Here is a 115,343-nt window from a genome sequence, read left to right on the forward strand (position 1 = left end):
TGAGAAATAGTCCGGAATTTTATCAGCTTATTTCTGATATTCGAAGCAGCTTTGAAGGGGTATAGAGGATGAAAAACTACATACAGCTAAAACGTTGGACACCAACATTCATCTGGATTGTAGGGCTTCTTGTTATCTGGCAAATCTGTTCATGGTTTCTGCTGCAGGTATTACAAGTGCCTCTAGCTCAATCAAAACTGCCTTATATTCATGAATTAATGTTTACGATGATGGAATATGGAAGCACGCTTTTTTCTGAGGGATGGGTTACCTTTACAAACGCAGCAATTGGTTTCGGATTGGGTGCTGTGGTAGGAACCTTATTAGCGATTTTAATGAGTTTATCGAAATGGGTAGAACAATTAACTTTTCCGTACGCAGTTGGATCCCAAATGATTCCCATCTTAGGTTTGGCTCCTATTGTCTATGGAATCGTGCACGATGATCAATTATCAAGAATTATTATTGCTGCTTATATTACTTTTTTCCCTGTGGCACTAAATGTGTTAAGAGGTTTACGCAGCGCAGATCCAGCCGCTGTTGAACTTATGCATTCTTATGCGGCTAAGCCTTGGACTGTTTATTCAAAACTTCGCTTTCCAGCAGCCTTGCCTGGCTTGTTTAGCGGGTTGAAAATTGCGGCTCCATTAGCGGTAACAGGAGCAATCCTTGTTGAATTAATGGGTGCTACAAATGGCTTGGGGGTTATTATGCTTCGCAATCTTTATTATGGTCCATCTCATAATTACATGTTTTGGTTAACGGTTATTGCAGGAGCGTTACTCGGGATTTTCAGCTATTTATTAATAACATTCATTGAACGTATTGTTGCTCCCTGGCAGCCGGAATTTCGGTCAACAGGAGGTGATGAGTAAATGGTAGGTAAACCAGCAGAAAAGAGCGTGAGTTGGGAACTTGAAACGGTTTCAAGTTCCCAATCAATACGTGTAATCAATCCAAGGGTGCAAACTCGTAGGAACAAAATAGGGAAAATTCGTAAAGCAGTACTCCCGCTTGCAGCAGGTATTTTATTTATGCTGTTATGGGAGTGGCAAGTGTTCCATCGTATTCTCCAGCTGCAAACGTACCAACTTCCATTACCTTCTGCTATCTGGGAAGCGATATCAGTAAATTGGGAAACGTTGCTGACCTATACAAGATATACCTTTATCGAGGCAGCAACAGGTATGGTGATTGGTTCGTCAATTGGATTTGTTTTCGCATTATTTGCAGCTTCTTGGCCTAAATGGGGGAAAGGCGGATTGTCGGTTGTTGTGGCTGTAAATGCAGTACCCATTGTTGCTTTGGCACCGATCATGAATCTTTGGTTTAGTGATGGAATGGGGTCAAGGATTGCAATTGTTACGATTACAACGATGTCAGCTATGGCGATTAATGCTTATAAAGGAATGACGATGGTTGATCCGTTAGCACTTGATTTAATGCATTCCTATGCAGCAAAAAAACATAAGGTGTTTAAATACTTGAGGATAGCTAATAGTCTGCCCTTTGTTTTCACTGCACTAAAAATTAATACAACGGCAAGTATGATTGGGGCAATCGTCGGCGAGTTTTTCTTTTCATCTCAAGGGTTAGGTTATCTCCTTTCTAACTCAATAAAAGTAGCTAAGATGCCTTTAGGGTGGGCTTGTATCGTTATGGCCGCCATTGTTGGAGTCGTTTTTTATCTACTGGTAGAGCGGGTAGAAAAGGTTTTTTTAAAGTGGCATCCATCAGAAAGAAATTAATTGTTTGGGGGGATTTGTATTGAAAAGGGAATTTAGAAAAACGCGCAAAGGCATTATTTTAGTTGTGATGGCCCTTAGTTTACTGTTGGCAGCCTGTAGTAAAGATAATGAGTCATCTTCAGGAACTTCCTCAGAAAAACTCACACCAATAAAGTTACAGTTGAAATGGGTACCGCAAGCACAGTTTGCTGGTTATTTTGTCGCTATGGAGAAGGGCTACTTTAAAGATGAGGGACTTGATGTAACGATTGTACCGGGTGGTCCTGATATCGTTCCTGAACAGCAAGTGTCAAATGGTGCTGCAAATATAGGGATTGGTTGGGTAGCTAGCTTATTACCCCATCAAGAACAGGGACTGCCCTTAGTTCAGATTGCCCAAATGTATCAAAAAAGCGGGTTACTTCTCGTATCTAAAAAAGAAAAAGGAATTCAGACAGCAGAGGACTTAGCAGGGAAAAAGATTGGTAACTGGATGGGTGGTAATGAATTTGAACTATTAGCGTTATTTGATAAATATGGATACGACCAAAACAAAGACCTTTCTTTTGTGAAGCAAGGGTTTACGATGGATCAATTTTTAGGCGGGGATTTAGATGCGGCTTCAGCGATGACCTATAACGAATACCAGGTAGTGCTTGAAGAAGGTATTTCTGAAAGTGATCTAACAGTGATTGATATGAATGATGAAGGTGTAGCCATGCTTGAGGATAATTTATTTGCAAATAAAGAATGGCTTTCTGAGAATAAAGAAGTCGCAGCTAAGTTTCTCCGTGCATCCATTAAAGGGTGGAAAGATGCGGTGGAGAATCAAGAATATGCAGTGGATGCTGTGATGAAGGCTGCAGAAGGAGGAAGTACATCTAAAGACCATCAGTTGAAAATGATGAGTGAAGTAGCTAAACTCGTTGTGCCTGAGGGTTTTGATGCAGAGAAAATTGGTGCCATCGATGATGCGATGTTTAAACAGACAGCTGATATTGCACATGAATTCGGCGTAATAGAAAAACCGGCTAATCTTGACGATGCATATACTCACGAAATTTTGGAGATGGCAGCTGGTAAATAGCGACAAACTCCCCACCGATAAGGATGGGGAGTTTGTTTATAAACTTAAGGATGGTAATAATCCAACAATGTAATCAGCAGCTTCTTCAGTGTTGAGTGTATCTGTTTGCACTTTTAAATGGTGCTTAGAATAGATACTTTGCCTGTTGTAAAAAAGTTCTTTTATTTCTTCCGCGGATTTCCCTTGTAAAACTGGACGACTATCCATAAGTAAATGGAGTCTTTCTTTCCAAGAATCCCATGTTACATCGAGAAAGATGACCATACTATTAGATAAGCAAATCTGTTGAACTTCTTCTTGTAAAAAAGCGCCTCCCCCGACGGAGATAACCTTGCCTGGTTGATGAGAGAACTGAGAAATAAGACTTTTTTCCTTTTGCCTAAATGCTTGTTCTCCATACGTTTTGAAAAATGCTGATGTGGTCATCTTGTATTCAGTTTCAATTTCTTTATCGATATCGATAAACTGACGGGATAATTTGTTGGCAACGAGTTTACCAATCGTCGTTTTACCTGCACCCATAAACCCGATAAAGACAATGCTTTTTTCTTTGAGCAATCTATCCGTGCTATTCATTAGTAGCTGGCCTCTTTCATCTTTAGTGATTTTTAAGTTTTCCTAAATACCGAATCGAACAAAGACATCTTCTTATGTTATCTGAAAATTCATATTTTGTCCATGCGTTCACTTTGACAAAAATCTAGCAGCTAAAATTACCGTTTATTTTTTGATAAAAAAACATACAGTCCTAAAAAGATTACTAACATTGCAGGGACAACAGCTGCCATAGTTTCACCCCATTATTCGAATTTATTACTACTACTACGTATATAACAGGACAAAGTTTCATGAATCGTAAACTTCAGTGAGTTGCGCACATGAAGTATGTGGACTTCTTGTGTCAATTTTATACTCATTCGAGATAAATGGGCATTTGATTTAGTAGCAATACCCAATCACCGTACATATTTTGAAGTAAACGTTGGGGAAAAAAGATGTGGTTTCAATTTCCCTTTTATGATGCTCATCTTACTATACGGAGGTTATCTAAATGAATGAGTTCCAAAATCAACTGCAAATGTTAAATGTGGATCAGTTTCAGGCTAGTCAGCCCGTTCAATGGGGGCAAGACCCTTCTGGACAATGGGTGCAAAACCCTAATGGAATGGAAGATTCTCGTCTGATTGGTTTTGGCTTTGGCTGCTTTTTCTGTTTTGGCTGTTTTGGCTGCGGAGGTTGTGGTGGTTGTGGAAGATGCGGCGGCTGCGGACGTTGTGGAAGATGTGGTAGATAAGGATAGCTAAAGAATGTGTCTCTGCTGAGCAGGGACTTCTTTAGGTTAGACATAAGAGACAATTTGTCATACATAGAATGGGAGTGAACGACTAAATCGTAATGGTTTATAAGTTAGGGGGAGCGTAATGGAATTGACCTCTTCTATGAAGTTGAAAGTGAAACGAGACACGTTTTTTCTCCCAGAACACACGAGAGGTGTGTATTTTCGGAATAATATCAGTTCATTTCGTATGGAGGGACCTACGATTGCTCAGTGGGTTGAAACGCTGTTACCGATGTTTAACGGAGAACATACATTGGGCGAGTTAACAGCTGGATTGCCAAGCACATACAAAAATATGGTGATGGATATAGCTGATGTTTTATACAAAAATGAATTTGTCCGGGATATGAGTCATGAGCGTCCACATCAATTGAAGGAAGAGGTTTTGATTAAGCATGCCTCGCAAATTCAATTTTTAGAAAACATGATTGATTCTGGTGCCTATCACTTTCAAATGTTTCGCCAGAAAAAAGTATTAGCAGTTGGTTCAGGGCATTTATTTGTTTCTTTGGTTTCGGCTTTGCTGGACTCGGGCTTGCCTGCCTTCCATACGTTTATTACAGAAAAAGTACCCACAAATAAAAAACGCTTGAGTGAACTTGTAACACATGCAGCTAAGAGTGATACCGAAGTAAAGGTTGAAAACATCTCCCGGAATTTCGAAGGAAATAGTTTTTGGCGGGAGTTGGTAAGGCCATTTGATGCAATCTTGTATGTGTCTCAGGAAGAAGGGGATGGTGATGAATTAAGCAGTCTGCAAGCTGCATGTAAAGAAGAAAAGAAAGTGTTTTTCCCAGCAATCATCCTTAATCAGATGGGGATAGCGGGTCCAATAGTTACTCAAGAAGTGGTTGGTTCTTGGGATTTGGTGCGGCGTCAACTACACCAATCGGTGCTAAGGGAAGAACCAGGTTTTTCTGCTTTTTCTGTTACAGCGGGAGCTATGTTGGCGAACATTCTTGCTTTTGAATTGTTTAAAAAGCTAACAGGGGTCACGAAACCCGAAGAAACGAATCAGTTTTATCTGCTTGATTCGGAGACGTTAGAAGGAAAGTGGCATCGCTATCTTCCGCACCCGTTGGTGACAGGTAGTGCACAAGTAAAATGGGTAGAAGATGCTGATGGAAGGCTTGGAAATAGGTCAACAAGAATGGATGAGGGAAACTTATTTCTACTCTTTAGCCGGTTGACCTCACCGCAATCAGGGATCTTCCATAGTTGGGAAGAAGGAGAGTTAAAGCAGCTTCCGCTTGCTCAGTGCCGTGTCCAGGTAGTTAATCCGTTGTCGGAAGGATTCGCTGAACTGCTGCCGGAAATCATTTGTTCGGATTTGACGCATAAGGAAGCACGAAGAGAAGCAGGACTTTCAGGAATTGAAGGGTATTCGGCAGAAATCATCAAACAGTACAAACCAAGTCTTTCGTCTGAAAAATTTCTAGGGATTGGTACAGGAGAGACATTTGCTGAATGTGTTTGCCGCGGTCTTCAAAAATGGTTGAATGTTGAGTTTACTAAGCATGCATATAGTCAAGAGAATACAGCAGATAGCGTCGTGTTGGACACGGTAGAAGATGAACGCTGTCGCTATTACTTACAAGCACTGACGACAATAGCAGGCATACCAAAGATTGCACGGGGTAAGAATGTTGCTGGTTTCCCAGTAATCTGGGTTAATACGAAAGATAGTTGGTATGGAAGTATAGGGGTAACCCTGACCTTTGCTTTGAGAAATGCGTTACAACAAGCCTTGATGAACTACCAAAATAACACTAATCAAAAGAAAGGATTTGTCATTGTAGAAGAAAAGGAACCGCAAATGTTGATGATACCGGTATGTGATAGGGATTCCCAATATGAGGATCTGCAGAATGCTAAAGAAATTTTAGTACAGAACCATAAACAGTTAGAGATCCTTGAACTTGAGTGGGAGTTAGTTAAAACAGAATTGGCTGGGATATTGGGCGTGACGGTACGAGAGGAGGAATTCGGGTGAAAACGGTTTTGGTAATCGGGGAAGGCGTTCTAACAGATTATGTATACAAAGACCTGTCCAGCCAATACCAAGTTATTCGCCGAAGTGATTTCGAAACATACGTACCAGAAAAAGTAGATTTGGCTCTAGTACTCGCTGACGGCTGGAACCCCACTATTCATCAAAAAGCTGAAAAAATACTAGGGGAAATGGAGATTCCTTGGCTTAGGGGGTTTACTGTATTTGGCGAGGGAGTAATCGGTCCATTGGTTCGTCCTTCTATTCCAGGTTGTTCGCAGTGTGCAGACCTTAGATATCTTATGGCGGGGCGTGATCGAAAAGAGATGTGGGAACTGCGGCAGCAGCAACTACACGGTAATCGAGGTAAAGAGGGAGTGGGGGCTTCTAATGCGGGTCTGTTACAAACAGCTCTTATAATCGTAGCTGAGGTTCACCAGATAATGATAGGTGCTCAGGCTAAATCAGAGGGACGTGTTGCTTTAATTAATCTAAAAAACTTGAATGCTTCCTGGCATTCGTTTCTTCCTGATCCTGTGTGTCCAGTTTGTAGTGAACGAGCGGAGGATTCCTCCGGCAGGGCTCGGATTTTGTTACAAGCAAGTCCCAAGATTCCCGATAGTTATCGGAGCCGATCAATTAAAGAATTGAGTAAGTTTCTTGCTTCAGACTATTTGGATCAACGAATGGGTTTCTTAAACAATAAAATGATAGATTTGGTCCCTCCTTTTGCTGATGCAAGTGTTAACTTACCCTTGTTCAATGGAGATGAGGGAGCAGCCGGACGGACAAATTCATATGCCATCAGCGAGATGACCGCCATTTTAGAGGGATTGGAACGATATTGTGGGATAGAGCCCCGGGGCAAGAGGACGATGATTCGGGATAGCTATCGGAATGTGAAGGATTATGCACTTGATCCTAAGAAAATTGGTGTTCATTCAACGGAACAGTATGAACAGCCTGATTTTCCATTCAAACCGTTTAATCCTGATAAACCGATTCATTGGGTATGGGGCTATTCGTTTTTACAAGAGCGGTCTATTTTAATTCCGGAATTGCTTGCCTATTACAGCTTAGGCTGCGGGGAGGGCTTTGTGTATGAAACGTCAAATGGCTGTGCTTTAGGCGGGAGCTTGGAGGAGGCCATTTTATACGGAATTTTTGAAGTTGTGGAACGGGATTCCTTTCTATTGACTTGGTATGCAGAACTGCCGCTTCCACGTCTGGATCCTTATTCTGCGGAGGATGAAGAATTACGATTAATGATCGACAGGGCTCGTGCCGCTGGCGGATATGATATCTATTTGTATAACGCAACCATGGAACATGGAATTCCAAGTGTATGGGCATTAGCCAAAAACAGAAAGAAAAAAGGGCTGAATATGATTTGTGCGGCTGGAGCTCACCTCGATCCGATACGGGCAGCAAAAAGTGCTGTGCACGAATTGGCTGGCATGATGCTGACACTTGATGAGAAATTTGAGGGAAATCAAATGAAGTGGGAGAAGATGTTTTTAGATTCCTCACTGGTTCAGCAGATGGATGATCATGGGATGCTATTTGGATTAAAACAAACAGAAGAGCGATTACACTTTTTGCTGGATGAAAGTCGACCACTGCGAACATTTGCTGAGGAGTTTACGAACATCGTAAACCACTCGGACTTGACGGATGATTTAGAGGACATCCTTCAACGTTTTCGTCAGTTGAACCTTGAAGTGGTGGTGGTGAACCAAACCACGCCGGAATTAAAACGGAATGACTTACATTGTGTGAAGGTACTGGTTCCTGGCATGCTTCCGATGACATTCGGTCACCATCTCACCCGTGTTACAGGGCTTGAAAGAGTATTACAGGTGCCAATGGATCTCGGCTATGTCAATGAAGCGCTAACGATAGATCAACTAAACCCGCATCCGCATCCATTTCCATAAAGGAGCTTGGGGGAACAGACATGCATCTAGATGAATTTCTATATAATTTGCAATTCGACACAGAGAAAGTCAGACCGCCGGACTGGGACGTAGATTGGGAGGACGCACCGTTACCCTATAAACTTTACCGTGATTTGCCTGTCTTTCCTCTTTCTATAGAAGTACCCTTGACGCTTGAGGTGGAGCCTCCGCTTTCTCAACCTGATATCCGCTCTTTCGGTCATTTTCTTTGGTATGTATTCGGGCTTTCTCAGATCAGTCAGTTTGAGCAAGAGAAAGACATTGTGCAATCTCTTAGACGGTTTGCTCCTTCTGGGGGTGCTTTGTATCCAAATGAATTATACGTTTATCTTAAGCTTGAGAACGTTCCGGAGGGTATCTACCATTATGATGCAGCCCACCATCGGTTAATTTTGTTACGTGAAGGAAATTTTGATTCGTATATAGCTGAAGCTCTTGGAAATCGATGTGAGATGAATGACTGTTTTGGTACTGTGTTCGTCTCAACCATGTTTTGGAAAAATTTTTATAAATACAATAACTTTTCATATCGTTTGCAAGGTTTAGATGCAGGCGTACTGATGGGACAGCTGCTAGAGACGGCAAAACGATTTGGCTTCGCAGCAGGTGTTTACTTCCAATTCCTCGATAAGGCGATTAATCATTTGCTTGGTTTATGGGAGTTAGAAGAAAGCACATATGCGGTGATTCCTTTATCCACCAGCCCTATCGCCAATTCAGATTCTGCAGATAAAGTTTCAGCGAATGAATTGTACCGAGAACTCCCAGGTATTCACGCTCGTCATTACATGCGGTCAAAGAGAGTAAAACCGTACCCGTTATTGAATAAACTAAATGCAGCGTCGATGATGGAAACGACCAAAAGGTTTCGGCCAATCACAATGACAGATTGGAAGCATGATAAAGGGAAATCAGTAAAGCTTCCCCCAGTAAAACCATTGTTGTACGATCTAGCGACCGCTTCTCGAAAACGATTGTCACCAGAAATGGATTTTATTTTCGGGAAGGTTAGTCAAGGGCAGCTCGCTTCTTTGCTGCAAGAAGCAATTACTTCTTTTGCATACCAAAATGATTTGGATGAACCGGGTATCAAGTGCGAGCCCCGTGTATCCATATTCGGATGCCTGCATAATATTGAAGGTATCCAGGACGGTGCATACAGCTACGACGGAGTAAGTCATGAACTTAGACGAATAAATACAGGCGATTACCGAAATAAGCTGCAATATGGGATGACGATGGATAATGTTAATTTGCAGCTCATACCGCTCTGTCTGCATGTAACTGGTGAACGAGATCACTATAAAGCTCAGCTAGGGTACAGAGGATATCGGATACAACAAATGGAAGCGGGCATGCTTGTACAACGATTATTACTACTTTCATCAGCACTCGGTATGGGCGGTCATCCGCTTTTAGGATTTGATGTGAACACTTGTGATGAAATATACCGAATGGATGATCTAACGAGTCTCATACAAATCCCTATTGGCCATTATCAAAACCGCGCCTGGCTGAAGGGGAGTTTGTACTAATAAATAATAAGGGCTGCAGAGCATATGGCTCTGCAGCCTTTTAAACGCAAAAAAGGACGTTTAGATGCTATTAACACCTAAACGTCCCGCCGCAATAAATGCAGAAAATTTGAGGTCTTTAGTATATCGTGATATGAGGATTTTGTCAATCAACTATTAACTACCTAGTAATATACCTTTTTATGGTAAGATGGGTATATTACTAATTAACTAGAATTGGAGATTAAAAAATGAAATCAGTCTTTATAAAAGCAGGGTTGTTAACTTGCTTATTAGTGGGAATCATTACTCAAGAAGCATCTGCTGAGTCAACATTGGCTACTAAATGCTCATTATTCGAAAAAAATACGAATCCACCTTTTCAGCAAATGAACTGTTTACTAACCAATGCCGCAATAGAGGCGGATATTCCTCCTGAAGTGGTCAAAGCAGTAGCATACCAAGAAAGCGGCTGGAGCCAATTTACAAAGAAGAATGAGCCTAATATCTCTCCAGATGTCGGTATTGGAATTATGCAGGTTACCGACACTGAGAACCTGGATGTAGAAAAGTTGAAATACGATATTACATATAATATTGAAGCTGGCGTTAAAATCCTTAACGATAAATATGCCTATGACCTTCCTAAGATAAAAGGTGCAGGAAGACATGAGATAGAAAATTGGTATTTTCCTATTATGGCTTACAATGGGACAAAGGCTGTTAATAGTCCTGTATATAAAAGTAACGGAGAAAAAAACACAGCAGCTTATCAAGAAGAAGTTTTTTCTATAATCGAAAAAGCTAGCTTCCTAACTGGTACTAAATTGGCATCGTTTCCTTTTGAAAGTAGCGATTTTGTCTATGAATCTACTGACAATATTAAGTTTAATAAAAGTGTATATACACTGAATAACTTACATACATCTGTTTACTTTTTGAAAAAAGGAGATAAAGTCGTAGTTACAATAGATAATAGTAAACTTCGGGGTAAACCTACTACTTCGAGTGAAGTGAAAAATACAGCTCTAAAAGATTCAATATTGACGATCAACAATGATTTTTCCTATGATGTGAAATCAACAATTGAAAATCAATTTGTATGGTTTCCTGTAAAAACAGCAGAAGGAAAATCAGGATATATATCCTCGGCTTATATTAAAAGATGGGATGCTTCCACAGCTCCTAGTAAACCCAAAGTTAATAAAATAACTGATCAAGACGTTGTAATTACTGGGAAAGCATCTTCAAATGTTAAGGTCATTGCAAAAGGTACAAAAATAATGGGTCAGAAAACAGCCAAGAATGGGATATTTAAGATAACGATTAAAAAACAGCCTGCTGGTACAAAGATTTCTATCTATGCCAAAGATGCTTCAGGAAATATAAGTGAAAGCACACGAATGACTGTTATTGATAAAACTCCCCCGGCAAAACCGAGTAATAATAAGGCGACTAGTAAACAAGTAACGGGGAAGAGTGAAAAAGGTGCCACTATAACTATTCACAAAGGAAAAAAGCAAATTGGAAAAGGGACAGTAGATAAAAAAGGAAAATTTACCGTTAAAATCATAAAGCAAAAGAAGGGCACGCTGGTAAACATAGTTGCAAAAGATAATGCAGGCAATAAAAGTAATCCATCTTCGGTAAAAGTAAAATAAAAGGTAGGTGAATATAGAGAGTCTCTCCCAAAATAAAGAGACTCTCTATTCTGGTTAAGCGAAAGGTTGGGTTATATCGTTATTGTTGCTATAATGAAGAAGTATTATAAGAGTTGTATCTTATACAACAATGACGGAACCTACTCTATGTTGTTACAGACGCTTTATCTTACTTATTTAGAATCGATTAAGGAGGATTTATTATGCGAGTAGAGTTTTATAATCAAATTGGTGGAGAGTTAATCCATGGTACTGATAAATCAGATGTCAGCGCATTTATCACTCTTTTGAAAACAGTTAATGAAGTCACTATTAAAACAGGTCAACATAATATTGAATATAAGGGAACGGTAAATGAAGTCATTTATGATATTAACTTTGATGATGAACATGACCATCCTATGGAAATAGTAAAAGTATATATATCAGATCGTAAAGGAAAACTATAAGTAAAATCTGGACACTCTCAGCTATGAGAGTGTTTTTTTGATTGCACAATATTTATTCTTTCTTTCCAAATCAAATCCTTTCTTACCCATTAATGCATAAATGACCCTATTCGCTCTCATACTACTAGTAGTTATTTTTTATGGAATATGCATTAGGGGGAATGGAGATGTTCGGCAAAAAGAAACAGACAGCTGTAAGAAAACCGTCTATCTCGACGCCTGTAAGTCTGGACGAGCTAAAAAAGTCTCTAGCTAATATGAGTGATGCACAGATTGATATACATGAAACAATAAGTGGGATAAAAGTAAATCTCATTTATATAAAGTCATTAATTGATAATGAGCGTTTAAATGAGGCGATTGTTAGACCATTGATTCATGATCGTTCAATTTCAGTAAATGAAGCAATCTTTTCTTCAACTAAAGTGAAGCTTTTTACCATGGATGAAGCAACAGTATCCTTACTAAATGGCGATATTATTTTATATGAAGTGATAACTAATCAGTGGTGGGCAGTGCCGCTGCCAAGTTCGCTTAGCCGTTCAATTGAATCTTCGGAGACAGAAACGATTTTATACGGTGCAAAAGACAGTTTTAGTGAACAGATTGATCAGAACTTAACCCTAATCCGCAGAAGACTACCAATTATCGAATTAAAAAATGAATCCTTTAAGGTTGGCTCTTTGAGTAAAACAACAGTGGTTTTATTATATATTGATGGGTTAACCAATCCTGAGTTCATTACGAATGCAAAAGAAGAGATAAACAAAATTGATTTTGATTTTTTTTCAGATTCATCTCAAATTTCTGCATTTATGGAAAATGGGAATAACAGTGTCTTCCCGCAATTTCAGCAAACGGATCGACCGGATGTTTGTGCCAGAGCTTTAGGGCTAGGACAGTTAATTATTTTGGTTAACAATACGCCATTTGCTTTAATTGCACCGGTTACCGTTTTCGATCTTTTTAAATCACCAGAGGACTATATTAATCGATGGGTCGTCGCCAGTTTTCTACGTGTGATTCGCTATATGAGTTTTTTTCTTTCGATTGTTTTAATTCCTTTATATGTAGCACTAACAACTTATCATTTTCAAATGATTCCATTGCAGATGTTATTTGTATTAACTGAATCTAGAAGTAAATTACCGTTTACCCCTTTTTGGGAAGCTTTTATCATGCTGGTAATCTTAGAAATCATTAAGGAAGCAAGTTTGAGAATGCCAACAAAATCGGGACAAACGCTGGGTGTTATTGGTGGTATCGTCATTGGACAAGCTTCGGTTGAGGCTGGGTTCGCCAGCAAAATACTCATTGTTTTGGTTGGGATTGCGGCGATTGCATCATTTTTAGTTCCTAACTACATGTTGACAAAAGCCAACACATTAATTCAATTTATTCTACTTTTAATGGCCTCCCAACTTGGGATTATAGGTATTGTTATAGGCCTTATAGGAATTATAGCGCATTTAAATGCACTGACTTCATTAAAGCAGCCTTACCTGGCACCACTAGCACCATTCTATCTAAAAGACTGGATGGATGTTTTCATCCGTGGACCTGTCGATAAAGAAAAAGAACGCCCTGAATATTTACTCCCTTTGAAGAAATGGCGTACTAGCCGGAGGAATTGACATTATGAAGCCTTTATCATTATTTCGTAAGAGTAAACCTTTAAAAGCAGTTACCATCTTTTTTCTTGTTAATCGATTTCAGGTTTTTTTCTTGCTTCTTGTATTTCCTGAATATATGGCTTCTCCACATTTAATTTGGTTAATTATTGTCTTGGGGCTCCTTTCTCAAGGCAATTTATTTATTCTTTCCAAGTGGTTGTCTACTACTTATGCGGCAAAAGGGTATTTGGGCTTTGTTGACTTATTTGGGGAGTGGAAACTTCGGCTGTTTACTGCTATTGCCTTGGTTCCTGTGTTAGTCAAGGTTTCTTTCCTTACCATCAATTATGTTGCAGTCACTCGACAATACATTTTCCCATCGATTAGTCCTGTATGGTTAATCGTTGTTTTTCTTTTAATTAGTATGTATGTCGCGATTAAAGGAATGGAGAATACGATTCGGTTTAGTATTATTACTTTTTTTATCGTCATATGGATGATTTTAATGTTTCTACCTTTTTTCTTCCCGCCAAACGCCGCATGGTTTAACTTATTGCCGTTAACTTCAACTTTGTCTCATCAATCGTGGAAAGGAATAATGTTTATCTGGGCATCTTTATCAGGTCCTGAATATTTAATTTGCCTGGTTCCTTGGCTGAAACAAGACAAGAAGGTAGGAAGATATTTGACCTGGGCAAATATCTTAACCATTGGAGAATTGTTAATCGTATTGATTACTTCTCTTCTTTTCTTTGGTCAAAACTACTTAAAGTTAATAAAGTTGCCGTATATAGAAATGACCCGTTATCTGCAAAGTCCTGTTTTTGAAAGAATTGACATGGTGGTCATTTCCTTTTACTTGTTCCACTTTGTGTTTATGATTGCCATATTACTATTATTTTTTTACGGAGGAGTACGAATTATTTTTAATAAAACAAACACTAAAACTACCCGAAAAGGGTTTTTCTTAAGTACTTTACTTATTGCTGCCTTAATCCTTTTCTTATATCAAATTTTATGGACATATGAAAATCAATTTAAAGTGTTCATGAATATTGATATTTGGGTGAGTGGATTTACGTACTTATTTATCCCATCCTTTTTGGTTATTTACAGCAAAATAAAAGGGGGCAGCAGGAGATGAACAGAAGGGCAAAAAAGATGACCATAATTGCGACGTTTTGCTGCTTAATTCTAACCACTTCTTGCAATTTACTACCTGAAAATAATGCAATCGAAGAAATCGCGCCCGTTATTTTTTGGTACGTAAAAAAAGGCGATAAAAAACAATTAAAGATTAGTACAGCGGTACCGCCAGTACTTAAGGAGAAGAAGCAATTATTCTCACTTGAAGTAAATCTTTTAAAACAAGGTTCAAAGGATTTTAACTTAATTTATTATCGAGAAATGAAAGTCGGACAGCTCCGGATGATCTTTATTGATGAGGAAATAGCGAAAAGTGGAGTCTTGCAACTAGTTAACAGTTTATTGATTGATCCAGATACTTCTCAGCGATTGTTTATTGTAATCGTAAAAGGGGATTTTGAATCCTATGTGAAAAAACAAATTAAGGAGAAAGAGAATACTGAATATTATCTTTACCGAATGCTTAAACATTATGAAGATCAAAATCAAGGAGAATTGACTCCAGTTAATTTGCATGATTTTAAGAAAATGCTTTATACCCCATTATCAGACCCGTATATACCTGTTTTCAAAGCGGATCAAAATAATTTCAAGTATGAAGGAACCGCAATCTTTAAAAAAGATAAATTAGTAAAAGTATTTACTAATATGGATGATCAAGTGTTTCAATTAATAGGTACCGATAACTATCTGAAATATTTAGTTATTCCTAAACTTTCTGTCGTATTAGGTCGTGTTCAAACCACTGTCCATTTTACGTTGAATGCTGACCATTCAAAGTTGTTCGTTAACGTAAAAATGATGGGTAGGATTGAGGATTTTAAATCTCATAACAACGGATTGAACGATGAAGAGATACAAAAGTTGAAGTATTCGATAGAAGACCATATGGAAAAAAACACTAAAAAAATGTTTAAGACTCTACAACAAGAGCATTCTGATCCTTTTCAGATAGGGACTAAAACACTGACTCCATTTGGGAAATCTTTAACCGATAAAGAATGGTACGAAAAATGGAGAAAGATGGATGTAACGGTGAACTATGAGCTTCAAATGGGACCTTTGCAAAAAGATCCAAAATAGCTTCATTTACTCACTGAATAAGAATGGCGACCTTCTGTTCGTTCGATTACGATTAAAAATAGCCTTTTCGGGGTATATAGTAGTAGTCGAAGTGGAGGAGAAGCCAATGGTTGAACATAGTGCCTTACACATACGTGGGAAAAAAATTGAGATTTCTTCTTTATTCAATAGTAAATACGGGGAATGGATATCGCGTGCAAAAATCCCTAATAGTTCTGTAATTGCCTATTGCCGAGATGAAAATCGAGTACGTGCTGAGGCAGTATGTGTGAGTAGATTACTCATTACTCTTGATGATTATGTGTTAGAAGAAAGTGATTTAGTGGAGATAGATCAATAAAGTATATAAAAAACCGAATCGCGGATGCGATTCGGTTTTTTATATGAATTTACCAAACGAATAACCCAACAATCATAGCACTTAAGAGAGAGACGGCCATGCCGCTAAGAAGTAATTTCCATACGTTTTTCCCAATAATTTTTGATTTTTCTTCATCAAGGATGGAATTAAATGTGCCATAAATCATACCAACTGTACTGAAGTTAGCGAATGAAGTGAGGAATGTCACTGCGACTGCAACGGTATGAGGAGGCAGTGTATGAATCTGATTCTTTAAATCTAGTAAAGCGACAAATTCATTAGTAGCTAGTTTAATTCCCATTAACTGTGCGACATACATGGCGTCACTGCCAGTTAATCCAAGTAAGAAAGCAAAAGGACTGAAAATGATAGAGAAAATCTTTTGGATGGTTAATCCATCTATGAAGAAACCTAATATCCCGTTAACACCGGCGGTTAATGCTACATAACCAATAACCATAGCCATAATAACAATAACCATCTTCACTCCGACGAGCATACTGTCCGAAATGGTAGAAAAGAAATCTTTTCGTTCTTCTTTAGTAGGAACATAGACAATGTCTTCTTCTTTACTAACAGTGACAGGGTTTAGCATGCTGGCAATAAGCAGTGCATTTAAACAGTTTAATGGAATAGCAGCAAAGACATAGGCAGCTGGCACCATTGATAGGTAAGCCCCAATAATTGATCCACTGATACTGCTCATACTCATGATTCCGAATGTCAGTAAGCGCTGATTACCGATAGCAGTTAATTGTTGACGGAGAACAGCGAGCGCTTCGGTGTTTCCAAGAAACATCATTTGGATTGAGAAGAAGCTTTCAAGCTTAGGAAGTCCAGATATCTTGGAAATGAACCACCCGACTTTATCAATAATCCATGTCATAATTCCGAAGTACGATAAAATATCAAAGAAAGTAATAATAAAGATAATTGGCATTAGCGCGTTGAAAAAGAAATCAACCTGTTCATTTGCCATAACAGAGGGAAAGACAAACGAAATCCCTTCATTCGCACATGAAATCAACCAAGTAAAGAAAGAGGCAATTTGTTTAATAACCCATGAGCCAATGGTGGTGGATAACATAAACCAAGTGATCAACAATTCACAAACCAGTAACGTTATAATCGCTTTCCATTTGAGGTTCTTTTTATCAGGTGAACAAAGGTAAATAATGCTCATTACAACGAATACACCTAGCATATTTAATAAGAAATACATGATATCACCCTTTTTAATTTAATTGAAAACAACAACAAAAAGCTCTTATTTTTTTCACACTTTCGCCATAGACAGAAAGTGTGAAAAAAATAAGAGCTGAAACAAACAGAGCAGGTTAATCAAAGGATCCTCAATAACGCTAAAGCGGATGGAGGATATGATAACGCACATGTTTCTTCGTCTTATATTATTCAAACTTCCTTGTAGTCCGGCAATTTACGGCAGCCAGGTAGAAACTATCAGACCATTTTCACTGATATTATACAAGGATATTAATGTTGTTAGGAATGTTTATCAGTTTAATTGAATTTTATTACGATTACAATAGTAAAATACAAATTTTAAATTATTGTACTAGTGTAACTTTTCACTTAATAAATTAGGGCACTAGATAAATGAGAGAAGGGATTACGTTCGAAGAAAATAAAAAAGATTGTAGAGAAAAGTTCTCTACAATCCCTGTCTTCTTGTTATTGAATAACTACGGTTTCAAGATCGGCCATTTTTGCCCAATCTGAGATTTGTTCGACTGTAAGAGTGAGAGAGAGGACAGTATGGTGACCGCCGCCCGCTTCAATCCAGCTTTTGATTCCATCTTTAAAGTTTGGCTTTGGTTCCCAAATCACTTTAGCAACTGGTAAATGCGGTGTTTCATTTTCTGGTTCGACTGCACTAATTGCATTTACGATCAGTCGATAATTGGTTCCTAAATCCAGCATAGATACAACGATGCCGTCTCCTCCAGCACCATCGAAAATTAAACGGGCTGGATCTTCCTTATTCCCAATGCCGAGCGGTTGAACGACCACTTTTGGTTTGCTTGCCGATAGAGTAGGATCTACTTCCAGCATATGTGAGCCAATAATGCGTTCTTTGCCTGTACTCAAATCATATGTGTAATCTTCCATAAAACCAGTTTGGATATTGTTAGCCATGACTTTCATCAGACGGTCCAGTGCAGCTGTTTTCCAGTCGCCTTCACCAGCAAAGCCGTATCCTTCTGCATTTAATCGTTGAACGGCCAAGCCTGGCAATTGCTTCATACCGTGGAGGTCTTCAAAGTTGGTTGTGAAAGCTGTGTAGCCGCCATTTTCAAGAAAACGACGAAGGCCTATCTCGATTTTGGCTTGTTCTTTCACATGTTCTTCGAAATATTCTGGATCATTATTGCCAATTTCAAAATCATAATGATTTTCATAGTCTTGATAAGTTTGATTGATTTCTTCGTCTGTTACTTCATTCATGACAGCGACTAAATCACCGATACCATAATAATCAACTGTCCAGCCAAATTGAATATGTGCTTCAACTTTGTCACCTTCAGTCACCGCAACATGTCTCATATTATCGCCAAAACGAGCTACCTTAAGCTGTGTAGAGTAGTCATAGCCAATAGCAACATTCATCCAGTCATTAATTTCTTTTTGGATATTATCATTTTTCCAGTAGCCGACAACGGTTTTATTATTTTTCTTTAGACGAGCGTTGATAAATCCGTATTCACGATCTCCATGCGCACTTTGATTTAAATTCATAAAGTCCATATCAATTGTGGACCAAGGTACTTCTTGGTTATATTGTGTGGCTAAATGAAGTAACGGCTTTTGCAGCAATTTAGTACCGGTAATCCACATTTTAGCAGGAGAAAATGTATGCATCCATGTAATTATGCCGGCTGCTTCATCACGGAAATTTACTTCTTTCATAATTTTCGTGATTTCATCTGCTGAGGTCGCTAATGATTTGAACCGAATTGGATAGGCAAGTTTGCCGGATTGATTGAGCTGTTCCGTCATATCTATAGCGTGTCTTTCAACTTCTTTTAATGCTTCTTCACCATAAAGGCTTTGACTACCTACAACAAACCAAAATTCTTTTTTATCAATTTTTAACATTTCCGCTCACTCCGTCCATCATTGATTTTTTCTGACCATAATAGGCATTTTTTCCATGTTTTCGATTAAAATGCTTGTCTAAGAGAGTCTGGTCCATCCGAATGCAATGTGGATTTAACTGCAAGGAATGATACGTCATCTTCGCGACTTCCTCTAGTACGACAGCATTATGTACAGCATTTTTTGCATCTGTTCCCCATGTGAAGGGGCCATGATCATTCACAAGTACGCCTGGAACACGATTAGGATCCAATCCATTCATGTTAAATGTTTCAACAATCACATCACCGGTTTGTTTTTCATACTCTCGTTCAATTTCTGATTTTGTCATAGCCCTTGTTACGGGAATATCTCCATAAAAGTAATCGGCTTGAGTAGTACCAGCAGCTGGAATACCTACACCTGCCTGAGCAAAGGAGACAGCCCAAGGAGAATGGGTATGTACAATTCCACCGATATCCTTGAACTCTTGGTAAAGTCTAAGGTGTGTAGCTGTATCGCTCGAAGGATTGTATTTCCCTTCAATTAGATGACCGTCAAGATCCACAACTACCATATCTTCAGCTTGTAATTTGTTGTACTCAATACCACTTGGTTTAATGACAACAAACCCGCTCTCTCGGTCAATGGCACTTACGTTTCCCCATGTAAACGTAACGAGCTGATATTCAGGTAATAGCATGTTTGCTTGATAGACTTGTAGTTTTAGCTTTTCTAGCATACATTTACGCCTTCTTTCCTGCTTGTTGCTTTCAGGTTTTTCAACCTTTTCATAACATCATTCTCTCCACGGCCAAAATAATCGTGGAGCTTCACATACTCCTGATAAATGAGTTCATATCTCTCCATATTTTCTGGAATCGGGATTACCTTTTTATCCTGTATATGTGCAATATTTGCAGCAGCTTCTTCGATCGTCGTAAAACCGCCAGCTTCTTTTCCAGCAGCGACAGCAGCAAACATAGCTGCTCCGATAGCGGGAGCTTGAAGATGTTCCGCTATTGAGATTTCTTTTTGTGTAATGTCAGCATATATTTGATTAAGCATTTGATTTTTATGAGGTAACCCTCCGCAAACCATTAACTGATTGATGTCCACGCCAGCTTTTTTAAAGGTATCGATCACCAATCGTTTCCCAAAGGCAGTCGCTTCAATTAAAGCACGATAGATTTCTTCTGGTTTTGTACCAAGTGTCATCCCGAGAATCAGACCTGTTAAATCGGTATCAACAAGTACAGAGCGATTTCCGTTCCACCAATCGAGTGCAAGCAGGCCGCTTTCACCGATTGCTAACTGGTTTGCTTTTTCCTCTAACAACTGATGAATATTGATGTTTTTTTGCTTCGCTTCTTCAAAATAAGAAGCAGGAACTTGGGTATCAACAAACCAAGCAAAGATATCGCCTACAGCATTTTGGCCGGATTCGTACGCATAGTAGCCTGGTACTGCACCGTTTTTCACTACTCCACACATTCCTGGGACAAAGACTTCTTTATCAGAAAGGGTGATATCACAGGTTGAGGTGCCCATAATATTCAGCATGGTTCCGCTGTTTATAACGCCAGTCGGAGCTACTGAAACATGTGCATCAACATTCCCTACGCAGACAGCAATACCGGGTAATAGTCCCATTTGTTGAGCCATTTCAGCTGTTAATTCTCCTGCTTTAGAACCTACTGCGAGTAAGTCTGTACCAAGTTTTTCAGAAACGACATGCTCTAGTCGAGGATCCAAAGCTTTGAAAAAAGCTGAATCTGGATAGCCGGTGTCTTCGCTCCACATGGCTTTATATCCTGCTGTACACGAATTACGGGTTTCTTTCCCGGTCATTTGCCATGTAATCCAATCAGTTGCTTCAATAAACCCATCCATTTCCTGATAAATCTCAGGGTCTTCATCGAGTATTTGCATCAATTTTGGAAAAAGCCATTCAGATGATATCTTCCCGCCATAACGAGCTAAAAATGGTTCTTTCCGTTCTTCGGCTATCTTATTTAATTTATCAGCTGCATACTGAGCAGCATGGTGCTTCCAAAGTTTGACCCAGGCATGAGGACGATTACGAAACGCTGGCAGCTCACATAGCGGAGTTCCGTCCTTTTTTACTGGTAATACCGTACACGCAGTAAAATCAACCCCGATTGATATGATCTCTTCTTTTGCTAGTTTGCTAGATGAAATCGCTTCCTTGACAGAGGAAATTAAGCATGTAACATAATCTCTTGGGTTCTGCAGGGCCCAATCTTTTCCTAATGGGATCGTTGTATTAGGCAGGTTGTTAGTGATGACAGCATCTGGATAATCTTTTACCGATGAGGCAATGATATTTCCTGTTTTAAGATCCACAATGACAGATCTAGCTGACAATGAACCGAAATCTACTCCTATTGAATAGGTACTAGTCATATAATTCATCCTTTCTAGTAAGCGCTTTCTATAAAAACAATATAATATTTATACGTACAAATGTCAATTTAGATTTTTTATAAGTATGAATATTACTTTTTCGGGTCATCTTGTAATCAAACTAGAGAATAGGTATGATATGAATAGTGATTTAAGGAGAGATACCATGCAGCCAAAATATAAAATTGTTATTGAAGAAATTAAGTCTTGGCTTTTTGAGGAACAGTTTCTTCCACATCAAAAATTGCCTACTGAGACGCAGCTAATGGACCGGTTTTCCGTTAGCAGACACACGATTAGGCGGGCTATTGGGGACTTAGAGGTTGAAAATTATCTCTATCGGATTCAAGGCGGAGGCATCTATGCCGCTGATTGGAAGGGAAAACAGACCAACCAAACTCCTACTAAAACGATTGCCGTGCTAACGACCCATATTGCTGATTATATATTCCCGAATATTATTGTGGGGATTGAAAAAGTATTATCCGAACATTCCTTTTCCCTGCTTTTGGCGAGTACACATAATGATCCTTTAGTAGAACGCAAAAGCTTAGAGAATTTATTGTCTCAGCCCATAGAAGGGATGATTGTGGAACCAACAAAAAGTTCACATCCTAGTCAAAATATCGGAATATATAAGAATATGAAGAATAATCATATCCCTTGTCTGATGATTAATTCTGCTTATCAAGATAGTGATTTTCCTAGGATTACAATAGATGATTTTAAGGGAGGGTACATGGCTACAGAACACCTATTAGAACTAGGCCATGTCGAGATTTTAGGAATCTTCAAAACCGACGATCAACAGGGAGTTAAGCGGATGAATGGCTTTATTTCTGCTTATCAGCAAAACCCTTCTGTCTCATCAATCGGTCAGTTTATTACCTTTCAAACCAATGAAGAGAAAAAGGAATTACCAGAACGAATCAGGGCTGTACTTAAACAAGCCAATAAGCCGACAGGTATTTTCTGTTATAACGACCAAGTAGCTGTCCAAGTTATTTCTATTGCAAAAGAATTAGGAATTGATGTCCCAAATGAGTTATCCATTGTCGGATACGATGACTCCCCAATCGCTAGTATCTTGGATGTAAAGTTAACGACAATCAGGCATCCGCAAGAACAAATGGGAATAGATGCTGGAAGAATGATTCTTAAACTCATAGAATCAGGTACAAGTGATGTCGCTCAATCCATTCTTTATGAGCCGGAACTAATTACACGACAATCTACGAAAGAAATAAAAAGGTAAGTGCTAATCATTGATTGGTACTTTTTTTTGTTTATTTTTTAGCGCTTGACATTTATACGTACAAATTATAAACTCTATTCGAGAAAGCGCTTCCTGTTTACTGAATATTCATTTAGCAAGCTGTACAGGGAGAGTAATTTATCTTTTTACCAAATACACCTACGAATTGAGGGACAGAAGATGGCGACTAGCAAATTAAGAAATACTCATTCATTTTGGTACATTGTTATTATTTCAGCTGCTGCTGGAATGGCAGGATTACTTTACGGGTATGATACAGCTGTTATTTCAGGTGCAATTGGATTTTTACAAGAGTTATATGATTTATCTCCAGCTATGGAAGGGTTCGTTATTTCGAGTATTATGATTGGTGGTATTATTGGGGTCGCTGTTTCCGGCTATTTAAGCGATGCCTATGGAAGAAAGAAAATTCTAATGGTTGCTGCGATTCTCTTTGCGATATCAGCTATTGGCTCTGCTTTAGCCTCTTCAGTTGAGATGCTGATTGGAGCAAGAATAATCGGCGGTATCGGTATTGGACTTGCTTCTGCATTAGCAGTCACATATATTACAGAATGTGCACCAGCTGCCATTCGCGGGCGTTTATCCTCTATGTATCAATTATTTACTGTAATCGGAATTTCAGCTACATTCTTTGTCAATTTATTAGTAGCCGATTCAGGAACACATGAATGGGGAGTGGAAACCGGCTGGCGCTGGATGTTAGGATATGGTGTGATTCCTGCTTTAATCTTTTATCTAACATTGCTTTTCGTTCCAGAAAGTCCACGTTATTTGGTCCAAAAAGGAAGAGATCAAGAAGCATTACAGGTATTAACCAATATTAATGGCAGTGAAGCAGCAAAAGTGGAAATGAAAGCGATTAAACATTCTATTGACACGGAAACAAATCTTTCAATGCGACAGCTGTTTAAACCAGGGTTAAGAAAAGCACTAGGGGTAGGTATCTTCCTCGCTCTTTTCAATCAAGTGATTGGAATGAATGCGATTACATATTATGGTCCGGAGATTTTTAGGATGGTTGGTTTTGAAGATAACACGGAGTTTGTGGCCACAAGTATGGTTGGACTCATGCAGGTTGTTGCGACAGTTGCTGCCGTTATTTTAATCGATAAAGCAGGACGAAAAAAGCTGATGGCTATTGGTTCCTTCTTTATGGCACTATTTATGCTCTTAATTGGAGGCGTTTTCTTTTTCGATATTAACAGCGGACCCTTGCTTGTCATCTTCATAATGGGTTTCACAGCGGCATTCTGCATCTCGATGGGACCGATTCCATGGATTATGATTCCAGAAATTTTCCCGAATCATTTACGAGCACGAGCAGTAGGGTTAACAACGATGTTTTTATGGGGAGCAAACTGGGCGATCGGACAGTTCACCCCTATGTTATTAAACGGGTTGGGCGGAGCTATTACATTCTGGATATTTGCTGCCATTAACGTTATTTGCTTCATCTTTGTTATGACGATTATTCCTGAAACTAAGAACAAAACATTAGAAGAAATTGAACAATTCTGGAAGCCGAAAAATCAAAAAGTTCAAGTAAGAAAAGGTGCGTAAAGCTACAAACTAAAACCCGTGGTTGAATTCCTTTATCAAGGAAATTCAACCACGGGTTTTTAATTTATTAAGGCTGCACATACATTTGTTAACAAATAAAGGAAAAAAGTGTTTATAAGTTTGAAAGGGAATGTTAAAGTAACATAAAAGGATAGTACCAAACTCGTAAGTAATCATTCACCTAAAAGGAGTTATTATGAATAAGGGTAAAACAATACCTGTAAAATTAGTAGCTGTTCTTTCATTTATAGCCATTCTTGCGGGGCTTTATTTATATTTAACATTTGTAGATGGACCAAAATACGCGTCAAAATCAAGTTTAGCAGTTAAGGAGCTTGCTGCACCAAAAGGCGGTACCTTTATAGAAGTCATAGAAAAAGATAAGCCGGATATTAATAAAGAATTTCCGCTTGGAATTAAAGAAGCTACTATTCAAGATGCTATTCATGCTATGTCCCATCAAAAAGTAAAGGCTAAGGATAAGTGGGGATTTCTCCCGTTGACGCAGGATCGAGTAAAACGATTACTCGAAGTGGTCAAAGATGGTGAAGACACGTACAAGCATGAAGATACATACCTGACTATTCTAGAAAGTTGGAATAACCAAGAATTTAGCTCAGTGGATAAACACCATAATGTTATTTGGAATCTACAATCTGGAACCATCGGCAGAGCAACGGGTATTTTGTCTGCTGCAGAAGAAAAAGCATATATAGAGAAGCATTATGACATTCGAAAATAAATAATCTGTTGTGTGTGCTCTTTATTTAAAGGGTTTCATCAACTAATGTCGAATTAAAAGTTGAGATAAGGAGTTGAGTAAATGACTAAGGAAGATCTATTTAAAGTACTTCATAGTTCTGCCCGCGGTAACTTTTTTACGATAGAACTCGAAAAACCCCACTATCAAAATGGGGATGAAGTGATGGCATTTGCTAATGAATTAGAAGCTGAAGGAAAAATAAAGATTAGAGAATTTAAGCAATTAAAAGAATCGATTTATTTACAGGGCATAATAAAGTATTCTTCTAATTAACTGAATGATGGTATTCGGAAGATTGGAACTAGCGCTAAACTCATAATTTATAGGGTTAAGTGCTTTTTTTTGCGGTATCTGGTACAGACTATGATAAAGTTGGTGTAATTAGGAGGAGAAGTGAATATGCGATTATCAGGAAAAAAAGTCATTAGTCTGGTGCATCATGATTTTGAAGATCTAGAGCTATGGTACCCAATATTACGTTTACGCGAAGAGGGGGCAATTGTCCATCTTGCGGGTGAGAAAGCTGAAGAGACCTATATTGGAAAATATGGCGTACCAGCTGCAGCAGATTTCGCTTATGGAGATATTGAAGAGGAAGACTATGATGCCATTCTTGTGCCAGGTGGATGGGCACCGGATAAAATCCGTCGTTTCCCTGAAGTCATCTCCCTCATACAAAGCATGGATGAAAATGATAAGTTGATCGGACAAATTTGTCATGCTGGTTGGGTGCTTATTTCCGCTAAAATTCTTCAAGATAAAAAAGTGACCAGCACACCAGGGATAAAGGATGACATGGAGAACGCCGGTGCAATTTGGTATGATGAGGCCGTAGTTGTCGATGGAAACCTTGTATCCAGCAGACGTCCGCCGGATCTTCCAGATTATTTACGAGAATTTATTAATGTGCTCGAAAAAAAATAAACGTTCAAGCAGCTTCTCTTTTGGGAGGGCTGCTTTTTCCGTTTATTAAAGAGAAGGCAGGGGTTAGTCTGCTTTTGAATGGGCGGCGGTTTCGTATAATTCTACCGCTTCATTTACCGAATAGTTATTCTTAACGATTGAGTGAATCGCTTTAATCATGGCTTCCGGATGTGCCGATTGCCAGATATTTCTCCCCATATCTACTCCCGCTGCCCCTTGAGCCAGTGCATAATAGGTGATTTCTAACGCCTCGCGGATCGTATCAAACTTAGGACCTCCGGCAATCACAATAGGGACTGGACAGGTGCTGGTGACTTTCTCGAAATCTTCACAATAATAGGTTTTGACGATATCTGCCCCCATTTCAGCCGTTACCCGTGATGCTAACGACAAGAAACGAGCATCGCGTTTATCGAGTTCTTTACCAACAGCGGTTATACCTAAAACAGGTATGCCATATTGATGGGCATCGGTAACGACATGTGCTAGATTGGTAATGGTTTGAGTTTCGTAATTCGAACCAATGAAGACGGAAACACCTACCCCAACGACATTATGACGAATGGCTTCTTTAATAGAGGTTACAATCGTTTCGTTGGCTAAGTCCTTGCCTACTACGGTTGGACCGCCTGAAACCCTAAGAACCATAGGTTTCTCCGTATCTTCTGGAATACTAGCTGACAGAGTTCCCCTGGTTACATATAAGGAATCTGTATAGGGTAATAACTTCTTTACCGTTTCGCCCGGCTTCTCGAGACCTCTTATGGGTCCTAAAAAATAACCATGATCAATAGCAAGCATCACCGCACGGCCATTCGGAAGAATCTTGTTCAAGCGGTTTTCAAATCCCCAGCTCATCCTCTTTCAGCTCCTTTATCACAGGCTTCTCCAGTACTATTGAATCTTTTTCGGCTATATGCGGTGACTTAATAAATAGTGCTTTAAAGTGGTCCGCAGATTCATTGACCAGGTAGTGCGAATCTCCAGGACTGCATTGAATCATATCTCCCGGTTTCACTCGATACCTTTTATCATTTATATAAAAATCAATCGAACCTTCTAAAATATAAAAAGCTTCCTCACAAGTTGTGTGGTAGTGATTAGGAAAATCCTGTCCGGGTTTTAGCACCACCACTCCCATATCTATATTAGGACCTTTTGATAGATACTTCGGTCCATTGTCGCCAAAACGATAATCAAAGTCATCTTCATGTACTTTTTTCATTCATTCACCTCCTCTCAACGTTAAACCCCTGGTGCTTTCCACATATGCTTGGTTAAACCGTTATCAGCCAATCGTAATTGCTCATTATAAATAGCCAGCCATTGTTGATAGATATGAAGATATTGTTTATGGTTTGTCATATTCGGTAAGTGAATCCTTTCCCATTTCACCGTTTTAACTGCTTCTGAAATAGATGAATAGAGTTGGACACCAACACCGGCGTATAAGGCAGTCCCAAGGGCAGCAGCTTCTTTGACAACCGGCACTTTAACGGAAACGCCTAACACATCAGCTAATGTTTGGCTCCACAGTTTGCCTTTGGAGGCACCCCCGGTAAAAATGACTTCTTTGGGATAGAACCCTGTTTCTTCTTCAACTAGTTTTAAGTTTCCTAGAGTAACGAGGGCCGCATTTTCTTGGAGAGATTTAAATAATTCTTTTTTGCCTGACTTTTGAGGATCTAGACTTAAGTTAATAAATGAAGGTGAAGCATGTCTCCAAGAGGTGAAATTCATAATATTAGAGAAGATCGGCATAATTCCATTCGAGCCGATTGGAACGTTGCGTGCTTTTTCTTCTAATATTTCGTATGGATCACGTCCTGATTTAAGTGCTTCGGCTTTTTCTTCCGTACAAAAGGCATCCCGAAACCAGCGCATAACAAGTCCGGGAGAAAACGCAATCGTTTCTAGTTGCCAAAGGTTTGGCACAGCGTGGCAATTCACCCGAATTCGGCCGAGAGTATCAACTCTCGGTTTATTTATATTCACTTCTTGCTGCCAAAAAGAACCACCGGAAATAACGGTTTGTTCATGATCAATGGCGCCGACTCCAACTGAGGCCATTTGGGCATCGCCACCCCCGGAGAGAACTGGGGTGCCTTCAGCTAATCCAGTACTAGCAGCAGTGGTTTTGGTAACATAACCGATTACGGTGCCGGCCTCTTTAATATCAGGAAGAAAGGTGCTTTTAATTCCACACAGTAGCGCGGCTGCTCGTGAGCCGCTGCGATTGTGTATATCAAATATTCCGCTAGTACAGCCATTAGAGGGATCCATATGTAACTCCCCTGATAATTTATAAAGAATCCAGTCATTGATCATAGTTAAGGTTGTAGCTTTTTCATAGACTCTGGGTTCATGGTTTTTTAACCAAAGCAAGCGTGGAATCGCGCTAAGAGCAAATGTCTGTCCAGACAGCTGGTACGTCATCTGTTCTAAGTTTCCTTCTTGTGCTTTTAAAAATTCAGCCTCTTTGGCTGCTCGAGCATCGACATTTGCACAAGCCCATATTTCTATGCCGTCTGCATCATATAAAACGAATCCTTCCCGCATACTGGTTGCACTGATGGCTCTAATGTCGGATGGAATAATATCCGTCTCCTTTAAAAGAGAACGAATGCAATCCTTGATAATCACCCAATTTTGCTGGTAATCAAAATCCATTGAATCAGGGTATTTTTCATCTTCTTTATGTGTCCATTCAGTCTGTGAAACGCCAACCTGCCTGCCAGATAAATCGAATAAGACAGCCCGGACGCTGCCAGTTCCTGCATCTAACGCAAGAATGTAGTCCATGGATTCCCTCCATTCTCTACTAGTGCAAAAGCACTGGATAAAAGTAAACTTCTTTACTTGAAATGGAACTATTCCTATTACTGAGAACATATTAATTAATGTGTACTTGTATTACTACAAAAGAATAAAACGGCAGGTGGAATGGGATGGAGAAAACCGAAGTTCCTTTACTGGAAATTGAACGCATGTATAAGCATTTTGCCGGAAATCCTGTGTTAAAGGGGGTAGATTTAACCCTTAAATCTGGAGAAATCTTTGCTGTGGCAGGAGGGAATGGAGCAGGAAAATCAACATTAATGAAAATTATTACCGGCTTATATAAACCAGATGACGGAAAGATGAGGGTAAAAGGAAAAGCTGTATCTTTTACAAATACGCATGAAGCCCATTTACATGGTATTTATCTTGTGCCGCAGGAACCGTTGATTTTTCCTAATATGTCCGTAGAAGAAAATATAATGATTGGAATGCCTGAGAATAGAGCCAAATGTAAAAAAAAAATCAAAATTATACTTGAAAAGCTAGGGTGGAAGCTGAATATACAAAGAAGTGCTTTAACGCTTACGATTGCTGAAAAGCAACTTGTGGAAATTATCCGAGGATTAGTTCGGGAGGCAGAAGTTTTGATATTAGATGAACCGACCTCTACGCTGACTTTCGGAGAAATTGATTCCCTTTTTATTAACATTAAGCGATTAGCGAATGAAGGGATGGGTGTCCTTTACATCACGCATAGGTTTTCAGAAATTTTCACACTCGCTGATTCAGTCGCCATTTTAAGAGATGGTGTCATATCTTTACGAGGACCGGTTAAGCAATTTACCTACGAAAATTTGGTGGAAGGACTTGTTTCACAGACTCCACCAAAGGAGAAGAACAGGGAAAAACAAAAACTTTTATTGAAACAGACAACGACTACTAACCAAGTAGCCTTAGAGGTAACCAATCTTACAGGCAATCGATTTGAAGGGATTTCATTCCAACTATTTCCAGGAGAGGTGCTTGGAGTTGCTGGAGTAGTGGGGGCTGGTCGAACGGAATTAGCAGAAGCAATTGTAGGTCTTGAAAAAATATTGGCAGGAAAAGTCGTATTAAATGAAAGAGATATCACCAATGATTCCTTCCGTCGCAGACTTAATGCCGGCTTGGTTTACGTACCTGAAGATCGTCATGCACATGGGATTTTTCCAATTACATCTATAAAAAACAATATTACATCTACAATCCTCCACCGTCTAAAAGGGATTCTTTTCCCTTTTCAAGAGGAAAGAGCCCTCGCAGTTTCCTATCTAGCTGATCTTCAAATTAAAGCTGAAAGCATTGATCAAGAACTAAAGAATTTATCTGGAGGGAATCAACAAAAGGTAGTTCTTGCGAAATATTTGGCAGCGCATCCAAAGGTGGTTATTTTAGATGAACCGACACGGGGCATTGATGCACATGCACGCAACGATATTTATCGCATGATTCACCAGTTAAAAGTCAACGGATTAGCCGTTTTATTAATTACTTCAGACATGGAAGAAATTCAGCAGTTAAGCAACCGGGTACTCGTGATGCATGATGGGAGCATGGTTACGATCCTAACTGAAAATGATATCACTCTTGAAGAAATAACTTCTTATGCATTTGGTGTTCAGAGCGGGGTGAAGTAAACGATGATGCCGTTTTTAATCAGGGTGTTAAAAGCAAGGGAGCTTTCGATTGTCCTTTTTTTAGTCGGCTTTTTTATCCTAGTTGGATCGATTAACAAAGAATTTATTACAGGAGATACGATTGCTTTATTGATTAAATCAAGTGCTATTCTTCTCGTTATGGCAATTGGTCAATCCTTTGTTTTACTAACTGCTAATATTGACGTTTCAGTCGGTTCCACGATGGGTTTATCAGCAGCGGTTGCAGGCATTCTTCTCACAGATGGTTATAGTCTATGGATAATTGTACCGGCGGTCTTGTTAACCGGCGTTATTGTTGGACTATTAAATGGACTAGGAGTTGCATACGGCAAGGTTCCTTCCATTATCATGACTCTAGGTATGTTAGGAATCATTCGGGGAACGATGCTTTTATTTACAGAAGGAATGTGGATTGAAGACATACCCAATTTTTACAAAGAGTTATCTGGGGCGGCATTTCTAGGAATAAGTCTGCCTGTTTGGATCGCCATTGTACTTGTAGTTGTTTGCCATTTGTATATGACAAGGACAAAGTCAGGGCGCTGCTTTTATGCGGTAGGAGATAATGAGGAAGGAGCAGTTTCAGTAGGATTACCGGTAAAAAGAGTCCTTGTCCTCTCATTTATATTTTCATCTGTATCTGCCTCAATCGCAGCCTTATTATTTGTCATGAACATCGGGTTTGTTCCCAATCAAACAGGAAGCGGAATGGAGCTGCAGGTTATTGCAGCGGCGGTCCTTGGCGGTGTAAGTTTAACTGGTGGGATTGGAAGTGTGATTGGTGCTGGTCTTGGCGCTGTGTTTTTTACTGTTATTAGTAACTCACTTGTTTACCTAAAGATTCCGGCCTATTATAATGACGCGATTTCTGGTTTTTTATTATTGGCCATTGTTGTGGGGGATTCTCAATTCCAAACGTATATTCGTAACCAATCGACCAGAATAAATAGGAATAGGCAGAAAGGAGACAGTAAGGGTGAAAGACAAACGACAACGATTACTTAAATGGGAATTTGCTCTTGTTGTATTCCTTGTTATTGAACTATTCTTGTTTGGACAATTATCTCCCAGTTTTCTTAACCTAAATAATCTCTTATACAGTATGAATGATTTTGTCTATATTGCGTTAGCAGCCATTCCTGTGACGTTTGTCATTATAACAGGTGGAATAGATGTTTCTATCGGAGCCATGATGGGGTTATCATCCATCGTTCTTGGGGTTCTCTGGATGAATGGAATAAATATATGGATTGCGCTGTTGATTACTTTATTGGTTGCTGCATTAGCCGGTTGTTTAAATGGGATATTGATTGCCTGGACAAATGTACAGCCGCTGGTTGTTACATTGGGAGGAATGTTCGTTTTCACAGGAATCGCTCTCGTTCTTTCAGGAGGCTCAAGTGTATCAGGCTATGAAGGAATCAGTGGTTTCCCTTATGAATTTGTAGAACTTGCAAATGGTCAGCTGTTTGGTATACCAAATCCAATCTGGATATTGGGGCTTTCTATCTTATTCTTTAGCTTCCTTCTTCACTTTACTCGTTACGGACGGAACGTTTTTCTCGTCGGAATCAATGCAAAGGCTGCTAGATATTCTGGGATTAATACCCGATTAATCATTATGAGTACGTATATGTTAGCAGGATTTGGGGGTGGTTTAAGTGGTGTCATTCTAACTTCATATTTTAGTTCAGCTCGTTCAGATCTTGGCAGCGAAGCGGTCTTGCCTATTATTACAGCAGTTGTCTTAGGGGGTACTAGTATTTTCGGGGGAAAAGGGAGTATCATGGGCACGGCTATTGCGAGTATCGTGATTGGCATGACGCAATATGGACTGCAAATGGTCAATATGACCAGCCAACAAACAAATATTGTGGTCGGAACCATGCTTATACTTGCTGTTTTACTCAGAAATACGCATTGGCAGAAGTTGAGTAAATCGCTTTCCATCATGAAAAAATAATAAGGGGGAATCGTTTTGAAGAAAATGAAGTCTCTATTATTGTTAGCGTTTACATTATTATTGTTTGCAGCATTGTCAGGCTGTTCAGATACCAGCAAGCCTGCTGACTCACAAGGAGAGAAAACAGAGAAGAAAAAGGATGTGAAATTAGCATTTATCCCGAAACTAGTAGGTGTCGGTTTCTTTACTTCTGGTGGTCAAGGTGCCAAAGATATGGCGAAATCACTCAATGTAGAATTGAAATATGACGGTCCCACAGAAGCATCCGTTGCCGGCCAAGTTCAGTTTATTAATAATTATGTGAACCAGAACTATGATGCTTTAATGATTTCGTCGGTCTCGGTGGATGGATTGAGTCAATCACTCAGACGTGCAAAAGAACGGGGGGTTAAAATTATAACTTGGGATTCTGACGTTAACCCTAAGGATCGTTCGTTTTATATTAATCAAGGAACACCCGACCAATTGGCTGAACTCTTAATCAAAATGACCTATGATCAAATAGGGGATAAAGGAAAAGTAGCCTTTTTTTACTCTAGTCCAACAGTGACCGACCAAAACCAATGGGTCACGAAAGCGAAAGAGATTGTAAAGGATCAATATCCTGGATGGGAAGTCGTCACTACACAATATGGCGAAAATGATGCACAAAAATCATTGGCAGTTGGGGAAAGTATCTTAAAAACATATAAAGACATTGATGCAGTAATTTGTCCGGATGCAACGGCACTTCCAGCTATGGCGCAAGCAGCGGAAAATTTAAAGAAAGCGGGAGAGGTGGTCGTAACCGGATTTTCTACACCGAATGTCATGAGAGAGTTCGTTAAAAGGGATACAGTTAAACAATTTGGATTATGGGATGTGAAAAAACAAGGAGCAATTGCGGCTTATGTGGCTTATCTTATGACGGTAGAAGGAAAGGATTTAAAGGTGGGAGATGAATTTGAGGTACCGGATATTGGGAAAGTGAAAATTGAACCTAACTCTATCCAAGGCTATGATTATACTGCTGATGACAGCGGAATCATCCTTCTACCAGAACGAGTCGTTTTTACAAAGGATAATATTGATGAGTATGATTTTTAGGTGATTCACTAATTGCTGATTCAATGGGCTGCAGGAAGACAGCCATTCGAATCAGTTTTTTATTTTATCTTGTGATTGGAAGGAACAGGATGTATCGTAAGAATAAACAATGGTGAAGGGCGGAAAAGCAGTTATGGAACGGTTTCAGATGAATTCAAGCAGTTCAAAAAGAAGAATGATCTGGCTCGCCCTCGTGCTGGGTTCGTTTGCGGCAATCGGTCCATTATCTTTGGATATGTATTTGCCAGGGTTACCGTCCCTTGCTGATGACTTGAATAGCAGTACCTCGTTAGCACAACTCAGTTTAACAGCCTGTATGCTTGGCTTGGCTGTAGGACAGATTTATTTAGGACCATTGAGTGATTCAAGAGGCAGGAGAATGCCGCTAATCTTATCACTGGCTGTTTATAGTGCTTCCTCACTTGCATGTGCCTTCGTTCCGTCGGTTGAGATGTTACTATTGATGCGATTTATACAGGGAGTATCAGGTGCTGGAGGGATCGTAATTTCGAAGGCAATTGTCCGCGATCTGTTTTCTGGAACTGAATTAACCAAGTTTTTTTCGATGCTCATGCTTGTAAATGGAGCAGCCCCCATTTTAGCGCCTGTTTTCGGCGGGCAGCTCCTGCAGTTCACATCATGGAGAGGTGTATTTATTGTATTGTGTATCCTTAGTATGATGATGATTGCAGCAGCCTTTTGGGGGTTAGCTGAATCATTGCCAAAGGAACTGCGCAATGAGGGAAGTATCGCGAACACCTTCCGTACATTTTCTCGTCTTGCTAAGGACCGAATTTTTATAGGCTTTGCTTTTTCTCAGGGGTTTGTTTCAGCCGCAATGTTTGCCTACATATCAGGTTCACCTTTTGTATTGCAGAATCTTTATGGCGTATCAGCCCAAATGTTTAGTCTTATCTTCGCTATAAATGGAGTGGGCATTATTCTAGCTTCACAGGTGACAGGAAGACTCGCTGGAAAAGTGAAGGAAGGTGTCTTACTTGTGTTTGGTTTATATATGGCGATGACAGGTGGAATGATTCTTTTAACTGGAATCATACTTCAAGCGGACCTTATGGTCATATTGATTGGCTTGTTTCTCTCGGTTGCAAGTGTGGGAATCGTTGGAACAACCAGCTTCGCTTTGGCAATGGAGAATCAGCGGAGTCATGCGGGAAGTGCTGCGGCTTTACTCGGACTGATTCCATTTATACTAGGAGCTATAGTGGCTCCGCTCGTGGGACTTGGAGGAGAAGATAGTCCACTTCCAATGGGTCTGGTCATAGTAGGCAGCCAAATAATCGCGATACTCTCTTACTTTATTGTTGCCCGTCCGATGCTGAAAAAGGGTAATTCAAATGAGAAAGCCTAAATGGCTTGCCCTCAGTTTGTAGCCAAAAGAGGTGAGGAATGATTCATTCCGTACCTCTTTTGGCATTTTCAACACATTTCATGGAATTTCCCTGCTTATCAAGGCACCTAGGTCTCTAATTTTTAAATTGTCTCTGCTTTCAGAATCACTTGTGTTCAACTTAATAATCTTTGTTTCTTTCTGTTCGAACGGATTTGTCGGAAAGGTTTTTCTTCGTAATTCCCCCGATTTGAATTAAATATAGAAAGATCGTTGAGGGGAGAGGAGGATCACCGCCCGCCCGCAGAAAGTGAAACGCCTAGAACGGAAATCAACAATCGCATTTTAGACGGAAATCGTTGGTGGGGAAGCAGGTTTGCCTTGATCAGGAACGCGGAGTAAAAGTATGCCGCCGATAATGAATAAAATGATTAAGCTAAACAAGCCATTGCTGGTATTTCCCGTTAATTGGGCTGTTATTCCGACCAGTACCGGGCCAAGTATAGCCGCGAATTTTCCGATTATATTGTAAAATCCAAAGAACTCATTAGAGGATTGTTTAGGAATAAGTTTAGCATAATATGAACGGCTTAATGCTTGAATTCCTCCCTGTGCGGAAGCCACCATCATAGCGATGATCCAGAAATCAACAACCGTTTTAATAAAGTAAGCATAGATGCAAATCGTGATATAAATATGAATGCCGAAAAGAAGCATTTTCTTATCATTGAATCGCTCTGCCAGCCTCCCAAATAAAATGGTTAAGGGTGCGCTAACAATTTGTGTGATGAATAATACGAGCAGAAGACTAGTGGAATCAAGACCTAAATCTGTTCCAAAAACGGTAGCCATGGTCATAACCGTATTCACCCCATCTATGTAAAAGAAATAGGCTAGGAGGAATAGAAATAAGGCTCGGTAAGCTTTTATATTTTTTATCGTCTTAATAAGCTTCTTAAAACTGGCTGTTACAGGGCGCGGAACACGGTCTACATAATATTGCTGTTCGACGTGTTTAATCATGGGAATGGTGAAAAGTCCCCACCATAAAGCAGTAATGGCAATAGCCGCTTGACTGGAAACAGTTACGGATAGTGGAATGAAAGCCTGCTGTGACAAGATAATAAGTGCAATACCGATAATGAAAGGGATGGTGCTTCCTATATAGCCTAACGCAAAACCATTAGCAGAAATACGGTGCATCCTGTCTGAGCTGGTTACGTCGACAAGAAAAGCGTCATAGAAGATATTTGCTCCTGCAAAGCCGATAGAAGTAAAAATAAAACAGATTAATAAGATCAACCATTCTTCATGTGGAATGACGGCCAGCATCATCGTAAATAAAACACCTAAGGACACAAAAAAGATGAAAAAACGTTTTTTAAAGCCTTTAAAGTCCGCAAGCGTACCTAGAAGCGGGGCTAAGATCGCAATGAGAAGTGCAGCAATAGAATTCGCATATCCCCAATAGGCAGTGGAGGTGGAGGCTGCGATTCCAGCATTCGTTGCTGAAGATTTAAATAATAGCGGGAAAATGGCAGTAACGACCACAATCGAATAAGCTGAATTTGCCCAATCGTAAAACGCCCAGCTTCGTTCAGGCACGGACATTTTTTTCATAACTTGCCCCCCTTTGGACGTTGTTAATATCCAATAACGCTTCGATGATATGTCCATCCGTTTGGCCGATATCTAAACCTAGAAGTCTAGCTAATGTGGGACCAATATCAGTCAAATGCATATAAGGAATGATTCTATTTGGACAAATGCCTTTACCCGATGCCATTAAAAAGGTAGTATAATTTTGTTTTTCGGGAGAATAGCCATGTGCACCAAACATGTATTTTTTATTTGTCATTACGTCAAACGCGGTCACATTCTTTTGATAGTTACCTAGGTAATCTTCGATAAAATAATAGCCGGATCTTGCTTCAATCATAAATGCACATTCAGGATCAGCACCTTTTCTGCCCGCTTCTTCTCCGGTCAAGACATATTCAATTCCTTTAGCAGGATCAGCGGCTAATTTCGTAAGAATGTCTTTTACGGATTTCAAGGTTTGGGTATCTTTAGGGTGCTTGAGGTAAATATATGCTGAACCGTCACAGCTCTTACAATAGGCCTTCCAATCAGTGATTTTGCCATTTCGATTAACCGTAATCAAGTTTTCTTCATACAGAATAACATTAGGACTTATTGCTTTATTTTCATCCAATGCACTATGATCCCCCAAAACAACTATAGTGGTTTCTGCTAATTCTCCTCTTTCTTCAAGGTCATCCAGAATACGGCCAAGCCGTTTATCATGTCGATGAATCGCCTCAGTAGCTTCACTTGAAAAGACCCCATTTTGATGTCTGCTTGTATCTAAATCGGTAAAATGAATAAGTAGTAAATCAGGCTTTTTTGTTTGCATAGTATAGATCGTACACTCTAAAACAAAGTCATCTAATTCGGGTTGGTTCAGTCCATTACGGATATGCCCAAAGCGCTTGTTAAGATCCCATAAATAAGCGGGTGTGCCGTTTAAGAGTGATACAGCTATTTGGTTATGCCATGGACGATTTGCAAATATCTCAGGCAGATTGTATTGAATGCTTTTGGCCTTCCCTGTGACTGGCCACAACAGAGCTGCGGTTGTCAGGTTTGCTTTATAGGCTTCATCATATAATGTCGTACCTTTAATATCAGAACGGTACCAGTTCCAATCTGGGGAAGATACCCCCGGTTGCAGCAAGGTATTGTTAATGACTCCGTGGCGTTTAGGGTAATTCCCAGTCACGATGGACACATGACTGGGATAGGTCAACGAAGGATAAATGGCTTCAACATGTTGGACATAAGAGCCTTCATTTAAGACACGTCGGAAATTCGGCAGTGTTCTAATTAATTGATAGTCTGAAGAGGATAGACAGTCAAAAGAGATGACAATCAGACGGTTTGTAAGTGCTTTCATATTAAACCCTCCCAACTGATTAGGTTCCTGTTACCCCATCTTACTATTAATTAGGAAGTATTTGTCATAAATTTCAAGGAAATATGGTCTATGTGATTATAGTTAGTTGTAATTATTGTAAAATTCGGATAATTATTTTATGCTTATATCAACCATTCTATGATTCTCCGTTCTTTTTTTTCTACTATTCTGAAATGAAAGCAGGCGAATGTTAATGATGAACTTTGAATTAACCGAAGAACAGAAAAGTGTAAAAAAGGTAGTAAGGAAGTTTGTTGATAAGGAAATTATTCCGTACATTCAAGAGTGGGATCGACAGGGAGCGTTTCAACCATCAATTTTAAAACGCCTGTCAGAGCTCGAATTAATGGGGGTCTGTATTCCAGAAGAATACGGGGGACTCGGAATGGATTATAATACGCTGGCAATTATTTGTGAAGAATTGGAACGAGGTGATACTGCCTATCGGACCGCTGTTTCGGTACATACTGGCTTAAACACTATGACCCTTTTGCAATGGGGAACAGAACAACAAAAGCAAACCTATTTAGTCCCCCAGGCAAAAGGACTTAAGATTGGTGCATTTGGTTTGACGGAACCAAACGCAGGATCTGACGTAGCGGCTATGCAGACAACAGCTAAGCGTGAGGGGGATTATTATGTATTAAATGGGTCAAAGACGTGGATCTCACTTTGTGATTATGCAGATCATTTTCTAGTATTCGCGAAAACAGATCATGATTTAGGCTCAAAAGGGATTACTGCATTCATTGTAGAGCGCACTTTTGAAGGATTCGAATCAAAAGCCATTAAAGGGAAATTGGGGATTCGCGCGGGGAATACAGGAGAAATCTTTTTTAATGATGTGAAAGTGCCGGCTGCGAATCGTTTAGGAGAAGAAGGAGAAGGATTTAAAATTGCCATGTCGGCACTAGATAATGGGCGCTTTACCGTCGCCGCAGGTGCTGTCGGCTTGCTTGAAGCAAGCTTTGAGGCAAGTCTTAAATATTGTCATGAACGAAGTACATTTGGGAAAGAGATTGGCAAACATCAGCTAGTTCAGCAAATGATTGCGAAAATGAGTGCAAACTTAGAAATAGCGCGGCTGCTGGTTTATAAAGCAGGAACATTGAAAAACGAAGGGAAACGAAATACCAAAGAAACCTCACTCGCTAAGTGGATTGCCTGTAATGCAGCAAATGAAGCTGCAAATGACGCCGTTCAAATCCATGGGGCTTATGGATATAGTGATGAGTATCCAGTAGAACGATATCTTCGAAACTCAAAAGCACCCGTAATCTATGAAGGCACAAGAGAAATCCATACTGTGATGCAAGGTGAATATGCACTTGGATATAGAGAGGATAAGCCGCTCCGCAAACAATTGCCATCGTGGCCTTTCGAAAAGGTAACCGTTCATTAAATAGAAACGCTTAGTGCTGAATGGAGGACGATGTCCAGATTCGGCATTTTTTTATGCGATTCGGTCGAGGGACATTATGAAACCTGACTGGACTTTGAGGAATGACTTCAGCTAACGCTTTCATTTACGGAGGCTGGCTATCTCCGCCATTGCTTTTCTCCCTTTTTCGCGATATGGTTATCATTTGAGACGGGAATATAGAAAAGCGATAAAGGGTGGGAAAACAGTGGAGAAGACTAACCGTGAGCCGGTTTATATATATACCTTTGCATACAGTCCAGACGAAGTATCTTTATGCCGGATGGAAATGCGTTCATTATTTGGCGTGGAATCGGAAACGAATATTATTAAAACGCCGATCGCGATAAATCCAAGCAGAAGTCCATTTATAAAAGAACGGATCGAAGTATTATTTGAAGGAGATACTCTTTCTGAAATTGTCGATCAGGCAGACCAAATAGAATTAGGTGAGACCACATTCAAGGTGTTGTATGTAAAAATTAATGACCTGGATCCTTCAGTGAAAATTGGGTATTGGGAAAGACGGAACATTGAACGTGATATCGGTTGGAAAGTTCAAGGATTAGCTGATGTTCAAAACCCCGACAAAATATTCGGGATTGTCACACTAGGCGGCCGTTGGTATTTAGGAAACTATATAAAAAGCGAATCCGTATGGCTGCACCATCTTAAAAAACCACGTGAATATTCAACCGCTTTAAGTACACGTGTGGCGAGAGCGATAGTGAATATCGCTGTACCGAACCCAGAAGGAATCAAGGTTATTGATCCTTGCTGCGGAATTGGCACCGTATTAGTTGAAGCACTATCAATGGGGATCGATATTGTTGGTCGTGACATCAACCCGCTCGTAACAGATGGATCAAGAGAAAATATTGCCTACTTTGGCTTACAGGGCGACGTCACAACAGGACCGATTGCCGATGTTACTGAAAAGTACGATGTAGCCATAATTGATATGCCCTACAACCTATACACTCATGCAACGCCAGAAGATCAACTCTCAATACTCAAACATGCCCGAAGCTTCGCAGAAAAAGTCATCGTCGTAACCATCGAAACAATGGACGACATGATCAAAGAAGCCGGATATGAAATCACCGACCGTTGTGTCGCGAAAAAAGGAAACTTCTTAAGACAAATTGTAGTTTGTGTGTGAGGAGAAAACCGGCCACTGTAATTTAGTGGCCTCTTTTATTTAAAATAAATTCAATTTTCTGAATAATAATTGTAAGAAATCTCATTTTTTGGTAATATGAATTTGCAGAGAAAGAAATGATAAAAAGGAAAATCATTAACAAGCGGAAGGTATATAACATGGCCAACAAATGTATCCATATCTACCAATCATGATGAGACTATTTCAGGTCAAACAGATACAGCATAGAACAAAAGAGAAAAAATTACGGCATGGATGAATTAATGGATGACTCCTATTTTTTAACAATTAATATCTTTAAAGTGAAATGGAGGGTGTATGATGAAAGTAACTATAATTGGTGCAGGCAGTGTAGTTTTTGCAAGAAGATTAATCTCTGATATTTTGAGTTATCCAGAGTTGGAAAATACAATCTTTTCTTTAACTGATATTAATGCTGAACGATTAGAAACGGCAAAAAAAATGGCTGAATCTATTATTGAGAAAAATGGTAATGTAGCACATGTACAGGCTACTTCTGACAGAAAGTCATCGTTAGTTGATGCTGACTATGTTATAAACTTAATTCAAGTCGGAATGCACGAATCAACTCTAATAGATTTTGAAATTCCCAAAAAGTATGGGTTGAAACAAACGATTGCAGATACACTCGGAGTAGGAGGCGTATTCAGGGCACTGCGAACGATTCCTGTTGTTCTTGATATTTGTAAGGATATGGAGGAAGTTTGTCCCGGTGCATTATTATTAAATTATACTAATCCAATGGCTATGCTGATTCTTGCGATCCAAAAAGCTACCTCAATAAAATCGGTAGGTCTTTGTCATAGTGTACAAAATACAGCAGAAGAGTTGGCTTCTTATTTAGGGATACCAGTAGAGGAATTAGATTATAAGGTAGCAGGAATTAACCATATGGCATGGTTCCTAGAATTGAAACGAAATGGAAAGGATCTTTATCCAGACCTCTTTTTAGCGATGGAAAAGGATGAAGTGTATGCGAAAGATAAAGTGCGTTTTGAAATGATGAGTAGACTGAATTATTTTATTACTGAATCAAGTGAGCATCTATCAGAATATACGCCTTATTTTATTAAAAGAGATGACTTAATAAAAGATTATGATATTCCGATTGATGAGTATATTAGGAGAAGTGAAAATAATTTAAAACAATTTGCTGAAACAAAGAAAATGATTGAACATAATGAAATATTCGAATTTCAAAAGAGTCACGAATACGGTGCACCGATTATACATTCCATTGAAACCGGTGTAACACGAGAAATATGGGGTAACGTGCTTAATACAAATCTGATTACTAATTTACCGGAAAACTCTTGTGTTGAAGTTCCTTGTCTTGTTAACAAACAAGGAATACAACCAATACATGTCGGTGAACTCCCACCTCATTTGGCTGCAATGAATATGACGAACATAAATGTTCAACAGCTAGTAGTTGAAGCTGTACTCACAGAGAACATTGATTATGTTTATCAAGCGGTTATGATGGATCCACATACTGCATCTGTCCTTTCGTTAGATGAAATCTGGAGTATGACTAACGAATTAATTGAAGCTCATGGAGACAGGCTTCCTAAATTTACTAAAGGGAAGAACTTAAATTATAAGAGAAAGGCAACAACTCATTAAACTTCATTTATCAGGCTTATTCTTCAAAGTTGAAGGATAAGCTCTTTTTTTGTGATTAGAAATAGTAAGGGAGGAAATGGAGCTGTCATCACCCGTAACTAAAAGAGAAGGAACGATTATAAGAAGCCCGGTACAGTTTTTGAGGAACATACACAGAGGAAAAGATAGGGCCGAATAAAAGTGAAATTGGGCCGAATCTGGTATTCAAGAGTCGATCAAATGTTACTTTCATCCCCAGAATAGCTACACAAACGAAGAGTTTAAGAGAACCAACCCATTTTTAATGCCCTTAGCTGAAAAAGTGTAACTAAAAGAGAAGGAGCCGTTATATAAGCAGCAGACCAAAGAGCCAGGTACATATTTTTGGAGGAACATTCATAGGGGAAAAAGATAGGGCCGAATAAAAGTGAAATTGGGCTGAATCTAGCTGGTTTTGGGCCGAATAAAACCCAGAATGGGCCGAATAAAATAGAAAATGGGCTGAATCTGGTGTTCAAGAGTCGATCAAAAGTTGCTTTCACTCTCAAAATAGCTACGGAAAGGAAGAACTTAAGAGAAACAATCCATTTTTAATGCCCTTAGCTGAAAAAGTGTAACTAAAAGAGAAGGACCCGTTATATAAGCAGCAGACCAAAGAGCCAGGTACATATTTTTGGAGGAACATTCATAGGGGAAAAGATAGGGCCGAATGAAAGTTAGATAGGGAAGAATAGATCGCCAATGGGGAAGAATCAGTCTTTGTTTTAAGCTGATAGCTCATAAAAAACCTTATCTGAGGAGGAAAATGAAAGGGAATAAAGGAGAAGGTTCAATAAACTCTTTAGTGAAGTGCTTTTTTATTGCGCTTTTTATTTAAGTGTTATAAAATTAAATTGTGCACAACTAATTATAGTTGAAGGGGAGTATATAAAATGACAAAAACATTATTTACAGAAACAGTAACGGTTGATGGAGGAAGAGAAGGTACGGCTATCTCTGCTGATGGGAGTTTTACTGTAGATATCGCAATGCCTGGTACGCCGAGAGCGAAAAAAATGCCTGAAGCAACTAGTCCTGAAGAGCTTTTCGCAGCAGGATATGCAGCTTGTTTTGATAGTGCATTGCAATCGGTTGGTAAAATCGAAAAAGCGGCATTTGAATCAAAAGTGACAGCTAATGTTAGCTTATTGATGGGAGAAATGCATCAGTATAGCTTAGCGGTAACATTGGAAGTACAAGGATCAGGCATTGATCAAGATACATTTGAAACATTGGTTCATAAAGCACATCAAATGTGTCCTTATTCAAAAGCAATTAGTGGTAATGTTGAAGTAACTCTTAAAGTAAGTGTGAACTAATCAAATATAAAAAAGGTAACGTTCCAATGGAACGTTACCTTTTTTATATTAATTAATAATTTTCACATACGCATCTTGAATAAAATCTGTATATGCATTTTTTGGATAGTCTTTTACTCCATCTTTTGCATATAAAATATCACGCTTTGCAGCTTCAATGTTGTTGAGTGACTGATAACAAAGAGCGCGTACTGCAAATACTCGATAAAAAATGGATAAGTCAATTGGATGATTCAAGTAGAGTGGGATTGTCAAGTCTTTCGATATAGAAATAGCTGACTCAAAATCTTCTTGCATGTAATAGGCATATGCCTCCTCACACATAAATAACTCCCTCATAAAACCGCCAAATTCAGCTTCGTCTTCTTCAAAAAAAGCCTGAATTAATGAATGAACAGACTCATAATCTTGCTCGATATTATTTACATAATGAATTTCACAATAGGCTGCGTATGTATGCATTAGAGGATCCTCTGAAAATTCATCCAGTAGTTTAAGTTTTTGCAAATAAAACATACTCTTTTCTTTATCAAGCTTACTTATGGCTTGGATTAAGAGCAGCCGATAAAAGTCATCCAGTCGATAAAATATTTTCTCGTTCTTTGCAATAGCTAACGCTTGTTGTAGGTAATGCTCTGTATTTTTTTGATCATTTATGGCAGCGTATAACACCGTTAAAACATAATACAAATCAAGCTGAGACAACTGATCGACTAAATACCAATGCGGTTGTACACGTTGTTCTGCTTCCTTCATAAGTTGAAGCGCATTGTGATAATCTTGCTGGGAAAAAGAAAGTTCTCCTAAAAAGTGGTAACACTTTAGTAAACGATTGTAGACGTGAATCCTTTCGTAGCCGTCCATTACCTCATGAAAACTAGTATCATCAAATTCTTTTGATTGATAATAGTTCATAAGTAAATAAATTTCCTTTAACCGAATTTCTTCGTATGTATCAAAGGTCAGTTTAGCTTGCAAATGTTCAGTGCGTGCTAAGATACTGCGGATTACTTCTTCATCATCTGTCCGAATTTCTTTACTATCCGCTTCAATTTCAGCGAGTATGGTTCGATAATCTTCTAATGAGCGTTCATTAATCAGCGAGGAAACCTCTACGCCAAGCTGCTCTGCAATATAATGCAGACTTTCCATGGAAGGCTGGGCTTTACCGTTTTCAATTAGACTCAACATGCCTTTGGAGATTCCATTTCCGGCGAGCTGTTGCAATGTAAGGTTCTTTTCTTTTCGAATCTTTTTAATTCGGATGCCTAACTCGCTCATTCTTTCCACTCCTTAAAATCAATCATTTAATTTAATTAAACATTTTTTCGAGAAGCATTACAAATTTTTTTAAAAAAAGTTTAATTAAATTAAAAAATAATTGAAGTAATCTGAAATATAGCTTATCATAAGTTTAATTAAATTAAACTTATGGGGTGACTGTATTGAATGAAGAAGAAAAATTTAAAAAAGCTACCTATCATCTAAAGACATTTTTAATAAGTAAAATGGTTTCTGCGTTAGGTGCAAATGTGTATGCATTTGGGATGAGTATGTATATTTTATCGCTGACAGGGTCGGCATTCAGCTTTGCTGCGAACTTAATTTTCAGCATTGTACCACGCATCGTTTTTTCACCAATTGCCGGTGTGATGGGTGATCGATATTCTCGTAAAAAACTTGTTATTGTTGGACAGTTAGGTGAAGCTGCAGCCATAACTGGACTGCTTATTTATTCCATTCTATTTGGTCTATCACTGCCAGCTATTTATTGTACGACGGTCATATATTCTGTGTGTTCTACATTTTCAAGCGTTGCTTTCACTGCTTCTCTTGGAAATTTAGTAGATAGGGGACGTATGCAAAAAGCGATGTCCTTTAACCAAATCTCCTACTCGGTTTCGGGCATTGGCGGACCCATAGTCGGCGGGCTTCTATTCGGATTTGTTTCAATACAACTATTCTTAATCATCAATATAGCAGCACTCATAATTACCACGACACTCGAAGCGACAATGAATTTCACCTTATTTAAAAGAGAAGAATCTACTGGAGAAAAAGAGGAAACGATGGTAGGAAGCTTACGGGAAGGATGGCGTTATGTCAGGAAAAAGCCTGTAATTAAAAGCATATTACTCACAGCTCTCTGGATCAATTTATTTTTAACCTGTTTAAATGTTGGTGGAGATTATGTCCTGCTTGAACAATTAAAGGTGAGGCCGCAGCATATCGGTATTGTGGAAGCAGCTGGAGCGATTGGAATGCTCCTAACATCCATTTACTTTGCATCCCGTGCAAATGTAAAAAATCCCTTATTATTTTCGAAGCGTGCGATTCTTGGATTGTCATTATTAATAGCAGCTTTCGCATTACCACTTATTTTTTCTTTATCTTATCCGATAGTGATTACATTTTACTCTATCGCTATGCTGTTATTCGGTTCACTCGGCATTTTAACGAATACCCCAATCCTTGTAATGCTCCAAAACTCTATCGATGAAGAATACCGCGGACGGGTATTTGGAATTCTTGAAATGATGGCGATGGGCATGATGCCTGTTGGAACCATTATATATGGGTTATTATTTGACCTTGTACCGGCAGCCTATTTATTTATGGGCAGCGGTATTATGTTAATTGGTGTGACAATGATTTGTCTAAATAGCGGTGTCATAAAACAAGGGGAGATTGCTTTATTAAATTAAAAAACGGATATGACTCGTTTAAAGTCATATCCGTTCATTTAGGCTTGTAACGTTTTTAGCAAAGCGAGCAATGACGATTTTAAAGCGTCTAGCTCATTCTTATCATCACCGGACATCTTGCCGATCATTTCAGGGATGATACAGGCATCTTCTTGTAAATTCAGTCCTTTTTTAGTTAACCGGATGAGGACAGAGCGTTCGTCTTGTGTCGAGCGTTCACGAATAAGGAGGCCGTTTTGTTCCATTCGTTTTAACATGGGTGTTAATGTACCGGAATCTAATGAAAGAAGATCACCTAGTTTTTTGACCGTTAAAGTATCTTGTTCCCATAATAATAACAGGACCAGATATTGTGGATAGGTTACGTCAAGCTTTTCCAGGAGTGGTTTATACTTTTTAGTCATTTCCCGGGAACTTGCATAAAGAAGAAAGCATAATTGGTTTTCCAGCACATGTTCTATATTTTTTTCCATTTTATCACCAGCTAGTTATAGTCCATTTGATATAGGTTTATCAAACTTAATTTAATAATAATCGTTGTCTCAAATAAAATAAAGGAATTGTCGATCGTTACGTTTCAGTCCGTGTATCGAAATATTCTTTAAGAACCGACTTATTTGTCAAAATATCTTCAAGTGTGTATTTATCCAGCACAAGGAAGAAGCTGTTTAAAGCCTCGTTTAACATATGCTTTAAGGAACAAACGGGGGTTATGACACAATTATTGTCTTCTTTAAAACATTCTACAAGATAAAAATCTTCCTCGGTCTTGCGGATCAGCTCGCCAATGTTAATGTCAGCTGGCTGCTTTGATAGACGAATGCCGCCATTACGGCCTCGAATTGTTTCAATATAATTCATTTTCCCTAGATTATAGATAATTTTCATTAAATGGTTACTAGAAATTTCGTAGGCTTCTGAGATTTCTTTAATGGTCACCAATTTTTCACTGTTAACAGCCACATATAATAATACTCGTAATGAGAAATCTGAATAACTAGTTAAGCGCATATAAAGTTCCTTTCGATAATCATGTACCGATATCATAGCATAAAAGTGACAATTTTATAAACGTGAAGGAAGGGTAAAACAAAAAGAAGTATTTAAAATATTGCTTTTCAAAACGTCGCGACTTATTATAAAAGAAGTATTACATATACATGTTATTGAGATTGAGGGGGAACTATCATGTTATCGCAACAAACCATTAATATTATAAAATCGACTGTACCCGCATTAGAAGTAAAGGGGAATGAAATTACTACCTTATTTTATAAAACCTTATTTGAAAATTATCCAGAGTTATTAAATATTTTTAATCAAGCTAATCAAAAAAAAGGCCGCCAGCAAACAGCATTAGCCAACACGGTTTTGGCTGCAGCTAAGCATATCGATCAATTGGAAACAATCCTACCTGTTGTGAAACAAATTGCTCAAAAACACCGGAGCCTGGCTGTGAAGCCTGAGCATTATCCGATAGTCGGTGAGTATCTATTAAAAGCGATTAAAGAAGTTCTTGGAGATGCTGCCACAGAAGAGATTCTTACTGCATGGGGCGATGCTTATGGTGTAATTGCTGGAGTGTTCATAGATATCGAGAAAGATATGTACAAAGAAGCAAGTTCACAAAAAGGCGGTTGGCTTGATTTTAAAGAGTTTGTCATTGCAGATAGAATAAAAGAAAGCAATGTTATTACTTCTTTCTATTTAAAACCAGTTGATGGAGAAGTTTTGCCTGACTTTAAACCGGGCCAATACATAACCATTCGTTTACGTGTTCCGGGAGAGGAATATTTAGTTAATCGTCAGTACAGCTTATCAGCTGCTTCTGGAAAAGAAAGTTTTAGAATTTCTGTCAAACGTGAAAGTGCTGCCAATACACCTGAAGGAAAAGCATCTAACTTTTTACATGAGTACGTTAACGTTGGTGACACAGTTGAATTGACTGCTCCTGCTGGGGATTTCGTGTTGGATCTTAGTCAACCCACTAAGCCGATTGTCTTTCTGAGCGGAGGCGTAGGGATAACGCCATTTATGAGTATGATCCAAACTGTTGCTGAACAGCAGCCGAGCCGGCCCGTCACTTTTATTCATGCATCGCAAAATGGATCTGCACAAGCTTTTAAAAACGAATTGAACTCTTACAATGGAGTTTTATCTAATTATCGCTTAGCCTTTGCTTATTCAAATCCGACTGACGAGGATTTAACTGACCGTCATTTTGGTAAACAAGGTTATGTGGATGCTGACTTCCTAAGTAAATTCGAACATGATTTGAATGCGGACTATTATCTTTGTGGACCAGTTGCTTTCTTACGTAGTATGATCGCTACTTTGACAAGTATGGGCGTCTCACAAGACCAGATTCACTATGAGTTTTTTGGTCCAGCCATACAACTATAATAAAAAAAATCAAAACCGAATGCAGAAACTGTATTCGGTTTTTTGTATAAATTTGGATTTATTTGGCTTGACGGTAGCATAACAGCACGTTACGATACTCGTAAACTAGAAAAAAATTGGAATAAACGGAGGAAACTGTGAGAATTTATGATGTGATGCAAACGATAGACAGCTATCTATATAAAACAGCTACACTGAAAGACGCAGCAGAGTTTATGCTCACGACGAGGTCTAATACTATTCCGATTGGTGATGAGGAGGGGAAATTGGCAGGGGTCTTTACGCGCGGTGCCTTTTTGCAGCTTATTGTTGAGGAATCACCCTTAGATACTCCAATTGCTCCCTATATACTTAAGGATGTACAGTCACTGCCTGCAGATATGAAAATTGAAGCTGCTAGTATACATAATTCTCCCTTTGGAACTGGAATAGTCGTAGATGGGGAGAGGAAGATTACTGGATTATTAACTCAAAGAGACCTTGTTTTAGCTCTATCAAAGTCTACCATGGATTTACGTGAACAGATGGAGGTAATCTTACGTGTTAATAAATCAGAATATTCAGCCTTGGAAGATGGGAGGCCAGGGAGGATAAACGAGAAGGCACAATATGTCTGGGAGGATATTATTACTCGTGATCCTGGACTGAAACAATTAATAGAACATGCAGAAAAGGCAGCAAAAAAGAAAACGTCGGTTCTATTGCGCGGGGAGAGTGGAACAGGCAAAGAAATGTTTGCCCATGCCATCCATCATTCTAGTAATCGATCAAAGGGACCCTTTATAGTGATTAATTGTGCATCTATTCCTGAACATTTACTAGAATCTGAACTGTTCGGATATGTTTCAGGAGCATTTACAGGAGCAGATAAAGGCGGCAAAGCAGGGAAGTGGGAATCAGCACATGGCGGAACACTTTTTCTAGATGAAATTGGCGAGATGTCTTTGGCACTACAAGCTAAGCTGTTAAGAGTAATTGAAGGAAGAGGTTTTTTTCGATTGGGCAGCAACGAACAAATTCAAGTGGATGTTCGGTTACTATCGGCCACGAATGCTCCTTTAGAAGAAATGATTCGCAATAAAACGTTTAGAGAAGATTTATTTTATCGGTTAAGTGTTATTAGTTTTACCTTACCCGCACTTAGAAATCGACAGACAGACATCCCTATTCTTGCTCATGTCATGATAAAACAACTTAACCACCTCCTTGAAACGACGATTAGTGGGATGGAAGAAGATGTAGTAGAAAGACTATATGAGTACATTTGGCCAGGGAATATCCGTGAATTACGTAATGCTCTCGAACGAGCAATGGTTATGAGAGAGAACGGGAAAATCAGCATAATGGATTTACCAGATTACCTACAGAATAAACAACCTTTTATTCGGGATTCAGTGCGAGCAATCCAAGAAATTGAACGTGAAGAAATAGAAAATACACTTATAAGAATGGGTGGGAATAAAACCAAAGCAGCAAGAATACTAGGCATAAGTAGATCAGTGCTGTATGAAAAATTGAAAAAGCATCAAATGTAGAATGTCCGGAATACCGGACATTTTTGTCTGTTAAAAAAGAAACGGACAATTCAACTTTGAATAAGCTAGTCATAGTCTTCTTATTTGGTGGCATAAAAGTTGCATATATACTTCAAGAAATCATTAAAAGGAGGAATACAATATGACAACAGCAACATGGAATCCGGTTAAAACAGAACGGCCGTATTTTACTCAGGAACATCTAATGTTTCGCGATTCACTTCGAAAGTTTCTTGAAAAAGAAGCAAAACCATATGCAGAAGAGTGGGAAGAAAATCAAATGGTTCCCCAATCATTTTGGGACAAGATGGGTAAAAACGGATTTATATGTCCGTGGGTAGATGAAGAGTACGGCGGACTGGGTGCAGACTTTGCCTTTTCAATTATTTTAGCAGAGGAATTAGGAAGGGTTGGCGGTGGAGGCGGAATTGGCCTTCATAACACGATTGTTGTTCCGTATATAGCAACATTTGGTACTGCAGAACAAAAGCATAAATATCTCCCAGGCTGTGTCAATGGTCAAATCATTACGGCAATTGCGATGAGTGAACCAGGAGCAGGCTCAGATTTAGCTCAAATTAAAACGACTGCGGTTAAAAAAGGAGACCACTACATAATTAATGGAGAAAAGACGTTTATTTCAAACGGAATTTCAGCTAATTTAATCGTGGTTGCATGTAAAACAGATCCAAATGCTATCCCTGCACATAAAGGAGTTTCCCTGTTTTTAGTTGAAGGCGATACGCCAGGCTTTTCTCGCGGTAGAAAGTTGAAGAAAATGGGGCAGCACAGCCAAGATACAGCAGAATTGATCTTTGAAGATGTAATGATCCCTGAAGGAAATCTCCTTGGAGAAGAAGGAAAAGGGTTTTACTATTTGATGCACAAGTTGCAGCAAGAACGGATTATGGCTGCCTTGGGTGCACAAGTTGCAGCGGAACAAATGCTTCAGCTCACTATTGAATATGTAAAGGGGCGTGAAGCATTCGGTACAAAGATTAGTAAATTTCAAAACACACAGTTTAAGTTAGCTGAAATTGCTACACAAGTTCAAATAGGCCGAACTTTTATAGACGATTTAATTAGTAGACATATGAACGAAGAGGATATTGTCACAGAAGTATCTATGGCCAAGTGGTGGGTCACAGACATGGCACGGAGGATTTCTGCTGATTGTTTACAGCTTCACGGAGGCTATGGGTATATGGATGAATACCGAATATCTCGCTTTTATCGTGATGTGGCAGTTGGGCCTATTTATGCGGGATCAAATGAAATCATGAAAGTTATAATTGCCAAAAAGTTAGGATTATGAGTAAAAAACAAATAGGCTGTCACAGGCCTGTTTGTTTTTTATTGATTATAAGGATCAATCGGCTCAGGAAGTGTTTTTGATGAACGGTACATCATTTCGGATACGGTTATACATTGATAGCCATTTTTTTTAAGGTATTTGAGGATATCTTCTAATGCCACTACCGTCTGCGAAGTTTCGGTATATTCACTTCCTATCCAATCATGAAAAAGAATGATATTGCCCGGTTTAACGCCTGTGATGATTTGTTTTGACATTTTCCCTGCGGGAGGTCTGCTCCAATCCTTCGAATCCATATGCCATGACCACAATACGACGGTTTTACCGTTCTTAATAGCTGTGTCGATAATGACATTGTTATGCATACCTCCAACTGGACGATAGAGAGTGGGCTGTTGTCCTGTAACATTTTTGATAATAGAGTCAGTCTTTTGTAATTCCTCGGCCAACTTTGCAGCAGGGATCCTGCTGCTATATATGTGACTATACGTATGATTCGCAATTTCATGGCCTTCTTTAGAAACCCTCTTTAACACCGCAGGAAAACGTTCTACTTTATTACCCGCTGCAAAGAAAGTAGCTTTGGCTTGGTATTTTGCTAAAAGATCAAGAATTTGCGGTGTGAAAATAGGATGAGGACCATCATCAAAGGTCAAGGCGACTATTTTTTCCTTTGTTTTCACTTCCCAGATTACATTTCCTGTTTTTTCATAATTTTCACGGGTATCTCTAAACACGGATGCCTCGGCTACTGTTGAAGATAATACAATTAGGAATAGAATTATAAATATGACTTTCGTTTTCATCAGCACACTCCACCTTTAATAAGTAGTTTATGGATTTTCTTAAATTTTATTTAAATTGAAGAACTGAATAAAGGAAAAACAGATTGAAGTTACGAATAAGTAAAAGAAACACTAACCGCATATATGCGAATTAAGGAGAACTATCTATGGAAAGAACTCAAAATCCTACTCGAATGGAAATCTTAAAATCAAGAGAGAAGTTACTTTGGTATGTATTTATTGCTTCTATGGCTGGGTTACTGTTAAGACTGTTTATGATTAATGTGGATGCCGATGTAAAGATCTTGTTGATTATTCACACTGTAGTCTGCGTGTTAACTGCCAGTGGTATAGTCATTATTAGGAAACAGCAAAACCTAGAAAAAACAAAAGGAAAAAGATCATAAGCTTTTTGGACATGTTGACGCAATCCAATCTTATGAGGAATTAAAAATGGAGTGGGGAGATACAGGGCATTCCTGAAAAAGGCCTGCAGAGGTAGCTATTCAAATGTATTAGTGGAAATGGAATGTTCTTAAGAAAAGCAGTTCTTACTATATAATACAGAACAAAATTCAGGAATGAATAATGACAAGAGTAATATCTATAGAGTTTTATTAAAGTAGTTTATAATACTTTAATAAAAGGGTTGACTATTAATAAAAATAGAAGTAATATTAAGAAGTCGCAAAGAGAGCGGCGGTTTCAAACCAGTAAAACTTCGCAGAAGTTGACAACTGTTCGTAATCATGTTATACTAATTCTTGTAGCTAGCGAATAACTCGCAGCTGAAATTGCTCTTTGAAAACTGAACAAAACAAAGCGTCAACGTTTTAAAGAAGTGAGTACACACTATAAAAACAACCGAGCAAGTCAAACATTCTACGGAGAGTTTGATCCTGGCTCAGGATGAACGCTGGCGGCGTGCCTAATACATGCAAGTCGAGCGAATTGTTGAGTTTACTCAACGATTAGCGGCGGACGGGTGAGTAACACGTGGGCAACCTGCCTATAAGACTGGGATAACTTCGGGAAACCGGAGCTAATACCGGATATGTTCTTTTCTCGCATGAGAGAAGATGGAAAGACGGCGTCTCGCTGTCACTTATAGATGGGCCCGCGGCGCATTAGCTAGTTGGTGAGGTAATGGCTCACCAAGGCAACGATGCGTAGCCGACCTGAGAGGGTGATCGGCCACACTGGGACTGAGACACGGCCCAGACTCCTACGGGAGGCAGCAGTAGGGAATCTTCCGCAATGGACGAAAGTCTGACGGAGCAACGCCGCGTGAACGATGAAGGCTTTCGGGTCGTAAAGTTCTGTTGTTAGGGAAGAACAAGTACCAGAGTAACTGCTGGTACCTTGACGGTACCTAACCAGAAAGCCACGGCTAACTACGTGCCAGCAGCCGCGGTAATACGTAGGTGGCAAGCGTTATCCGGAATTATTGGGCGTAAAGCGCGCGCAGGTGGTTCCTTAAGTCTGATGTGAAAGCCCCCGGCTCAACCGGGGAGGGTCATTGGAAACTGGGGAACTTGAGTGTAGAAGAGGAAAGTGGAATTCCACGTGTAGCGGTGAAATGCGTAGAGATGTGGAGGAACACCAGTGGCGAAGGCGACTTTCTGGTCTATAACTGACACTGAGGCGCGAAAGCGTGGGGAGCAAACAGGATTAGATACCCTGGTAGTCCACGCCGTAAACGATGAGTGCTAAGTGTTAGAGGGTTTCCGCCCTTTAGTGCTGCAGCTAACGCATTAAGCACTCCGCCTGGGGAGTACGGCCGCAAGGCTGAAACTCAAAGGAATTGACGGGGGCCCGCACAAGCGGTGGAGCATGTGGTTTAATTCGAAGCAACGCGAAGAACCTTACCAGGTCTTGACATCCTCTGACACTCCTAGAGATAGGACGTTCCCCTTCGGGGGACAGAGTGACAGGTGGTGCATGGTTGTCGTCAGCTCGTGTCGTGAGATGTTGGGTTAAGTCCCGCAACGAGCGCAACCCTTGATCTTAGTTGCCAGCATTCAGTTGGGCACTCTAAGGTGACTGCCGGTGATAAACCGGAGGAAGGTGGGGATGACGTCAAATCATCATGCCCCTTATGACCTGGGCTACACACGTGCTACAATGGATGGTACAAAGAGCTGCAAACTCGCGAGGGTAAGCGAATCTCATAAAGCCATTCTCAGTTCGGATTGCAGGCTGCAACTCGCCTGCATGAAGCCGGAATCGCTAGTAATCGCGGATCAGCATGCCGCGGTGAATACGTTCCCGGGCCTTGTACACACCGCCCGTCACACCACGAGAGTTTGTAACACCCGAAGTCGGTGAGGTAACCGCAAGGAGCCAGCCGCCTAAGGTGGGACAGATGATTGGGGTGAAGTCGTAACAAGGTAGCCGTATCGGAAGGTGCGGCTGGATCACCTCCTTTCTAAGGAAAATTAACGTGACGCTTTTGTTTTGTTCAGTTTTGAATGAGTAATTCATTCAACCTTGTTCTTTGAAAACTAGATAATAGATAGAAGGCAAATTTTGCATCAATTTTTAAAACACCGAATGTTTTTTTAGTAGGTTAAGTTAGAAAGGGCGCACGGTGGATGCCTTGGCACTAGGAGCCGATGAAGGACGGGACTAACACCGATATGCTTTGGGGAGCTGTAAGTAAGCGTTGATCCAGAGATTTCCGAATGGGGAAACCCACTGTTCGTAATGGAACAGTATCTTTACCTGAATACATAGGGTACTGAAGGCAGACCCGGGGAACTGAAACATCTAAGTACCCGGAGGAAGAGAAAGCAATAGCGATTTCCTGAGTAGCGGCGAGCGAAACGGAATCAGCCCAAACCAAGAGGCTTGCCTCTTGGGGTTGTAGGACACTCAATATGGAGTTACAAAGGAACGGGGTAAATGAAGAGGTCTGGAAAGGCCCGTCAAAGAAGGTAAAAACCCTGTAGTTGAAACTTCGTTCCCTCCTGAGTGGATCCTGAGTACGGCGGGACACGAGAAATCCCGTCGGAAACAGGGAGGACCATCTCCCAAGGCTAAATACTCCCTAGTGACCGATAGTGAACCAGTACCGTGAGGGAAAGGTGAAAAGCACCCCGGAAGGGGAGTGAAATAGATCCTGAAACCGTGTGCTTACAAGTAATCAGAGCCCGTTAATGGGTGATGGTGTGCCTTTTGTAGAATGAACCGGCGAGTTACGATCCCATGCGAGGTTAAGTTGAAAAGACGGAGCCGCAGCGAAAGCGAGTCTGAATAGGGCGAATTAGTATGTGGTCGTAGACCCGAAACCAGGTGATCTACCCATGTCCAGGGTGAAGTTCAGGTAACACTGAATGGAGGCCCGAACCCACGCACGTTGAAAAGTGCGGGGATGAGGTGTGGGTAGCGGAGAAATTCCAATCGAACCTGGAGATAGCTGGTTCTCTCCGAAATAGCTTTAGGGCTAGCCTCAAGATGAGAGTATTGGAGGTAGAGCACTGATTGGACTAGGGGCCCCCAACGGGTTACCGAATTCAGTCAAACTCCGAATGCCAAATACTTATTCTTGGGAGTCAGACTGCGAGTGATAAGATCCGTAGTCAAAAGGGAAACAGCCCAGACCACCAGCTAAGGTCCCAAAGTATACGTTAAGTGGAAAAGGATGTGGAGTTGCTTAGACAACCAGGATGTTGGCTCAGAAGCAGCCACCATTTAAAGAGTGCGTAATAGCTCACTGGTCGAGTGACTCCGCGCCGAAAATGTACCGGGGCTAAACGTATCACCGAAGCTGTGGATGGACACCGTAGGGTGTCCGTGGTAGGAGAGCGTTCTAAGGGCGTCGAAGCTAGACCGTAAGGACTGGTGGAGCGCTTAGAAGTGAGAATGCCGGTATGAGTAGCGAAAGAAGGGTGAGAATCCCTTCCACCGAATGCCCAAGGTTTCCTGAGGAAGGCTCGTCCGCTCAGGGTTAGTCGGGACCTAAGCCGAGGCCGAAAGGCGTAGGCGATGGATAACAGGTTGATATTCCTGTACCACCAATTTATCGTTTGAACGATGGGGGGACGCAGGAGGATAGGGTAAGCGCGCTGTTGGATATGCGCGTCTAAGCAGTTAGGCCGGAAACGAGGCAAATCCCGTTTCCATTAAGGCGGAGCTGTGATAGCGAGGGAAATTAAGTACCGAAGTTCCTGATTCCACACTGCCTAGAAAAGCCTCTAGTGAGATAAAGGGTGCCCGTACCGCAAACCGACACAGGTAGGCGAGGAGAGAATCCTAAGGTGTGCGAGAGAACTCTCGTTAAGGAACTCGGCAAAATGACCCCGTAACTTCGGGAGAAGGGGTGCTTTTTAGGGTGAATAGCCCGGAAAAGCCGCAGTGAATAGGCCCAGGCGACTGTTTAGCAAAAACACAGGTCTCTGCGAAGCCGCAAGGCGAAGTATAGGGGCTGACGCCTGCCCGGTGCTGGAAGGTTAAGGGGAGAGGTTAGCGTAAGCGAAGCTTTGAACCGAAGCCCCAGTAAACGGCGGCCGTAACTATAACGGTCCTAAGGTAGCGAAATTCCTTGTCGGGTAAGTTCCGACCCGCACGAAAGGCGTAACGATCTGGGCACTGTCTCAACGAGAGACTCGGTGAAATTATAGTACCTGTGAAGATGCAGGTTACCCGCGACAGGACGGAAAGACCCCGTGGAGCTTTACTGTAACCTGATATTGAATTTTGGTACAGCTTGTACAGGATAGGTAGGAGCCTTTGAAACCGGAGCGCTAGCTTCGGTGGAGGCATTGGTGGGATACTACCCTGGCTGTATTGAAATTCTAACCCGCGCCCCTTATCGGGGTGGGAGACAGTGTCAGGTGGACAGTTTGACTGGGGCGGTCGCCTCCTAAAGAGTAACGGAGGCGCCCAAAGGTTCCCTCAGAATGGTTGGAAATCATTCGTAGAGTGTAAAGGCACAAGGGAGCTTGACTGCGAGACCTACAAGTCGAGCAGGGACGAAAGTCGGGCTTAGTGATCCGGTGGTTCCGCATGGAAGGGCCATCGCTCAACGGATAAAAGCTACCCCGGGGATAACAGGCTTATCTCCCCCAAGAGTCCACATCGACGGGGAGGTTTGGCACCTCGATGTCGGCTCATCGCATCCTGGGGCTGTAGTCGGTCCCAAGGGTTGGGCTGTTCGCCCATTAAAGCGGTACGCGAGCTGGGTTCAGAACGTCGTGAGACAGTTCGGTCCCTATCCGTCGTGGGCGCAGGAAATTTGAGAGGAGCTGTCCTTAGTACGAGAGGACCGGGATGGACGCACCGCTGGTGTACCAGTTGTCTTGCCAAAGGCATAGCTGGGTAGCTACGTGCGGACGGGATAAGTGCTGAAAGCATCTAAGCATGAAGCCCCCCTCAAGATGAGATTTCCCATAGCGTAAGCTAGTAAGATCCCTGAAAGATGATCAGGTAGATAGGTTTGAGGTGGAAGCGTGGTGACACGTGGAGCTGACAAATACTAATCGATCGAGGACTTAACCATTCGTTTTAATTACATGCAAAAACCTTCTTATTATCTAGTTTTGAAGGAACAACGTTCCTTTATAGTCTGGTAATGATGGCGAAGAGGCCACACCCGTTCCCATTCCGAACACGGAAGTTAAGCTCTTCAGCGCCGATGGTAGTTGGGGGTCTCCCCCTGTGAGAGTAGGACATTGCCAGGCAACAAGAAAGAAAAGATCAGCTGAAAAGCTGGTCTTTTTTTGTGTGTTCAATAGGTAAAATACCCCCCGGGGAAACTTATTCATCAGGTCTTCTAAAAAGTGTATCTAAAGAAATAGATCAGTCAAGTCCTTATTATTGTGTAAATTCGTTAACAATGTTTTCACTCTGATTAATTGGACTCTTTCCAACGGATAAAAAACAGTTTTTAGAGTTGCACAAAACCCTAACCTTACACTTTTTTGGAAACTTCCATGGCCATTTTCTCTCGCATTCGGGCAGGGCTGTCAAAGGCTTTTCACTTTGACAGCCCTGTTTGAATGTGAAATGATTCATGATGGAAGTTTTGAAAAATAACTACTTCGACAATGCTTTTTTCTTGTCGTAAACTGTGTCTTGATATTGCATTAAGAGAGCACCTACTAATCGGAAAGCAGATTGGGTATTAGGAAAGATCCGGATTACTCTTTCTCTTCTGCGTACTTCTTGATTTAAACGCTCCAGCGAATTTGTACTACGAATGTGCTGCCTGATTTTTTCAGGGTGATTCATGTATTGAATGGTGTCTTCGAACCCTTCATCCAAAATTTGAAGGGCTTTTTCATATTTTGATTCCTCACCAAATTTATTTATTAACTCCGTTTTAAATAGACGAATATCATCTATCGTGACTGCTTCAAATACCCGTTTAATCATCAAGCGAATATCAGATGATCCCTTTTTAGGCAGTTTTTCGATAATGTTCCGTTTAAAATGGACATTGCACCGTTGCCAGCTGGTCCCAATGAATTCCCGTTGGACTGCTTTGACTAACCCTTGATGGGCATCAGAAATCACCAGTTTCGGGGATTGAAGACCGCGGGATTTTAGTTGCTTAAAGAACTGTGACCAAGATTCAAAGCTTTCTACATGATCTACATGGAGCCCTAGAATCTCTCGCTTATTCTGTTCCGTAAGGGCAGTCGCAATATATACGGCTTTTGAGACAACTTGATGGTGCTCACGCACCTTGATATACATGGCATCTACGAAAACAAAGGGGTAGTACGTGGTATTGAGGGGCCTCCCTGCCCAGCCATTAACAATGGGATCAAGCTTTTCAGTCAGCGATGAAACGAAGGATTTTGAGACATTTTCACCGCATAGCTGTTCGACAATATGAGTAACCTTTCGTGTAGAAACTCCATTGATTACCATCTCTAACATGGAAAGGACGAGCGCTTGATCGACCCGAGCATATTTTTCAAATACAGAAGGGGAAAAGTCGCCATTACGTGTTCTAGGGACCTTCAATTTAATCTTGCCAATACTCATCGTAAAATCACGTTCATAATAGCCATTTCGATAATCCTGACGCTCGGTAGAGCGCTCATAAGATGAAACTTGTAGATGGTTGTCTCTCTCTTTCTCCATAAACTCATTTAAGATCAACACAACCGCTGATTTAATCACGGCATCAAGATTAGAATTCATAATGGAAAGTTTTAAAAGATCGATATCAAGGTTAAACTGTAACTGAGTCATTATATTCCCTCTTTTCAATGTGTTTTCATGGTGAAAACATTGTTTCCAAGAGCGAATAAAATGACTCTCTTTTTTTACACAATTATATGGACTTAATCAATAGATCTAAAGATTAGCGACCCTTTTCAAAAATCCTGAAAACAATTATGCCCCATGGGGTATTATGGAGCTGAAAATAGTGCCCAGACGGGAATACGCAGCCTCTAGACGGGAATACACATGATCCAGACGGGATTACGGTCATCTCAGACGGGAATACGTGGAGACCAGACGGGAATAACAGCCTGGATAGAAGAAAAATAGATAAAATACCCCCCGGGGAAACTTATTCATCAGGTCTTCCTAAAAAGTGTATCCCCATGAAAACTTTCATCATCCATAGGAGTAACCCATCAATATTGCTGAAACATTAAAAAAAGAAAGGCAGAAAAACTGCCTTTCTTTTTTTTGGTGGATCAGCGGGCTTCCTGAAAGTGTGGTTTTAGAATTTCTTTCAAGACGGTTGAGCTGTGGGTAAATTGTTTTTGTTCGTTTTCAGATAGAGTTAGTTCGAGTATTTCTCTGATTCCGGTTCTGTTTACTACGGCAGGGACACCAATGTAGACGTCTTTTTCTCCGTATTCTCCGTCAAGGTAGGTGCTGACGGTTAAGACGCTGTTTTCATTATTTAGGATGGCTTTGGTGATTCGGGCAAGCCCCATAGCAATTCCGTAATACGTAGCGCCTTTTTTCTGGATAATATGATAGGCTGCATCTCTCACGTTTACAAAGAGCTGGTCTAGGTCTTCCATTTTATATTCTGGGTTTCGTCCAATTAATTCTTCAACAGGAACTCCGCCAATATCTGCGTGGCTCCATACAGGCAGCTCCGTGTCTCCATGCTCTCCAATGATATGTGCATGCACATTTGCTGGGGCAATATCGAAGTATTCGCCCAGTAAGAAACGGAATCGTCCAGAATCGAGAATCGTTCCACTTCCGATTACTCGTTCTTTAGGCAGTCCACTGAATTTCCAAGTTGCATAGGTTAATATATCGACAGGATTGGTAGCAATTAAGAAGATGCCATCGAAGCCGCTTGCCATTACTTGATCAACAAGGGATTTAAATATCTTTAGGTTTTTTTCAACAAGGTCTAAGCGGGTTTCCCCTGGTTTTTGATTCGCTCCTGCACATATACAGACGATATCCGCTTCTTTGCAATCGTCGTAGTTTCCGTACCATGTTTTGGTTGGGTTAGGTGCAAAGATTTTGCCGTGGTTCAAGTCCATTGCATCTCCCATAGCTTTATCTTCATTAACGTCAATTATTACTAATTCTTCAGTAATTGACTGGTTAAGCAGGGCAAATGCATAACTACTCCCAACGGATCCTGCACCTATAAGTGCCACTCGATTAATATTTCTTTGTATCATATTAATTTCCTCCATTCAGGTACCTGCATTTGTAAAAAGCGTAACAGTTTAATTGTGCCTTTTAAATCTAGTAAAATCAATGAATATATAATAAAATTTAGGAATTAGTCTAAATTAAGGGAAAAAGTAACGTATAATTAAGTGTAACTGGAAATGTTTGGCGTTCAGTCCTTAGCTACTATATTTTCGTTTGAATTAAAACATGAGCATAGTGAGGAGTAAACTATGAAGGATATGTCTATTGAGGATGAAATAGAATCATTGAAAATAGAAAATCAGCGTTATAGAGAATTAGTCTCTGAGCTTCCTTTTCCTTTAACCTATCATTCTAGGCATGGAATGATAGTGAAAAAAGCTAGCGGCAAAGATGTTTCTTATATAGAAGGAAAGAATAATAGCATGCACTCATCATTTATTTACGATTGTTTTTCTATCATGGAGGGGTATATGACCAATCTTTTTGATCATGTACCTCATCATATTGTTTTTATTGATAAAGATGGATTGGTGACACTTTGCAATGAGCAGACAGCTCTTGATTTACATGTGGATCAGAAGGAGATTGTGGGCACCCATATCCGGGATCTTTTAAAACTGCCTGATGAGGAAATCTTCTTGTTGAAAACATTGAACACAAAAGAAGATACTATAAATCATTTGATCATGGATAAAAATTATGGCGTTATTAATACCCGAATCATTTATGAAAAAGATGGTTCAATTAAACGAGTAATTGGCATCTTTCAGTTTGTTAATTTATATAAAGGTGCAGCAAAGCAAGCTCTTGCGGGGGGAATAGCTGCTGGAATTGCTCATGAGCTTAGGAATCCATTTACAACGGTGAGAGGTTTTTTACAATTAATGCAAGAAAGTATAGATAAGGAGAGTGCCGAGTTATTTAGGACGTTACTTATTCCTGAGATAGATCGGGCGAATACGATTATCAGCGATTTTTTGAAAATTTCTCGATCGGCTCATATGAATCGAGAAAAAATAGAGTTTGATTTCTTTGTTAATAATCATCTATTGAAAATCCTTACGAATGAATCGTTCTTGTATCATGCGACCGTTAATCATACTGTCTCAAAGGAAGCATCTGAATGTATCATTGAGATGAATAAAGATGAAATTATCCAAGTATTTATTAATTTATTTCGTAATGCTGTTGAAGCCGTTGAACAGACGAATTTACGAATTAATTGGAGTGCTGACAGAGTAGAGGATTGGCTTGCTATAACTTTTAGGGATAATGGTTCTGGAATAGACCCCGCAATTTTATCAGAAGTATTTGATCCATTTTTTACTACTAAAAGTGACGGTACCGGACTTGGGCTTTCAATATCGAAAACGATTATTGATAATCATGGGGGCAGGATGGAGGTAGCCAGTAGTCAGTTAGGGACGATTTTTACAATTATGCTGCCAGTTTCAAAATTAAGTTAAATGGAAGAAGGAGACGGGACAGATGGAGGTTAATCATTTGTTGTTCTCAGTGTCTAATTTGGATAAATCGATTATCTTTTATCAAACTGTTTTCGAAGCAAGGTTGTTAGTGAAGGGAAAAACCACCGCATACCTTGATTTAAATGGGTTATGGCTCGCACTTAACCTAGAGGAGACTATACCAAGAAATGAAATACTAGAATCTTATACTCATATTGCCTTCTCGGTGAAACAAAATGAGCTGGCAATGATTGAAGATAAATTAAATAAGCTCAATGTGTCTATATTGCCAGGACGGAATCGTGACGTGCGAGATAAGGAATCGATTTATTTTACAGATCCGGATGGCCATAAGTTTGAATTCCATACAGGTACACTTGAAGATAGGATGAACTATTATAAAGAAACCAAAGCTTATCTAGAATTTTTAACTAAAGTGAAACCTGCATTATGCAGGTTTTTTGTTGCTTAGAAGGGAGAGTTCTAATGTATAAGATAGTTTAAATCAGGGTACTAGTATGATGAGAGAATGGTTTTCTTAAAGAAAGGTGTGAACCAATGGAGAAAGCAAATGAGCTTCCTGTTAAGGCTGTCGATGCAATTGAAGAAGCTGCAGGAACGTTTCCAGGATATCGTCGGGCACATGCAAAAGGGAATTATTTTGAGGCAGTGTTTACCCCTAATGGGAAAGCGAGTACGTTTACAACAGCACCGCATCTTTTACATACACCCGTACCAGCCATTGTACGTTTTTCTAATAGTTCACCTAACCCAACACATGCAGATGCGTTGACGCCGCCTAAAGGAATGGCTGTGCAATTTCAATTACCAGATGGATCGGTTACCAATCTTATTGCCGTTACGATTCCTGTTTTCTTTGCGAGAACGCCTGAAGCATTTGTGGAGATAATGAAATTTTTTAAGTCAGCTAAAGGTGGATTACCGAACCTAAAAGAGTTGATGAAAATTGCCGTGAACTATCCTGAAAGCAAAGTAGGCTTTAAGATGGTTAAAGAAATGCGTTCACCCCTCAGTTTTGCAATGGCTCGTTATTTTTCCATACATGTATTTAATTTTATCAATAAGGAAGGCAGGAAACAATCGATTAAGTATCAATGGGAACCTGATGCGGGACTCGGAATGTATGGGAAACTAGAAGCTGCTGACTGTTCAGCTGATTATCTAAATGAAGAATTAACAGAAAGATTAGAGAGAGAGCCTGTCGGTTTTACACTTACCATTCAATTAGGAGAAGAAGGTGATCCAACAGATGATCCTACAGCAGCGTGGCCAGCAGAACGGCAAACGATAGAAATTGGACATCTCTCTATTTCTAAGAAACGGGTTGATTCGCCAGATAGGGTTCTGTTTGATCCCACAATTGTTTCCGAAGGCATTGAATGCTCGGATGATCCTATTTTACATTTCCGTCATGATGCCTACGAGGTTTCTTATAATCGCCGCATTCATGGTAAATAAAGACATAAACCGTATTCCTAGACGGAAATACGGCTTATCTACATATTTATAATAAAGATTCTGCTCCATCGATATATACCTTTGTCCCCGTAATATGGGAGGATAAGTTAGAGGCTAGAAATAAAACCAAATCCCCAACTTGTTCTGGTTTACCAGCTTCGCCAGCAAGGGGATGTTCTCCTTCCGGGTATTCAATTGGGATGGTGATTTTTTTGAGATTTTCGTTTTCAGGAAACGTATTTGTATCGATATTCGTATCAATTGCACCCGGACAAATTATATTCACGCGGATTTTATATCGTGCCAGTTCTAGGGCAGCCATCTTACCAAAGGCGACTTGTCCAGCTTTTGAGGTACTGTAAGCTGAAAATCCAAAGTTATTAAATGTCCGGTTTCCGTTGATTGAGCTTGTAATCACAATACTCCCGCCATTTTCTTTCATGTAAGGAATAGCATTTTTAACTGTTAAAAAGGTTCCGCGTAAATTGGTTTGGATGGTGGCATCGAATTCATCGATTGATAGATCCTCAATGGGTGCAATTACCCCGTTTATCCCGGCGTTTGAGAAGACAAAATCAAGTTTGCCCCATTCTTCGAAGACTCTTTTGAAGGCTTGTTCCATATCTTCTGTTTTGGAAACATCTGCTTCTACAATGATTGCTTCGCTGCCAAGTTCCTCAATTTCACGCTTTACTTCCACGGCATCTTCAGCATTAAGGTCAAGTAAGGCAATTCTTGCCCCATTTTCTGCAAGCTTTAAGGCAGCTCCACGACCAATACCAGAACTCCCTCCGGTTATTAAAGCCACTTTATTTTTCATTAAATTTGCCATACTTCCTCAACTCCTTTTTTCTATTATTACCCAATTTATATATAAAAAGAAACCCTGTAAGACACTTTTTTAAAAATCTCTGGATAGGGATTATAATAATAAAGCGCTGCTAAACTAGTGTTGATTTGCAAACTGATATCTTGTATCTTGGAAAAAGGGGTAATCATATGAAGAAAAGAAAAGGACTAACATAGATTACTAGCTTTCATTGTGACATGAGGATATATTAAATAAAGAACAGAACAATAGATATTAGGAGGCTTACACATGATACGGTTTGGGATTATCGGAACTAACTGGATTACAGAACGGTTTTTAAAGGCATCTGAAGCACACGAAAAATTTAAGCTTACGGCGGTTTATTCACGATCAGAGGAAAGAGCTCGTGAGTTTGCCGGCAAATATCAGGCTGAAAATACGTTTACAAGTCTAGAGGATATGGCATCTAGTGACATGATTGACGCAGTGTATATCGCAAGTCCAAATGCTTATCATGCAGAACAAGCTATTCTGTTTTTAGAAAATGGCAAGCATGTACTATGTGAGAAGCCAATTGCTTCAAATACAGCAGAAACACGTGCGATGATTGAAGCAGCTAAAAGAAATGGCGTTGTTTTAATGGAAGCGATGAAATCAACCTTAATGCCGAACTTTAAGAGTATTGAGGATAATATCCATAAGCTTGGAAAAGTACGTACATATTTTGCAAATTACTGTCAGTACTCATCGCGTTATGATTCCTATCGACAAGGGACGGTCTTAAACGCCTTTAATCCAGCTCTTTCTAATGGGGCATTGATGGATATAGGTATCTATACAATTTATCCACTTGTTGTTTTGTTTGGTAAGCCTAATTCTATTAAGGCGACAGGTCACGTACTCGAGTCTGGTGCTGATGGGAATGGAAGTATTCTTCTCAGTTATGATGGAATGGAGGCAGTAGTGATGTATTCAAAAATAACGGAATCACCATTGCCTTCGGAAATTCTTGGAGAGGATGGATCTATGGTTATTCATCATATATCTAGTCCGGAAAAAATTGAAATACGTGCACATGATGGTACGATTACTGATATAAGTTATGAACAACAAGAGGACTCTATGTATTACGAAATAAAAGAATTTATCCAACTGATTGAAAGTGGTAAACAGCAGTCCTCACAGAATACGTGGGAAATATCACTTGCTGTCGTGGAAATTATGGATGAAGCCCGACGTCAAATGGGTATTGTATATCCAAATGATACTAACTAATAGTAAAAAACTGTCGAGAAAATTTCTCGGCAGTTTTTTTAGTTATATGTGACAATTCAGAGAATGTATTGATGTTTAATTAAATAACCCTATATTTTTAAAAGGAAATGACTAGACATTTCTTTTTAATTGGCTATAATAAAGTTGTAACCGCTTAACAAACTAAAAATTATGAATCGAAGGAGTTTGATTATCAATGAATAGAATTTTACTAGCATGTAGTTCAGGTATGTCTACTAGTTTACTTGTGACAAAGATGGAAGCGTATGCGGAATCTATCGGTGATGAAGCGAAAATTTGGGCAGTCGGTCAAAATCAAGCGAAACAAGATATGGCAGAAGCAGATGTTGTTTTAATCGGACCTCAAATGAGTTTCTTGAAGAAAGAACTTCAAAAAGAAGCTGCTCAATACAATATCAATGTTGATGTGATCGATATGATGGCATATGGATTAGCAGACGGTAAAAAAGCTTACGAACAGGCACTAGCCTTAATGGGGAAAAAATAATGGAGATTAATTTAGAAGAACTTACCAGTGAACAAATTAATTTTCAACTTATTCTTCATAGCGGCAACGCGCGCAGCAAGGTCATCCAATCCCTTCGTGAATACCGCGAAGGCAATGTAGAAGAAGCAGAAAACTTATTAAAACAGGCTGAAGAGGATTTAAATGCTGCACATGGAATTCATTTCAAAATGGTTCAAAAAGAAGCGCAAGGTGAAAAAGTAGAGTTCTCCATGTTATTTATGCATGCAGAGGATCACTTAATGTCAACACTTACGATGAAGGAACTAGTTATCGAATTACTAGAAATTTTTAAAGCTAAGAATTTATAAAAAGAAATACCCATTGATAAGGGAGGGAAAATTATGTTTGAGAAATTTAGTCAGTTTTTAATTCCAATTGCGGGCAAGTTGAATAACAATCGCTATCTACAGGTTATACGTGATGCATTTATGTTAGCGTTCCCATTAACAATATTTGGTTCTATTGTCGTAGTATTAACCAATCTGCCATTTTTAAATAAATTTTTAAGTGATGAGTTTATTGCTTCTTTCCAATCGTCATTCGGAATTGCTTCACAGGCAACCATGGGGATCATGTCCGTTTTCGTTGTCTTTGGTATAGGATACTATCTATCAAAAAGTTACAACGTGGAAGCTGTTTTTGGAGGCGTCATTGCTCTTGCTTCGTTTTTGATTTTAACACCTTTTATGATTGAAACAGATGCTGGCGCTGTTACAAATGTTATACCGCTTGATCGCCTAGGTGCCAAAGGAATGTTCCTTGGAATGATTACAGCCTTTCTAGCAGGTGAGATTTATAGAAGAGCTGTTCAGAAAGACTTAACTATTAAGATGCCAGCAGGAGTACCTCCGGCTGTAGCGAAGTCGTTTGCTGCTTTATTCCCAGCATTAATTACATTAACAATCTTTTTATTCATAAATGTTCTTGTTACACAAGCGTTTAATACAAACCTTCATGATTTTATCTATGATGTGATTCAAGCACCGCTAGTAGGTCTTGGTGGAGGGTTAATTCCAACATTAATTGCTGTGTTTGTTATTCAACTTCTCTGGTTCTTTGGTCTGCACGGTCAGATTATCATCAACTCAGTAATGGATCCAATTTGGAATACATTAGCTCTAGAAAACTATGATAAATTTGTTCAAGGCGGGGAACTGCCAAACATTGTGACTAAGTCATTTATGGATGTGTTTACAGTCGGAATGGGCGGTACCGGAATGACGCTGGCTGTTATCGTTGCTATCCTTGTCTTTATGAGAAGTAAGCAGATGAAACAAGTAGCCAAACTCGGTGCGGGACCTGGTATCTTTAACGTCAACGAACCGATTATTTTCGGCTTGCCAATTGTTATGAATCCAATGATTATTGTACCTTGGATTTTAGCGCCAATGATTGTTACGGCTGTTACGTATTTTGCTTTCGCAACAGGGATAGTGCCTAAAACTACAGGAGTAACGGTTCCTTGGACAGTGCCAATTGGAATAAGCGGATACTTAGCAACGAATTCCCTAATGGGGTCGCTGCTGCAGATTGTCAACTTCTTCATTGTTTTTGCCATCTGGTTCCCATTCTTGAAAATTATTGATGGAGTAAATATTAAAAAAGAAAAAGAAGAAGAAATGAAAAAAGCATCATAAAAGCTGTGTTCAACTAGAAAATAGATCTGCCTAATCAGGCGGCAAATCTGAGACATCTATTAGAGAATGAGAGGGAGGATTTATATGACACGTACAAATAATGAATCAATTCAATTCAAATTTCCTGAGGACTTTTGGTGGGGATCTTCGGCATCCGCAACCCAGACTGAGGGGGCAGCTGATCTTGATGGCAAAGGGAAGAATATTTGGGATCACTGGTTTGAAATCGAAGCGAATCGTTTTTTCGATGGAGTAGGTCCTCAAAATACTTCACAGTTCTATTATAAGTATAAAGAAGATATCCAGTTAATGAAGGAAATCGGTCACAATTCATTCAGACTATCTATTTCTTGGTCAAGGTTATTCCCTGAGGGAAAAGGGGAAATGAATGAGAAGGCAGTAGAATTTTATAATAATGTGATTGATGCATTAATTGCAGCAGAGATTGAACCATTCGTTAATCTTTATCATTTTGATATGCCGATGGCTTTACAGGAAACTGGAGGCTGGAATAATCGTGAAACGGTTGATGCCTATGAAAAATATGCGGAAACATGTTTCAGCCTATTCGGTGATAGAGTGAAGAAATGGTTTACTCATAATGAACCGATCGTACCTGTTGAAGGTGGATATTTATATGATTTCCATTATCCAAACGAGGTTAATTTCCAAAAAGCAGTTCAAGTTGCTTATCATACAATTCTATCAAGTGCAAAAGCGATTAAAATTTACAAAACGATGAAACTTGATGGAAAAATAGGGATTATCCTGAATTTAACCCCGTCATATCCGAGGAGTCAGCACCCAGCTGATTTAAAAGCTTCGGTATTGTGTGATGCCTTTTTCAACCGTTCGTTCCTTGATCCATCTGTTAAAGGAACATTCCCAACAGAACTGGTTGATATTCTGAAGGAAGAAGGCTATATGCCTGTTATCGAAGATGGTGATTTAACTATTATTAAAGAGAACACAGTGGATTTACTCGGAGTTAATTATTATCAGCCAAGACGTGTGAAGGCGAAGGATAGTTTTCCAAATCCTGATGGGCCGTTTATGCCGGATCGTTATTTTGATAACTACATTATGCCTGGTCGTAAAATGAATGTTTACCGCGGGTGGGAAATTTACGAAAAAGGCGTCTATGATATTTTAACTAATTTAAAAGATAATTACGGAAACATTGAATGCTTCATTTCTGAAAATGGCATGGGTGTCGAAGGAGAAGAGCGTTTCCGTAATGAAGATGGTATGATTGAAGATGATTATCGAATTGATTTTATCAGTGAACATTTAAAATGGGTGCATAAAGCTTTGATAGAGGGTTCCAATGTTAAAGGCTATCATTTATGGACGTTCATGGATAACTGGTCTTGGAGTAATGCCTATAAAAACCGTTATGGCTTTGTCTCTGTTAATTTAGAGAAAGATAACGAACGAACCGTTAAGAAAAGCGGTTATTGGTTTAAGGATGTTGCTGCAAATAATGGATTTTAATAAGTAGTAAAACAGAGTTTTGAGAATGCAGCCTATACTTTTAGCGCATTGCTCAGAACTCTGTTTACTATTTTTGGATGCAAAAGTTATATACTGTTAGTGAAAGTCTATTATAATGAAGAAAATGGTTGGAGTGTATAGAATGAATAAATACGAAGCAATTTCTGAAGAAATGAGAAACCGCATTCATACGGGATATTATCCAGATGATCTGCCAATTCCTGATGAGCTCACACTGGCAGCGGAGTTTAATTGCAGCCGAATGACCATGAAACGGGCACTGGATATTTTAGTCGCCGAAGGACTAATGCTTCGAAAGCGAGGTCATGGTACATTTATTGTTCAAGCTCCGCTACGTGATGAAACGGTTAATGTGATTAGTGAAGATTCCAAGGGACTTTCAAATTTGGTTCTTGGAAAAAAAGTAGACAGTAAAATCGTTTCTTTTGAGGTACAGTTCCCTTCTGAAGAGGTTGCTAGACACTTGTCAATTAAGAGAGATACGCCTGTTTATTCAATTATACGATTGAGAAATGTTGATGATGAACCATATGTAATTGAAAAAACGTATATGCCTGTTGCATTAATACCTGGACTGAATGAAGAGGTACTCTATGCATCTATTTATAATTATATTCATCAGTCACTAGAATTAAAAATTGGCGGTGCTCATCGGAAAATTCGAGCAGACAAGTCCAATGTATTAGATCAACAATATCTAGACTGTCATCCTACAGACCCGGTTCTTGAAGTGGAACAAGTTGGTTTTTTAAATAATGGTATACCCTTTGAATATTCATTTTCAAGACATCGTTATGACAAATTTGTTTTTACAACCGTTTCCATTAGCAAATAAGAAGGCAGGGAGAAACATGGCATTAGTAGGCGGTATCGAAGCAGGAGGAACAAAATTTGTTTGTGCAATTGGTGATCATACTGGTGAGATAAGAGAACGAATTGAAATTCCAACAACAGTCCCTGAAGAAACAATGGAAGAAGTCATACGCTTTTTTCAAGCATACGACATAGAAGCCATTGGAATAGGATCGTTCGGTCCAATAGATGTAAATCGAGAAAGCCCAACCTACGGATCTATTACTTCGACACCCAAGCCAGGCTGGAGAAACTATCCGATTGTTACTAAAATGAAAGAGCATTTTAACGTACCAATGGGTTTTCATACTGATGTAAATGCAGCTGCATTAGGTGAAGGAACGTACGGAGCTGCAAAAGGACTTAACAGCTGTTTATATATGACCGTTGGTACAGGCATAGGTGCAGGAGCTTTAGTCGGCGGGAAATTACTGCAGGGATACTCGCATCCAGAAATGGGTCATATATTAATTAGAAGACATCCTGAAGACCATTACCAAGGTAAGTGTCCCTATCATATAGATTGCTTTGAAGGGCTAGCAGCGGGACCGGCTATCGAAGCGCGCTATGGAGTGAAAGCTCATGAGCTTGAAGAACGAAGTGATGTATGGGAGTTAGAGGCTTATTATATCGCACAAGCACTTATGAATTTTATCTTAATTCTCTCTCCTCAGAAAATTATTCTTGGCGGGGGGGTCATGAAGCAGCGACAAGTGTTTCCGAAAATCCGTACGCAATTAGAGAATGTGCTAAAAGGGTATGTGGATACCCCTAATCTTCAGGACTATATTGTCAGCCCTGGTTTAGGCAGCAATTCTGGAATCATTGGTTCACTAATCTTGGCTGATCAAGCATTACACGGCAACTAGGATCGTAAATGAAATCTTTGATGAAGAAGTGGAGGTTCAGCAGATGAACGTTAAAATCAATCGGAATGCAGCGAAGGTGTTGAAACAGCTTTTAAACAGTGAAGAAGCTGAAGGGAAATACATTCGTGTTTTCATTACTCATATGCATGGGGACCATGCTCACTATGATTACAAATTGGATACACCAAAAGAACATGATGTAATTGTAAAAACAGACAAAGAAATTGATGTGCTGCTTGACAGTCGTGAAGGATTTTTAGATGGTGTTTGGATTAAATATTTCTTTGTTCCGGAAGCAGGTTTTGAAATCACCAATCCATCAAAAGAGCATCACCACCATCACTAAGTGACAAAAGCCAGACTTTAGGTCTGGCTTTTTGTATGCAAAAAAGTTACCTGTCTTCTAAAAGAATATAATATAGTAAAAAAGTAACCGGTGAGATTTATGTAAGACCATTTTATTTCATTTCACATTGGAATTAGCTAGATTAAAGCGGAAATATGTAGTTTATTGTTACGAATGAAATATAAATGTAATGTTATTATTACGAGATTGATAAATTTAAATGATATACTACTTTTTGTGGGTGAAATATTTACTACTTTAATAATATATTTTTACATATAAAAAATAGATATACTCTAGCAAATAGAGAAGAAAGCAGGGGAAAATGAAATTGAAGAAAAAGCTTATCGCGCTTAATACTACTATTCTACTTGGATTAGGAACTTTTGTTTCAATCCCTTCAGTAAATGCAGAATCTATCAGTGAATTAGAGAAGCAGCAACATACTATTCAGGGAGAACGCACTGGCATTCAATCCGAAATTGACACTGCAGTCGCGAAAATCTCTAAACTTCAAGATGAGCAAGTGCAATTAACTGCACAAATTAAACGAATTGATCAAGCAATAAAAGACAATCAAGCGAAAATTACTGAAACCAAAAGTGATATAGAAGAAACGAACCAGGAAATTAAACAACTTGATAAAGAAATTGCTGTGTTAAAAGAAAGAATTCAAAAACGCAACGAAATTCTTAAAGAACGCGCAATTGCCTTCCAAAAGAGCGGCGGGGATATCAATTACCTTGAAGTCTTGTTAGGTTCTTCAAACTTTGGAGATTTAATCAGCCGTGTTGGCGCAGTTGCAACAATGGTGGATGCGGATCGAACCATTTTGGAAGAGCATGAGTCAGACAAAAAAGAAGTAGAAGAAAAACAAGCAGCAGTTGAAAAAAAACTAGCTGATTTAACTAACATGAAAATTGAGCTAGAAGGAATGCTTGCTCAGATTAAAGACCAAAAAGATCAGAGTCTAGAATTGAGTAAAGATCTTGCTGCTAAAGAAACGGCAGCAGCTGCGATTATTTCCGATTTGAAAGAAAAGGATGCAGACCTTGCCGCTCAAGTTACCTCTATTCAACAGGATATGGTTAAAGAGAAAGTTCGTATAGCAGAAGCAGAAGCTGCTAAACAACGTGCTGCTGAAAAAGCTGAAGCAGAACAAGTTGCTGCTCAAAAGCAAAAACAACCAGCAGCTTCAAGCAAATCTACTGCATCTGCAAAAACAGAACCAACTAGTCAATCAACAAGTCATACATCAACAGCAAAAACAGTGATTAAAAAATCTTCTACAGTACAAACTCCATCAGCACAAGCTGTAGCACCTGTTCGAAATTTAAGTGCTGCAGTTACTGCAGGTAATAAGTATATCGGCAATTCTGTTTATGTTTTTGGCGGCGGACGCACACAATCCGATATCAATAATGGACGCTTCGATTGTTCTGCATTCGTACGCTGGGCTTATTCACAAGCCGGAATTAACGTAGGTTCTATGGGTGCAATCAGTACAGATACATTAAAAGGTTACGGTACAAGAATCTCTGAGAGCCAAATGCAGCCTGGAGATATGGTATTCTTTAATACCTACAAAACAGACGGCCACGTAGGAATCTATGTAGGCGGAGGTAAATTCATCGGATCCCAAAGCTCAACTGGTGTAGCTATTGCCAGCATGACAAGCGGATACTGGAATGGTGTATTTACTGGACACGTTAGACGCTTATAATTGATTGAAAAAGGCTAGTAGAGCGAAGAAGCTCTACTAGCCTTTTTTTTGTTTTCTTTTGGATGGACGCCATCCTGTCTGAGCAAAATAAAAACCCGGTGAGAGACCCCGCCCTGCATATATACTGAATTACGCTGTAACCCCGTCAATAAAGTGTTTAATCATCATGGCTGCAGCACCTAGAGCAGTAGCGTTATGCTTAAGTGCGGATACTAGGAGTATATTGATATCAGGAGCATGTGTATGATTTGGAACTAAGGTATGCCTAATCGAATTAAGTACTTGTGGGAAGGCTTCAATGATGCGGTTTCGCAAAATAATGACTTCAGGATCAAATGTGTTGATGATATTTTTAAGTCCAATCCCAAGATAAAACCCGAAGTTATCGAGCGCTTGTAGAACTTGTGGATCGTTTTGTTTTGCTCGATGTAGAATATCCTGCCACATTAGTGTCTGATTGTTGCTCATTAATGATCGGTGTAAGGCTTTTTCAGAGGCATAGAGTTCCCAACAGCCGCGGTTGCCGCATGTACAACGTGGTCCATTGAAATCAATGACTGCATGTCCCATTTCACCAAATAAGCCGTTCTTACCTTTTAACAGTTTGTTATTTTGGATCACGCCCGTTCCAATTCCTGCATTAATACTGACATAAACAATATTTTTAAACTGTTTAGCAGCTCCATATTCTTTTTCTCCATAAGCTCCTGCATTGGCTTCATTTTCTACAAATACTGGGACTTTAAACGTTTGTTCAAGGATTTGTTTAAAAGGGATTTCACTCCAACTCGAATTAGGTGTGAAGGTTAGTTCTTGGTCATTATTTACGAGACCTGGAACGCCTAAACAGATGCCAATTAAGCCGTATCGGGAATCAGGGATGACTGAGACTTGTTTTTCAAGCAGTTCAATCATTAATTTCTGAAGATCTTCTGGAAGGATTAACTCTATTTTTTGATGTGACTCAGAGACAATGGTTCCTTCTAAATCGGTTAATACAATGGTGAGATAATCAACACCAAGATCTATTCCTATCGTAAAACCTGCATTCTTATTAAAGACGAGCATAACTGGACGACGTCCCCCACTGGAAAGACCCTGACCAATTTCAAATATTAAGTTATCATCAAGTAAATCTGCTACTTGTGAAGATACTGTGGTTTTATTCAGCCCAGTAATTTCAGACAGCTTGGCTCGAGAGACAGGCGAAGTATGAATGATTTCTCGTAAAACGAGCTTTTTATTCATTTTTTTTACAAGTGCTTGGTCCGCACTAATCATTGAACATTCACCCACTTTATATATTGGCTAAATTAAGTATACACAATAAAACATGAATTCTCCCTAATTGATTATAACTTATCGACTTTTTCTAAAAAAGTATTGTATTTTTTAAATATTTGGCTTATTATTTGAACATAAGTTAGTTTAACCAAACAACTAAGTAAAAGGTTTATTTTTTTGATGCTTGATGACAGCGTTTACAATTTGGAGGGAACATGTATGAAATATCTGTATACAGTCATAGTGGCAGCAGTCATGCTTTTTGCTTTTACTGCAAATGGTCAGGATACTTCCAAGGAGAAGAAAAAAGAAAATGAGGAAATTATTATTGGGTTATCCATTGATGATTTACGTCTTGAAAGATGGCAAAAGGACAGAGATTTATTTGTCGCCCAGGCTAAAAAATTAGGTGCTAAGGTGATTGTTCAATCAGCAAACGGTGAGGATGCTAAGCAAATGTCACAAACTGAGAATTTGTTGTCACAAGGTGTTGATATTCTGGTTATTATTCCACATAGTTCTGATGCGATGGCATCTGCGGTGGATTCTGCTAATAAACAGGGAGTACCCGTTATCGCGTACGATCGGATCATCACAAACTCAAATGTAAATGCTTACATATCGTTCGATAATATCAGGGTTGGAGAAATGCAGGCAGAGTATCTTGTGAATAAGGTCCCTCAAGGGAATTATTTCTTGATTGGCGGATCACCGACTGATAATAATGCGAAATTATTCCGTAAAGGTCAAATGAATATCTTACAACCATTGATTGATAAAGGTGATATTAAGGTAGTTGGTGACCAATGGGCAAAGGATTGGCAGGCTAATGAGGCCATGTCGATTATGGAAAATGGGTTAACGAGTACGAAGAATAATGTGGACGCAGTCGTGGCTTCAAATGATAGTACAGCAGGCGGTGCCATTCAGGCTCTTGCTTCACAAGGAATGGACGGCGACGTAGTTGTTTCTGGTCAAGACGCAGATTTAGCCGGCTTGCAGCGGATAGCTGAAGGCAAGCAGGCAATGACTGTGTATAAACCAGTTAAAACACTTGCAACTGAAGCAGCGAAGTTGGCTGACAGATTGGCCAGAGGCAAAGACATAGAAGCTAATGGAAAAACAAATAACGGAAAGATTGATGTTCCATCTATTTTACTTGATCCAATCTCAGTTGACCAAACGAATATCAAAGAGACAGTCATAAAGGATGGATTCCAAGAAGAAGCTAAAATTTATAAAAATAGTAAATAACCATCATTTTACTAAGAAAGGGGGCTAAGAGAATGGTTGATTATATTCTGAAGATGGAAGGAATCGTAAAAGAATTTCCTGGTGTAAAGGCCCTTGATGGCGTTAGTTTTTCAGTGAAACGCGGTGAAATCCATGCGTTATGCGGTGAAAATGGGGCAGGGAAATCTACACTTATGAAGATTCTCAGCGGAATCTATCCAGAAGGTACTTATACTGGAGATATTATGATTGACGGAAAGAAAATCAGCTTTCAAAAAATCAAGGATTCTGAACAAACAGGTATTTCGGTTATTTATCAAGAGCTTGCATTGGTGCCGGAGCTGTCAATTGCAGAAAATATTTTTCTGGGAAATGAATTTTTAAGCAAAGGGCTAATCGATTGGGATCGAACGCTAATTGAAGCAGCAAAGTGGCTGGAACAGGTTGGGTTAGTTGTGAATCCTAATGAAAAAGTGAAAAATTTAGGCGTAGGGCAGCAGCAGCTTGTAGAGATTGCAAAGGCACTGTCAAAAGAGAATAAAATGATTATTCTGGATGAACCGACAGCTGCACTAACTGAAACAGAAGTTGAGACCCTAATTACACTGTTAGAAAACTTGCGAAATAAAGGCGTAACGTGTATTTATATTTCACATAAACTCAATGAAGTGATGCGGCTTTGTGATTCTGTCACCATTTTACGTGATGGGAAAACGATTGTAACGAAGGAAATTCACGAACTTAATGAAGATAAGATTATCTCTTATATGGTTGGTCGAGAGCTTACTCAGCTTTACCCAATGGATAAACGTGAAATAGGGAAACCAATGCTAGAGGTAAAGAATTATTCGGTAATTGATACAGAAGGGAAGCAAGTTATTCAGAATGTAAGCTTTACTGTTCATCAAGGAGAAATACTTGGGATATCAGGCTTAATGGGATCGGGAAGAACTGAACTGTTCACCAGCATATTTGGCGCGTTTGAAGGAACTGCGGAAGGTGAAGTTAAAATCGATGGACATAGAGTCACGATCGGCGATACAGCGGCAGCAGTTAAATATGGACTTGCATACGTTCCAGAGGATCGTAAAAAGACGGGACTTGTACTAGGTGCAAGCATTAAAGAAAACACGATTATAGCTTCTATAGATACAATTTGTAAGAATGGTATTGTTGATGAATCAAAAGGAATATCGGCAGCTGAAAAGTATATGAAGATGCTTAGGACGAAGGCGAATTCTATCCATACGATTGTTGGTACTTTAAGCGGAGGAAATCAGCAGAAAGTAGTGCTTGGTAAATGGATGATGACAGCTCCTAAAGTTCTAATTCTAGATGAACCGACGCGAGGTATCGATATTGGTGCTAAATCTGAAATCTATAACATTATGAATCAATTAGCAAAAGAAGGGTTAGCGATTATCATGATCTCTTCCGAACTTCCAGAGGTATTGGGTATGTCAGACAGAATTCTGGTCATGTCTGAAGGGACTGCTCCTAAAATATTAACGAAGGACGAAGCAGATCAACCTACGATTATGAAATGGGCAACTAGGGGGAAAGAACATGTCAATGCCTGAAGCTGGCAACTCAAAATTAGTAAACAAGCCTAGCATGAAAGACAAACTACAATTTACGTTTAACCTGCGTCAATATGCGTTACTAATTGCTGCTGTATTAATTACGATTATCTTCACGATAGGGACAGATGGAGCGTTTCTATCATCACGAAACATCTCAAACTTATTTACACAAATGTCCGTCACAGCTATTCTCGCCATCGGAATGACACTGGTGATTGTTTCAGGCCATATTGATTTATCAGTGGGTTCTCTTGTGGGGCTGACAGGTGGTATAGCAGCTATTCTTCACGTCTGGTTTGGCTGGGGAACAGTCCCAACAATTGGAGCAGCATTGGTCATTGGGGTCATTGGAGGTGCTATCCAAGGCTGGTGGGTTGCATATAAAAAGCTGCCGGCTTTCATTGTTACACTTGGTGGAATGATGGTTTTTCGAGGGATTCTGATTGGTGTCAGTAAAGGGGAGACAGTCGCTCCGCTTAACAACAGCTTTAAGGTAATTGGTCAAGGTCACATCCCCTATTTAACAGGGTTTATCATTAGCGCAGTTATTGTTATTATCGCGATTTATATGACTTTCAGTAATCGAAAGAGAAAAGAAAAGATGGGGCTTACACTACCGAGTGAGACCATTGATTATGGAAAAACAACCGGTTTCGCCGTGGTTTTCATGCTGTTTGTCTATGTCATGAACCGCTACTTGGGTATACCCGTACCATTTATGATGGTACTAGTGACAGCAGCGATCTTCATGTTTATTGCTGGAAAAACAAAGTTTGGCCGTTACGTATATGTAATTGGCGGAAATGAGGAAGCAGCCCGCTATTCAGGGATTAATATAAAGCACAACGTATTGTACGTATTCACACTAATGGGGCTGCTTTCAGGAGTTGCTGGGGTTTTACTGACCAGCCGTTTAAATGCTGCTACAACAGGTGCAGGGAATATGTTTGAAATGGACGCGATTGCGTCAGTTGTAATTGGCGGAACAAGCTTAATGGGAGGGATTGGTACAATCCCAGGTTCGATCATTGGTGCCTTAATTATGTCGAGCATCGATAATGGAATGAGCATGATGAATATTGAACCATTTTGGCAGTATATCGTGAAAGGGTCCATTCTAGTCCTAGCTGTATGGATGGATGTAGCTACAAAAAAGAAAAAATAATTTGAGGAGGAACTAACATGACAAAATATTTTAATGACATTCAACAAGTTAAATTCGAGGGAGGAGCTTCAAAAAATCCATTCGCATTTAAATATTATAACCCCGAGGAAGTCATCGGTGAGAAAACAATGAAAGAACATTTGCGTTTTTCTATGGCATATTGGCATACATTCAATGCAGATGGATCTGATCCATTTGGTGCTGGTACGATGCTGCGTCCATGGGATAAATTTCAAGGAATGGACCAATCAAAAGCTCGTGCGGAAGCTGCGTTTGAACTATTCGGTAAGCTGGATATGCCATACTATGCCTTTCATGATGTGGATATTGCGCCAGAAGGTGATACCTTACGTGAGAGTTTCCAGAATACAGATCAAATGGTCGCTGTACTTAAGGATTATATGAAAGCAAGTGGTGTGAAATTATTATGGAATACGGCCAATATGTTTACCAATCCTCGTTATGTACATGGTGCTGCAACATCAAGTAATGCTGATGTATTCGCTTATAGTGCGGCAAAAGTTAAAAAAGGACTTGAAGTTGCGAAGGAATTGGGTTCAGAAAACTACGTATTCTGGGGCGGTCGTGAAGGGTATGATTCGTTATTGAATACCGATATGGGTCTTGAACTAGATAACTTAGCACGTTTTATGCACCTAGCTGTAGATTATGCGAAAGAAATTGGCTATACCGGTCAATTCTTAATTGAACCGAAACCAAAGGAACCTACCAAGCATCAATATGATTTTGATGTGGCAACTGCCCTTCAGTTTTTAAAAAAGTATGACTTAAGTGATCATTTCAAAATGAATATTGAAGCTAACCATGCTACCCTTGCTGGGCACACGTTCGAACACGAAATCAGAGTAGCTCGATTAAATGGTGCGTTAGGTTCACTTGATGCGAACCAAGGTGACCCACTTCTTGGTTGGGATACAGATGAATTCCCAACTGATATTTATACCTCAACACTGGCCATGTATGAAGTACTTGAAAATGGCGGAATCGGTTCTGGCGGATTGAACTTTGATGCGAAGACACGCAGATCTTCAATTGATCCTGAGGATTTGGTGTACGCTCATATCGCAGGCATGGATAGTTTTGCAAGAGGATTAAAAGCAGCTCATAACCTGCGTACGGATCGTGTTTTCGAAGATGCGATTGCCAAACGTTACAGCAGCTATACGGAAGGTATAGGTTTAGATATTGTTGAAGGAAGAGCGGACTTCAAAATGCTTGAAAAGTATGCGCTTGAACATGATCAAATCAAGAATCAATCAGGTCGTATAGAATTGCTTCGTTCGAAGATTAACCAGTACATTTTTGAAGCATAAAAGTATCAGCTTATATAATATAGAAGGAAAGGGTAGAATTGTTCATTATTCTGCCCTTTTTTTAACAAAGGAGAAGAGTAGATGAAATATGTAATTGGTATTGACTTGGGAACAAGTTCAGTTAAATCGATATTGGTGAATCAACTGGGTGAAGTATGTGATGAAACTGCACAAGAGTATCCACTTATTCATGAGAAATCCGGTTACAGTGAACAAAATCCAGAAGAATGGGTTAATCAAACTGTTAAGTCATTGAAGGAATTAACGATTCGTTCTGGTGTTTCTGCTTCTGATATTGAAGGGATTAGTTTTTCTGGACAGATGCATGGACTAGTCTTACTCGACGATCATATGCAGGTGCTTAGGAATGCAATTCTTTGGAACGATACACGCACGACTCCTCAATGTCAGCAGATTATTCATGAATTTGGAGATACGGTACTTGCCGTTACGAAGAATGCGGTTCTTGAAGGATTCACCCTGCCGAAGTTATTGTGGGTTCAGCAGCATGAGCCAGAATTATTTGCAAAAGCAGCGGTGTTTATGCTTCCAAAAGATTATCTGCGTTTCCGACTAACGGGTGCCATACACATGGACTATTCGGATGCTGCCGGCACCTTACTATTGGATGTAATTAATAAAAACTGGAGCGAAGAAATAGCCTCCAAATTTTCAATCCCGCTTTCTATTTGTCCGCCTCTTGTTGAATCGAGTGCGTGTGTTGGAAACTTGATACCTGAGATTGCTGAACAAACAGGACTTTCTACAGATACGAAAATAATGGCTGGCGGTGCGGATAACGCTTGCGGTGCAATCGGTGCAGGAATCGTTTCAAAAGGAAAAACACTGTGTAGTATTGGTACTTCCGGAGTCATTTTATCTTATGAAGAAGAAAAAAGTCGTGATTTTGCCGGTAAGGTTCATTTCTTCAACCACGGAAAGGAAGATGCCTATTATACGATGGGGGTGACACTTTCTGCCGGACAGAGTTTAAAATGGTTTAGAGAAACCTTTGCAGATGGAGAGACATTTGAGGAATTAACAGCAGGACTAGAAGAATTGCCGATTGGGTCAGGCGGTCTATTATTTACTCCTTATTTATATGGAGAGCGGACACCTCATGCGGATTCTTCAATACGTGCTAGTTTTATCGGGATGGATGAGACACATACAAAGAAACATTTTGCTAAGGCTGTTATGGAGGGAATCACCTTTTCACTTCAGGAATCGCTGGAAATTTTCCGAAGCCAAGGAAAAGAGATTGAGTCAATTGTTTCTATAGGCGGCGGTGCAAAGAATCCGGTTTGGCTGCAAATGCAGGCTGATATTTTTAACGCACAAGTGTTGACGCTTACAAGTGAACAAGGGCCTGCAATGGGAGCAGCGATCTTAGCAGCTGTTGGTTCAGGTTGGTTCCGTACGATTGAAGATTGTTCAAAAACATTTATTGGAACAGCATCTATATACGAGCCGAATCCTGAGGCGGTTATCCGTTATCAAGAGTTGTTCGCTGTCTATCAAAATGTGTATGGTAAAACAAAGGAGATATGTGCAGCCCTGCAAAATTTCAAAGGACAATAAACATAGAATGGAGGTTTCAAAATGTCTAGTTATATTAAAGAAAGTCAGTATCTTGGTGAAAAAGCAATCGTATTTGGAAATAGTCAGCTGGAAGCAGTCCTTTTACCTGGATTAGGCAGTAATCTAATATCGTTAAAATTGAAGTCAAAGGACGCTGACTTATTACGGGTACCTGAAAGTAAGGCTCAGTATGAAAAAAACCCAGTACTCTATGGTATGCCAATCCTTTTTCCGCCAAACAGGATAGACAGTGGGATTTTTACATATGACGGCCAAACCTACCAACTTACTAAAAATGAAGAAAAATATAATAATCATCTGCATGGTTTTTTATATGATAAACCGTGGAAAGTATTGAAACAAGATCGAAATGCTGAAAGTGTTCGTATAGTAACAGAAATCAATAGTGATGACTTTACTAGTATTACGAAACAATTTCCCCATTCATTTTCTGTAAAGATGACGTATACATTAGATGGGGGTGTCCTCTCAACAAACGCAACGATTAGTAACCATGGGACGAGGAAGTTTCCATGGGGACTAGGTTATCATACTACGTTTAATTTGCCCATCTCAGCAGACGGGGCTCTTGAGAATTGTACAGTTTCGCTGCCAGTAGATGAACATTGGACGCTTAATGAGCGTATGCTTCCTATAGGGGAAATCCGCAAACTGACAGATGCAGAAGAGTTTCAACAAGGAATCTTGCTTTCTGATAAACTCTTCGATGATGTTTATGGTTATGCAAAGGAATCAGAGCTTGTTAATGAAGCAGTCATTACCGATCATAATGAAGGCATCAGGATCCATTATAAATGTGATAAACGTTTTGGACACTGGGTCCTTTTCAATGGAAATGGAAAAGACTTAAGCGGTTTTGTCTGCCCAGAGCCATATACATGGGTTACGGATGCACCAAATGTAGATTTGCCTGATTCAGTTACGGGATTCCGTGAATTGAAACCAGGAGAAGAAGTGAACTTGATCAGTCAGCTGATTGTCGATACATTTTAGGGGTTGAGATTTTTAAAAGAAAAAAACTGTTACCTTCGCTAAAGTGTACCCTTTGTAAAGGGCATTTTGAAAAAGCCTAGGCAACTTGTTGAAGCTGCTGTCTGTATTTTACAGGCGGCAGCTTTTTTAAATTCCACTGGCCTCGATAATGATTGTAGTACGTCATATAACTTTTAATTTCTCGTTTCACTGCTTCTAATGTCTCACATTCCTTTAGATTGGCTTCATCTTTAAAATGCCCAAAGAAGGATTCTTGGGGCGCATTATCCCAACAGTTGCCACGGCGTGACATCGACTGGCCTAGGCCCATTTTCTTTACTAAGGTTTGATAAATAGGGCTCGTATAATGGAAACCCTGATCCGAATGGATAAACGCATCTTTCGCTAAATGCTTATGCTTTTTCAATTTCTTTACTGTATGGAGGGCGATATCCAGCGATAAGGAATCGGACACCTCATACGCTAAAATTTCGTTCGTTTCTGCGTCTTTAATCGTTGATAAATAAGCACGTTTTCCGCCTCTATACGTCAAATACGTGATATCTGTTAATAACACTTTTCCTGCCACACCTTGCTTGAAGTTACGGTTTAGTTCATTTTGGCATGTCCGATGTTCTTTCGTTGCTTTTGCCATGCGTCGATAGGGATTGGCCTTACGAATTGGACAGATAATATCGAATTTCTTCATAATACGGCGAATTCGTTTTAAGTTATATGTGACACTATATTGATTTTGAAGCGTCATTTTGATTTGGCGTGCTCCCTTTTTGCGTCCTCGGAAATAATACGCCTTTAAAATGATTTCTTTCACCACTTCATCTGCCACATCTTGATCTGCACGGTTTTGTGCAGAGCGTTCATCAAAATAATTGTAATAACCTGAGCGAGAAACCCCCATCAGTTCACAGAAGTAGCTCACCATGCGCTTCAATCCGTATTTATTGATGGCGCCATAAATCAGTTCAAATTTTATTTTCGCTTCCATTGTGATTTCTTCTTCCTCATCTGCCTTTCGAGTAGATCCAGCTTTTTTAGTAGTTCGTTCTCTGCCTCAAGTAATCGCATTTTCGCTTCTAATCGTGCGTATTTTTCTTCCAGGCTTAGTTCCCGTTCAAGTGGGTGTCCTGAATTCGTTTTACGTGTATCCTGTAAACCGTCTATACCAGCTTTTCGATACGCTGCTCGCCAACGTTTTGCGGAAGAACTCACACGCTCCAAACCGATTAATTCGACATCTAATCCCGCTTCTTCAAAAATGATTCTTGGTAGCTTTCCTTTCTCATTTTCTGCAATAAAATGGCGCTTAAATTCATCTGTATAGGTAATGGCCTTTTCACTAACTGCCTGTACGTAGGGATTACATTTTAATTGCGCTTGTTGTTTTTCAGTTAAGTAGATTTTTGTCATTCGGTTCCGCTCCCGTATCTTTTTTCTCATTATAAATAAAAATACCCTACAAGATAGACTTTTTTCAAAGTGTCTATCTTGTAGGGTACATTTTACGCAGGTAAACAGTTTTTTTCTTTTCTTTAGTTGATAATATAGAGAGTTTGCGTGAGCACATTTATCGACTTTTACACCAAGAAGTATGAAAATAGAGACTCCTAAGAATTAGCAGGGGACAATATAAGGAGTGAGCAACTAAATGAAAGCTAACCATCAAAAGATATTTGAACCATTCACCTTTACATCGGGTGTAGAAGTAAAGAACCGTATTATGTTAGCGCCAATGACCAATTATTCGTCAAAGGATAATGATGAAGTATCGGAATCAGAACTTGCTTATTATAGTGAACGTTCTGGCGGGGTTGGTGCAGTGATTACTGCGGTAGCTTATATCGAAGCTGGGGGCAAAGGCTTTCCAGGTCAATTCAGTGCTGCAGATGACAGTTTTATTCCGAGCCTGAAAAAATTGGCTGATACGATTCAATCAAAAGGCTCGAAGGCAATTCTGCAAATTTTCCATGCTGGAAGAATGAGTCCGCCTGACTTGCTGCCTGATCAACAATCTGTTTCTGCAAGTGCGGTTGCAGTAGAACAGAAGAGTGCTCAAGTACCGCGTGAAATGACTGAATCAGAAATTCAGGCAACCATTAAAAACTTTGGTGAAGCAACTAGAAGAGCAATCGAAGCTGGGTATGACGGCGTTGAAATTCATGGAGCAAATACCTATTTACTTCAGCAGTTTTTCTCTCCACATTCGAATCGAAGAACTGATCAATGGGGTGGATCTTTAGAAAAAAGAATGGCCTTCCCGCTTGCTGTCATTGCTGAAGTGAAAAATACCGTTGCAAAGTTTGCGAAACATCCATTTATAGTCGGGTACCGTCTATCTCCGGAAGAAGGCAGTAATCCAGGAATTACACTTGAAGATACACTAAGTTTCGTTGATACGCTAGCCAATCAAGAACTAGATTATCTTCATATTTCCGTGATGCATTTCTGGAATGGTTCGTTCCGTGATAAAGATAAATCGGAATCGCGTATTGTGAAAATACATGAAAAAGTTGGCAGCAGGGTGCCTGTTATTGGTGTTGGTTCATTGCATACACCTGACGAGGTGGTCGATGCACTAAACACGGGCGTTCCATTTATCGCATTAGGCCGAGAACTACTAATGGAACCAAGATGGGTTCAAAAAGTTGAAGCTGGAGAAGAAGCTGATATTCGGACAACATTGTCCAAACAAGCTCAGCAAGAACTAGTGATACCTGATCCATTATGGGATCGATTAATTAACGTACCAGGCTGGATGCCTGTCGTAGAATAAAATAGATGCAGCGGATTTATTTCCGCTGTTTTTTTATGTAGAAAGTAGAATTTTTCATTTTCTATAAAAAAATGGGTTCCCGTGGTATCGGAAACCCATTTCTGTAGAATAAGAATAACAACTAAAATCTTCCAGATTTAAAAATGGCGAAGATCAGCCAGAGGAACATGAGTAAGGCAATACATGACCCAATTTCAATAACAGGAAGCTTCCATAGAAGCGAGGCTTGACCAGAAATGGAAGAACCGATAATTAAGCCAACCATAATAATACTGAAAGCGAGTACGACGATGGCAAAAGATAGTCGATTTGAAATACGATCCATCTTTTTTAAAAATATATTTAACTCAGGAATAGTAATCTCGAGACGCATTTTTCCTTTTTGAATAGTGGATGCAACCTCACGCAGTTTTTTCGGAAGGTCGGCAAGTATTTCCGTATACTCGGTAAGGTGCTCCCAAGCGTTTGCGGCAATTTTCTTTGGATTATACCGTTCTTTTAATAACTGCTTGCCAAAAGGTTCGGCTGCATTCATTATACTGAATTCATGATCCAGCATTTCAACTAGGGCTTCCACGGTTAGTAAAGCTTTAGCTAACATGGTTAGTTCTGCAGGAATCATGATTTGATGTTTGTAGGCTACAGTCAGCAAATCGGATACTGCACCGCCAAGACTGATTTGACTTAGGGGAACATCATAATACCTGTCCCTTAATTCATCTATATCGACATGTAATGCTGACATGTCTGTATCAAATGGAATAACGCCCATTTCCGATATAGCTTTAATAATTCCATTTGTACTGCCGCTCTTCATAGACAAGGCAAGTAAGGCGAATTGATTCTGCATGTTTGCAGAAAGTCGTCCAACCATACCGAAGTCCATCCAGACAATTCGATCCCCAGGAAGAATAATGATATTTCCTGGATGAGGATCACCATGAAAAAACCCTTCGATAAGAATTTGATGGAGCATCGAATGGGCAATTCGTTCAGCAATTACTTTTCTGTCATAACCTTCTTCTTCAAGTCTAGTCAGATTGTTAACTTTTACACCGCTTATGTACTCCATTGTTAGGACTTTAGCTGTTGTATGGCTCCAATATACACGAGGAACCTTGATTGTCTCATCATTCATTGAAGGTCGAGATATTTTTTCACTATTGCGTCCTTCTGTTTGATAATCAAGCTCCAGCGTTAGTGATTTTGAGAACTCTTCAATAATTTCTCTCAGTTGAAAACGCTTGGCACGGTCAATACGTGACTCCATAATACGAGCCAGATCATCAAGTATTTCGAGATCGGTTTTAACAAGAGGTCGAATATGCGGACGTTGCACTTTAACGGCGACACGTTCATTCGTATGCAGTCTTGCCCTATGAACCTGTCCGATTGAAGCGGTAGCCAGCGGTGTTTCATCAAATTCACTAAATAAATTTTCAAGATCATCGCCCAATTCTTCCTCAATAATCTGACGAACTTGCTGAAAACTGAAGGGAGAAACTTGGTCTTGCAATTTTTCCAGTTCAAAAATAATGTCTTCAGGTAATATATCACGTCGAGTACTTGCCATCTGTCCTAACTTTACAAAGGTTGGACCTAATTCCTGAAGCATCAGCCGCAGCCTTTCACCAGTCGTACGATTTCTTGAGTTCTTATCGGAAAGGACTTTTTTCTGAAAAGGAAGCCGTTCCAGTAAGCCCAAATCTTTTACTAGATAGCCAAATCCGTTCCTTAAAAAAGCACTGATAATTTCCTGATAGCGCTGTGCATGTTTCATCCGCTTTCCTATCATATGAACCCCTCCTTACACGATTAGTGGAGTCTTTGCTCTAACAGCTCAATTCTCCGTTTTAACGTATCAACTTCTTTCTGAGAGGCAAGGTTCAAATCCTTGAGTGCCTTGGAAACAAGTGCTGTAACTTGATGGTCAAGATCACGTTTTGCTTGGGTGCCTTTTTCGGTTAACTGCTCAAGCAATTCCTTTGATTCAGTCCGGCTGAGTTCCCCTTTAGCAACAAGGTCCTCGAAGACCTTTTCCAATTGCTCTTTAGTCGTAACGGCAGCTCCTACACCTAAAGAAAAAATTTGATTGAGCAGATTTTTCATTGAAATTCCTCCTCTAGTTTCTTTCTTAAATCATACAACATTGAGCAGACTGCACCAAATTAAAAGCAAGAATTATTAGAAGTTATCCATTTTCTGTTTTTAATTATTTTTATTAGATTAGAATTATTATTGTTTATTTATTGGGTTGATTATGATAATATGAATATAGAAAAACGAATGAATTTCCATATAACTGTTTCAATAGTGCTGTTTTCGTTCCTTGAACGAAAGCAGCCTTTCCTACTTTATAAATAGAATGAAGTTGATTATCTTTCTCAATTAGACATCTTTCAAATGAGAACGAGTTTCATCTAGATGAATGATTGAACACTACTGGAGGGAAAATGATGATTGAGGAATCAAAAGCGCTTAGACAGAATAAAATTAGTGAGACTTCTATTCTGGATAAACTTAAACCACATATTGAACTTATTGCCGCTCTTTTTAGCGGTGTATTAATTGTTATAGGCTTGATATTAGCTAAAGCTGACATGGAGACATCATCGATTGTTATTTATCTGTTAGCTTTCGTTATTGGCGGATATGCCAAAGCGAAGGAGGGTATTGAAGATACAATAGCAGATAAACAATTGAATGTAGAAATGTTGATGATCCTTGCCGCAGTCGGTTCTGCCATCATTGGCTACTGGACAGAAGGTGCTATATTAATCTTCATATTTGCCTTAAGCGGTGCATTAGAAACTTATACAATGAACAAAAGCCATAAAGAAATTTCAGCTTTGATGGACTTGCAGCCAGAGGAAGCTCTTCGCATAAATAATGGGCATGAAGAAAAAGTAGCTGTTTCTGCTTTAGCTGTAGGTGACTTAATTCTGGTTAAACCTGGGGAACGTGTACCGTCTGATGGTGTTATTACAGAAGGGAAAACGAATCTGGATGAAGCCGCAATTACAGGAGAATCTTTTCCTGTCAGTAAAAGCTTGAAAGATGAAGTATTCGCAGGAACGGTTAATTTGCGAGGAACCATTACTGTTGAAATTACTAAGCCTAGCAGTGAAACATTGTTTCAAAAAATCATTTTGCTTGTTCAATCTGCACAAAGTGAAAAATCACCTTCACAGCTTTTTATTGAACGCTTTGAAGGTACTTATGTAAAAGTTGTCTTGGCCGTTGTTGCCTTAATGATGTTCCTGCCGCATTTCGTTTTAGGTTGGAGCTGGACAGAAACATTCTACCGTGCAATGATCCTGCTCGTTGTCGCATCTCCATGCGCACTGGTCGCGTCCATAATGCCAGCTACCTTATCTGCTATCTCCAACGGTGCTCGTCATGGAATACTAGTCAAGGGCGGTGTCCATCTCGAAAATCTTGGGTCTATGCAGGCAATAGCTCTTGATAAAACAGGTACACTAACCAAAGGAAAACCAGAAGTAACAGATGTTGTTGTTCGTGAAGATCTTTCAGAGGCTGAATTTTTATTCACAGTTGCGTCTGTAGAAAATTATTCGAATCATCCATTGGCGGCTTCAATTGTACGATATGCCAAGACTAAAATAGATAAACCGCTCATTAAGCCTGAAAATATGGAAGATATCTCAGGATACGGTGTACAGGGAATGATAAACGGTGTTCTTTGGAAAGCAGGCAGAGCTGAGTTTGTTGGCGGCCTCGAATCGGAACAGTTCCAAATTGGAATTGGACAAAAGCTTGCAGAACAAGGGAAAACCGTAGTCTATGTTAGAGATGAACAGGGCATTGCCGGCATCATGACACTTAAAGACGTCGTTCGGGATACCACAATTGCAGCGATTGACGCTCTTCGTAAAGAGGGGATTCGTACAGTTATGCTTACCGGAGATGGTGAAAAAACAGCGAAAGCAATCGCAGCTGAAAGTCACATAGATATGTATATTTCTGGGTGTTTGCCGGAGACAAAGGTAGATGAAATTAAAAAGCTCATGGAACAGTTTGGTACGGTGGCAATGGTTGGTGACGGCATCAATGATGCCCCAGCGCTGGCAACCGCGTCTATCGGGATTGCAATGGGGGAAGGAACTGACGTTGCACTCGAAACAGCAGATGTCGTATTAATGAAAAATGATTTGCCTCGTATTGCTGAAGCAGTTAAATTATCAAAGAAAATGAACAAAATCATTAAACAAAATGTTGTGTTTTCTATATTAGTTATTATGGTTTTGATTGCTTCTAATTTCCTTCAGTTTCTTGATTTACCGTATGGAGTTATTGGACATGAAGGAAGTACAATTTTAGTTATCCTCAATAGTCTGCGCTTATTAAAAAATTAATACCAATAAAAAATGCTGATCAGAAATCATGATCGGCATTTTTTTATGGCATTGAAAAAACGACCATACTGTATACCAGTCATGATCGCTGCAGCTTATGTATACTTATTGTTCATAATTGATAGGCACTACGTTCATCCCGACCATCTTAGCTGCCAAGTAACGGCGATAGCCATTTGTTAGGACATTAGTATCTTTATTTATTGTTATAGGTTCATCTAAATTACCGGTCCGAACAACATAATCCATAACTTCCTTGGTTTTGTCATCACTAGGATGTGAATGCAAGAATTCCTCGGATACTATAATCTCTTCTAATGATATAAATCCTTCTGTTCCAACTGGTTTCAAGTTTACCACCTCTTCTTACTATTAATTATATACGCTAATAGATGAAAATGACCTTTCAAAACAAAAATAATCAAAATTTTTGACTTTTTATGAAGTGGAAGATTCACAATTACTGGTTTTTAGACTAGAATGACCTATTTATAAAATAATTTGTCTACCCAGCACATTCAGATTATGAGAAGGTTTAATTATAATGATATAATATTATTATTTCATAAACTGGTGAAATATATAAGAAATAGGTTTTTTATTTAGAAATGTACTAAATAATAGGTATAAAAAAAGAATATGGTGAAAGATAGTATAATTGACGTTATTGGCAGTAAGTGATATTATTATATTGGTATAATAATATGATTTGTGTGAAAAATTTCACGTATTACAATGAAATCAGCAGGAGGAAATTAGAAATGAAATCAACAGGAATTGTTCGTAAAATCGATGAATTAGGTAGAATCGTTATCCCTAAAGAGTTACGCCGTACACTTGGCATTATGGAGAAAGATCCATTGGAAATATATGTTGAACAAGAACGTATTATCCTAAAGAAATATCAACCAAACATGACATGCCAAATTACTGGGGAAACGTCTGATAATAACCTTAAATTAGCGAACGGATCTTTAATTTTAAGCCATGAAGGTGCAGAACTTCTAATTAAAGAAATTCAAGCAAACTTCGAAGCTTCTAAATAAACGATGATACAGATAAATAAATAGGATTGATTTTTAAAGTGATATGATTATTGATATTGCTTTTCTTTTTGTTCCATCAGGCATTTATTGTCTAAAGAGAAACCCCAAAGGTTTGGTTAATTGACTATCCGAACTTTTGGGGTTTCTCTTTTTCTTTACTATTCGTTATGCAGACACATCACGCTTCACGAAGGCTACAAAAGCGATAACCATAAAGATAAAGAAGTAGATAGCCAGCATAATCACAGAGAAGGTCATTGTCATGCCATCAATAAGACTTGAGCCATTAATATATTGACTTAGATTAATATTGGCAAATATAAGGTATTTTGCCCAATCATAGTAAGCGCCGATTATTCCGGTAATAATATTACCTGATAATAAAAAGAAGATTGCTAGTCCGATAGCAAGTGAACTGTTACGGAATGCAGCCGAAATCATAAAGGCTAGTGTCGTAAACATGAGCAGTCCCACTGACTCTAAGCCATATTCAATAAGTAATTGAATAATAATATTACGTTCGACTATTTCACCATTAACGTATGCCAAGTAAGGCTGGGTACCTTCAAACCCAAAGAAAATAGAACCGAATAGAAAGCTTGAGACGAATAGGATGCTAATCATGAACAAAGCAAATAATAAAACAGTTATGTATTTACTAAGCAAGATCTTTACACGGTTGATAGGGCGGATTAGCAGTAATTTGATGGTACCCCAACTAAATTCATTTGCAATGATACCTGCCGCAATAATAATCGTAAAGAGAGCGACGAACGATATAAAACTCACTGCATCTGTCATGAAGTCCCAGACATTATATGTCGCGTTTGGTGGTAGATTATGATCAATCCGATATTGGTTTTCAGCAATATACGGCTTCATCATTTCGTCATCTGCGTAATTTTTATTCTCTTCTGTAAGTGTTACTTTCCAAGCCCCGTTTTCGCTATTCGTATCCGGTTTATCGAAGAAATATAACGCAATGGCTGTACCGAGCACGAGAAGGAGTGTAATCCCAATCAGGATGTACGTTGCTTTTCGTTTGAAAATCTTAATCCATTCATTTGCTAAAAGGCCCATTATGCAACGCCTCCCTTTTTACCAGTTATCTCTAGGAACTTATCTTCTAAAGATTTATTAATAGGCGCTGCTTCATAGATTTCACAGTCGTTTTCAACGAGTGTTTTAATAATATTCGGCATATTAATAGACGTCCCGGTAATCTCAATAGACCGTTTTCCTTGAGTAATAACGGCATCAGTAAAAGATGATTGCAGGACAGTTAATGCTGTCGAAATAGGTCTTGCATCAATCAAATAACTCTTATTATCTTCAGTCATCATATCGTTAACATTTTGGACATCAATCATCCGGCCGTTTTGAATAATGCCTATTCGGTCACACATCATTTCCATTTCAGCTAATAAATGACTGGAGACGATAACCGCCATATTTTCTTCGCGGGCAAGCTTCTTAATATAATCTCGAATTTCACGTATACCAGATGGATCCAAGCCATTTGTTGGTTCATCGAGTATTAATATCTTGGGACGGTGAAGTAATGCTTGCGCAATGCCTAGACGCTGCCTCATACCAAGTGAGTATGTTTTTACTTTTTCTTTTAAACGATCTTGAAGTCCGACCAGTTCGGCCACTTCCATGATTCGTTCTTTAGTTACACCTTTGGTCATTCGGGCATATTGCTTTAGATTATCAAGACCAGACATAAACTTATACATTTCTGGGTTTTCAACGATACCGCCTACTTGGGCAATTGCTTTTTCAAAATCTGTGGAAATACTATACTTGCCGATCTTTATATCTCCGGAAGTAATCTTCATTAAGCCAACCAACATCCTAATTGTGGTTGTTTTTCCCGCACCATTAGGTCCAAGAAATCCAAACACTTCTCCGGCATGGACGTCAAAGCTGATATTATCAATAATCAGCTTTTTTCCAATTTTCTTCGATACATTCGATAAGGTTATTACTTTCTCCAAACTGACACTCTCCCTTTTTTCCTCTTACAACACACATGTTTTAAAAGGTAATATATGTAAGACTTATCTGTAAATTCTAGCATGTTCCTAACTATCTGTCTAATAAACTTAGAATTGACTATCAAATGCATAATTGAGAGAAGTTTGTCCACACAATCTCTGCCTTACCTGAATACAATACCAAGAAAATGTAAGGGCCGTATACCAAAAAGGCACAAGAATGTGCGACAAGGAGAAAATCTGTTATGAACATTATACTCATTTCTTCTGGTTATAAAGGTATCTACCCTTATTTAGAACAAACAGTTGTGGATGAATTCTTGAAATTAGGACACTCAATTGTAAAAATTAATCCCACCCTAACAAAAGAATTAAGGGAAGTAATTAAACAATCCAAACCAGAAGTAGTTATTACCCTTGTTGGTTATAAGACAGATAAACAATTATTAAACGATCTGAGAAAAACAGGCGCTGTTTTATGTGTGTGGTTAACGGAGGACCCCTTTTACCTAGATAGATCCATAGAAATAATGCCTTATTTTCAGCAGGTTTTTACCATTGATTTAGCTGCATTTGAGTTTTATAAAGTAATGTTTCCAGAGAAAACTATCATGCATTTGCCTCTTGGAACGATTTCTTCTATCTATCAACCATCGGAAGAGAAAGCAAAGTATGATTTGTGTCTAACAGGTTTCCCATACCCAGGAAGAGTAGAGTTGGTTCAACGCATTTTAGCAGAGACTCCATATAGCTTAATAGTGGTTGGTCCAGGATGGAGGAAATCGATTGCAGAGAATGATCCGAACAGAGTAACGATTATTAATAGATGGAGTAGTCCTCACCAGATCCGAAAAGTATATAATCAATCGAAAATTATATTGAATCCCCATCGTGATGACAACTTTCGTGCCAACCAAAATAATCTTGGAATTACAAGTAAAAGTATCAATAATCGTTGCTTTGATATCGCGGCGTGTGGTGGGTTTCAGTTAATTCCTCATAAACCTGATACAGATGTACATTTTAACCTCGAAAAAGAAATCGTTGTTTATTCTAGTCCGCAGCACTGTATAGAATTGATTCATTTTTTTATAAAAAATGAAGTGGAACGAACCCAGTATAGTCAAAATGCTTATAAAAGGGCTTTAAACGGTCATACCATGTTTCATAGAATCCAAGACATCCTAAATACACTTTTTGAAAAAAAGTAAGGGGGAATGAGTATGTCTCAATTAAAGCATAAGACGGTACTGGTCACAGGTGGTACCGGATCATTTGGAAAGAAATTTATCAGTACCATTTTGAAAAGTGAAGTAAAGAAAGTAATTGTTTTTAGCCGGGATGAATTAAAACAGTATGAAATGGCTCAAGAGTTTACAGATTCAAGAATGCGCTTCTTTATTGGTGATGTCCGTGATAAGGAGAGATTATTTCGTGGGTTTGAAGGAGTAGATATAGTCATTCATGCTGCAGCATTAAAGCACGTCGGTGTTTGTGAATATAATCCGTTTGAAGCCATTAAAACCAATATCCATGGAGCACAAAATATTATTGAAGCGGCAATCGACAGAGGAGTGGAAAAGGTCATTGCGTTAAGCACGGATAAAGCAGCAAGTCCTGTAAACCTGTATGGCGCGACTAAGCTGGCTTCAGATAAATTATTCGTAGCAGCAAATTCGTATGCAGGCACTAAGAAAACCCGCTTTAGTGTGGTACGCTATGGAAACGTTGTTGGGAGCCGTGGAAGTGTCGTTCCATTTTTTAAAAGTATTAAAGATACTGGCATCATTCCGATTACCGATGAGCGGATGACTCGTTTCTGGATTACGTTAACCCAAGGTGTGCAGTTTGTGATTGATGGTCTCGATAGAATGAAAGGAGGGGAAATATTCGTACCGAAAATTCCGAGTATGAATGTCATGGACTTGGCGAAAGCCATTGCGCCAAACTGTAATGTTGAGTTTAATGGAATTCGCCCAGGTGAGAAATTACATGAAACGATGATTACGGAAGACGATGCGCGGCGAACAGTAGAATATGATGACTATTATGTGATACAACCTGAGTTCCCTTGGTGGGATGCTGCCTATACAAAAGACGGGAAGTCACTAGCAGAAGGGTTTAGCTATGTTAGTAATACGAATGATCAATGGTTGTCTGTCGAAGAGCTGAGAAAATTGGTTAATGAATAAGATAAGACCAGTCTATAGCGTGGATGGTGAAGGTGAATGGATCAAAATAGAGCAAAAAGAGAGACGTTTCTTCCCTATGGAAGGCAATGGATCGATCAAGTAGATATCGATGCCGTGGTTAATGTGTTAAAAGGAGACTTTCTTACTACCGGCCCATATGTAACCAAATTCGAACAGGAGTTGGCTGATTATGTGGGAGCAAAGTATGCAGTCACATTTTCAAATGGAACGGCAGCACTCCACGGAGCATGTTATGCAGCGGGGATAGGTTCCGGGGATGAAGTCATCACAAGTCCGTTAACGTTTGCAGCAAGTGCAAATTGTATCTTATATCAAGGAGGAAAGCCTGTCTTTGCGGATATTGATGAGCAAACCTATAACATAAATCCAAAAGAGATTGAACAGAAGATTACGGAGAAAACGAAAGCGATTATTCCTGTTCATTTTACGGGACAGCCATGCGCTTTAGATGAAATAGATGATCTCGCAAAAAAACATCAGCTGATTATTATCGAAGATGCAGCGCATGCGTTAGGTGCTGAGTACAAACAAAGAAAGATAGGATCCATTAGCGATATGACCATGTTTAGTTTTCACCCCGTGAAACATATTACAGCGGGAGAAGGCGGCGCCATAACAACGAATAGCCAAGTGTATTATGAGAAATTAATTCAATTTCGTTCGCATGGCATTACCCGTGATTCTAACATAATGAAAGACAATCATGGACCCTGGTATTACGAAATGCATTTCTTAGGGTATAACTATCGTTTAACAGATATCCAAGCAGCTCTTGCATCTAGTCAGTTAAAGAAAGCGGATAAATTTTTAGCATTAAGGATGAACTATGCCTCCATGTATAACGAGGCCTTTAAGCGTACAAGTGGGATCACCATTCCGTTTCAACAAGTGAATGGTCAGTCAAGCTGGCATTTATATGTTCTTCGTCTTGAACTAGAGAAGTTAACAGGAAACCGAAAAGAAATCCTACGAGCACTAATTAATAAAAATATAGGTGTAAATGTGCACTATATTCCAGTTTATCTTTTACCGTACTATCAAGAATTAGGATATAAGCAGGGTCTTTGTCCAAAGGCGGAAAATCTTTATGAACAAGTGATCACATTGCCTCTATTTCCAGCTATGACAGAAGATGATGTGAACGATGTGATTGAGGCTGTCAAAGAGGTAATCAACACATATTCTAAATGAGTAGCAGGTGATATTGTGAAAATAGTAGCAATTATTCAAGCGAGAATGGGATCGACAAGACTGCCTGGAAAAGTAATGAAAGAAGTCCTCGGTAAATCACTGCTTGAATATCAGATTGAGAGAGTAAATAGGTCGCAATCCATTCAAAGTCTTGTTGTGGCGACTACACAACGAGAAACGGAACAGCCGATCATTGATCTGTGTGAGAAGTTAGCTGTCCCATGTTTCCGGGGGGCAGAAGAAGATGTATTAGAAAGGTTTTACGAAGCAGCCATTCACTATGAGGCCGATGCAATTGTACGTCTAACGTCCGATTGTCCTTTAATTGATCCACTTATTATTGATAAGGTGGTTAACGAATTCCGAAATAGCAGACGATATGATTACGTGTCAAATACTATTAAAAGAACGTATCCGCGTGGATTTGATATTGAAATATTGTCAATGGAAGCTTTAAAACAATGTCATCGAGAAACAACAAATACAGGTTATCGTGAACACGTCACGCCTTTTCTTTATAAACATCCAGAACGCTTTAATATTGGTCAGGTTACACATTCAAGCAGCCTGCAACATTATCGGTTAACTGTTGATACAGAAGAAGACTTTACGTTAGTCCGTTTTATTATTGAACATCTTTATAACAAAAACCAATCTTTTTCTCTCGAAGATATCCTCTATCTGCTGCAAGAAAATCCCGAATGGAACTTACTAAATTCACATGTTGAACAGAAAAAAGTGCTATGAACGTCCTTATACGGGTTGATGCTTCTATAGAGATTGGTACAGGCCATGTGATAAGATGTCTAACTCTCGCAGATAAACTGCGTAGACATGGTGCCGAAGTCAGGTTTATTTGTCGAGAACATGTTGGACATTTGTGTGAGTTAATTGAAATAAAAGGATACCCCATCTTAAGACTTCCCTATGTTCTAGAAACACGAGAACTGGCTGCTGACACGTCTCATTCACAATGGTTGAAAGTGTCACAGCAACAAGATGCAGTACAAACAAAACTTCTGCTAAAGAAGGAAATAGTGGATCTGTTAGTCATTGATCATTATGCGATTAATGAGGTGTGGGAAAGTATTCTTAGAGAGTCTGCAAAAAAGATTATGGTGATTGATGACTTAGCTGATCGAAAACATGATTGTGATTTTTTACTAGACCAAAATGATTATGAGGGGTACCAATTTCGCTATAAGTTTCTTATTCCCGCTCCTTGTAAAACTTTTTTAGGACCTAACTTCGTCTTATTAAGAAGTGAATTTTATCCAATGAAGCGGAGAATTCGAAGGGGGCCAGTGAAAAGACTTTTGCTCTTTTTTGGTGGAAGTGATCAAACGAATGAAACAAAGAAAGCTTTACACGCCTTTTTGGCATTAAATAGAACGGATATTCAAATAGATGTTGTTGTTGGTCAAACGAATCTCCATAAAAAAGAATTGGCTCATTTCTGCAAACGATATGATTTTCTTACGTTTCACTATCAGGTGAATTATCTTGCTGAATTAATGTATAAGGCGGACTTATCCATTGGGGCTGGCGGCACGACAACCTGGGAACGCTGTATGATGGGGTTACCATCAATCGTGTGGAGTCTTGCTGAGAATCAAGTGAAGATCTGTGAGCATGCAGAAAGAAAAAAAATCGTCGCCTATTTAGGTAAAAAAGAAGAAGTAGGCGTCACTTTAGTATCGAAACAATTAGGCAGCTTGATGAATAATGAAACAGCACGAACGGAGATGTCTATTAGAGCCTATCTGTTAATGAAGAATAATCGATTGAGCCAACAGATGCTAGTTCAAAAGATTATGAGAGTAGATGAATAAGATGACCTATTTCTTGCGAGAGTTAGTTGATAGTGATAAGGACATGATTTTTCAATGGAGAAATGCAGCAGAAGTGAGGGTGAACATGCTTTCTAATCACCCAATTATGTACAAAGAGCACTGTCGCTGGTTCGAAGATGCCATGCATAACTCAACCTATTTTCGCGTGTTTATCGGTCCTGATAAACCTCTAGGTTTCGTGTCTTTTAAGAAAACGGTAAAGGATGAATGTGTTTGGGGCTTTTATATTGGTGAACAAGATGCCCCAAAAGGCTCGGGAACAATCATGGCAATGTTAGCTATTGACTATGCCTTTTATCAGCTGAACATGAATAAAATCATTGGGGAAGTGCTTTTCTTTAACAAAAAAAGTCAAGGGTTACATTTGAAATTAGGGTTCGAAAAAGAAGGAGTCTATCAAAATCAACAGGATCAAATACAAGACGTTTTTCGCTTTGTTTTATCTAAAGAAAAGTTGAAATTTCGAACTGAGGAGTGAGTTGATGGAAGGTATTAATCTAGGCGGACGGATGGTTGGACCCAACCATCCTCCGTTTATTATTGCAGAAATGTCTGGGAATCATAATCAATCGCTGGAACGAGCTTTGGAAATTGTTGATGCAGCAGCTAAAGCAGGCGCTCATGCGTTGAAAATCCAAACATATACGGCAGATACGATGACAGTCAATGTCGACAATCAAGTCTTTAACATTCAGGAAACAGATAGTTTATGGAAAGGAAACACTCTCTATAAACTGTATCAGCAAGCCTATACCCCATGGGAATGGCACGAACCAATTTTTACTAGATGCAGAGAACTTGGACTCATACCATTTAGCACGCCATTTGATGAAACGGCCGTAGACTTCCTTGAAGGTTTAGCAGTCCCTATGTACAAAATCGCATCATTTGAGAATAATGATCTTCCCCTTATTAAGAAGGCAGCTGCTACAGGTAAACCTTTGATAATTTCTACGGGGATGGCCAGTCTGGGCGAACTCGATGATATGGTTCGCTGCCTCAAAGAAGCTGGTTGTAAAGAATTTATTCTCTTAAAATGTACCAGCACGTACCCTGCAGCTCCTACAAACACCAATATTGCAACCATTCCACATATGCAAAACCTCTTTGACTGCCAAGTTGGTTTATCTGACCATACCTTAGGAACGGCTGTATCGGTAGCGAGCGTAGCACTTGGTGCAACCATTATCGAAAAGCACTTTACCACTTCTCGTGCAGATGGCGGTGTCGATTCTGCTTTTTCAATGGAACCAACAGAAATGCAGTCATTGGTTAATGACACCCATACTGCGTGGCAGTCTTTGGGGGGGATATCGTATGGACCAACAGAAGCTGAGAAAAGTTCACTAAAATTTAGAAGGTCTGTCTTTGTGGTCAAAGATATAAAAGCCGGTGAGGTGCTCACGCAGGAAAACCTTCGAATAATTAGACCTGGATATGGGTTAGCACCAAAATATTATGATATTTTACTAGGAAAAAAAGTAGTGAAAGAAATCAAAGCAGGTACGCCTGCAGATTGGACCTTCTTTTAACAGCTGATATCTATAATTCTATGAAAAGAGGTGTTTTTCTTGCCAAAAGTGACCGTCATTTTAACAAGCTATAATAAACAGGAATATGTGGGAAGAACGATTCAATCCATTTTAGGTCAAACTTATCAGGATTTTGAATTATTTATTATGGATGATAATTCAAATGAAGAAACCTTAAAAGTAATTGAACCATATTTGAAGGATGAGCGGGTAAAGTTTTTTAAAAGCAATATACAAACGCTTGAGGAAAGGGTAGAAAAAACCCGCTATGCTGTATTAATTAACCAAGCGCTGGATATAGCACAAGGTGAGTATATAACCTACGCAACTGATGATAATGTTTTCCACAAACAAAAGATTGAGAAACTGGTTGCCTTTCTAGAGGAACAGCAGGAAGCCATGATTGTATATTCAGCATCAAAAACCGTCCATTTAAATGAGTTAGGGGAAACGACGAAAAGTGTGGATCGCCCGGCAAAGTCAATTTCATGGCTTGCTTCGTGTATGACTGATCATTGTTCGGTTATGCACAGGATGTCGATTCTTCCTAAAATTAAGGAAGCCTATGGTTCATATTGGGATGAAAATCCGCAATTCTACCGGCTGGGAGACGCGAGATTTTTTTGGAGAATTAATCATTATTGGCCATTTTATCCTCTAAATGAAATCCTCGATTTTAACTATATAACACCAAAATCCATTCATGCTCAACTATTTAGTGATTCTCCTAATAAATTTTCAGAATTGCTTCCAGAACAAAGAACGTGTTTTGAGCTGCGAGAAGGAATTAGAGCCTTAAGGAAGGGGAAGGGTGTATGAGTACCTATTTAACGAATTATTGGTCCCTCTATCGAGAATTTGTGGAAACCTTTAATCAGCTTACATTTCGAAAGATCCCCATTGTTTTGCTGACCAACTTTTATCAACAAATCGATCAGGAACTAAAAACGAAGATGGAGAAAGAGGAGTTTCAGGCTGATTTAAGATTTCCCGTTATGGACCAGAGCAGAATTCAACCCTATTTTGAAGAGATACTTGGAAAAGGCGGCTCTCCACAATCGGCAGGCGGAAAGACATTAATTGTCTCAGATTACACACGTATTCCTGAACAAACTTACTCCCAGGTGTTTGACTCGAAGGAAACGTTGATTCTTACACGCTCGAAAAAAACAGAAATGTATGGAATTCCAACAGTTTGCATGGGAAATTATGAAGAAAATGATGAACAGGCTGTTACAGAATTAACAACACAGGCCACAGCTATTTTTGCACAATACAATACGCATGCTGCATTTGGTAATGAGGTGTTCCAACAGACTTTCTTAAAACGAATTCCCCTGATCGTAAAAGCTGTCTGTTCAGCCATTCATCTATTTGAACACGTAAAGATATCTGCTGTAATTGTAGGAACAACTGAAGATATGTTGAGTAGAGCGCTCTCTATCGTTGGTTCTATGCGGGGGATTAAAAGTATTTGCTTGCAGCATGGTATCCTCATGGGGGAAGAAGCATTCATGCCCGTCTTTACAACCATTGTGGGGGTTTACGGGGGATATGAACAGAAATGGTATGAACAAAGAGGAGTATCCATTGAACGGATAGCACAAATCGGTCATCCGAAATTTGATGAAATCTTTACTCATTCTCCAGCTGACAAAGCAGCATTTTTTGAAAAAATGGGTCTTGATCCGGATAAGTTGACCTTATTAGTGATTACTGGACCAAATCTTGATCAAGTCAAATTTGAAAAACTAATCAAAAACATCGCCGAGCATTCCTTTCAGCTGCTTATAAAGCCTCATCCATGGGAGATGGGGAAAGGGAAATATCAAACGTATCTAGACCTAGAGCAAACAAACAAAAAAGTGAAAGTTTATACATCTAGAGAGAATAATTTATATGATTTGCTTTCGCATGTTGAGGGAGTGGTTTCATCATTATCCACGGTAGCACTAGAGAGTATCTTGTTAAATGTACCCGTGTTCCTGTTTAATTTTTTATTCAGCAATCGTACCTACGACTATTTTGATTCCTTCGGAGCGTATATCCAAGATGACCCGGACATACTTAGCGACATAGTGAATCAGTATTATCTCTCCAGTGAAGAAAGGAAAAAATACCAGGAAGCAAGAGAACAGTATGTAGCTGATTCTAAAAATGATGGATTATCCGGCCAAAGACTGGTGAACTTAATTAAATAAAATACCCAGGCTGCCGAGAACTCTCGACAGTCTTTTACTATCAGCTGCTTGACACCTTTTCAATATCCCTGAACGCTGAAAAAAGTCTATTGTTGAGAAAAATGCTGATTCCACATAAACTTCCACCGGATAACTTCATTTCAATACTATATCCCGCACAAAAAGGCCTGAAGCTCATGGTTGGATGAGCTTCAAGCGCACAAAATTCTGCCTGTTCCGCACAATTATCGAAAAATGTTATACCGGAAAAGCTGTGCCGGCAAAGGAAATGGGTCCGTTGATTTCCGCTGTTGAACCTGGAGAGGATATAGGGTCCACTTGTCCAGTTAGTTCGTAGGTGACGGGACCTAATCCAGCACTTGCATCAACATGGAAAACTGATTTTGAAAATAGTGATTGTTCACCATTTTCATTGCTGATTCCATCACGACTCTCCCAAATGACAGGTCCATTTACTCCGCGGCGTATACGCCAAATGATGACAAGTTCAGGTAAATTCGGCGAAATCATATTGATAGAAAAGAAGGTTGGAGAGCTCCATCCGATTGACCCTTTTAATTCCACTGCAGCTGCTTGGGTGAGTGTGATTGATAGAGTAGTAATTGAGGTTTCAGCATTTGTCACTGTAAATAAACCCGGAGAAGGAACAAAGATACTGGAAGGTTGAGAAAATGAATAATTGACGACTCCGGGTGCACCGGTCGGTCCAGTAGGTCCAGTTGCGCCCTGCTCTCCTGCAGGTGCATTTACAGTTACATTCACATTTTGCTCTACTTCGCATTTGCAATCTTTATCGTTTTTGTAAAATCCCACAATCATAGCCTCCTCATGTACAAACTTACTATATTCTATGTTGCAGAATGTAAATGGCTTGGACATTTTTATCTTTTTTGGGGGATAGAGGATAGAACAATCGAGGAGACAAGAACGAAAAAAACCCACTTTAGGAAGTGGATTTTTAGCATTACTTATCGGGTTTTGCATCAACATGTTCGATGTCTTTTTGTAGCAGAAAATAAGCCAGCACACCAGATAATAGCGAACCGCCTGCGGCAATTAATATACGCCATTGTAGGTCTACCGCTGAGTGATCCTTTTGAAGAATCCATATTGATAGGACTGCAACAACAATCATAACAATGAAAATAGTTTTGAAACGTTTCATGACGGCCTCCCCTGTTTATGTACTTCCATTATCTTATCATATCGAACTGGTAGACTGGATAATCAAACAGTAAAAGATTTGATTTGATATTTTCTTAATCGATATTGGAGACTTTGTCTGCTTATTTGTAATGCTTTTGCAGCTTGTGAGACATTAAAGTGATACTGCTTTAGTACATTTTCCAAGTATAATTTTTCAGTGGTTGAGAGATAGTCTTCAAGTGAACGTAAGGGTTCAGAAACCTCTTCATGTTGATTGGTTTTAACAGGAACTTTCTTTTTATATAAAGTTGGCAGGTGTGAGATTTGAATGATTTTATCAGTGGATTCTAATAAATTCATCGCGCCTTCAATAATGTGTTCAAGCTCTCTTACATTTCCCGGCCATTCATAATCATAGAAAAGAGAGTAACCCTCTTCACTAAGGTCTTCAATCGTTAAATCGAATAAATCATTAAACTTTTTTATAAATGAATGCGCCAGCAGATGGATATCTTGTTTTCGTTCTCTAAGAGGAGGGATAAACAATGTAACCACACTCAAGCGGTAATACAAATCTTTTCGTAAATGACCGTTTGCAATGGCTTCTATTGGATCCTCATTTATCGTCGCGATAATCCGAACATCGATATCTATATCTTTCGTATCGCCTACTCTTCGGATGGTTCGTTCTTGGATCGTACGCAGCAGTTTTGCTTGTAATTGAGGATTCAGTGAGTTGATTTCATCTAAAAGAATGGTTCCGCCATGAGCTTGTTCAAATAAACCCGGACGTTCAATGGAGCCAGTAAAGGCACCTTTCTTTGTGCCAAAAAGGATACTTTCGATTAAACTTTCTGGAAGAGCAGCGCAGTTCTGACTGATAAAAGGCATAGAGGATCGATTACTGCCATTATGTATGCTTTGGGCAAATAATTCTTTTCCTGTCCCTGTTTCTCCCACAATGAGAATGGATGAGGCTGTTCTAGTTGAACGTTTACTTTGTTCAATGACAGCTAAGAAATTCTCACTTTCTCCAATAATACTTTCAAAGGTATATTTGGTTTCACTTTTATTTAATAGAGTATCTTTGATTAATCGTTCAAGATTGGAGATGTCCTTAGCTGCTTCAATTGCTCCGATCACTTTTTTGTTTTGATTGAAAATTGGAATAGTATTATTTATGGTAGTGATCTCTTGTCCACGGTTATTAAAGTAAGTTTGTTTAGAATTTTTGGTTTCTTGACCATAATGGAGAGCACGAATTAAGGTACTTTCTGTTTCTTTATGGAACTTAAAAACTTCAGGGATTTTCTTCATTAATACATCCTGTGAAGACATGCCTTCGATTTCACTCATTTTCTTATTGTAAATAATGGTTCGTCCATTTTGATCGATTATATGTATGCCAATATCAATCACATCTGTTAGTGAATATAAGATAGAATGATAATCTTCATTATCTAAAAACATCGAATCCCCCCTTATTTATAGTAAATAGTGTAAATCAATAATAATATTGGTGCAATAATTCTTTGCATGTATGAACCAATTTTTGCACCCTCCCTGCAAATACTCTTTGCAGGGAGGGTACTTACATCATGTTTTAAAGTGTTTTATGTTGGCACAAATCTTGCAGTATTTATAGTGAAAGAAACATGATGGAGGGATTTGCATGAGAACGAAAACAGAAAAAGTAATCGAGCAAACAGAGCAATATGGTGCGAATAACTATAATCCGCTCCCCATCGTTATTACAAGGGCCGAAGGAGTATGGGTGGAAGATCCTGATGGAAATAAGTATATGGATATGTTAAGTGCTTATTCAGCTGTGAATCAAGGACATAGACATCCGAAAATTATCGAAGCTTTAAAAAATCAAGCAGACCGTGTGACATTGACATCTCGTGCGTTTCATAATGATCAGCTGGGTCCATGGTATCAAAAAATAGCCCAACTGACACAAAAGGATATGGCGCTGCCAATGAATACGGGTGCTGAAGCAGTAGAAACAGCAATTAAATCTGTTAGACGCTGGGGATATGACGTGAAAGGGATTGCTGAGAATCGAGCGGAGATTATTGCTTGTACAGGTAATTTCCATGGCCGGACAATGGCCGCTGTGTCACTGTCTTCGGAGGAAGAATATCAAAGAGGTTTTGGTCCAATGCTGCCAGGAATTAAGCTGATTCCATACGGCGATTTGGAAGCATTGAAAGCAGCCATTACGCCTCAAACGGCAGGATTTTTAATTGAACCAATTCAAGGTGAAGCCGGGATCATTATACCTCCGCAAGGATTTTTAAAAGCAGCTTTTGAACTGTGCAAAGAAAATAACGTCTTATTCGTTGCCGATGAAATCCAAACTGGACTTGGACGCTCAGGGAAAACCTTTGCTTCGGACTGGGATGAAGTAACCCCTGATATGTATATTTTAGGGAAAGCACTTGGGGGTGGAGTGTTCCCCATTTCATGTGTTGCAGCTAATCGTGAAATTCTTGGCGTGTTTAATCCTGGTTCTCATGGTTCGACATTTGGTGGTAATCCATTAGCCTGTGCTGTTTCCATTGCTTCTCTTGAAGTACTTGAAGAAGAAAAGCTTGCCGAACGTTCATTAGAACTTGGAGAATATTTTATGAAACGCCTACAGGAAATTAAGAGTCCTAAGATCAAAGAAATTCGGGGCAGAGGCTTATTCATCGGGGTAGAATTAACTGAAGAAGCAAGACCTTATTGTGAACGATTAAAAGAGTTACATGTACTATGTAAAGAAACCCATGATACAGTGATTCGTTTTGCTCCGCCGCTGACCATAACAAAAAAAGAACTGGATTTTGCTATTGATCGAATTAAACAAATATTATCATGAGAAAAATTCTATATCGGAAAAGGGAAGACTTTTCAGAACGGTTTTAGTTAGAAGAGGTGACTCGATACCCGAGTTACTCTCTTTTTTTTTGCTGATGATACCCGCAGAAATCAAATTAATTACATGGTAAATGTATTTATTAGTGAAACCTAATCGTTTCTTGATTAACATTTGTTTACATGATAATATTGCAAACGACATGTATGAGAACAGTAAATACTTCAAGATTACCTTAGCAAAATAAGGCTTGAAGAAAAAATTTTTGCATTCTAGCATCCTTAAGGGATTGTAATCGGAGGATGAATGATGAATGAACTGGAAAAACATCATATAGAGGAGAAACGTATTAATGCGTTGAAACTATACGAGATACTTGATACACCTCCAGATGGTGCATTTGATAGAATTACTGCACTTGCTTCACAATTACTAAAAACCCCTATTGCCATAACTAGTCTTGTCGACAGTGATCGTATTTGGTTTAAATCTCATCATGGGATTGATGTGGATCAAATTGATCGTGAACCTGGACTTTGTGCTTCTGCTATTCTTAGTCATGTTCCGTATATTTTAGAAGACGCCAGTATCGATCCACGTTCGCTAGCTAATCCTTTGGTTGCAGGTGAAATGGGATTTCGTTTTTATGCAGCAGTTCCACTGACCACGCAGGATAATCATAATCTTGGCGTATTATGTATAATTGATTTTAAACCGCGAACAATTACAGAAGAAGAGGTAGCAATTTTAAAAACACTCGCACAAATCGTAATGGATGAGATGGAGCTGCGTTTAGCTTCACGATACATTGATAAACTTAATCAGGAGAAATCTGATCTATTAGCCCTCCTTAGTCATGAAATCAGGACGCCTATGAATGGGATTATGGGAATGACAGAATTGCTGCGATCTACTGAATTAACACAAGAACAGGTAGAATATGCAGAGGTTATTGAGACAAGTGGGAAATCCCTGCTTTCAACATTGAATCATATCTTAGATTTTTCAAAATTAGGTTCAGGTCAAATGAAAATGAATCTTCAACCTTTTGATATCCGTGCCTGTGTAGAACGAGTGATCCAACAATATGTTCCCGAAACTGAAAAAAAACAAATTTTAATTGAAAGTATCATCGATTCTGCTATTCCATTAGTATTATTGGGAGACGATTATAAAATTCGACAAATTCTTCATAACGTAGTTGGAAATGCTGTAAAGTACACGAAACATGGAAGGATAACTATTATGGTTTCCTTAATTTTAAATAATGATCCTCCTGAATGCGTTACATTACTCTTCACAGTAAAGGATACTGGGGTGGGAATTGAAAATGATCAAAAAGAAACATTGTTTGAAGCATTTTCTAAAGTGAAAAATGGATATAGAGAACAGCAAAGAGGAAGTCAGCTCGGTCTTCCTATCTGTAAGCAGCTGGTTGAAATGATGCTAGGAAGTATCTGGATTGAAGAATCAACCAACAAAGGTTCAACCGTAGCCTTCGAAATTAAAGTGTCTCATCTAAAATAGGGAATTTTTATAGGACAAAATGTGTAGAAGATGTCTAATTAGGATATCTTCTTCTTTTTTTCTTCATTTACTGATCTATGTAAGGAATAGTTCTTTCGACCTTTTACCATACTAGTTGTTGTTCACCTATTACGTTTAAGAGGAGGAATATGTATGGAGCAAAATCAACAAGAACAAATTCATCAAAATATGCAAACAGGTGCTGTGCCTCCGCAAATGAATCATGGAGGTCATGAGTTATTTGATGTACACGAAGTCCTAACTGGGACAATCAATACACTAAATTTATATACATTGTTACGCCAACATATTAAAGATCCAGAGTTAAAGGACATTCTAGATCGTCAGTATCAGTTTATTCAAGAGGAATATAACATATCTGTAGAGTCCTTTAAGACAGGAATGGATCCGTCTAAACCGACACAAAGTTATAAAATGAAACAAGGTAATGATTTTATTTATGGACTTAAGCCGTCACAGCCAAAGAAACCGATACAATCAGTGTCTGATATTACTGATGAATGTATTTCGAATCTTATGCTAGGAGAAGTAAAAGCAGGGGCATCCTTGAAAGCTATGTCAACGTTAGAACTTACAAATCCAGTGGTTCGCCGCGTGTTTGCTGATTCTGTTCCAAACTGTATAGAGATGGCTTATGAGATATCACTATATCAAAACAAACATCATTATTATCAAGTTCCACAACTTGCCCCTGCGGATATTCAACAAATGGTAAATGGATTTGCACCAGCTCAGTCTCAGCCGCCAATGCCTCATTAATCCTAAGAAAAGATAACAGAGTGGTTTAACAGTCCTTAGGGATTGTTAAACCATAAGATATTCTTTTTAATGCTATGAAAAGCTGTTTCTTCTTATTTAAATAAAATGTAAGCGTGTTCACAAACTTAATGAAAATACATAAAAAAACTATACGTTCAATATAATCAATTTATACACTATAGCTATAGGGGGAGATTTTATGAAGGATTATATATTTATACTTGATTACGACATCGAACCACAGGAGGTTATTATTGAAGCAACTGGAATGATGGATGCCATAAAGAAGGTCAAAGATTTTCAAAGGCAAAAGAAATTAGGGAACCAAGCCAAGATTTTATTTAAAGGAATTGTTTATTAAATCATGTTTAAAGGGGAATAAGTATGTCACAAGCAGCAAAATAAACAAGGCTGATTCCAAGTGGGAATCGCCTTTTTATTTTGCTGAAAAAAGTAATGAACTATTATAATAAAAGAAGATAAACAAGGGAGGGAAAAGAAATGAGTTTGACAATAGTTAAAGGTCAAAAAATGGATTTGACAAAGAATCATTCAGATAGAGAGTTAGTAGACGTGAAAATGACATGGCATTCAGGAAATGATATGGAGATTGATGCATCTGCCTTTATGATTGGTGAAAAGGGGGAGGTTGTCAGGGAAGAAGATTTTGTGTTTTATGGACAACCTGTCTCTAGCTGTGGTTCGGTACGATTAGAGTATTTAGAGAAGCCTCATTTTGTCATTAACCTGCCTCAAGTGCCGCTGGATGTTCAAAAGATTGTCTTTACGCTGACCATTGATCAACCTGAAGCAACCGGGAATATATTTGCAAATGTATCAGAGATTGAGATGCAAGTTATTAATGATAAGACAAAGGACGTGGTAACAACTTTTCCAGTCACGTACTCCTTTACTAATGAAAATGCTATTGTTCTTGGTAGTTTGTATCGTCATGCGGGAGAATGGAAGTACGAGGCAGTAGGTGCAGGTTATTTTGGCGGGTTAGCGGATCTTTGTACTGAATACGGCGTTGAGGTTGGTGAGCCCTCACCAGAACCCGTTAAGAAGGAGAGTCTTCCACAGCAAATGAGTACCGTTTCTTTATTAAAAAAGAAAGTTCGAATTGTACTTGAGAAAAAACAAATACAACATGTTACAGCTAAAGTAGGTTTGGTTTTAGATATTAGCGGCTCGATGAGAAAACTTTATAATGATGGCACAGTCCAAAAAGTTGTTGAACGAATTTTAGCAGTTGCCAGTCAATTTGATGATGACGGAGCGTTGGACGTTTGGATATATGACAATGAATTTACCCGTTTGCCTCAAGTAACGGAAAAAGACTTTTCAGGTTATGTGAATGAACAGATTTTGACAAATGATACTATTCATAAATTTGGGAGAAATGATGAACCCAAAGTTATGAAAGATGTCTTGCAAAAATATCTTAAAGAAGAGCCAAGTGAGCTGCCTGTATTCCTAGTATTTATTAATGATGGCGGCTGTAAATCAGGCATTAAAAAGTTCATTGTAGGATCTTCGGACAAGCCAATTTTTTGGCAGTTTGTTGGCGTTGGTGATGCCAATTTTGATGTATTAAGAAAATTAGATACAATGGAAGGCAGAGTGGTCGACAATGCCAATTTCTTTCATTTCATGAATATTGAAACAGTATCGGACGAAGAACTGTACGACCAGCTACTAAACGAATTTCCAATGTGGTTAAAAGAGGCTAAACAAAAAAGTATAGTTAAATGAGTGGTAGAAAAAAGGGGAATGAACAAAAGTTCATTCCCCTTTTACTAGTCATTCTGTTTATTTTTTCATGGATTCATAATGATGAACAACTGTTCTTGCTATTTCATCATTTTCGTCTAAGTTACTAATTTCTTTTAAAACATGGAATACACCATGTTCTTGAATCATCGCTTGAATGGTTACTGCTTCGTGATCATCTTGACAATCAAAGTGCAGGGCGGCAGCCATTGCTTTAGCAAGATAGTCAAAGCTGAGACCAGCTTTTTGTGCTTGGACTGCTGGTCGTACTAGTCTATCTTCTGGACCAAGCTTACGTATAGGTGAGCGGCCTACTCTTGTTACTCCATCGTTTAAATAAGGGTTCTTAAAGCGTTGTATAATTTTATTAATGTATTTTTCATGTTCGTCTGGATTCAAATTATACTGCTTAATTAAATAGGCTCCCGTTTCATTCAATGTTGCTTTAACTTGTTGAAGGACTTCAGGATCTGCTAATGTTTCATCAATTGTAGTTTTATTTGCCAGATAACCGAGATAGGCTATAACAGCATGTCCAGTATTAACCGTAAACAGTTTTCTTTCAATAAAAGGGGCTAACTCTTCTACAATGGTCATGCCTTCAACATGAGGAATGGTATCTTTTGTTTCGACCACCCATTCATAATAGGATTCAACCAGAACATCAAGAGATCCTTTTGTATTTTGAATGGGAACAATCCGGTCTACAGCTGAATTAAAGAAGGATACTTTATCTTGCATGGCTGTTTTTGTTTCTTCATCCAGATGTTCTAAGATAAATTTTTTCAATATGTCAGTAGATGAAATTTGGTTTTCACAAGCAATAATATATATTTTTTCGTCCGATACCTTAACTCTTTCTGTTATTCCTTTAGCAATTAATGGAGCAATATGCGGAAGGATATTAGGTCCGATAGCCGTGGTAAGGTATGTCGCAGTTTTTATTGCTTCGATTACATCTGTTTCCTGTGTCATATTATTAAGACCGGAGACATGATCAATTTTGGTAACCTCTCCTTGCTCAGTTGCAAGCTTTACAAGATACGTTTTTTCTTCATTTAATTGATTAATTACTTCATCAGCAATATCTACAAAAGTTACATGATAACCTGATTGGGAAAATAGTGCTCCGATAAATCCTCTTCCGATATTACCTGCACCAAAGTGAACGACTTTTTTCATTTGTATCAGTCCTTTATTAGATTATTGTGAAGATATTCTAAGAAAATAGCTTCCAATTTCGATCGAATCATATCTTCATTAGAAGAAGAAAAGGCTAGTATAGCTTCATCGTTTTCAATTAAACTTGTGCTTATAAGACTAAGTATTTCTTGCTCTCTTCCATTCATATTTCTAGGAGCTGCCAAGAGCATTATGTTTTTAATAGGTAAATCTTTTCCATCCATTCCTTTAACAATGCATGGGGTGTTCAAGTGGGTAATTTGGAAGATCAATTCATGAACGTTTTCGTGTCGACAGTGGAAAAGGGCCATGCTTGTTCGTGGAATTCCGAGCCCGCCTAATTTCTCCCGTTCCATAACTTCATGTAAAACTGTTTCAGGCTGAGATAAAAGGTGACTTTTCTCAGCTGAATGGATCATTTCCATGATCACCTGCTGATAAGATTCATTCTTCTTTTGATAAACACAGAAGTTTTTGAGAATTATTTCTATACTAGATTGTACCTCTTTAATTTCTTTTAAAACGTCCGTGATTGACTGATTACGTTTGCGCGAACGAATTTTTTCTTTCCCATTTACCATTAAATGATATTTATTTTTTGTAAGAGTATGTAGATTTTTTTGCAGGTAGGTCCTTATTGTTTTTATTTCTTCACTACTCAACAGGGGGCTTACCAGAAGATAATCTACATCCATAAATGGCAGTCTTACAGTAGATATAATGACATCATATTGGCTTAAGTTTACATGATTTAAATCTTTAATCGATTTAATTTCGACCGTATCAATTTCGATAATCTCTTTTTTTATCCTGCTTGCCAGCATTTTAGATGTTCCAATTCCAGTAGGACAGACCACGAGGGATTTAATCGACATAGCCTCTTCACTTAACAGTAAAGCTGAACCAAAATGCAGAACAATGAAGGCGACTTCGTTTTCGGGGAATTCTAAATGAGTGAATTCATTCTCCAAACTGTCCTTTACGGCCATGAACAGTACGGGATACTTTTTTTTGATATCATCTGTTAATGGATTAAACAAATCCATCTTTTGCTGAATCCGAAAAAGAGAAGGTTCCATATGAGCAAGAAGTCCTTGAAAAAGCGAAAAGTCATTTGTTAAATCAATATTAAGCTGTGCCGATATATTTCGAATGACACTTTTAATATGGGGTCCGAGTAATACACTATCATCATGAATAGCTTTTGCTGTATGGATTTTAGATCCTTTCAAAGTAACAGCTAATAAAAAAATGTCCTTGGTTGTGAACACGATAGAATATTTTTCTCCGAGTTTTTTACACAATTGTTCCATAATACTGTATTCTTCTAGTATTTCACTAGGAGGTTGTTCCTCATCATCTTCTAGAAGAAATCCTAGCTTTATTCTTTGCATGGAAATACAAATCGTTATAATGAGCGCAACATAGTCACTATCGGTTAGTTTTGAAGGACCTTTATAGATGATTTCATTGACTAAACGTTCAGTGATCAGCAGAAAATCTGGTGAGAAATACCCTAAAATCTTATCTTGAAAAACTTCGCTTTTTTCTAAAAGAAATAGAGCTTCAATCAGTTCTTCATTGAAATGCAATAAAAAATAGCCTGCAAGTGCTTTTCTTTTGTTTTTTTCTGAACCATCTAAACTAATGCCCACACCACGTTTTCTTGAAAGAATGACCTGGTAATTCTTCATCCATTCTGTCAATTCGTCCAAATAGGATGTTAAGGTGGTAACACTGACATTCAGTTGATTCGCTAAAACCTGAATCTTAAAGGAATCTCCTTCGTGCAATAAGATAAGTAGGAGGGCTAGCCTTCGTTCTTTTGGAGTTTGATCAACAGGTGTAATTTCGGTCAGCTTCTGGACAAGACGAAAAATCATCTCATTCTTTCCCTCTATAAGAAGTCCTTCATCAGTTGTACGAGCTAATCGAAGCTGGAATTGATGCAGAATCTTTTCTATTGTCTTTAAATCCCGCTGAATCGTTCTAACGCTTACATTTAAGAAACTGGCAGTTGAAAAGGCTGTATGTTTGCCAGAAGTTCTAATGATCAATTCAATAATTGCTTTTTCCCTTGAAGAAATAAACATGCTATCAACTCATTTCCTGTGACATATAGAGAATGTCGAAATAAACAGGGAAATGAATAGAAAGCAAGAGGCTGCTTTCTATTCATTTCATTAAATTTATTGATTAGTTTTCATTTAGAATAGTCTTTATTTCTTTAGCTGATTTTGCTTGAACCATTTTTTCAATGTTCTCCATATCTGAACATGTCACTGCAATGCCAGAGAGAATTTCTAAATGGGTACCATCTTTTCCTGCTATTCCGAAAATTAACCGTACTTTTTCTCCATTAAAGTCTACACCATTGGGAACTTGAAGAACAGTAAAGCCAGACTTTATAACAGCCTTTTTCGCTTCTTCAGTTCCATGGGGGATCGCTACATCATTTCCCATATAAGTAGACGTGATTTTATCTCGTTCAATCATAGCTTCAATATAGCTCTCAGCTGCATACCCGCCATTAACTAATGCTCTGCCGGCGAAACGGATTGCTTCTTCTTTGTCTTTAAATTCCATATTAAGGAATATTTTGCTCTCTAGTAATAAGGTATCATCACTTGTGTTCTGTCCATTAGCTGATTCAAGTTCCTCATTAGCGTTATCCATTACATGACCATGTAATTGGCTGATTAATTTATCATATTCAGGGCTTGAAAGGAAATTATCAACTGAAATATGGTAAGCAGTTGGTACTTTGTTTTTTGCCCTTGGTGTTAGTTCATCCTGAGTGATCACAATTTCTGCATCATCTGTAAGATTACTAATAGCTGTATTGCTTACGTTTACATGTAATCCTGCTTCTTTGACTTTCTTTCGTAAGAGAGAGGCTCCCATAGCGCTTGAACCCATTCCAGCATCACATGCAAAAATAATTTTATTAACATTTTGTGGGAATTGTTGTGATTCTGTAGTAAATAATCCAGATACCGAACTTTTTTTACCTTTCATTTCTTGCATTTTTTTTGCAGCATCATCGATATCTTCATCTGGTTGTTTACCCGTCTTTAAGACGAACATAGCAACTATAAATGAAACCGCTGCAGCAACAAATATGCCAGCAAAGTTTGCAAGATAGGTGCCAGCATCATGTGGTGTAACAGCAGCAATGGCAAGTATGCTTCCCGGTGACGATGGTGCAAATAAACCGCCGCCTAAAAGTAACATAGTGAACACACCACTCATTCCGCCTAATATCACAGCGAGGAAAAGAATAGGGCGCATTAAAATGTAAGGGAAATATATTTCATGAATTCCCCCGAAAAATTGAATAATTGCGGCTCCAGGTGCGGTTTTTTTTGCTGTTCCTTTTCCAAAGATAGAAAATGCCAGCAAAACGCCAAGACCAGGTCCAGGATTTGCTTCAAGCAGGAAGAGAATGGATTTCCCTGCTTCACGAGCTTGTTCAGTTCCTATCGGGGAAAGGATTCCATGATTAATTGCATTGTTAAGGAATAAAATTTTCCCTGGCTCTATGAGAATACTTGTTAAAGGTAATAATTTCATTGCAACAAGCCACTCAACACCGTTTTCAAGCCAGCCAGTGAAAATGGCTACAGCGGGTCCCACGATTAAAAAAGAAACAATAGATAAGATACCGCCAAGGATACCAGCTGAGAAATTATTAACTAACATTTCAAAACCAGTTTTGACTTTGCCCTCAATTGCTTGATCAAATTTCTTGATTAGGTAGCCGCCAAGTGGCCCCATAATCATAGCTCCGAGGAACATTGGAATGTCTGCTCCTACAATTACTCCCATTGTAGCGATAGCACCAACTACCCCGCCTCGGTGTTCATGCATCAGCTTACCGCCTGTATATCCAATTAAGATTGGTAGTAAGAAGCTGACCATCGGACTGACTAATTTATTTAATTCTTCATTTGGAATAAAGCCGCTTGGTATAAATAGGGCGGTTATAAGCCCCCATGCAATAAATGCAGCAATATTGGGCATTACCATTGAGCTTAAAAAATTGCCGAATTTCTGCACAGCTAATTTTGTCTTAGATTGAGCCATACAAATTCCCCCTTCATCATTTATATCTTTATAATAGTTCACGAATGTTTCACAAACAACAGATAGGAAAGCTAACTTTGGCGTATTGATTAATGACAGACCTTGTGCTAGTTAACCTGAGATTTAATATTATTTTTCGGAGGGGAGCATTTTCTAAAGAAAATCTATGTATCATAACAAAAGGTGATAGGGAAAATCCTATCACCTTTTGTTTAGCTATTGTTCCTTATCTCCACACTCTAAACTCGATCATATTAGAACCGCTAAAACATACTTGTTTATGGTTGAATTGGCTTGTATTTTGGCAACAGTTACTGTGGTTATTGCTGGTATTGCGGCGCTTATTTGAGCAGCAGCGGTGACGGTTGTTAGAGC

Annotated in this window: 98 protein-coding genes, 3 rRNA genes, 1 pseudogene and 1 riboswitch (1 of these 103 only partly in view); of the genes and pseudogenes, 72 read left to right on the top strand and 30 right to left on the bottom strand. The window is 39.1% G+C overall.

Annotation, left to right across the window (positions count from 1 at the left end):
• The 4 genes in view from MHI18_RS16545 to MHI18_RS16560 are tightly spaced (at most 19 nt apart) and all read left to right on the top strand, a layout consistent with a single transcriptional unit that may run on beyond the window.
• Positions 1 to 65, top strand: partial view of an ABC transporter ATP-binding protein gene (locus tag MHI18_RS16545; RefSeq protein WP_340848876.1) — the end only. It extends 718 nt beyond the left edge of the window; the window shows 65 of its 783 coding nt (coding positions 719-783); the start codon falls outside the window, past its left edge; the stop codon is at positions 63 to 65.
• A gap of 3 nt (positions 66 to 68) precedes the next feature.
• Positions 69 to 875: an ABC transporter permease gene (locus MHI18_RS16550; protein WP_340848877.1), complete on the top strand. Its 807-nt coding sequence runs from the start codon at positions 69 to 71 to the stop codon at positions 873 to 875.
• Positions 876 to 1,748, top strand: a complete 873-nt coding sequence (locus MHI18_RS16555) for an ABC transporter permease (protein ID WP_340848879.1) — start codon at positions 876 to 878, stop codon at positions 1,746 to 1,748.
• A gap of 19 nt (positions 1,749 to 1,767) precedes the next feature.
• Entirely contained in the window at positions 1,768 to 2,814 is a 1,047-nt protein-coding gene (locus MHI18_RS16560; RefSeq protein WP_340848881.1) for an ABC transporter substrate-binding protein, read from the top strand.
• A 36-nt stretch (positions 2,815 to 2,850) separates the two neighbouring features.
• On the opposite strand, the gene MHI18_RS16565 is transcribed toward MHI18_RS16560, so the two are convergent.
• Positions 2,851 to 3,390: a shikimate kinase gene (locus tag MHI18_RS16565; protein WP_340848883.1), complete on the bottom strand. Its 540-nt coding sequence runs from the start codon at positions 3,388 to 3,390 to the stop codon at positions 2,851 to 2,853.
• Positions 3,391 to 3,865: 475 nt separating this feature from the next.
• Between MHI18_RS16565 and MHI18_RS16570 the strand changes: the two genes are divergently transcribed.
• The 10 genes from MHI18_RS16570 to MHI18_RS16615 all read left to right on the top strand — a co-directional run bounded on the left by MHI18_RS16570 (position 3,866) and on the right by MHI18_RS16615 (position 15,907).
• On the top strand, positions 3,866 to 4,108 hold the full coding sequence (locus tag MHI18_RS16570; protein WP_340848885.1) for a heterocycloanthracin/sonorensin family bacteriocin: 243 nt from the start codon (positions 3,866 to 3,868) through the stop codon (positions 4,106 to 4,108).
• A 127-nt stretch (positions 4,109 to 4,235) separates the two neighbouring features.
• Positions 4,236 to 6,146 (top strand): putative thiazole-containing bacteriocin maturation protein, encoded by a 1,911-nt coding sequence (locus tag MHI18_RS16575; RefSeq protein WP_340848886.1) that lies wholly within the window; start codon positions 4,236 to 4,238, stop codon positions 6,144 to 6,146.
• On the top strand, positions 6,143 to 8,080 hold the full coding sequence (locus MHI18_RS16580; RefSeq protein ID WP_340848888.1) for a TOMM precursor leader peptide-binding protein: 1,938 nt from the start codon (positions 6,143 to 6,145) through the stop codon (positions 8,078 to 8,080). Before MHI18_RS16575 ends, MHI18_RS16580 begins: the two co-directional genes overlap by 4 nt.
• Before the next feature lie 20 nt (positions 8,081 to 8,100).
• Complete coding sequence (locus tag MHI18_RS16585; RefSeq protein WP_340848890.1) at positions 8,101 to 9,636, top strand: SagB family peptide dehydrogenase; 1,536 nt, start codon at positions 8,101 to 8,103, stop codon at positions 9,634 to 9,636.
• Positions 9,637 to 9,866: 230 nt separating this feature from the next.
• A complete protein-coding gene (locus MHI18_RS16590) occupies positions 9,867 to 11,276 on the top strand; it encodes an Ig-like domain-containing protein (RefSeq protein ID WP_340848892.1) in 1,410 nt (469 codons plus the stop codon).
• A 203-nt stretch (positions 11,277 to 11,479) separates the two neighbouring features.
• On the top strand, positions 11,480 to 11,725 hold the full coding sequence (locus MHI18_RS16595) for a hypothetical protein (protein WP_340848894.1): 246 nt from the start codon (positions 11,480 to 11,482) through the stop codon (positions 11,723 to 11,725).
• Positions 11,726 to 11,892: 167 nt separating this feature from the next.
• The gene (locus MHI18_RS16600) at positions 11,893 to 13,359 is read left to right on the top strand and encodes a spore germination protein (RefSeq protein WP_340848896.1); all 1,467 of its coding nucleotides are present in this window, start codon (positions 11,893 to 11,895) and stop codon (positions 13,357 to 13,359) included.
• A gap of 4 nt (positions 13,360 to 13,363) precedes the next feature.
• Complete coding sequence (locus MHI18_RS16605; RefSeq protein WP_340848898.1) at positions 13,364 to 14,482, top strand: GerAB/ArcD/ProY family transporter; 1,119 nt, start codon at positions 13,364 to 13,366, stop codon at positions 14,480 to 14,482.
• Complete coding sequence (locus tag MHI18_RS16610) at positions 14,479 to 15,567, top strand: Ger(x)C family spore germination protein (RefSeq protein WP_340848900.1); 1,089 nt, start codon at positions 14,479 to 14,481, stop codon at positions 15,565 to 15,567. Before MHI18_RS16605 ends, MHI18_RS16610 begins: the two co-directional genes overlap by 4 nt.
• A gap of 106 nt (positions 15,568 to 15,673) precedes the next feature.
• Positions 15,674 to 15,907, top strand: coding sequence for a hypothetical protein (locus MHI18_RS16615; protein WP_340848902.1), 234 nt, complete (start codon positions 15,674 to 15,676; stop codon positions 15,905 to 15,907).
• Positions 15,908 to 15,956: 49 nt separating this feature from the next.
• Here MHI18_RS16615 and MHI18_RS16620 read toward each other — a convergent pair whose 3' ends face one another.
• From MHI18_RS16620 to MHI18_RS16635, 4 genes are all read right to left on the bottom strand, one after another.
• Positions 15,957 to 17,150: a nucleoside transporter C-terminal domain-containing protein gene (locus tag MHI18_RS16620; RefSeq protein WP_340848904.1), complete on the bottom strand. Its 1,194-nt coding sequence runs from the start codon at positions 17,148 to 17,150 to the stop codon at positions 15,957 to 15,959.
• Between the two features lie 184 nt (positions 17,151 to 17,334).
• A riboswitch (purine riboswitch) is annotated at positions 17,335 to 17,437 on the bottom strand.
• A gap of 183 nt (positions 17,438 to 17,620) precedes the next feature.
• Positions 17,621 to 19,045, bottom strand: a complete 1,425-nt coding sequence (gene araA, locus MHI18_RS16625) for an L-arabinose isomerase (protein ID WP_340848906.1) — start codon at positions 19,043 to 19,045, stop codon at positions 17,621 to 17,623.
• The gene (locus MHI18_RS16630; protein WP_340848907.1) at positions 19,032 to 19,766 is read right to left on the bottom strand and encodes an L-ribulose-5-phosphate 4-epimerase; all 735 of its coding nucleotides are present in this window, start codon (positions 19,764 to 19,766) and stop codon (positions 19,032 to 19,034) included. Before MHI18_RS16630 ends, araA begins: the two co-directional genes overlap by 14 nt.
• Entirely contained in the window at positions 19,760 to 21,451 is a 1,692-nt protein-coding gene (locus MHI18_RS16635) for a ribulokinase (RefSeq protein ID WP_340848909.1), read from the bottom strand. The genes MHI18_RS16630 and MHI18_RS16635 overlap by 7 nt, the downstream gene beginning before the upstream one ends.
• A gap of 166 nt (positions 21,452 to 21,617) precedes the next feature.
• On the opposite strand from MHI18_RS16635, the gene MHI18_RS16640 reads away from it, so the two are divergent.
• The 5 genes from MHI18_RS16640 to MHI18_RS16660 all read left to right on the top strand — a co-directional run bounded on the left by MHI18_RS16640 (position 21,618) and on the right by MHI18_RS16660 (position 25,977).
• Entirely contained in the window at positions 21,618 to 22,706 is a 1,089-nt protein-coding gene (locus tag MHI18_RS16640) for a GntR family transcriptional regulator (protein WP_340848910.1), read from the top strand.
• Positions 22,707 to 22,886: 180 nt separating this feature from the next.
• Positions 22,887 to 24,290, top strand: a complete 1,404-nt coding sequence (locus tag MHI18_RS16645) for a sugar porter family MFS transporter (protein WP_340848912.1) — start codon at positions 22,887 to 22,889, stop codon at positions 24,288 to 24,290.
• A gap of 196 nt (positions 24,291 to 24,486) precedes the next feature.
• Positions 24,487 to 25,032, top strand: coding sequence for a DUF6241 domain-containing protein (locus tag MHI18_RS16650; RefSeq protein WP_340848913.1), 546 nt, complete (start codon positions 24,487 to 24,489; stop codon positions 25,030 to 25,032).
• 81 nt (positions 25,033 to 25,113) lie between these two features.
• Positions 25,114 to 25,326, top strand: coding sequence for a hypothetical protein (locus MHI18_RS16655; RefSeq protein ID WP_340848915.1), 213 nt, complete (start codon positions 25,114 to 25,116; stop codon positions 25,324 to 25,326).
• Positions 25,327 to 25,452: 126 nt separating this feature from the next.
• The gene (locus MHI18_RS16660; RefSeq protein WP_340850307.1) at positions 25,453 to 25,977 is read left to right on the top strand and encodes a type 1 glutamine amidotransferase domain-containing protein; all 525 of its coding nucleotides are present in this window, start codon (positions 25,453 to 25,455) and stop codon (positions 25,975 to 25,977) included.
• Positions 25,978 to 26,040: 63 nt separating this feature from the next.
• Here MHI18_RS16660 and lsrF read toward each other — a convergent pair whose 3' ends face one another.
• The 3 genes from lsrF to lsrK are packed head-to-tail and all read right to left on the bottom strand — an operon-like array spanning position 26,041 to position 28,779.
• Positions 26,041 to 26,835, bottom strand: a complete 795-nt coding sequence (gene lsrF / locus MHI18_RS16665; protein WP_340848918.1) for a 3-hydroxy-5-phosphonooxypentane-2,4-dione thiolase — start codon at positions 26,833 to 26,835, stop codon at positions 26,041 to 26,043.
• Entirely contained in the window at positions 26,819 to 27,202 is a 384-nt protein-coding gene (locus MHI18_RS16670; protein WP_340848920.1) for a cupin domain-containing protein, read from the bottom strand. The genes lsrF and MHI18_RS16670 overlap by 17 nt, the downstream gene beginning before the upstream one ends.
• Before the next feature lie 20 nt (positions 27,203 to 27,222).
• The gene (gene lsrK / locus MHI18_RS16675) at positions 27,223 to 28,779 is read right to left on the bottom strand and encodes an autoinducer-2 kinase (RefSeq protein ID WP_340848922.1); all 1,557 of its coding nucleotides are present in this window, start codon (positions 28,777 to 28,779) and stop codon (positions 27,223 to 27,225) included.
• Positions 28,780 to 28,925: 146 nt separating this feature from the next.
• Here lsrK and MHI18_RS16680 point away from each other — a divergent pair, with 146 nt between their 5' ends.
• From MHI18_RS16680 to MHI18_RS16700, 5 genes are all read left to right on the top strand, one after another.
• Positions 28,926 to 30,434: a sugar ABC transporter ATP-binding protein gene (locus MHI18_RS16680; protein ID WP_340848924.1), complete on the top strand. Its 1,509-nt coding sequence runs from the start codon at positions 28,926 to 28,928 to the stop codon at positions 30,432 to 30,434.
• Positions 30,435 to 30,440: 6 nt separating this feature from the next.
• Positions 30,441 to 31,460, top strand: coding sequence for an ABC transporter permease subunit (locus MHI18_RS16685; protein WP_340850308.1), 1,020 nt, complete (start codon positions 30,441 to 30,443; stop codon positions 31,458 to 31,460).
• Positions 31,432 to 32,418 carry an ABC transporter permease gene (locus tag MHI18_RS16690; RefSeq protein ID WP_340848925.1) on the top strand — a complete coding sequence of 329 codons (987 nt, stop codon included), beginning with the start codon at positions 31,432 to 31,434 and terminating at the stop codon, positions 32,416 to 32,418. The genes MHI18_RS16685 and MHI18_RS16690 overlap by 29 nt, the downstream gene beginning before the upstream one ends.
• A gap of 24 nt (positions 32,419 to 32,442) precedes the next feature.
• Positions 32,443 to 33,504, top strand: coding sequence for an autoinducer 2 ABC transporter substrate-binding protein LsrB (gene lsrB, locus MHI18_RS16695; protein ID WP_445670041.1), 1,062 nt, complete (start codon positions 32,443 to 32,445; stop codon positions 33,502 to 33,504).
• A 109-nt stretch (positions 33,505 to 33,613) separates the two neighbouring features.
• A complete protein-coding gene (locus tag MHI18_RS16700; RefSeq protein ID WP_445670006.1) occupies positions 33,614 to 34,873 on the top strand; it encodes a multidrug effflux MFS transporter in 1,260 nt (419 codons plus the stop codon).
• 324 nt (positions 34,874 to 35,197) lie between these two features.
• On the opposite strand, the gene MHI18_RS16705 is transcribed toward MHI18_RS16700, so the two are convergent.
• Complete coding sequence (locus MHI18_RS16705; RefSeq protein ID WP_340848927.1) at positions 35,198 to 36,472, bottom strand: MFS transporter; 1,275 nt, start codon at positions 36,470 to 36,472, stop codon at positions 35,198 to 35,200.
• Positions 36,450 to 37,808 carry an alkaline phosphatase family protein gene (locus MHI18_RS16710; protein WP_340848928.1) on the bottom strand — a complete coding sequence of 453 codons (1,359 nt, stop codon included), beginning with the start codon at positions 37,806 to 37,808 and terminating at the stop codon, positions 36,450 to 36,452. Before MHI18_RS16710 ends, MHI18_RS16705 begins: the two co-directional genes overlap by 23 nt.
• 217 nt (positions 37,809 to 38,025) lie before the next feature.
• Here MHI18_RS16710 and MHI18_RS16715 point away from each other — a divergent pair, with 217 nt between their 5' ends.
• The 4 genes from MHI18_RS16715 to MHI18_RS16730 all read left to right on the top strand — a co-directional run bounded on the left by MHI18_RS16715 (position 38,026) and on the right by MHI18_RS16730 (position 43,395).
• The gene (locus tag MHI18_RS16715; protein ID WP_340848929.1) at positions 38,026 to 39,231 is read left to right on the top strand and encodes an acyl-CoA dehydrogenase family protein; all 1,206 of its coding nucleotides are present in this window, start codon (positions 38,026 to 38,028) and stop codon (positions 39,229 to 39,231) included.
• A 226-nt stretch (positions 39,232 to 39,457) separates the two neighbouring features.
• The gene (locus MHI18_RS16720) at positions 39,458 to 40,411 is read left to right on the top strand and encodes a TRM11 family SAM-dependent methyltransferase (protein ID WP_340848931.1); all 954 of its coding nucleotides are present in this window, start codon (positions 39,458 to 39,460) and stop codon (positions 40,409 to 40,411) included.
• Positions 40,412 to 40,729: 318 nt separating this feature from the next.
• A complete protein-coding gene (locus MHI18_RS16725; RefSeq protein ID WP_340848933.1) occupies positions 40,730 to 42,058 on the top strand; it encodes an alpha-glucosidase/alpha-galactosidase in 1,329 nt (442 codons plus the stop codon).
• 911 nt (positions 42,059 to 42,969) lie between these two features.
• Positions 42,970 to 43,395: an Ohr family peroxiredoxin gene (locus MHI18_RS16730; protein WP_340848934.1), complete on the top strand. Its 426-nt coding sequence runs from the start codon at positions 42,970 to 42,972 to the stop codon at positions 43,393 to 43,395.
• A gap of 48 nt (positions 43,396 to 43,443) precedes the next feature.
• On the opposite strand, the gene MHI18_RS16735 is transcribed toward MHI18_RS16730, so the two are convergent.
• On the bottom strand, positions 43,444 to 44,676 hold the full coding sequence (locus tag MHI18_RS16735) for a helix-turn-helix domain-containing protein (RefSeq protein WP_340848936.1): 1,233 nt from the start codon (positions 44,674 to 44,676) through the stop codon (positions 43,444 to 43,446).
• 164 nt (positions 44,677 to 44,840) lie between these two features.
• Between MHI18_RS16735 and MHI18_RS16740 the strand changes: the two genes are divergently transcribed.
• Positions 44,841 to 46,100, top strand: a complete 1,260-nt coding sequence (locus MHI18_RS16740) for an MFS transporter (RefSeq protein WP_340848937.1) — start codon at positions 44,841 to 44,843, stop codon at positions 46,098 to 46,100.
• Between the two features lie 38 nt (positions 46,101 to 46,138).
• Here the strand turns inward: MHI18_RS16740 and MHI18_RS16745 are convergent, their stop codons facing one another.
• Positions 46,139 to 46,573: a MarR family winged helix-turn-helix transcriptional regulator gene (locus MHI18_RS16745; protein ID WP_340848938.1), complete on the bottom strand. Its 435-nt coding sequence runs from the start codon at positions 46,571 to 46,573 to the stop codon at positions 46,139 to 46,141.
• A gap of 97 nt (positions 46,574 to 46,670) precedes the next feature.
• The gene (locus MHI18_RS16750) at positions 46,671 to 47,111 is read right to left on the bottom strand and encodes an RrF2 family transcriptional regulator (RefSeq protein ID WP_340848940.1); all 441 of its coding nucleotides are present in this window, start codon (positions 47,109 to 47,111) and stop codon (positions 46,671 to 46,673) included.
• A gap of 177 nt (positions 47,112 to 47,288) precedes the next feature.
• On the opposite strand from MHI18_RS16750, the gene hmpA reads away from it, so the two are divergent.
• From hmpA to MHI18_RS16765, 3 genes are all read left to right on the top strand, one after another.
• Positions 47,289 to 48,503 carry an NO-inducible flavohemoprotein gene (hmpA, locus tag MHI18_RS16755; RefSeq protein ID WP_340848941.1) on the top strand — a complete coding sequence of 405 codons (1,215 nt, stop codon included), beginning with the start codon at positions 47,289 to 47,291 and terminating at the stop codon, positions 48,501 to 48,503.
• Between the two features lie 137 nt (positions 48,504 to 48,640).
• A complete protein-coding gene (locus MHI18_RS16760; protein ID WP_340848943.1) occupies positions 48,641 to 50,038 on the top strand; it encodes a sigma 54-interacting transcriptional regulator in 1,398 nt (465 codons plus the stop codon).
• 142 nt (positions 50,039 to 50,180) lie between these two features.
• A complete protein-coding gene (locus tag MHI18_RS16765; protein WP_340848944.1) occupies positions 50,181 to 51,353 on the top strand; it encodes an acyl-CoA dehydrogenase family protein in 1,173 nt (390 codons plus the stop codon).
• Between the two features lie 38 nt (positions 51,354 to 51,391).
• Here the strand turns inward: MHI18_RS16765 and MHI18_RS16770 are convergent, their stop codons facing one another.
• Complete coding sequence (locus MHI18_RS16770) at positions 51,392 to 52,159, bottom strand: polysaccharide deacetylase family protein (RefSeq protein WP_340848945.1); 768 nt, start codon at positions 52,157 to 52,159, stop codon at positions 51,392 to 51,394.
• 146 nt (positions 52,160 to 52,305) lie between these two features.
• Between MHI18_RS16770 and MHI18_RS16775 the strand changes: the two genes are divergently transcribed.
• The 4 genes from MHI18_RS16775 to rrf all read left to right on the top strand — a co-directional run bounded on the left by MHI18_RS16775 (position 52,306) and on the right by rrf (position 57,819).
• Positions 52,306 to 52,545: a hypothetical protein gene (locus tag MHI18_RS16775; RefSeq protein WP_340848946.1), complete on the top strand. Its 240-nt coding sequence runs from the start codon at positions 52,306 to 52,308 to the stop codon at positions 52,543 to 52,545.
• Between the two features lie 474 nt (positions 52,546 to 53,019).
• Positions 53,020 to 54,566: ribosomal RNA gene (locus MHI18_RS16780) — 16S ribosomal RNA — on the top strand.
• Positions 54,567 to 54,705: 139 nt separating this feature from the next.
• Positions 54,706 to 57,638, top strand: a 23S ribosomal RNA gene (locus MHI18_RS16785).
• A gap of 65 nt (positions 57,639 to 57,703) precedes the next feature.
• Positions 57,704 to 57,819 (top strand): 5S ribosomal RNA (gene rrf, locus MHI18_RS16790).
• The 16S, 23S and 5S rRNA genes sit together here, the layout of an rRNA operon.
• A gap of 355 nt (positions 57,820 to 58,174) precedes the next feature.
• On the opposite strand, the gene MHI18_RS16795 is transcribed toward rrf, so the two are convergent.
• Both MHI18_RS16795 and MHI18_RS16800 read right to left on the bottom strand, forming a co-directional pair.
• Complete coding sequence (locus MHI18_RS16795; RefSeq protein WP_340845447.1) at positions 58,175 to 59,341, bottom strand: IS256 family transposase; 1,167 nt, start codon at positions 59,339 to 59,341, stop codon at positions 58,175 to 58,177.
• Between the two features lie 455 nt (positions 59,342 to 59,796).
• Positions 59,797 to 60,756 (bottom strand): L-lactate dehydrogenase, encoded by a 960-nt coding sequence (locus MHI18_RS16800; RefSeq protein ID WP_340848948.1) that lies wholly within the window; start codon positions 60,754 to 60,756, stop codon positions 59,797 to 59,799.
• A gap of 225 nt (positions 60,757 to 60,981) precedes the next feature.
• On the opposite strand from MHI18_RS16800, the gene MHI18_RS16805 reads away from it, so the two are divergent.
• From MHI18_RS16805 to MHI18_RS16815, 3 genes are all read left to right on the top strand, one after another.
• A complete protein-coding gene (locus tag MHI18_RS16805; RefSeq protein ID WP_340848950.1) occupies positions 60,982 to 62,199 on the top strand; it encodes an ATP-binding protein in 1,218 nt (405 codons plus the stop codon).
• Between the two features lie 22 nt (positions 62,200 to 62,221).
• Positions 62,222 to 62,671, top strand: coding sequence for a metallothiol transferase FosB (fosB, locus tag MHI18_RS16810; protein ID WP_340848952.1), 450 nt, complete (start codon positions 62,222 to 62,224; stop codon positions 62,669 to 62,671).
• Between the two features lie 86 nt (positions 62,672 to 62,757).
• Positions 62,758 to 63,678 carry a catalase family peroxidase gene (locus tag MHI18_RS16815; protein WP_340848953.1) on the top strand — a complete coding sequence of 307 codons (921 nt, stop codon included), beginning with the start codon at positions 62,758 to 62,760 and terminating at the stop codon, positions 63,676 to 63,678.
• Positions 63,679 to 63,724: 46 nt separating this feature from the next.
• Here MHI18_RS16815 and MHI18_RS16820 read toward each other — a convergent pair whose 3' ends face one another.
• A complete protein-coding gene (locus tag MHI18_RS16820; protein ID WP_340848954.1) occupies positions 63,725 to 64,510 on the bottom strand; it encodes an SDR family oxidoreductase in 786 nt (261 codons plus the stop codon).
• A 267-nt stretch (positions 64,511 to 64,777) separates the two neighbouring features.
• Here MHI18_RS16820 and MHI18_RS16825 point away from each other — a divergent pair, with 267 nt between their 5' ends.
• From MHI18_RS16825 to MHI18_RS16865, 9 genes are all read left to right on the top strand, one after another.
• On the top strand, positions 64,778 to 65,764 hold the full coding sequence (locus tag MHI18_RS16825) for a Gfo/Idh/MocA family protein (protein ID WP_340848956.1): 987 nt from the start codon (positions 64,778 to 64,780) through the stop codon (positions 65,762 to 65,764).
• 196 nt (positions 65,765 to 65,960) lie between these two features.
• Positions 65,961 to 66,272, top strand: a complete 312-nt coding sequence (locus MHI18_RS16830; RefSeq protein ID WP_040373950.1) for a PTS sugar transporter subunit IIB — start codon at positions 65,961 to 65,963, stop codon at positions 66,270 to 66,272.
• A complete protein-coding gene (locus MHI18_RS16835; protein WP_445670008.1) occupies positions 66,272 to 66,601 on the top strand; it encodes a PTS lactose/cellobiose transporter subunit IIA in 330 nt (109 codons plus the stop codon). Before MHI18_RS16830 ends, MHI18_RS16835 begins: the two co-directional genes overlap by 1 nt.
• 33 nt (positions 66,602 to 66,634) lie before the next feature.
• On the top strand, positions 66,635 to 67,930 hold the full coding sequence (gene celB, locus MHI18_RS16840) for a PTS cellobiose transporter subunit IIC (protein WP_340848960.1): 1,296 nt from the start codon (positions 66,635 to 66,637) through the stop codon (positions 67,928 to 67,930).
• Positions 67,931 to 68,014: 84 nt separating this feature from the next.
• On the top strand, positions 68,015 to 69,424 hold the full coding sequence (locus MHI18_RS16845; RefSeq protein WP_340848961.1) for a glycoside hydrolase family 1 protein: 1,410 nt from the start codon (positions 68,015 to 68,017) through the stop codon (positions 69,422 to 69,424).
• Positions 69,425 to 69,566: 142 nt separating this feature from the next.
• Complete coding sequence (locus MHI18_RS16850) at positions 69,567 to 70,280, top strand: GntR family transcriptional regulator (protein ID WP_340848962.1); 714 nt, start codon at positions 69,567 to 69,569, stop codon at positions 70,278 to 70,280.
• A 16-nt stretch (positions 70,281 to 70,296) separates the two neighbouring features.
• On the top strand, positions 70,297 to 71,166 hold the full coding sequence (locus MHI18_RS16855; RefSeq protein WP_340848963.1) for an ROK family protein: 870 nt from the start codon (positions 70,297 to 70,299) through the stop codon (positions 71,164 to 71,166).
• 43 nt (positions 71,167 to 71,209) lie between these two features.
• Positions 71,210 to 71,512, top strand: a complete 303-nt coding sequence (locus tag MHI18_RS16860; RefSeq protein WP_340848964.1) for an iron-sulfur cluster assembly accessory protein — start codon at positions 71,210 to 71,212, stop codon at positions 71,510 to 71,512.
• A gap of 325 nt (positions 71,513 to 71,837) precedes the next feature.
• Positions 71,838 to 73,235 carry a coiled-coil domain-containing protein gene (locus MHI18_RS16865; RefSeq protein WP_340848966.1) on the top strand — a complete coding sequence of 466 codons (1,398 nt, stop codon included), beginning with the start codon at positions 71,838 to 71,840 and terminating at the stop codon, positions 73,233 to 73,235.
• Positions 73,236 to 73,364: 129 nt separating this feature from the next.
• On the opposite strand, the gene MHI18_RS16870 is transcribed toward MHI18_RS16865, so the two are convergent.
• Positions 73,365 to 74,516: an ROK family transcriptional regulator gene (locus MHI18_RS16870; protein WP_340848967.1), complete on the bottom strand. Its 1,152-nt coding sequence runs from the start codon at positions 74,514 to 74,516 to the stop codon at positions 73,365 to 73,367.
• A gap of 222 nt (positions 74,517 to 74,738) precedes the next feature.
• Between MHI18_RS16870 and xylF the strand changes: the two genes are divergently transcribed.
• The 6 genes from xylF to MHI18_RS16900 all read left to right on the top strand — a co-directional run bounded on the left by xylF (position 74,739) and on the right by MHI18_RS16900 (position 82,429).
• The gene (xylF, locus tag MHI18_RS16875; protein WP_340848968.1) at positions 74,739 to 75,773 is read left to right on the top strand and encodes a D-xylose ABC transporter substrate-binding protein; all 1,035 of its coding nucleotides are present in this window, start codon (positions 74,739 to 74,741) and stop codon (positions 75,771 to 75,773) included.
• A gap of 32 nt (positions 75,774 to 75,805) precedes the next feature.
• Positions 75,806 to 77,332, top strand: a complete 1,527-nt coding sequence (locus MHI18_RS16880) for a xylose ABC transporter ATP-binding protein (RefSeq protein ID WP_340848970.1) — start codon at positions 75,806 to 75,808, stop codon at positions 77,330 to 77,332.
• Positions 77,319 to 78,500 carry a sugar ABC transporter permease gene (locus MHI18_RS16885; protein ID WP_340848972.1) on the top strand — a complete coding sequence of 394 codons (1,182 nt, stop codon included), beginning with the start codon at positions 77,319 to 77,321 and terminating at the stop codon, positions 78,498 to 78,500. Before MHI18_RS16880 ends, MHI18_RS16885 begins: the two co-directional genes overlap by 14 nt.
• A 17-nt stretch (positions 78,501 to 78,517) precedes the next feature.
• The gene (gene xylA / locus MHI18_RS16890; protein ID WP_340848973.1) at positions 78,518 to 79,834 is read left to right on the top strand and encodes a xylose isomerase; all 1,317 of its coding nucleotides are present in this window, start codon (positions 78,518 to 78,520) and stop codon (positions 79,832 to 79,834) included.
• Between the two features lie 81 nt (positions 79,835 to 79,915).
• Positions 79,916 to 81,415 (top strand): xylulokinase, encoded by a 1,500-nt coding sequence (gene xylB / locus MHI18_RS16895; RefSeq protein ID WP_340848974.1) that lies wholly within the window; start codon positions 79,916 to 79,918, stop codon positions 81,413 to 81,415.
• Positions 81,416 to 81,436: 21 nt separating this feature from the next.
• Positions 81,437 to 82,429, top strand: coding sequence for an aldose 1-epimerase (locus MHI18_RS16900; RefSeq protein ID WP_340848975.1), 993 nt, complete (start codon positions 81,437 to 81,439; stop codon positions 82,427 to 82,429).
• Between the two features lie 76 nt (positions 82,430 to 82,505).
• On the opposite strand, the gene MHI18_RS16905 is transcribed toward MHI18_RS16900, so the two are convergent.
• A protein-coding gene (locus MHI18_RS16905; RefSeq protein ID WP_340845500.1) for an IS3 family transposase occupies positions 82,506 to 83,836 on the bottom strand; the annotation gives its coding sequence in 2 pieces (ribosomal slippage) (positions 82,506 to 83,452 and positions 83,452 to 83,836; 1,332 coding nt in all).
• Between the two features lie 238 nt (positions 83,837 to 84,074).
• On the opposite strand from MHI18_RS16905, the gene MHI18_RS16910 reads away from it, so the two are divergent.
• Positions 84,075 to 85,199: an NADH-dependent flavin oxidoreductase gene (locus tag MHI18_RS16910; RefSeq protein WP_340848976.1), complete on the top strand. Its 1,125-nt coding sequence runs from the start codon at positions 84,075 to 84,077 to the stop codon at positions 85,197 to 85,199.
• Positions 85,200 to 85,320: 121 nt separating this feature from the next.
• Here the strand turns inward: MHI18_RS16910 and MHI18_RS16915 are convergent, their stop codons facing one another.
• Both MHI18_RS16915 and MHI18_RS16920 read right to left on the bottom strand, forming a co-directional pair.
• Positions 85,321 to 86,994, bottom strand: a complete 1,674-nt coding sequence (locus MHI18_RS16915) for an ABC1 kinase family protein (RefSeq protein ID WP_340848977.1) — start codon at positions 86,992 to 86,994, stop codon at positions 85,321 to 85,323.
• A gap of 20 nt (positions 86,995 to 87,014) precedes the next feature.
• On the bottom strand, positions 87,015 to 87,308 hold the full coding sequence (locus MHI18_RS16920) for a phasin family protein (protein WP_340848978.1): 294 nt from the start codon (positions 87,306 to 87,308) through the stop codon (positions 87,015 to 87,017).
• Between the two features lie 347 nt (positions 87,309 to 87,655).
• Here MHI18_RS16920 and MHI18_RS16925 point away from each other — a divergent pair, with 347 nt between their 5' ends.
• On the top strand, positions 87,656 to 89,575 hold the full coding sequence (locus tag MHI18_RS16925; protein WP_340848979.1) for a heavy metal translocating P-type ATPase: 1,920 nt from the start codon (positions 87,656 to 87,658) through the stop codon (positions 89,573 to 89,575).
• 105 nt (positions 89,576 to 89,680) lie between these two features.
• Here the strand turns inward: MHI18_RS16925 and MHI18_RS16930 are convergent, their stop codons facing one another.
• Positions 89,681 to 89,926: a hypothetical protein gene (locus tag MHI18_RS16930; RefSeq protein ID WP_340848982.1), complete on the bottom strand. Its 246-nt coding sequence runs from the start codon at positions 89,924 to 89,926 to the stop codon at positions 89,681 to 89,683.
• A 410-nt stretch (positions 89,927 to 90,336) separates the two neighbouring features.
• Here MHI18_RS16930 and MHI18_RS16935 point away from each other — a divergent pair, with 410 nt between their 5' ends.
• On the top strand, positions 90,337 to 90,621 hold the full coding sequence (locus MHI18_RS16935) for an AbrB/MazE/SpoVT family DNA-binding domain-containing protein (RefSeq protein ID WP_340848983.1): 285 nt from the start codon (positions 90,337 to 90,339) through the stop codon (positions 90,619 to 90,621).
• A gap of 165 nt (positions 90,622 to 90,786) precedes the next feature.
• Here the strand turns inward: MHI18_RS16935 and MHI18_RS16940 are convergent, their stop codons facing one another.
• The gene (locus tag MHI18_RS16940; protein ID WP_340850311.1) at positions 90,787 to 91,704 is read right to left on the bottom strand and encodes an ABC transporter permease; all 918 of its coding nucleotides are present in this window, start codon (positions 91,702 to 91,704) and stop codon (positions 90,787 to 90,789) included.
• On the bottom strand, positions 91,701 to 92,621 hold the full coding sequence (locus tag MHI18_RS16945; RefSeq protein WP_340848985.1) for an ABC transporter ATP-binding protein: 921 nt from the start codon (positions 92,619 to 92,621) through the stop codon (positions 91,701 to 91,703). Before MHI18_RS16945 ends, MHI18_RS16940 begins: the two co-directional genes overlap by 4 nt.
• A gap of 245 nt (positions 92,622 to 92,866) precedes the next feature.
• Between MHI18_RS16945 and MHI18_RS16950 the strand changes: the two genes are divergently transcribed.
• From MHI18_RS16950 to MHI18_RS16990, 9 genes are read left to right on the top strand one after another with little or no spacing between them, the layout of a single operon-like run.
• Positions 92,867 to 93,832, top strand: a complete 966-nt coding sequence (locus MHI18_RS16950; protein WP_340848986.1) for a CgeB family protein — start codon at positions 92,867 to 92,869, stop codon at positions 93,830 to 93,832.
• A gap of 12 nt (positions 93,833 to 93,844) precedes the next feature.
• Complete coding sequence (gene pseB / locus MHI18_RS16955; protein ID WP_340848987.1) at positions 93,845 to 94,813, top strand: UDP-N-acetylglucosamine 4,6-dehydratase (inverting); 969 nt, start codon at positions 93,845 to 93,847, stop codon at positions 94,811 to 94,813.
• 36 nt (positions 94,814 to 94,849) lie between these two features.
• Positions 94,850 to 96,025, top strand: a complete 1,176-nt coding sequence (gene pseC, locus MHI18_RS16960; protein ID WP_340848989.1) for a UDP-4-amino-4,6-dideoxy-N-acetyl-beta-L-altrosamine transaminase — start codon at positions 94,850 to 94,852, stop codon at positions 96,023 to 96,025.
• Positions 96,026 to 96,040: 15 nt separating this feature from the next.
• On the top strand, positions 96,041 to 96,772 hold the full coding sequence (locus MHI18_RS16965; RefSeq protein WP_340848990.1) for a glycosyltransferase family protein: 732 nt from the start codon (positions 96,041 to 96,043) through the stop codon (positions 96,770 to 96,772).
• On the top strand, positions 96,769 to 97,857 hold the full coding sequence (gene pseG / locus MHI18_RS16970; RefSeq protein ID WP_340848992.1) for a UDP-2,4-diacetamido-2,4,6-trideoxy-beta-L-altropyranose hydrolase: 1,089 nt from the start codon (positions 96,769 to 96,771) through the stop codon (positions 97,855 to 97,857). Before MHI18_RS16965 ends, pseG begins: the two co-directional genes overlap by 4 nt.
• Entirely contained in the window at positions 97,850 to 98,356 is a 507-nt protein-coding gene (gene pseH / locus MHI18_RS16975; RefSeq protein ID WP_340848994.1) for a UDP-4-amino-4,6-dideoxy-N-acetyl-beta-L-altrosamine N-acetyltransferase, read from the top strand. The genes pseG and pseH overlap by 8 nt, the downstream gene beginning before the upstream one ends.
• A gap of 4 nt (positions 98,357 to 98,360) precedes the next feature.
• Entirely contained in the window at positions 98,361 to 99,410 is a 1,050-nt protein-coding gene (gene pseI / locus MHI18_RS16980) for a pseudaminic acid synthase (RefSeq protein WP_340848995.1), read from the top strand.
• A 39-nt stretch (positions 99,411 to 99,449) separates the two neighbouring features.
• Complete coding sequence (locus MHI18_RS16985; protein ID WP_340848997.1) at positions 99,450 to 100,229, top strand: glycosyltransferase family 2 protein; 780 nt, start codon at positions 99,450 to 99,452, stop codon at positions 100,227 to 100,229.
• On the top strand, positions 100,226 to 101,611 hold the full coding sequence (locus tag MHI18_RS16990) for a CDP-glycerol glycerophosphotransferase family protein (RefSeq protein ID WP_340848999.1): 1,386 nt from the start codon (positions 100,226 to 100,228) through the stop codon (positions 101,609 to 101,611). The genes MHI18_RS16985 and MHI18_RS16990 overlap by 4 nt, the downstream gene beginning before the upstream one ends.
• A gap of 237 nt (positions 101,612 to 101,848) precedes the next feature.
• Here MHI18_RS16990 and MHI18_RS16995 read toward each other — a convergent pair whose 3' ends face one another.
• From MHI18_RS16995 to MHI18_RS17005, 3 genes are all read right to left on the bottom strand, one after another.
• Complete coding sequence (locus MHI18_RS16995) at positions 101,849 to 102,424, bottom strand: hypothetical protein (RefSeq protein ID WP_340849001.1); 576 nt, start codon at positions 102,422 to 102,424, stop codon at positions 101,849 to 101,851.
• 151 nt (positions 102,425 to 102,575) lie between these two features.
• A complete protein-coding gene (locus MHI18_RS17000) occupies positions 102,576 to 102,776 on the bottom strand; it encodes a hypothetical protein (protein ID WP_340849003.1) in 201 nt (66 codons plus the stop codon).
• 62 nt (positions 102,777 to 102,838) lie between these two features.
• A complete protein-coding gene (locus MHI18_RS17005) occupies positions 102,839 to 104,227 on the bottom strand; it encodes a sigma-54 interaction domain-containing protein (RefSeq protein WP_340849004.1) in 1,389 nt (462 codons plus the stop codon).
• 202 nt (positions 104,228 to 104,429) lie between these two features.
• Here MHI18_RS17005 and MHI18_RS17010 point away from each other — a divergent pair, with 202 nt between their 5' ends.
• The 6 genes and pseudogenes from MHI18_RS17010 (at position 104,430) to MHI18_RS17035 (ending at position 109,682) form a co-directional block, all read left to right on the top strand.
• The gene (locus tag MHI18_RS17010; protein ID WP_340849006.1) at positions 104,430 to 105,623 is read left to right on the top strand and encodes an ornithine--oxo-acid transaminase; all 1,194 of its coding nucleotides are present in this window, start codon (positions 104,430 to 104,432) and stop codon (positions 105,621 to 105,623) included.
• A gap of 306 nt (positions 105,624 to 105,929) precedes the next feature.
• Entirely contained in the window at positions 105,930 to 107,147 is a 1,218-nt protein-coding gene (locus tag MHI18_RS17015) for a sensor histidine kinase (protein ID WP_340849009.1), read from the top strand.
• 153 nt (positions 107,148 to 107,300) lie between these two features.
• Entirely contained in the window at positions 107,301 to 107,927 is a 627-nt protein-coding gene (locus MHI18_RS17020; protein ID WP_340849010.1) for a spore coat protein, read from the top strand.
• A gap of 199 nt (positions 107,928 to 108,126) precedes the next feature.
• Positions 108,127 to 108,288 carry a hypothetical protein gene (locus MHI18_RS17025; RefSeq protein WP_340849012.1) on the top strand — a complete coding sequence of 54 codons (162 nt, stop codon included), beginning with the start codon at positions 108,127 to 108,129 and terminating at the stop codon, positions 108,286 to 108,288.
• Between the two features lie 140 nt (positions 108,289 to 108,428).
• Positions 108,429 to 108,941 (top strand): annotated as a pseudogene (locus MHI18_RS17030) (TerD family protein); the annotation flags it as partial.
• Positions 108,942 to 109,013: 72 nt separating this feature from the next.
• Positions 109,014 to 109,682 carry a vWA domain-containing protein gene (locus MHI18_RS17035; RefSeq protein WP_340850312.1) on the top strand — a complete coding sequence of 223 codons (669 nt, stop codon included), beginning with the start codon at positions 109,014 to 109,016 and terminating at the stop codon, positions 109,680 to 109,682.
• 57 nt (positions 109,683 to 109,739) lie between these two features.
• Here the strand turns inward: MHI18_RS17035 and MHI18_RS17040 are convergent, their stop codons facing one another.
• The 3 genes from MHI18_RS17040 to MHI18_RS17050 all read right to left on the bottom strand — a co-directional run bounded on the left by MHI18_RS17040 (position 109,740) and on the right by MHI18_RS17050 (position 114,968).
• A complete protein-coding gene (locus MHI18_RS17040) occupies positions 109,740 to 110,882 on the bottom strand; it encodes a mannitol-1-phosphate 5-dehydrogenase (protein WP_340849013.1) in 1,143 nt (380 codons plus the stop codon).
• A 5-nt stretch (positions 110,883 to 110,887) separates the two neighbouring features.
• Positions 110,888 to 112,975 carry a BglG family transcription antiterminator gene (locus MHI18_RS17045; protein ID WP_340849014.1) on the bottom strand — a complete coding sequence of 696 codons (2,088 nt, stop codon included), beginning with the start codon at positions 112,973 to 112,975 and terminating at the stop codon, positions 110,888 to 110,890.
• 103 nt (positions 112,976 to 113,078) lie between these two features.
• Positions 113,079 to 114,968 (bottom strand): PTS mannitol transporter subunit IICBA, encoded by a 1,890-nt coding sequence (locus MHI18_RS17050; protein WP_340849016.1) that lies wholly within the window; start codon positions 114,966 to 114,968, stop codon positions 113,079 to 113,081.
• Positions 114,969 to 115,343: the final 375 nt, after the last annotated feature.

The organism is Peribacillus sp. FSL H8-0477 (assembly GCF_038002765.1).
Taxonomy (GTDB): domain Bacteria; phylum Bacillota; class Bacilli; order Bacillales; family DSM-1321; genus Peribacillus.

Bases quoted from the DNA above. Each gene is read 5' to 3' on its own strand.
- MHI18_RS16550 (WP_340848877.1), top strand. From the start codon at position 69: ATGAAAAACTACATACAGCTAAAACGTTGGACACCAACATTCATCTGG.
- MHI18_RS16555 (WP_340848879.1), top strand. From the start codon at position 876: ATGGTAGGTAAACCAGCAGAAAAGAGCGTGAGTTGGGAACTTGAAACG.
- MHI18_RS16565 (WP_340848883.1), bottom strand. From the start codon at position 3,390: ATGAATAGCACGGATAGATTGCTCAAAGAAAAAAGCATTGTCTTTATC.
- MHI18_RS16570 (WP_340848885.1), top strand. From the start codon at position 3,866: ATGAATGAGTTCCAAAATCAACTGCAAATGTTAAATGTGGATCAGTTT.
- MHI18_RS16575 (WP_340848886.1), top strand. From the start codon at position 4,236: ATGGAATTGACCTCTTCTATGAAGTTGAAAGTGAAACGAGACACGTTT.
- MHI18_RS16585 (WP_340848890.1), top strand. From the start codon at position 8,101: ATGCATCTAGATGAATTTCTATATAATTTGCAATTCGACACAGAGAAA.
- MHI18_RS16590 (WP_340848892.1), top strand. From the start codon at position 9,867: ATGAAATCAGTCTTTATAAAAGCAGGGTTGTTAACTTGCTTATTAGTG.
- MHI18_RS16595 (WP_340848894.1), top strand. From the start codon at position 11,480: ATGCGAGTAGAGTTTTATAATCAAATTGGTGGAGAGTTAATCCATGGT.
- MHI18_RS16600 (WP_340848896.1), top strand. From the start codon at position 11,893: ATGTTCGGCAAAAAGAAACAGACAGCTGTAAGAAAACCGTCTATCTCG.
- MHI18_RS16605 (WP_340848898.1), top strand. From the start codon at position 13,364: ATGAAGCCTTTATCATTATTTCGTAAGAGTAAACCTTTAAAAGCAGTT.
- MHI18_RS16610 (WP_340848900.1), top strand. From the start codon at position 14,479: ATGAACAGAAGGGCAAAAAAGATGACCATAATTGCGACGTTTTGCTGC.
- MHI18_RS16615 (WP_340848902.1), top strand. From the start codon at position 15,674: ATGGTTGAACATAGTGCCTTACACATACGTGGGAAAAAAATTGAGATT.
- MHI18_RS16620 (WP_340848904.1), bottom strand. From the start codon at position 17,150: ATGTATTTCTTATTAAATATGCTAGGTGTATTCGTTGTAATGAGCATT.
- araA (WP_340848906.1), bottom strand. From the start codon at position 19,045: ATGTTAAAAATTGATAAAAAAGAATTTTGGTTTGTTGTAGGTAGTCAA.
- MHI18_RS16630 (WP_340848907.1), bottom strand. From the start codon at position 19,766: ATGCTAGAAAAGCTAAAACTACAAGTCTATCAAGCAAACATGCTATTA.
- MHI18_RS16635 (WP_340848909.1), bottom strand. From the start codon at position 21,451: ATGACTAGTACCTATTCAATAGGAGTAGATTTCGGTTCATTGTCAGCT.
- MHI18_RS16640 (WP_340848910.1), top strand. From the start codon at position 21,618: ATGCAGCCAAAATATAAAATTGTTATTGAAGAAATTAAGTCTTGGCTT.
- MHI18_RS16645 (WP_340848912.1), top strand. From the start codon at position 22,887: ATGGCGACTAGCAAATTAAGAAATACTCATTCATTTTGGTACATTGTT.
- MHI18_RS16650 (WP_340848913.1), top strand. From the start codon at position 24,487: ATGAATAAGGGTAAAACAATACCTGTAAAATTAGTAGCTGTTCTTTCA.
- MHI18_RS16655 (WP_340848915.1), top strand. From the start codon at position 25,114: ATGACTAAGGAAGATCTATTTAAAGTACTTCATAGTTCTGCCCGCGGT.
- MHI18_RS16660 (WP_340850307.1), top strand. From the start codon at position 25,453: ATGCGATTATCAGGAAAAAAAGTCATTAGTCTGGTGCATCATGATTTT.
- lsrF (WP_340848918.1), bottom strand. From the start codon at position 26,835: ATGAGCTGGGGATTTGAAAACCGCTTGAACAAGATTCTTCCGAATGGC.
- MHI18_RS16670 (WP_340848920.1), bottom strand. From the start codon at position 27,202: ATGAAAAAAGTACATGAAGATGACTTTGATTATCGTTTTGGCGACAAT.
- lsrK (WP_340848922.1), bottom strand. From the start codon at position 28,779: ATGGACTACATTCTTGCGTTAGATGCAGGAACTGGCAGCGTCCGGGCT.
- MHI18_RS16680 (WP_340848924.1), top strand. From the start codon at position 28,926: ATGGAGAAAACCGAAGTTCCTTTACTGGAAATTGAACGCATGTATAAG.
- MHI18_RS16685 (WP_340850308.1), top strand. From the start codon at position 30,441: ATGCCGTTTTTAATCAGGGTGTTAAAAGCAAGGGAGCTTTCGATTGTC.
- lsrB (WP_445670041.1), top strand. From the start codon at position 32,443: ATGAAGTCTCTATTATTGTTAGCGTTTACATTATTATTGTTTGCAGCA.
- MHI18_RS16700 (WP_445670006.1), top strand. From the start codon at position 33,614: ATGGTGAAGGGCGGAAAAGCAGTTATGGAACGGTTTCAGATGAATTCA.
- MHI18_RS16705 (WP_340848927.1), bottom strand. From the start codon at position 36,472: ATGAAAAAAATGTCCGTGCCTGAACGAAGCTGGGCGTTTTACGATTGG.
- MHI18_RS16710 (WP_340848928.1), bottom strand. From the start codon at position 37,808: ATGAAAGCACTTACAAACCGTCTGATTGTCATCTCTTTTGACTGTCTA.
- MHI18_RS16715 (WP_340848929.1), top strand. From the start codon at position 38,026: ATGAACTTTGAATTAACCGAAGAACAGAAAAGTGTAAAAAAGGTAGTA.
- MHI18_RS16725 (WP_340848933.1), top strand. From the start codon at position 40,730: ATGATGAAAGTAACTATAATTGGTGCAGGCAGTGTAGTTTTTGCAAGA.
- MHI18_RS16730 (WP_340848934.1), top strand. From the start codon at position 42,970: ATGACAAAAACATTATTTACAGAAACAGTAACGGTTGATGGAGGAAGA.
- MHI18_RS16735 (WP_340848936.1), bottom strand. From the start codon at position 44,676: ATGAGCGAGTTAGGCATCCGAATTAAAAAGATTCGAAAAGAAAAGAAC.
- MHI18_RS16745 (WP_340848938.1), bottom strand. From the start codon at position 46,573: ATGGAAAAAAATATAGAACATGTGCTGGAAAACCAATTATGCTTTCTT.
- MHI18_RS16750 (WP_340848940.1), bottom strand. From the start codon at position 47,111: ATGCGCTTAACTAGTTATTCAGATTTCTCATTACGAGTATTATTATAT.
- hmpA (WP_340848941.1), top strand. From the start codon at position 47,289: ATGTTATCGCAACAAACCATTAATATTATAAAATCGACTGTACCCGCA.
- MHI18_RS16765 (WP_340848944.1), top strand. From the start codon at position 50,181: ATGACAACAGCAACATGGAATCCGGTTAAAACAGAACGGCCGTATTTT.
- MHI18_RS16770 (WP_340848945.1), bottom strand. From the start codon at position 52,159: ATGAAAACGAAAGTCATATTTATAATTCTATTCCTAATTGTATTATCT.
- MHI18_RS16775 (WP_340848946.1), top strand. From the start codon at position 52,306: ATGGAAAGAACTCAAAATCCTACTCGAATGGAAATCTTAAAATCAAGA.
- MHI18_RS16795 (WP_340845447.1), bottom strand. From the start codon at position 59,341: ATGACTCAGTTACAGTTTAACCTTGATATCGATCTTTTAAAACTTTCC.
- MHI18_RS16800 (WP_340848948.1), bottom strand. From the start codon at position 60,756: ATGATACAAAGAAATATTAATCGAGTGGCACTTATAGGTGCAGGATCC.
- MHI18_RS16805 (WP_340848950.1), top strand. From the start codon at position 60,982: ATGAAGGATATGTCTATTGAGGATGAAATAGAATCATTGAAAATAGAA.
- fosB (WP_340848952.1), top strand. From the start codon at position 62,222: ATGGAGGTTAATCATTTGTTGTTCTCAGTGTCTAATTTGGATAAATCG.
- MHI18_RS16815 (WP_340848953.1), top strand. From the start codon at position 62,758: ATGGAGAAAGCAAATGAGCTTCCTGTTAAGGCTGTCGATGCAATTGAA.
- MHI18_RS16820 (WP_340848954.1), bottom strand. From the start codon at position 64,510: ATGGCAAATTTAATGAAAAATAAAGTGGCTTTAATAACCGGAGGGAGT.
- MHI18_RS16825 (WP_340848956.1), top strand. From the start codon at position 64,778: ATGATACGGTTTGGGATTATCGGAACTAACTGGATTACAGAACGGTTT.
- MHI18_RS16830 (WP_040373950.1), top strand. From the start codon at position 65,961: ATGAATAGAATTTTACTAGCATGTAGTTCAGGTATGTCTACTAGTTTA.
- MHI18_RS16835 (WP_445670008.1), top strand. From the start codon at position 66,272: ATGGAGATTAATTTAGAAGAACTTACCAGTGAACAAATTAATTTTCAA.
- celB (WP_340848960.1), top strand. From the start codon at position 66,635: ATGTTTGAGAAATTTAGTCAGTTTTTAATTCCAATTGCGGGCAAGTTG.
- MHI18_RS16845 (WP_340848961.1), top strand. From the start codon at position 68,015: ATGACACGTACAAATAATGAATCAATTCAATTCAAATTTCCTGAGGAC.
- MHI18_RS16850 (WP_340848962.1), top strand. From the start codon at position 69,567: ATGAATAAATACGAAGCAATTTCTGAAGAAATGAGAAACCGCATTCAT.
- MHI18_RS16855 (WP_340848963.1), top strand. From the start codon at position 70,297: ATGGCATTAGTAGGCGGTATCGAAGCAGGAGGAACAAAATTTGTTTGT.
- MHI18_RS16860 (WP_340848964.1), top strand. From the start codon at position 71,210: ATGAACGTTAAAATCAATCGGAATGCAGCGAAGGTGTTGAAACAGCTT.
- MHI18_RS16865 (WP_340848966.1), top strand. From the start codon at position 71,838: ATGAAATTGAAGAAAAAGCTTATCGCGCTTAATACTACTATTCTACTT.
- MHI18_RS16870 (WP_340848967.1), bottom strand. From the start codon at position 74,516: ATGATTAGTGCGGACCAAGCACTTGTAAAAAAAATGAATAAAAAGCTC.
- xylF (WP_340848968.1), top strand. From the start codon at position 74,739: ATGAAATATCTGTATACAGTCATAGTGGCAGCAGTCATGCTTTTTGCT.
- MHI18_RS16880 (WP_340848970.1), top strand. From the start codon at position 75,806: ATGGTTGATTATATTCTGAAGATGGAAGGAATCGTAAAAGAATTTCCT.
- MHI18_RS16885 (WP_340848972.1), top strand. From the start codon at position 77,319: ATGTCAATGCCTGAAGCTGGCAACTCAAAATTAGTAAACAAGCCTAGC.
- xylA (WP_340848973.1), top strand. From the start codon at position 78,518: ATGACAAAATATTTTAATGACATTCAACAAGTTAAATTCGAGGGAGGA.
- xylB (WP_340848974.1), top strand. From the start codon at position 79,916: ATGAAATATGTAATTGGTATTGACTTGGGAACAAGTTCAGTTAAATCG.
- MHI18_RS16900 (WP_340848975.1), top strand. From the start codon at position 81,437: ATGTCTAGTTATATTAAAGAAAGTCAGTATCTTGGTGAAAAAGCAATC.
- MHI18_RS16910 (WP_340848976.1), top strand. From the start codon at position 84,075: ATGAAAGCTAACCATCAAAAGATATTTGAACCATTCACCTTTACATCG.
- MHI18_RS16915 (WP_340848977.1), bottom strand. From the start codon at position 86,994: ATGATAGGAAAGCGGATGAAACATGCACAGCGCTATCAGGAAATTATC.
- MHI18_RS16920 (WP_340848978.1), bottom strand. From the start codon at position 87,308: ATGAAAAATCTGCTCAATCAAATTTTTTCTTTAGGTGTAGGAGCTGCC.
- MHI18_RS16925 (WP_340848979.1), top strand. From the start codon at position 87,656: ATGATTGAGGAATCAAAAGCGCTTAGACAGAATAAAATTAGTGAGACT.
- MHI18_RS16935 (WP_340848983.1), top strand. From the start codon at position 90,337: ATGAAATCAACAGGAATTGTTCGTAAAATCGATGAATTAGGTAGAATC.
- MHI18_RS16950 (WP_340848986.1), top strand. From the start codon at position 92,867: ATGAACATTATACTCATTTCTTCTGGTTATAAAGGTATCTACCCTTAT.
- pseB (WP_340848987.1), top strand. From the start codon at position 93,845: ATGTCTCAATTAAAGCATAAGACGGTACTGGTCACAGGTGGTACCGGA.
- pseC (WP_340848989.1), top strand. From the start codon at position 94,850: ATGGATCAAAATAGAGCAAAAAGAGAGACGTTTCTTCCCTATGGAAGG.
- pseG (WP_340848992.1), top strand. From the start codon at position 96,769: ATGAACGTCCTTATACGGGTTGATGCTTCTATAGAGATTGGTACAGGC.
- pseH (WP_340848994.1), top strand. From the start codon at position 97,850: ATGAATAAGATGACCTATTTCTTGCGAGAGTTAGTTGATAGTGATAAG.
- pseI (WP_340848995.1), top strand. From the start codon at position 98,361: ATGGAAGGTATTAATCTAGGCGGACGGATGGTTGGACCCAACCATCCT.
- MHI18_RS16990 (WP_340848999.1), top strand. From the start codon at position 100,226: ATGAGTACCTATTTAACGAATTATTGGTCCCTCTATCGAGAATTTGTG.
- MHI18_RS17000 (WP_340849003.1), bottom strand. From the start codon at position 102,776: ATGAAACGTTTCAAAACTATTTTCATTGTTATGATTGTTGTTGCAGTC.
- MHI18_RS17005 (WP_340849004.1), bottom strand. From the start codon at position 104,227: ATGTTTTTAGATAATGAAGATTATCATTCTATCTTATATTCACTAACA.
- MHI18_RS17010 (WP_340849006.1), top strand. From the start codon at position 104,430: ATGAGAACGAAAACAGAAAAAGTAATCGAGCAAACAGAGCAATATGGT.
- MHI18_RS17015 (WP_340849009.1), top strand. From the start codon at position 105,930: ATGAATGAACTGGAAAAACATCATATAGAGGAGAAACGTATTAATGCG.
- MHI18_RS17020 (WP_340849010.1), top strand. From the start codon at position 107,301: ATGGAGCAAAATCAACAAGAACAAATTCATCAAAATATGCAAACAGGT.
- MHI18_RS17025 (WP_340849012.1), top strand. From the start codon at position 108,127: ATGAAGGATTATATATTTATACTTGATTACGACATCGAACCACAGGAG.
- MHI18_RS17035 (WP_340850312.1), top strand. From the start codon at position 109,014: ATGAGTACCGTTTCTTTATTAAAAAAGAAAGTTCGAATTGTACTTGAG.
- MHI18_RS17040 (WP_340849013.1), bottom strand. From the start codon at position 110,882: ATGAAAAAAGTCGTTCACTTTGGTGCAGGTAATATCGGAAGAGGATTT.
- MHI18_RS17045 (WP_340849014.1), bottom strand. From the start codon at position 112,975: ATGTTTATTTCTTCAAGGGAAAAAGCAATTATTGAATTGATCATTAGA.
- MHI18_RS17050 (WP_340849016.1), bottom strand. From the start codon at position 114,968: ATGGCTCAATCTAAGACAAAATTAGCTGTGCAGAAATTCGGCAATTTT.